The sequence below is a fragment of the Nonomuraea sp. NPDC049480 genome, from assembly GCF_044465905.1.
Taxonomy (GTDB): domain Bacteria; phylum Actinomycetota; class Actinomycetes; order Streptosporangiales; family Streptosporangiaceae; genus Nonomuraea.
In genome coordinates this window covers 1-83,603 of sequence record NZ_JBITMD010000040.1, presented here as the reverse complement: position 1 = coordinate 83,603, position 83,603 = coordinate 1, and the positions used below count along the sequence as shown (strand labels likewise).

86 protein-coding genes and 7 pseudogenes are annotated in these 83,603 nt (G+C 68.7%); 54 read left to right on the top strand and 39 right to left on the bottom strand.

All coding sequences use genetic code 11. From position 1 onward, the window contains the following. Positions 1–488: 488 nt before the first annotated feature. The 3 pseudogenes from ACIBX3_RS56250 to ACIBX3_RS56240 form a co-directional block, all read left to right on the top strand. Positions 489–875, top strand: a pseudogene (locus ACIBX3_RS56250) (DUF4158 domain-containing protein); the annotation flags it as partial. A gap of 33 nt (positions 876–908) precedes the next feature. After that, positions 909–1,681: pseudogene (locus ACIBX3_RS56245) on the top strand (Tn3 family transposase); the annotation flags it as partial. Continuing rightward, a pseudogene (locus ACIBX3_RS56240) lies at positions 1,655–1,855 on the top strand (transposase); the annotation flags it as partial. The pseudogenes ACIBX3_RS56245 and ACIBX3_RS56240, both read left to right, overlap by 27 nt. Before the next feature lie 128 nt (positions 1,856–1,983). Here the strand turns inward: ACIBX3_RS56240 and ACIBX3_RS56235 are convergent. Then, the gene (locus tag ACIBX3_RS56235; protein WP_397129055.1) at positions 1,984–2,556 is read right to left on the bottom strand and encodes a TetR/AcrR family transcriptional regulator; all 573 of its coding nucleotides are present in this window, start codon (positions 2,554–2,556) and stop codon (positions 1,984–1,986) included. A gap of 447 nt (positions 2,557–3,003) precedes the next feature. On the opposite strand from ACIBX3_RS56235, the gene ACIBX3_RS56230 reads away from it, so the two are divergent. From ACIBX3_RS56230 to ACIBX3_RS56215, 4 genes are all read left to right on the top strand, one after another. Further along, the gene (locus ACIBX3_RS56230; protein ID WP_397129054.1) at positions 3,004–3,795 is read left to right on the top strand and encodes an SDR family NAD(P)-dependent oxidoreductase; all 792 of its coding nucleotides are present in this window, start codon (positions 3,004–3,006) and stop codon (positions 3,793–3,795) included. Between the two features lie 45 nt (positions 3,796–3,840). Next, complete coding sequence (locus ACIBX3_RS56225) at positions 3,841–3,969, top strand: hypothetical protein (protein WP_397129053.1); 129 nt, start codon at positions 3,841–3,843, stop codon at positions 3,967–3,969. Positions 3,970–4,032: 63 nt separating this feature from the next. Next, the gene (locus ACIBX3_RS56220; RefSeq protein ID WP_397129052.1) at positions 4,033–4,950 is read left to right on the top strand and encodes an alpha/beta hydrolase; all 918 of its coding nucleotides are present in this window, start codon (positions 4,033–4,035) and stop codon (positions 4,948–4,950) included. Between the two features lie 72 nt (positions 4,951–5,022). Beyond that, positions 5,023–5,154: a hypothetical protein gene (locus ACIBX3_RS56215; protein ID WP_397129051.1), complete on the top strand. Its 132-nt coding sequence runs from the start codon at positions 5,023–5,025 to the stop codon at positions 5,152–5,154. Positions 5,155–5,231: 77 nt separating this feature from the next. On the opposite strand, the gene ACIBX3_RS56210 is transcribed toward ACIBX3_RS56215, so the two are convergent. Then, complete coding sequence (locus tag ACIBX3_RS56210; protein ID WP_397129050.1) at positions 5,232–5,699, bottom strand: winged helix-turn-helix transcriptional regulator; 468 nt, start codon at positions 5,697–5,699, stop codon at positions 5,232–5,234. Positions 5,700–5,804: 105 nt separating this feature from the next. Here ACIBX3_RS56210 and ACIBX3_RS56205 point away from each other — a divergent pair, with 105 nt between their 5' ends. Then, the gene (locus tag ACIBX3_RS56205) at positions 5,805–6,305 is read left to right on the top strand and encodes a PaaI family thioesterase (RefSeq protein WP_397129049.1); all 501 of its coding nucleotides are present in this window, start codon (positions 5,805–5,807) and stop codon (positions 6,303–6,305) included. Between the two features lie 190 nt (positions 6,306–6,495). On the opposite strand, the gene ACIBX3_RS56200 is transcribed toward ACIBX3_RS56205, so the two are convergent. Next, positions 6,496–6,624 carry a hypothetical protein gene (locus ACIBX3_RS56200; protein ID WP_397129048.1) on the bottom strand — a complete coding sequence of 43 codons (129 nt, stop codon included), beginning with the start codon at positions 6,622–6,624 and terminating at the stop codon, positions 6,496–6,498. Between the two features lie 273 nt (positions 6,625–6,897). Between ACIBX3_RS56200 and ACIBX3_RS56195 the strand changes: the two genes are divergently transcribed. Then, complete coding sequence (locus ACIBX3_RS56195; RefSeq protein WP_397129047.1) at positions 6,898–7,488, top strand: TetR/AcrR family transcriptional regulator; 591 nt, start codon at positions 6,898–6,900, stop codon at positions 7,486–7,488. 364 nt (positions 7,489–7,852) lie between these two features. Here ACIBX3_RS56195 and ACIBX3_RS56190 read toward each other — a convergent pair whose 3' ends face one another. Then, complete coding sequence (locus ACIBX3_RS56190; RefSeq protein ID WP_397129046.1) at positions 7,853–8,707, bottom strand: GlxA family transcriptional regulator; 855 nt, start codon at positions 8,705–8,707, stop codon at positions 7,853–7,855. A gap of 121 nt (positions 8,708–8,828) precedes the next feature. On the opposite strand from ACIBX3_RS56190, the gene ACIBX3_RS56185 reads away from it, so the two are divergent. Then, positions 8,829–9,110 carry a hypothetical protein gene (locus ACIBX3_RS56185; protein ID WP_397129045.1) on the top strand — a complete coding sequence of 94 codons (282 nt, stop codon included), beginning with the start codon at positions 8,829–8,831 and terminating at the stop codon, positions 9,108–9,110. A gap of 487 nt (positions 9,111–9,597) precedes the next feature. On the opposite strand, the gene ACIBX3_RS56180 is transcribed toward ACIBX3_RS56185, so the two are convergent. Both ACIBX3_RS56180 and ACIBX3_RS56175 read right to left on the bottom strand, forming a co-directional pair. Next, positions 9,598–9,852 carry a hypothetical protein gene (locus ACIBX3_RS56180; protein ID WP_397129044.1) on the bottom strand — a complete coding sequence of 85 codons (255 nt, stop codon included), beginning with the start codon at positions 9,850–9,852 and terminating at the stop codon, positions 9,598–9,600. Positions 9,853–9,900: 48 nt separating this feature from the next. Further along, positions 9,901–10,785 (bottom strand): recombinase family protein, encoded by an 885-nt coding sequence (locus tag ACIBX3_RS56175; RefSeq protein ID WP_397129043.1) that lies wholly within the window; start codon positions 10,783–10,785, stop codon positions 9,901–9,903. Positions 10,786–11,015: 230 nt separating this feature from the next. On the opposite strand from ACIBX3_RS56175, the gene ACIBX3_RS56170 reads away from it, so the two are divergent. Then, positions 11,016–11,288, top strand: a complete 273-nt coding sequence (locus ACIBX3_RS56170; RefSeq protein WP_397129042.1) for a hypothetical protein — start codon at positions 11,016–11,018, stop codon at positions 11,286–11,288. Positions 11,289–11,314: 26 nt separating this feature from the next. Here the strand turns inward: ACIBX3_RS56170 and ACIBX3_RS56165 are convergent, their stop codons facing one another. Next, positions 11,315–11,953: an HAD family hydrolase gene (locus tag ACIBX3_RS56165; RefSeq protein WP_397129041.1), complete on the bottom strand. Its 639-nt coding sequence runs from the start codon at positions 11,951–11,953 to the stop codon at positions 11,315–11,317. A 50-nt stretch (positions 11,954–12,003) separates the two neighbouring features. Continuing rightward, positions 12,004–13,017: a LacI family DNA-binding transcriptional regulator gene (locus tag ACIBX3_RS56160; RefSeq protein ID WP_397129040.1), complete on the bottom strand. Its 1,014-nt coding sequence runs from the start codon at positions 13,015–13,017 to the stop codon at positions 12,004–12,006. A 70-nt stretch (positions 13,018–13,087) separates the two neighbouring features. On the opposite strand from ACIBX3_RS56160, the gene ACIBX3_RS56155 reads away from it, so the two are divergent. The 4 genes from ACIBX3_RS56155 (at position 13,088) to ACIBX3_RS56140 (ending at position 16,295) form a co-directional block, all read left to right on the top strand. After that, positions 13,088–14,041 (top strand): nucleoside hydrolase, encoded by a 954-nt coding sequence (locus ACIBX3_RS56155; RefSeq protein ID WP_397129039.1) that lies wholly within the window; start codon positions 13,088–13,090, stop codon positions 14,039–14,041. Beyond that, entirely contained in the window at positions 14,038–14,994 is a 957-nt protein-coding gene (add, locus tag ACIBX3_RS56150) for an adenosine deaminase (RefSeq protein ID WP_397129037.1), read from the top strand. Before ACIBX3_RS56155 ends, add begins: the two co-directional genes overlap by 4 nt. A 72-nt stretch (positions 14,995–15,066) precedes the next feature. Next, the gene (locus tag ACIBX3_RS56145) at positions 15,067–15,879 is read left to right on the top strand and encodes an urea carboxylase-associated family protein (RefSeq protein WP_397129036.1); all 813 of its coding nucleotides are present in this window, start codon (positions 15,067–15,069) and stop codon (positions 15,877–15,879) included. Further along, positions 15,762–16,295 (top strand): recombinase family protein, encoded by a 534-nt coding sequence (locus ACIBX3_RS56140; RefSeq protein WP_397129059.1) that lies wholly within the window; start codon positions 15,762–15,764, stop codon positions 16,293–16,295. Before ACIBX3_RS56145 ends, ACIBX3_RS56140 begins: the two co-directional genes overlap by 118 nt. Positions 16,296–16,582: 287 nt before the next feature. On the opposite strand, the gene ACIBX3_RS56135 is transcribed toward ACIBX3_RS56140, so the two are convergent. From ACIBX3_RS56135 to ACIBX3_RS56115, 5 genes are all read right to left on the bottom strand, one after another. Further along, positions 16,583–17,218, bottom strand: coding sequence for a response regulator (locus ACIBX3_RS56135; RefSeq protein WP_397129035.1), 636 nt, complete (start codon positions 17,216–17,218; stop codon positions 16,583–16,585). Then, positions 17,215–18,456, bottom strand: coding sequence for a sensor histidine kinase (locus tag ACIBX3_RS56130; RefSeq protein ID WP_397129034.1), 1,242 nt, complete (start codon positions 18,454–18,456; stop codon positions 17,215–17,217). Before ACIBX3_RS56130 ends, ACIBX3_RS56135 begins: the two co-directional genes overlap by 4 nt. Positions 18,457–18,463: 7 nt before the next feature. Continuing rightward, positions 18,464–19,168, bottom strand: coding sequence for an ABC transporter permease (locus ACIBX3_RS56125; RefSeq protein WP_397129033.1), 705 nt, complete (start codon positions 19,166–19,168; stop codon positions 18,464–18,466). After that, positions 19,168–20,085 (bottom strand): ABC transporter ATP-binding protein, encoded by a 918-nt coding sequence (locus ACIBX3_RS56120; RefSeq protein WP_397129032.1) that lies wholly within the window; start codon positions 20,083–20,085, stop codon positions 19,168–19,170. The genes ACIBX3_RS56125 and ACIBX3_RS56120 overlap by 1 nt, the downstream gene beginning before the upstream one ends. Positions 20,086–20,217: 132 nt before the next feature. Continuing rightward, complete coding sequence (locus ACIBX3_RS56115) at positions 20,218–20,808, bottom strand: Tn3 family transposase (protein ID WP_397129031.1); 591 nt, start codon at positions 20,806–20,808, stop codon at positions 20,218–20,220. Positions 20,809–20,912: 104 nt separating this feature from the next. Here ACIBX3_RS56115 and ACIBX3_RS56110 point away from each other — a divergent pair, with 104 nt between their 5' ends. Continuing rightward, positions 20,913–22,235: a DUF4158 domain-containing protein gene (locus ACIBX3_RS56110; protein WP_397129030.1), complete on the top strand. Its 1,323-nt coding sequence runs from the start codon at positions 20,913–20,915 to the stop codon at positions 22,233–22,235. Between the two features lie 271 nt (positions 22,236–22,506). Here the strand turns inward: ACIBX3_RS56110 and proS are convergent, their stop codons facing one another. The 6 genes from proS to ACIBX3_RS56080 all read right to left on the bottom strand — a co-directional run bounded on the left by proS (position 22,507) and on the right by ACIBX3_RS56080 (position 26,062). Further along, the gene (gene proS, locus ACIBX3_RS56105) at positions 22,507–23,949 is read right to left on the bottom strand and encodes a proline--tRNA ligase (protein ID WP_397129029.1); all 1,443 of its coding nucleotides are present in this window, start codon (positions 23,947–23,949) and stop codon (positions 22,507–22,509) included. 83 nt (positions 23,950–24,032) lie between these two features. Continuing rightward, positions 24,033–24,296, bottom strand: a complete 264-nt coding sequence (locus ACIBX3_RS56100; protein WP_397129028.1) for a hypothetical protein — start codon at positions 24,294–24,296, stop codon at positions 24,033–24,035. Between the two features lie 46 nt (positions 24,297–24,342). Beyond that, on the bottom strand, positions 24,343–24,486 hold the full coding sequence (locus ACIBX3_RS56095) for a hypothetical protein (protein ID WP_397129027.1): 144 nt from the start codon (positions 24,484–24,486) through the stop codon (positions 24,343–24,345). Between the two features lie 285 nt (positions 24,487–24,771). Continuing rightward, positions 24,772–24,981 carry a hypothetical protein gene (locus ACIBX3_RS56090; protein WP_397129026.1) on the bottom strand — a complete coding sequence of 70 codons (210 nt, stop codon included), beginning with the start codon at positions 24,979–24,981 and terminating at the stop codon, positions 24,772–24,774. After that, positions 24,936–25,736 (bottom strand): hypothetical protein, encoded by an 801-nt coding sequence (locus ACIBX3_RS56085; protein WP_397129025.1) that lies wholly within the window; start codon positions 25,734–25,736, stop codon positions 24,936–24,938. The genes ACIBX3_RS56090 and ACIBX3_RS56085 overlap by 46 nt, the downstream gene beginning before the upstream one ends. Continuing rightward, positions 25,733–26,062, bottom strand: coding sequence for a hypothetical protein (locus tag ACIBX3_RS56080; protein ID WP_397129024.1), 330 nt, complete (start codon positions 26,060–26,062; stop codon positions 25,733–25,735). The genes ACIBX3_RS56085 and ACIBX3_RS56080 overlap by 4 nt, the downstream gene beginning before the upstream one ends. 197 nt (positions 26,063–26,259) lie before the next feature. Between ACIBX3_RS56080 and ACIBX3_RS56075 the strand changes: the two genes are divergently transcribed. Then, positions 26,260–26,829, top strand: a complete 570-nt coding sequence (locus ACIBX3_RS56075) for a dihydrofolate reductase family protein (RefSeq protein WP_397129023.1) — start codon at positions 26,260–26,262, stop codon at positions 26,827–26,829. A gap of 612 nt (positions 26,830–27,441) precedes the next feature. On the opposite strand, the gene ACIBX3_RS56070 is transcribed toward ACIBX3_RS56075, so the two are convergent. Next, the gene (locus ACIBX3_RS56070) at positions 27,442–27,909 is read right to left on the bottom strand and encodes a hypothetical protein (RefSeq protein WP_397129022.1); all 468 of its coding nucleotides are present in this window, start codon (positions 27,907–27,909) and stop codon (positions 27,442–27,444) included. 94 nt (positions 27,910–28,003) lie between these two features. On the opposite strand from ACIBX3_RS56070, the gene ACIBX3_RS56065 reads away from it, so the two are divergent. From ACIBX3_RS56065 to ACIBX3_RS56040, 6 genes are all read left to right on the top strand, one after another. Further along, positions 28,004–28,192: a hypothetical protein gene (locus tag ACIBX3_RS56065; protein ID WP_397129021.1), complete on the top strand. Its 189-nt coding sequence runs from the start codon at positions 28,004–28,006 to the stop codon at positions 28,190–28,192. Next, positions 28,189–28,389 carry a hypothetical protein gene (locus ACIBX3_RS56060; protein ID WP_397129020.1) on the top strand — a complete coding sequence of 67 codons (201 nt, stop codon included), beginning with the start codon at positions 28,189–28,191 and terminating at the stop codon, positions 28,387–28,389. Before ACIBX3_RS56065 ends, ACIBX3_RS56060 begins: the two co-directional genes overlap by 4 nt. Before the next feature lie 523 nt (positions 28,390–28,912). Then, a complete protein-coding gene (locus tag ACIBX3_RS56055; RefSeq protein WP_397129019.1) occupies positions 28,913–29,749 on the top strand; it encodes an alpha/beta fold hydrolase in 837 nt (278 codons plus the stop codon). 457 nt (positions 29,750–30,206) lie between these two features. Beyond that, positions 30,207–31,223 (top strand): NADP-dependent oxidoreductase, encoded by a 1,017-nt coding sequence (locus tag ACIBX3_RS56050; protein WP_397129018.1) that lies wholly within the window; start codon positions 30,207–30,209, stop codon positions 31,221–31,223. 105 nt (positions 31,224–31,328) lie between these two features. Further along, positions 31,329–32,159, top strand: a complete 831-nt coding sequence (locus ACIBX3_RS56045) for an enoyl-CoA hydratase/isomerase family protein (RefSeq protein ID WP_397129017.1) — start codon at positions 31,329–31,331, stop codon at positions 32,157–32,159. Positions 32,160–32,643: 484 nt separating this feature from the next. Further along, a complete protein-coding gene (locus ACIBX3_RS56040) occupies positions 32,644–33,657 on the top strand; it encodes an NADP-dependent oxidoreductase (protein WP_397129016.1) in 1,014 nt (337 codons plus the stop codon). Between the two features lie 589 nt (positions 33,658–34,246). On the opposite strand, the gene sigJ is transcribed toward ACIBX3_RS56040, so the two are convergent. After that, entirely contained in the window at positions 34,247–35,185 is a 939-nt protein-coding gene (gene sigJ, locus ACIBX3_RS56035; RefSeq protein ID WP_397129015.1) for an RNA polymerase sigma factor SigJ, read from the bottom strand. A gap of 170 nt (positions 35,186–35,355) precedes the next feature. Here sigJ and ACIBX3_RS56030 point away from each other — a divergent pair, with 170 nt between their 5' ends. After that, positions 35,356–35,973 (top strand): LUD domain-containing protein, encoded by a 618-nt coding sequence (locus ACIBX3_RS56030; protein ID WP_397129014.1) that lies wholly within the window; start codon positions 35,356–35,358, stop codon positions 35,971–35,973. Between the two features lie 435 nt (positions 35,974–36,408). Here ACIBX3_RS56030 and ACIBX3_RS56025 read toward each other — a convergent pair whose 3' ends face one another. The 5 genes from ACIBX3_RS56025 to ACIBX3_RS56005 all read right to left on the bottom strand — a co-directional run bounded on the left by ACIBX3_RS56025 (position 36,409) and on the right by ACIBX3_RS56005 (position 40,178). Beyond that, entirely contained in the window at positions 36,409–36,849 is a 441-nt protein-coding gene (locus ACIBX3_RS56025) for a YybH family protein (protein ID WP_397129013.1), read from the bottom strand. Positions 36,850–37,004: 155 nt separating this feature from the next. Further along, positions 37,005–37,373 carry a hypothetical protein gene (locus ACIBX3_RS56020; protein ID WP_397129012.1) on the bottom strand — a complete coding sequence of 123 codons (369 nt, stop codon included), beginning with the start codon at positions 37,371–37,373 and terminating at the stop codon, positions 37,005–37,007. A 311-nt stretch (positions 37,374–37,684) separates the two neighbouring features. Beyond that, positions 37,685–38,290, bottom strand: coding sequence for a hypothetical protein (locus ACIBX3_RS56015; protein ID WP_397129011.1), 606 nt, complete (start codon positions 38,288–38,290; stop codon positions 37,685–37,687). Positions 38,291–38,436: 146 nt separating this feature from the next. Then, positions 38,437–39,318, bottom strand: a complete 882-nt coding sequence (locus tag ACIBX3_RS56010; RefSeq protein ID WP_397129010.1) for a BTAD domain-containing putative transcriptional regulator — start codon at positions 39,316–39,318, stop codon at positions 38,437–38,439. After that, entirely contained in the window at positions 39,315–40,178 is an 864-nt protein-coding gene (locus tag ACIBX3_RS56005; RefSeq protein ID WP_397129009.1) for a type II CAAX prenyl endopeptidase Rce1 family protein, read from the bottom strand. Before ACIBX3_RS56005 ends, ACIBX3_RS56010 begins: the two co-directional genes overlap by 4 nt. A gap of 207 nt (positions 40,179–40,385) precedes the next feature. Between ACIBX3_RS56005 and ACIBX3_RS56000 the strand changes: the two genes are divergently transcribed. The 3 genes and pseudogenes from ACIBX3_RS56000 to ACIBX3_RS55990 form a co-directional block, all read left to right on the top strand. Beyond that, positions 40,386–42,329, top strand: a complete 1,944-nt coding sequence (locus tag ACIBX3_RS56000; RefSeq protein WP_397129008.1) for a histidine kinase — start codon at positions 40,386–40,388, stop codon at positions 42,327–42,329. Further along, a complete protein-coding gene (locus ACIBX3_RS55995) occupies positions 42,326–42,976 on the top strand; it encodes a response regulator (RefSeq protein WP_397129007.1) in 651 nt (216 codons plus the stop codon). Before ACIBX3_RS56000 ends, ACIBX3_RS55995 begins: the two co-directional genes overlap by 4 nt. Positions 42,977–43,313: 337 nt before the next feature. Next, positions 43,314–43,475, top strand: a pseudogene (locus tag ACIBX3_RS55990) (FAD-dependent monooxygenase); the annotation flags it as partial. 41 nt (positions 43,476–43,516) lie between these two features. On the opposite strand, the gene ACIBX3_RS55985 reads toward ACIBX3_RS55990, so the two are convergent. Beyond that, the gene (locus ACIBX3_RS55985) at positions 43,517–44,467 is read right to left on the bottom strand and encodes an LLM class flavin-dependent oxidoreductase (RefSeq protein WP_397129006.1); all 951 of its coding nucleotides are present in this window, start codon (positions 44,465–44,467) and stop codon (positions 43,517–43,519) included. Positions 44,468–44,542: 75 nt separating this feature from the next. On the opposite strand from ACIBX3_RS55985, the gene ACIBX3_RS55980 reads away from it, so the two are divergent. From ACIBX3_RS55980 to ACIBX3_RS55920, 13 genes and pseudogenes are all read left to right on the top strand, one after another. Further along, positions 44,543–45,268 carry a helix-turn-helix domain-containing protein gene (locus tag ACIBX3_RS55980; protein WP_397129005.1) on the top strand — a complete coding sequence of 242 codons (726 nt, stop codon included), beginning with the start codon at positions 44,543–44,545 and terminating at the stop codon, positions 45,266–45,268. Positions 45,269–45,377: 109 nt separating this feature from the next. After that, positions 45,378–45,920, top strand: coding sequence for a hypothetical protein (locus ACIBX3_RS55975; RefSeq protein WP_397129004.1), 543 nt, complete (start codon positions 45,378–45,380; stop codon positions 45,918–45,920). 13 nt (positions 45,921–45,933) lie between these two features. Beyond that, positions 45,934–46,989, top strand: coding sequence for a sensor histidine kinase (locus tag ACIBX3_RS55970; RefSeq protein WP_397129003.1), 1,056 nt, complete (start codon positions 45,934–45,936; stop codon positions 46,987–46,989). Positions 46,990–46,997: 8 nt separating this feature from the next. Further along, positions 46,998–47,684 (top strand): response regulator, encoded by a 687-nt coding sequence (locus ACIBX3_RS55965; protein ID WP_397129002.1) that lies wholly within the window; start codon positions 46,998–47,000, stop codon positions 47,682–47,684. Positions 47,685–47,719: 35 nt separating this feature from the next. After that, positions 47,720–49,138 carry a nitrilase-related carbon-nitrogen hydrolase gene (locus tag ACIBX3_RS55960; protein WP_397129001.1) on the top strand — a complete coding sequence of 473 codons (1,419 nt, stop codon included), beginning with the start codon at positions 47,720–47,722 and terminating at the stop codon, positions 49,136–49,138. 22 nt (positions 49,139–49,160) lie between these two features. Further along, entirely contained in the window at positions 49,161–49,412 is a 252-nt protein-coding gene (locus ACIBX3_RS55955; protein ID WP_397129058.1) for a hypothetical protein, read from the top strand. A 306-nt stretch (positions 49,413–49,718) separates the two neighbouring features. Beyond that, positions 49,719–50,623 (top strand): annotated as a pseudogene (locus ACIBX3_RS55950) (NADP-dependent oxidoreductase). A gap of 78 nt (positions 50,624–50,701) precedes the next feature. After that, positions 50,702–51,763 carry an alkene reductase gene (locus ACIBX3_RS55945; RefSeq protein ID WP_397129000.1) on the top strand — a complete coding sequence of 354 codons (1,062 nt, stop codon included), beginning with the start codon at positions 50,702–50,704 and terminating at the stop codon, positions 51,761–51,763. Positions 51,764–51,774: 11 nt separating this feature from the next. Next, positions 51,775–52,242: a MarR family winged helix-turn-helix transcriptional regulator gene (locus ACIBX3_RS55940; protein WP_397128999.1), complete on the top strand. Its 468-nt coding sequence runs from the start codon at positions 51,775–51,777 to the stop codon at positions 52,240–52,242. A gap of 117 nt (positions 52,243–52,359) precedes the next feature. Next, positions 52,360–53,280, top strand: coding sequence for an SDR family oxidoreductase (locus ACIBX3_RS55935; protein WP_397128998.1), 921 nt, complete (start codon positions 52,360–52,362; stop codon positions 53,278–53,280). A 180-nt stretch (positions 53,281–53,460) separates the two neighbouring features. Then, positions 53,461–53,592 (top strand): annotated as a pseudogene (locus ACIBX3_RS55930) (recombinase family protein); the annotation flags it as partial. Positions 53,593–53,615: 23 nt separating this feature from the next. Continuing rightward, the gene (locus tag ACIBX3_RS55925; RefSeq protein WP_397129057.1) at positions 53,616–53,795 is read left to right on the top strand and encodes a Tn3 family transposase; all 180 of its coding nucleotides are present in this window, start codon (positions 53,616–53,618) and stop codon (positions 53,793–53,795) included. A 61-nt stretch (positions 53,796–53,856) separates the two neighbouring features. Then, the gene (locus ACIBX3_RS55920) at positions 53,857–54,045 is read left to right on the top strand and encodes a hypothetical protein (RefSeq protein ID WP_397128997.1); all 189 of its coding nucleotides are present in this window, start codon (positions 53,857–53,859) and stop codon (positions 54,043–54,045) included. 219 nt (positions 54,046–54,264) lie between these two features. Here the strand turns inward: ACIBX3_RS55920 and ACIBX3_RS55915 are convergent, their stop codons facing one another. Next, on the bottom strand, positions 54,265–54,432 hold the full coding sequence (locus ACIBX3_RS55915; RefSeq protein ID WP_397128996.1) for a hypothetical protein: 168 nt from the start codon (positions 54,430–54,432) through the stop codon (positions 54,265–54,267). Positions 54,433–54,578: 146 nt separating this feature from the next. Then, positions 54,579–54,866 (bottom strand): hypothetical protein, encoded by a 288-nt coding sequence (locus tag ACIBX3_RS55910; RefSeq protein WP_397128995.1) that lies wholly within the window; start codon positions 54,864–54,866, stop codon positions 54,579–54,581. A 176-nt stretch (positions 54,867–55,042) separates the two neighbouring features. Here ACIBX3_RS55910 and ACIBX3_RS55905 point away from each other — a divergent pair, with 176 nt between their 5' ends. Next, positions 55,043–55,492, top strand: a complete 450-nt coding sequence (locus ACIBX3_RS55905; protein ID WP_397128994.1) for a hypothetical protein — start codon at positions 55,043–55,045, stop codon at positions 55,490–55,492. A gap of 124 nt (positions 55,493–55,616) precedes the next feature. Here ACIBX3_RS55905 and ACIBX3_RS55900 read toward each other — a convergent pair whose 3' ends face one another. Continuing rightward, positions 55,617–56,477, bottom strand: a complete 861-nt coding sequence (locus ACIBX3_RS55900) for a PaaX family transcriptional regulator C-terminal domain-containing protein (protein ID WP_397128993.1) — start codon at positions 56,475–56,477, stop codon at positions 55,617–55,619. 503 nt (positions 56,478–56,980) lie between these two features. Further along, positions 56,981–58,486: a carboxylesterase/lipase family protein gene (locus ACIBX3_RS55895; RefSeq protein WP_397128992.1), complete on the bottom strand. Its 1,506-nt coding sequence runs from the start codon at positions 58,484–58,486 to the stop codon at positions 56,981–56,983. 381 nt (positions 58,487–58,867) lie between these two features. Between ACIBX3_RS55895 and ACIBX3_RS55890 the strand changes: the two genes are divergently transcribed. From ACIBX3_RS55890 to ACIBX3_RS55880, 3 genes are read left to right on the top strand one after another with little or no spacing between them, the layout of a single operon-like run. Then, a complete protein-coding gene (locus tag ACIBX3_RS55890) occupies positions 58,868–59,350 on the top strand; it encodes an ABC transporter permease (protein WP_397128991.1) in 483 nt (160 codons plus the stop codon). Between the two features lie 36 nt (positions 59,351–59,386). Next, a complete protein-coding gene (locus tag ACIBX3_RS55885; protein WP_397128990.1) occupies positions 59,387–60,667 on the top strand; it encodes a sensor histidine kinase in 1,281 nt (426 codons plus the stop codon). Further along, on the top strand, positions 60,664–61,341 hold the full coding sequence (locus ACIBX3_RS55880; RefSeq protein WP_397128989.1) for a response regulator: 678 nt from the start codon (positions 60,664–60,666) through the stop codon (positions 61,339–61,341). The genes ACIBX3_RS55885 and ACIBX3_RS55880 overlap by 4 nt, the downstream gene beginning before the upstream one ends. A gap of 491 nt (positions 61,342–61,832) precedes the next feature. Here the strand turns inward: ACIBX3_RS55880 and ACIBX3_RS55875 are convergent, their stop codons facing one another. Beyond that, entirely contained in the window at positions 61,833–62,282 is a 450-nt protein-coding gene (locus ACIBX3_RS55875; RefSeq protein ID WP_397129056.1) for a recombinase family protein, read from the bottom strand. Positions 62,283–62,535: 253 nt separating this feature from the next. On the opposite strand from ACIBX3_RS55875, the gene ACIBX3_RS55870 reads away from it, so the two are divergent. After that, positions 62,536–65,460 (top strand): Tn3 family transposase, encoded by a 2,925-nt coding sequence (locus ACIBX3_RS55870; RefSeq protein WP_397128988.1) that lies wholly within the window; start codon positions 62,536–62,538, stop codon positions 65,458–65,460. A gap of 157 nt (positions 65,461–65,617) precedes the next feature. On the opposite strand, the gene ACIBX3_RS55865 is transcribed toward ACIBX3_RS55870, so the two are convergent. Continuing rightward, positions 65,618–66,526 (bottom strand): LysR family transcriptional regulator, encoded by a 909-nt coding sequence (locus ACIBX3_RS55865; RefSeq protein ID WP_397128987.1) that lies wholly within the window; start codon positions 66,524–66,526, stop codon positions 65,618–65,620. A 73-nt stretch (positions 66,527–66,599) separates the two neighbouring features. On the opposite strand from ACIBX3_RS55865, the gene ACIBX3_RS55860 reads away from it, so the two are divergent. From ACIBX3_RS55860 to ACIBX3_RS55835, 6 genes are all read left to right on the top strand, one after another. Beyond that, entirely contained in the window at positions 66,600–67,937 is a 1,338-nt protein-coding gene (locus ACIBX3_RS55860; protein ID WP_397128986.1) for a cytochrome ubiquinol oxidase subunit I, read from the top strand. Positions 67,938–67,946: 9 nt separating this feature from the next. Then, the gene (cydB, locus tag ACIBX3_RS55855) at positions 67,947–68,945 is read left to right on the top strand and encodes a cytochrome d ubiquinol oxidase subunit II (RefSeq protein WP_397128985.1); all 999 of its coding nucleotides are present in this window, start codon (positions 67,947–67,949) and stop codon (positions 68,943–68,945) included. A 52-nt stretch (positions 68,946–68,997) separates the two neighbouring features. Next, positions 68,998–70,170 carry an alpha/beta hydrolase gene (locus tag ACIBX3_RS55850; protein ID WP_397128984.1) on the top strand — a complete coding sequence of 391 codons (1,173 nt, stop codon included), beginning with the start codon at positions 68,998–69,000 and terminating at the stop codon, positions 70,168–70,170. Positions 70,171–70,392: 222 nt separating this feature from the next. Further along, positions 70,393–71,334, top strand: a complete 942-nt coding sequence (locus ACIBX3_RS55845; protein WP_397128983.1) for a tyrosine-type recombinase/integrase — start codon at positions 70,393–70,395, stop codon at positions 71,332–71,334. 470 nt (positions 71,335–71,804) lie between these two features. Continuing rightward, positions 71,805–73,139 (top strand): MFS transporter, encoded by a 1,335-nt coding sequence (locus tag ACIBX3_RS55840; RefSeq protein ID WP_397128982.1) that lies wholly within the window; start codon positions 71,805–71,807, stop codon positions 73,137–73,139. A gap of 20 nt (positions 73,140–73,159) precedes the next feature. Further along, entirely contained in the window at positions 73,160–74,008 is an 849-nt protein-coding gene (locus ACIBX3_RS55835) for an SDR family oxidoreductase (protein WP_397128981.1), read from the top strand. A 60-nt stretch (positions 74,009–74,068) separates the two neighbouring features. Here ACIBX3_RS55835 and ACIBX3_RS55830 read toward each other — a convergent pair whose 3' ends face one another. After that, positions 74,069–74,566 (bottom strand): Tn3 family transposase, encoded by a 498-nt coding sequence (locus ACIBX3_RS55830; protein WP_397128979.1) that lies wholly within the window; start codon positions 74,564–74,566, stop codon positions 74,069–74,071. A 1-nt stretch (position 74,567) separates the two neighbouring features. Next, a complete protein-coding gene (locus ACIBX3_RS55825; RefSeq protein WP_397128977.1) occupies positions 74,568–76,595 on the bottom strand; it encodes a DUF4158 domain-containing protein in 2,028 nt (675 codons plus the stop codon). A 355-nt stretch (positions 76,596–76,950) separates the two neighbouring features. Between ACIBX3_RS55825 and ACIBX3_RS55820 the strand changes: the two genes are divergently transcribed. The 3 genes from ACIBX3_RS55820 (at position 76,951) to ACIBX3_RS55810 (ending at position 81,099) form a co-directional block, all read left to right on the top strand. Beyond that, on the top strand, positions 76,951–78,048 hold the full coding sequence (locus ACIBX3_RS55820; protein WP_397128976.1) for an NmrA family NAD(P)-binding protein: 1,098 nt from the start codon (positions 76,951–76,953) through the stop codon (positions 78,046–78,048). Between the two features lie 179 nt (positions 78,049–78,227). Next, positions 78,228–78,695 (top strand): ester cyclase, encoded by a 468-nt coding sequence (locus ACIBX3_RS55815; protein ID WP_397128975.1) that lies wholly within the window; start codon positions 78,228–78,230, stop codon positions 78,693–78,695. Between the two features lie 427 nt (positions 78,696–79,122). After that, positions 79,123–81,099, top strand: a complete 1,977-nt coding sequence (locus ACIBX3_RS55810) for a zinc ribbon domain-containing protein (RefSeq protein ID WP_397128974.1) — start codon at positions 79,123–79,125, stop codon at positions 81,097–81,099. Here the strand turns inward: ACIBX3_RS55810 and ACIBX3_RS55805 are convergent, their stop codons facing one another. From ACIBX3_RS55805 to ACIBX3_RS55790, 4 genes and pseudogenes are all read right to left on the bottom strand, one after another. Next, positions 81,100–81,477 (bottom strand): hypothetical protein, encoded by a 378-nt coding sequence (locus ACIBX3_RS55805; protein ID WP_397128973.1) that lies wholly within the window; start codon positions 81,475–81,477, stop codon positions 81,100–81,102. 257 nt (positions 81,478–81,734) lie between these two features. Then, on the bottom strand, positions 81,735–81,881 hold the full coding sequence (locus tag ACIBX3_RS55800; RefSeq protein WP_397129060.1) for a hypothetical protein: 147 nt from the start codon (positions 81,879–81,881) through the stop codon (positions 81,735–81,737). Between the two features lie 154 nt (positions 81,882–82,035). Beyond that, a pseudogene (locus ACIBX3_RS55795) lies at positions 82,036–82,098 on the bottom strand (hypothetical protein); the annotation flags it as partial. A gap of 16 nt (positions 82,099–82,114) precedes the next feature. Continuing rightward, on the bottom strand, positions 82,115–82,993 hold the full coding sequence (locus ACIBX3_RS55790) for an alpha/beta fold hydrolase (protein WP_397128971.1): 879 nt from the start codon (positions 82,991–82,993) through the stop codon (positions 82,115–82,117). Between the last annotated feature and the right edge of the window lie 610 nt (positions 82,994–83,603).

The following is an 83,603-nucleotide window of genomic DNA, read 5'->3' as shown; positions in this document are numbered from 1 at the left end:
AGCACCGCTCGGGCCTGGGGGCCCTCCCGCGCTGTCGTTTCCTCCCGGGCGTAAACAGTAAACGCCCGGGGTTCCACGCCAGATCACGCTGAAACAACGACTCGAAACCGGCCACTGACGACCCCGCGCAGCCCACACACCCGACACCCCATCCGCGCACCGGGACACATCCACGCCCGCGGACCGCAGTTCCTCACGGGCCGCGGGCGCCAACGCCCAAAAGACCTAGGCCCATCACCACCAGGAAAAGGCAATGAAGCACACGCTTGGCATTTGCCCGACCTGCACTGATGCGGGCCTGTTCCGTTTGTTGATCACTTCCGCTACGGTTCGTACGGTCCTGACCGGTGGCGGTGTGGAGGTGGTCGATGTCGACCCGGACGTTCTCCGAAGACCAGCTGGAGCGGTTGCGGTCGTACCCCGACATCGGCCGCGACGATCCATCCGGTACTTCACCCTGACACCCGCCGACGTCGCCTTCATCGACCCTGGGCCGGGGCCTGGGTGCCGGCGATCGCCTCGGACTTGCCGTCCAGCTCGCCACGTTGCCCTGGCTCGGGCTCGTTCCGGACGAGGTTGCGGCGGCGGTGCCGGGGACGGTGGCCCGGTCGGCCGAGCGGCTGGGGGTGGACCCAGCCGCTCTTGCCGAGTACGGCCGGCGAGAGCAGACCCGCAGCGATCATCTGCGGTTGGCGGCCGGCTACCTGGGCTGGAAAAGCGCCCCGGCCGGGAGCACGGCGATGAAGGAACTGGAGCAGTTCCTTCTGGACCGGGCCATGGAACACGACTCACCAACGTTGCTCTTCAACCTGGCCACCGAGTACCTGATGGCGGCCAAGACGATCCAGCCGGGCGTGACCACGCTGGCCAAGATGGTGGCCACCGCCCGGACCAGCGCCACTGTGCTGACCTGGGAGGACGCCTTGGTCCGAGTGGTCACCCCGACCGACGGGCATGCTTGTTCGCCGGTGGAAAAACTCGGCGCGCTGGGCGAGAGCCCGTCGCTGCAGTGGCTGCGCGCGGCCTGCCAGGCGATGCTGCCGCGCATCGACCTGCCCGAGCTGCTGCTGGAGGTGCACTCCTGGATGGGGTTTCTGGACGCCTATGTCTATCTGGCCGAGGTGTCCACCCGCATGCAAGACCTGCCGAGATCGCTGGTCGCGCTGCTGATCAGCGAGGCCTGCAACGTCGGCCTCACTCCGGTGATCAAGGACGGGGACCAGGCGCTGACCCGCGGCCGCCTCTCGCACGTCGACCGGAACTACGTGCGGGCCGAGACGCACGCCGCCGCGAACGCGGTCCTGATCGAGGCCCAGCGCAGCGTGCCGATCGTGCGGTTGTGGGGCGGCGGGCTGCCGGCCTCGGTCGACGGCCTGGGGTTCGTCGTCCCGGTCCAGACGATCAATGCCGCCCCGTCGCCGAAGCACTTCGGCTACGAACGCGGCCTGACGCGGTTGAACGCAGTCAATGATCAGGTGATGGGTATCGGGCAGATGGTCGTGCCCAGCACGCCGCGCGACTCGCTGTGCAGGCGATCGCCCGAAACAAGATCAACCGGCAGAAGATCCACACCCATTGGTCGGACATGACCCGGCTCGCCGGATCGCTGGTGACCAACGATCTGCTGCGCTGCCCACTCCCGAGCGGCATCCGGCTACGCGACCTGGTACGCCTGGCGAAGATCCGCTGGCGGATCGAACACGACTACCGCGAGTTGAAGACCGGCCTGGGCCTGACCCGCTTCGAGGGCCGTTCCTTCACCGGCCGGCACCGGCACGTCACCCTCATCTCGGCCGCCCATCTGTTCCTCACCGAACGCCGTCTGACCAGCCCAAAAGCCTGCGGGGCAGCCTAACCTTCTACAGGATCCTGCACATGCTCCAGGTCCTCTTGGCCAACTGAACAGGCCAATGCCCCACCTGCCGCCAGCGACCACCATAACGACCTAACAAAGCACTAATAGCCCGTGTCCAAGATTCCGGATCAAGGCCCGTGTGGTGCAGTCAGGACTTTGTGGGTCGACTCCAGGATCTTCTCCGACAGTTCCGTGCCCGCCGTGGCACGGGCAAGCAGGATCGCGCCGACCAGAGTGGCCACCATGGGAAGGCCGTCGTCGGCGTCGGTGGACAGCCACGCGGCGAATTCCTCGACTCCGGCTGCGTACGTTTCGCGCACCTCCCCGGCTGTGGACTCGCGAGCCATGTCCCCTGCGAATCCCGCGGTGGGACAACCGGTGCCGGGCTGGTCACGGTGCTCGGCCGACAGGTAGAAGTCGACGAGGGCGCCGCGCGCGGTGTCGTGATCGCCGTGGTCGGTGTCGAACGACGCCAGCAGTAGGTCAAGGTCCCCGAAAGCGGCTTGAGCCGCCTCGGCTATCAGGGCCTCCTTGGAGGGGAACTGCTTGTAGAAGCCGCCCGTCGTCAGCCCGATGGATTTCATCAGATCGGCGACGCTGATGCCGTTCACGCCGCGCTCCCGGAAGAGCTGGGAGGCCGCGGCGACCGCGCGCCTGCGGTTCTCGATCGCTTGTGCTTGCGAAACGCGACTCACAGTCACCCTGCCCACGTTAGATAGTAAAGCGCATCTATCATATGCGAAGTGGACGGAGCCTGTACGCGGCAAACCGAGGGGCTGCCGAGCCGGAGACCGCACTGCTCGCCCCAAGCGTCCGGGGGTGATCCGACGGCGATTGGAGGCGGCTCGCGTTGTGCTCGGCGGGTGTGCGCCGTGCAGGTCTCCGCAGGGATGTCGCTCGCCGTGCCCGCGCGCTCGTCGTGAGGGCAGTACACGAAACCGTTCGCGGCGACCATGCGCCTGAGGGGTCTCCATTCGAACCTGATCGGCCGCCGACTCTATGGCCTCGCGTGCACGTCGAGCAGTCTCCGAGCGCGGGCGGCATCGGGGGGCGTTGACTGAGCACCTTTAGATAGCTATCGTAATCTAAATCGAGGCCGACGCTCTGGCCTCCCACTCATCCGCCAGACCAGAAATGAGATTCACCCCATGACCACGCAGAACAAGACCGCCGTCGTCACCGGCGCGTCCGCCGGCCTGGGCGCCGCCTACGCGCAGCGGCTTGCCGACCGGGGCTACGACCTGATCCTGGTGGCCCGGAACACTGCGAGGCTGGAAACGCTGGCGTCGGACATCCGCAGCCGCACGGGCCGCGCAGTGGACGTCGTCACCGCCGACCTCACCGATGCGGCGCAGATCTCCGTGGTCGAGGAGCGTCTACGAACCGACGAGAGCATCGAAGTACTGATCAACAACGCCGGCGGGTCGCTGTTCACCCCGCTGGCAACCTCCGACGCGGCGACCTCCGAGGCGCTGATCAACCTCAACGTGACATCGCTGACCAGGCTGACCACCGCGGTCCTGCCGGGCCTGACGGCCCGCGGGCGCGGCACCGTGGTGAACATCTCCTCTGCCCTGGCTCTCAACATCCTGCCCGTCAGCGCCGTCTACAGCGGCACCAAGAGCTACGTGCTGACGTTCACCCAGGCCCTGCAGCAGGAACTCGCCGAGAGCCCCGTCACGGTGCAGGCCGTGCTGCCGGGCGCTGTCCGCACGGATTTCTGGGACGGCTCCGGCCTCGACCTCGCGGCGTTCCCCGACGAGTGGATCATGAGCGCGGACGACGCCGTCGACGCGGCGCTCGCCGGCCTCGACGCCGGGGAGCCCGTCACCATCCCGTCACTGCCGCAGATCAGCGACTGGGAGTCGTTCGAGAAGGCCCGTCAGACGCTCGTCCCGAACCTGTCGCAGCGGGTCCCGGCCGATCGCTACCGCGGCTGACCGCCGCGCCGGCTGGGCCTGGCCGACGTCGTCACCGTCGGCGTGATGGCACTGGCCAACCCCGGCCTGGTCGAGCGCGTACGCACAGGCGCGCCGCTGAACACGCCCGCCCCCGCCACCTTCTACGGCGGCGGCGAGGCCGGCTGCACCCACTACCCCACCCACACCACCTGACAAACCCCGGCGCTACCGGTCCTGGCGGGTCGGCATGCCCAAATGGCCCCATGGAGGTGCCACGTGTCTGATCACGCTGCCGTTGAACTGAGCCCGGAAGCGATCGAATTCGCAGACTTCATGGCCGGACTGGTGATTCCCGAATCCGAGTTGGATGCGACGCGCACCCGGGTGGAGAGCGTCCATCTCACGGCCCGGGAGCCGGAAGGTGTCACCTATCGGGAGGTGGACGCGGGTGGTGTGCTGGGAATCTGGTGCGAACCCGTCGACGCCAACACCGATTACGTCCTCCTGCACACTCACGCCGGGGGCTCGGTTCTGTCGTCGGCATTCGTCGACCGAAAGCTCGCCGGCCATATCGCCAAGGCCGCCGGGGCCCCCGTACTGGTCCTGGACTTCCGGCGCGCACCGGAACACAAGTACCCGGCTCAGGTGGACGACGCGGAGGCGGCCTTCACCTGGCTGCTGTCCGAAGGGTATGCGCCGGGAAACATCATCACGATCGGCCACTCGATCGGCGGGTTCATCGCCGTCGCCCTGGCGCTTCGCCTCCGCGACAAGAAGCAGCCGCTGCCGGGCGCCATCGTGTCGATCTCCCCCTGGTGCGACCTCGAGATCGCCAACGAGACCATGGCGACCAACGCCGGGACGGACAAGATCCTCAGCAAGGATCTGCTGGAGTTCTTCCGGGAGTCCTGGATCGGCGGCACGGGCATCGAGTTCACGGACACCAGGATCAACCTGAACCGGGCGGACCTGAGCGGTCTGCCCCCGACCCTCGTCTCCTGGGGAACGTACGAGGTCCTCGCCGGCGAGGACGAGGAGTTCGCCGCCCGCGTCAAGGACGCCGGAATCGACACGGCGACCGTTGTGGTCCCGGGAGGCCAGCACTCGTACGTCTACGGTGCCGGCCGGGTCCCGGAGGCCGACGCCGCCATCGCACAGATCGGCGCGTGGGTCCGCGAGAAGACCAAGATCTGACCGAGCGGTACAGGCTCGGCAGTCGCAAGATCCGCGCGCCTGCCGGATCGGGACGGGGGAACGGACGCGAACATGGCCTGCGGTGGCGCGCAGGTCCGCGACGCCCGCGACCTCGTCCCGCTCCTGCCTCCCATGCCGCCTCTGCCGGCCCGGCTCGTCCAGCGCCCTCCCGGCGACGGCGCGCCGAAGTCGATCGTGCGCTGAGGGCAAAAGGCGGCGGAGTACGCGGCACTCAGCTGATGTCTCACCGCTGTCTGGCCCGCGGCCGCGAGGTCGATGGCTCACGATCGGAGGCGGGCGCCTGTTCCCAGCCGGGCGGTGACTTCACGGGGAGTGAGGGTGGAGTGCTCCGCGGAGCACTCGACGACGACGCGGACCGGGGCGTCGCACTCGGTGTGGCGGACGTCCAGTACGGGACCCTCGGAGCCGAGGGTGTATGCCTCGCCCCACTGGCTCAGCGCCATCAGAACGGGCCATAGGTCCCAGCCCTTGCGGGTCAGGCGGTATTCGTTGCGGGAGCGGCTGCCGGGCTCCTGGTAGGGGACGGTCTTCAGGATGCCGGCCGAGGTCAGCTTGCGGAGGCGGTCGCTGAGGACGGCCTCCGACAGGCCGATGTGGCGGTGGAAGTCGTCGAAGCGGCGGACTCCGTTGACGGCGTCACGCAGGATCAGCAACGTCCATTTCTCCCCGATCACGTCGAGCGTGCGCTGGACGGGGCAGTTCTCCGTGCTCGCCTCGAGCCACTCCATCCCGCCATCGTAAAGGGCCTGGCTTCGCCATTGACAGTCAGGCGATCAAAAGCCTAGCTTCACTTGAAAAAGTCAGCTGACAGTCAGAGGGAAGGGCGCTGGACCGTGGGGCGAACGCGTACGTATCACTGGGACGATCCCGCGATCTTGGCGGAGACCGCCGGGCGCATGGCCGGCATCGACTTCCTGCGCGAACTGCAGGCGGGGCGGCTGCCGAGGCCGCCGATCAACTCCACCGTCGACTTCGCCCTGGACGAGGTGGAGCCCGGCAGGGCGGTCTTCTCGCTGACACCGGGCGAGGAGCACTACAACCCGATCGGCAGCGTGCACGGTGGCATCTTCGCCACCTTGCTCGACTCGGCGGCGGGCTGCGCCGTCCAGTCCACCCTCCCGCAGGGCATGGCGTACACCTCGCTCGATCTGACCGTGAAGTTCCTGCGACGGATCACCGTGGACACGGGCCCGGTGCGCGCCATCGGCACGATTGTCAACAGCGGTCGTCGAACCGCTCTCGCCCAGGCGCAGTTGGTCGACGCGACGGACCGACTGCTCGCCCACGCCACCAGCAGCTGCCTGATCTTTCCGGTGCCCGCCCCTCAGGTGTGACTGCGCAGGCAGGGCCCTCGGTCCGTGGGGTAGCCGGGACAACGGGGAGTGCATCGATATTCCGCTCGGCGGCGGCCCGCTGCCCCTTGGTGCCCCGTCGATTGTGGGGCTGGTGTGTGTCGCAGCCATGCCTGAGCGCCCGGGGAGACGTTTCCCTCGGGTGCCGGGTGCCGGGTGCCGGGTGCTCTGCTCAGGCGGCGTAGGTGGGGTAGTCGGTGTAGCCGGCCTCGCCGCCGCCGTAGAAGGTGGCGGGTTCAGGGGTGTTCAGGGGGGCGTCGGCGCCTACGCGCTCGACCAGGTCGGGGTTGGCGAGTGCCATCGTGCCGACGGTGATGACGTCGGCCAGGCCGTCTTCGGCGACGCGCGCGGAACAGCGGACGCGAACTGCCCTGTCAGCCCTCTGGAGCGCGGTTGCTTCGCCTGGCTCGCGCCTGGCAAGGCGGACCTTGGTGCGATTGCCGCAGAGGGCAACTGGCGACGAGGCGGCCGACCGTCGCCGCCGCCAATTCTTTGGATTACGTTCGCAATATCATAGACTGGCGAAGTCGGTGAAGGGCAACCGGTCCTTCCGGTCGGCGAAGGAGCGTGTGCGGTGGTGCGGTACGGAAAAGAGCACAAGCAGGAGACGAGGCGGCGGATCATCGAGATGGCGGGCCGCCGGTTCAAGCGAGACGGCATCGACGGCTCCGGCGTTTCGACGCTCATGAAGGACGCGGGGCTGACCAATGGGGCCTTCTACGCTCACTTTGAATCCAAAGATGACCTCGTCACCACGGCAATCGCCGACCAGTTGAAGGTGCAGGCCGAGAGCGTCGTCGCGCAGGCTGCGCCTGGCCGTGCCGGACTCGAGCAGATTGTGCGGGGGTACCTGTCGCCCCAGCACCGCGACAGCCTTGGCGACGGCTGCCCCAACGCCGCTCTGCTCGACGAGATCGGGCGCTGCACCGACACAACCAGGCAGGCGTACACCGAGGGCGTGCTGGTCCTCATCGACGGCATTGCCGCCCGCATGGCGCCCGAGGCCCCGTCCTCCGCACGCGTGAAGGCGCTCAGCCTTCTCGGCCTGATGGCCGGGACCCTGCAGCTTTCCCGCGCCTTGACAGACAGTCAACTCGTCCATGAGCTCCTCGATCAGGGGATCGACAATGCCCTCACCCTGCTGGACGCCTGGCAGCGCGTCTGACGCACCACACCCCTAGCCCCAGACTCACCAGTTCATCAAGGATCCGTGGTGACTTGATAGCAGCGGAACCTCAGCTCACAAGGGGTGGAGGTGTCCGCGTAGGCCGTGAATCCTGCAGGCGTCCATGCATCGCTCATGCGTTCTACCGAACAGGGTCAAAGACGGTAGTCTAACGTTCACTTAGGGTGAAAGTCGGGGTTGGGGGTGCTGGTCATGCGGGCGTACCGGTTCGCTGTCGATCCGGCACGTCGAGTCGTCGGCGGCGAGGACCCGCAAGTTTAAATTACGCTCGTAATGCTACGTGGGGGCTTCAGTGATCGCAAGCACTCTGCGCGGAGACGGGAGCGTGTGTGTTGCCTTGCGCTCAGTGCATGGGAGACAGGGCGCCACGGAAGGTGCGCCGGTAGGCGAGCGGGGAGACGCCGATGGCGGCATGCAGGTGTTCTCGTAGCGATGTGCCGCCGGCGAAGCCGACTTGGCCGGCGATCTCGTCCACCGGCAGATCCGTGGCTTCCAGGAGGTGTCGTGCCCGGTCGACGCGCTGCTGGATCAGCCGACGTCCCGGGCTCATGCCCACCTCTTCGGTGAAGCGGCGGGCAAAGGTGCGCAGGCTCATGTGGGAGTGCGCGGCGAGGTCCGCCAGGGTCATCGGCTCGTGGAGGTTCTCCAGGGCCCACTGGCGGGCGGGGGCCGTTCCGTTGACGGTGGTTTCGGGTACCGGGTGCTGGATGTACTGCGCCTGCCCTCCGTCGCGCCATGGAGGGACGACGCACATGCGGGCCACCTGGTTGGCGACTTCACTGCCGTGGTCCTTGCGGATGAGATGCAGGCAGATGTCGATCCCGGAGGCGGCGCCTGCTGAGGTCAGTATGTCCCCGTCGTCGATGAACAGAACGTCCGGATCGAGTGCGACCTGCGGGAAGCATGCGCGGAAGAGATCCGCGACCACCCAGTGGGTGGTGGCCGGCCGACCGTCGAGGAGACCGGCTGCGGCGAGGACGAAGGCGCCGGTGCAGATTGATACGAGGCGGGCGCCCGGCGCCACGAACGCTAGCGCCTGGACCACGGCTTGCTGCACTTCCCGGGGCACGGGGGTGGTGATGAAGGGCGGGATGACGACGGTGTCGGCGGTGCCCAGCGCCTCCGGGCCGTGCTCGACGGTGATCGAGAAGTCGGAGTTGGTGCGTACCGGGCGGCCGTCGGCTGACCTTACGGGCACGCTCTTTCACCTCGAGGGCACACATAGGGCACACGAAGCTGGCAGGGCGCCCCGACCGTGACACCCCAAACGCGTTGGCGAGCATGGGCGAGGCGCCTGCTGGCGGCGTACCGTCTGCGTCGTGACCCCTTCCGTGCCCCCCGACGGCCAGGAGGCCGTGCCGCCCGCCGGAGGCAGCGACGCGATCACCGTGCTGCTGGACGCGAGCCGCCGCTATGCCACGCACGTGCGGCTGCTGGTCGACCAGCTCGCCCAGACCCGGCCGGACGCCGACGACGGCGGCCTGATCGAGGATGCCCTGTACGAGGTCACCGAGGCGGCCGCGATGGCCAGGCGCGCCGGCGATAGTCCGTCACATCCGACGCCGGTGTTCCAGGCGCGAGGGGCGTGGGGCGCGGCTTGATCAGCTCCCACTCGCCATCCGTCAGGTCACCACGAGCCATGGCCTCCTTTTACAGGAGGCCGAACCGAACCAGCCCATGATCCGAACCAAGAACAGGACCTAGCATGAATAGATCCCTCGCCCACGAGGTGCCGCTACACCTGCGTAATTGAACGACTTGGTCGTTGAGCCGGAGATCGTGTGATCCGTGTCGCGCAAGACGGGAATGTCCACACAGAATGTCCGGCTCGTCGAGCACGTGTTCTGCACCTTCACATATCGGCTGAGCCCTTTGCTATACCATTCCTTCACTGACAGGCAGGCGGCTGAGGTGCTGCTCGCGCCCGATGAAATTTGAGTCGATGCCTGGGCGGGGGTCAGACCGCCTGATAGGAACGTCGCTGCGATTAGTCCGCCTGCCAAGGCGTAGGTCCTACGTGCCAGCATGGTGTTCTCCCTTACGAGTTGTCCCGGGGCCATCTGCACTTGTGGCCGCATCAGGGATGGATCATGAGGCTGACGATACGGCGGAGCGGTATATCGTCGGTATTGCTCTGGTATAGAGCTCGGTCGCACTGATGGGCCGGTGGAGGATAAGGCTTTCGCCTACCCGCTGGCCTACCGTGTTCAGCAGCTCCTCGACGTCGGCCGGCACCACGTCGGCGGTGACCTCCGCGATGTGGCGCCGCCAGTCGACGTAGGGGCCGCCCGGAGGGGTCCGGTCGTCGCCCTCGTTGGGGTTGCCGTAACATCCGCCGAACATCCAACGCATTTGGCTGACCGGCGGAAATGGTTACTTGAAACCCCGTGATCATCCCGGGACCGACGCTGATGGCGCCGCGGCGTTCGCCTCATCATGGTCGCGAAGCATTCGCAGGACGGTGGCCGGGGAGGGATGGCGGCCCTTCTTCTTGCCCTTGGTGATGACGAGGCGGGCGGCGATGTCGCGCAAGCTGAGGTCCTGTCCACGCAGGTGCAGGGCCATGGACAACATGGCCTCGTCGGTCACAGCGGCGCCACCGATGGTCTTGCCGCGGCTGCGGGCCGATTCGTGGCCTTCCAGGGTGCGGTCGCGGATGTATTCGCGTTCCATCCCGGACAGCGCGGCGAGCACGGTGAACACGACGCCGGACGGGTCGTGGGAGCCCTGCAGCTCGCCGGTGAGGAACTCCAGGGCGATGCCGGCGGCGCGCAGTTGCTCGGCCAGGGCGGCCAGGTCGAGGCCGCGGCCGAGCCGCTTGTGCTCGTGGACCACGAGGGTGACCGCGACGCCTGCGGAGCGGAGCTCGCGGGCCAGGGCGACGGCCTTGTCGAGTTCGGGCCGGATGGTGGCGCGGGTGGAGATCTTCTCGGAGAAGATCCGGGTGACGCCGGCGGCCTGGAGCGCGTCGAGCTGGGTGTCCAGGGACTGGCGGACGGCGGAGGCGCGGGCGTAGCCGATGCGGACGTGCCCGGCCGGTTCGGTGCCGGCCGCGGCGGGGCGGGGCAGTTCGATCCAGAGCGTGCCCGGCTTGCGGACAGCCGGGGTGGCCACAGTGAGCGCTTTGGCGAGGGAGGGCACGAGCCGGAAGCGGGCGGTGTGGTACTGGACGGCCACCTTGCCCTTGCCGGTCCGGCAGGGCGAGCCGGCCGGGGCGGCGCAGGAGGTCATCGGGCAGTCGTGGGCCTCCACGCGGAGGTAGTCGTCGTCGCGCACCCCGGAGGTGTTTCATAGGAGCGTTTCACACGACCACCCGGTTGCACCGGCCCATGAAACAGTGTTCGCCCTGGACGTGTCCGGCCGGAGGCGGTGTTTCATAGGTGGTCGCTTATGAAACATCTCGCCGCCTACACGGCCGAGAGTGTGGGGCATTTTCCGCGAGCGCTAACGGCCGCTTCAACGCCAAAGCCGTCGACAGAACGTAGCGGCGATTACAGAGAGCTACTTTGGGGCTGGTCGCGCGGACCCGAGTGGCGCCCCTCGACGGGCAGTGGCGATACCAGTCGAGCAAGTCCGGGCCGGAGACCGGGTTCGAGACCTGGTACGGCAGCACGAGCGTCGCCGCGGCCGCGCTCGCGCTCCAGCCGGGCGAGCACACGATCTCCCTGGCGCCTCGTGAGGCCGGGCTGGTCCTCAACCAGATCGTCCTGACCACGGACGACACACCCGGGCTCACCGGCTTCCAGACCCCCAGCGGCCGGAAGGCGGGCGCGTCATGACGCCCTGACATCGAGCGGGAAACGCCTCAGCCCGTGGCGCTCTCCTGAGCTCCGGACGCGAAGGCCAGAATGTGCGGGACCGCCTCGCGCAGGCTGACGAAGTGGCGGTGGACGCCCTGCACCGCGGTGGCGGCGTTCACCCCCCACACCGTCATTCCGGCACGCAGCCCGGACTCCACCCCCGACGGGGCATCCTCGACGACCAGGCAGTCTCCCGGCCCGGCACCCAGGTGAGCGGCCGCCTTCTGATACGGGACAGGAGACGGCTTTCCCTCCTCGACGGCGGCCGCGTCCACGATCAGGCCCGGCGTGGGCAGGCCGGTGCGCAGAAAACGGCCGCGTACCCGGTGCTCATAGTTCGAGGTCACCAACGCCCAGGCTCGTGGCGGCAGCCGGTGCAGCAGCTCCGACGCGCCGTCGAAGGCCGTATAGTCGCCACTTCGGACGTCCTCGTCCTCCAGCTCGTGCAGCGTGGCCAGGCACTCACGCGGATCACGGTCCGCGGCCATCCGCGCGAACGTCTCGGTCGGCCGCGTCCGCAAGGCCACGCGGTAGACCTCGTCCGGGTCCAGCCCGTATCGCCCCGCCCACGCCCGCCAGACCTCGCGCTGGTTACGCACCGCGTCGATCAGTGTGCCGTCCACATCGAACAGGACGTACTTCATGCGGCCGCCCGCGATCACGGCAGGCGATGGCGAGCCCGTGCCCTGCGGCCTCACGCGCCTGGGCCGCTCTGCCACCCGCACCCGCAGCTGCGTCTGATGACCAGGGGTGCCCGCGCGGTCAGCGTACGGGAAGCCTGGCCGAGCAGCAGGTCGACGGCCTGTTCGGCCATGGCTCGCAACGGCTGCCGGGTGGCCGTCAGCGCCGGCGCGGTGTGGGCGCTGTCCGGGGTTCCGTCGAGGCTGATCACGGCGATCCCGTCGGGAGCGGGAAACCCGCAGGCCCAGGCGCCGGACAGGACCCCGATGGCCTGCTCGTCGGTGGCGGTGATCAGAGCACGTGGCAGGGCGCCTTCGGCGGCGAGGCGCCGGATCAAGGCGTCGGCCGCGGCGCGCGAGTAGTCACAGCGCAGCAGCACGGCCTCGGCGCCGCCGGCGACGGCCGTCTGCCACGCCGCCCTGCGCAGGCCCACAGGACCGGCGTCGTCCGGGCCGGCCAGGAAGGTGATGTGCTCGTGCCCGTGTTCGCGCAGGTGCGCGACCGCCTCCCGGACGGCGGCGTCGTTGTCGGCCGCCACCACCGGAGCGTGCCCGCCGACCGGGCCGTGGTGAACGTACACGGCGGGTACGTTCATCGTTTCGGGCCGATCCGCCTCATCGCGGCCCTCGTCGGCCGAGACGATCACCAGCCCGTCGACCTGGGCGGCCAGGAAACGGTCGATGAGGTGCCGCTGGCGGTCCGCGGAGTAGCCCGCGTTGCCGATCAGGGTGAGCCGGTCACGCCGTTCGAGCGCCTGCTCGATGTGCCTGGCCAGGGCGCCGAAGTAGGGATTGGACGCGTCGGCCAGCACCAGGCCGACCACGCCCGTGGTGCGTGAGCGCAGCGCGCGGGCGATGCGGTTGGGGCGGTAGCCGAGTTCCGCCGCCGCGGCCAGGACACGCTCGCGGGTCGCGGCGGCGACCGGGCGGGGACCGTTGTTGATCACATAGCTGACGACCGCCGTCGAGGTCCCCGCTCTGCGGGCCACGTCGGCGAGCGTGGCCGGCTTGTCTGCGCGTTGCGTCATGATGGTTTACATCCTGGCATCTAATCGGTTAGATAGACAAAAATCTAAACGATTAGACAATGGAGTGGCCATGCCGACTCTCCCCCTGATCGTCGACACCGACACCGGTTCCGACGACGCGGTGGCACTGCTCCTGGCCGCCGCCAGCGGTCTGGGCGACATACGCGCCGTGACCACCGTGGCGGGCAACGTCCCCCTACCGACGGCCACCCGCAACGCCCTCATCTCCCTCCACATGGCCGGGCGCGCGGACATCCCCGTCCATCCCGGCTGCGAACGCCCCATGACGCGTCCGCTCACCACCGCCCAGCACGTGCACGGCCAGGACGGAATGGGCGACATCGGCCTGCCCGACCCGCCCCAGGCCGCCGAACGGCGGCACGCCGTCGAGGTCCTGCTGTCCGCCCCTCACCGGCGCCCGGGCGAACTGACGCTGGTCACCCTGGGCCCGCTCACCAACCTCGCCGCCGCCCTGCTGCGTGATCGCGACCTGCTCACCCGTTACCGGCACGTGTACTGCATGGCCGGGGCCGCCGACCTGCGCGGCAACATCTCCGCCACCGCCGAGTTCAACGCCTGGGCCGACCCGGAGGCCGCCCGGGTGGTGCTCCAGGCCGCCACACCGGACAAGGTCACCTGGATCGGCTGGGACGTCTCCCGCACCGACGCCGTCATGACACCCGAAGACCAACTACGGCTGGAGCGGCTCGGCACTCCCCTGGCGACCTTCGCCCATCACATCAACCGGGCCGTCGCCACATGGGCCCGCGACGTCACCGGCCTGGCCGGATACGACCTGCCCGACCCCGTCGCCATGGCGGTGGCACTGCGCCCCGAACTCGCCGTCGAACGCGAGCAGGCGCACGTGGACATCGCCCTCGGCGATGAGACCCGCGGCCAGCTGATCATCGACCGCCGCCGCACGGCTCCCCCGCCCAACCTGACACTGGTACGCCGAGTCAGCGAAACCGGCTTCAAGGAGTTGCTCTTCGACACCTGTGCCCGCCCGGAGGCCCACCGATGAACCGCTACGAACTGCACTGCCACCTCGACGGCTCCGTACGCCCCGCCACGGTCGCCGACCTGGCACGCCGACAAGGCCTCACTCTCGACGGCCCCGTCGATCACCTGGTCACGGCACCACCCGACTGCGGCAGTCTGACCCGATTCCTCACCTATATCGACCTGCCGCTCCAAGTGCTGCAAACCCCCGACGCCCTCCACCGGGCAGCCCGCGAACTGGTCGAGGACTGGAACGCCGACGGCGTCGTCCACGGCGAAGTTCGCTTCGCCCCGCAGCTGCACACCCGCCACGGCATGACCCTGGACGAGGCCGTCCAGGCGGTCTCCGCTGGACTCGCGGCGGGACGACAGGCCACCGGCGTCCGCACCGGGCTGCTGCTGTGCTGCCTGCGGCACCAGACACCGGACGAAAGTCTCGCCGTCGCCGAGACGGCGCTCCGGCACCGCGACAAGGTGACCGGACTCGACCTCGCCGGCGACGAACGGCTCCACACCGCCACACCGCACCGGGCCGCCTTCGACCTCGCCCACCAGGCGGGACTCCCCTGCACCGTCCACGCCGGCGAGGCGGCAGGCCCCCGCAGCATCTGGGAGGCGATCGACGTGCTCGGCGCCCGCCGGATCGGCCACGGCGTCCGCTGCGTCGAAGACGGCGCGCTGCTCGAACGGCTGCGACGCGACAAGATCGCCCTGGAGATGTGCCCGACCAGCAACGTCCAGACCGGCGCCGTCCCCGGCCTGACGACACACCCGGCGACCCGGCTCCTGGCCGGCGGGTTGACGATCACCATCAGCACCGACACGCGCACCACCTCGGCGACCACCCTGACGCGGGAGTTCGCCCACCTGCGCGCGGCGTCCTCCTGGACGGCCGCCCAGGAGGAGCTCGTGCAGGCTCACGCCGCCGACGCGGCCTTCCCCACCACCCCGCCCGACAGCGTTCCCTGGAGATAGCGCCAGCGATCACCCCCATCGCTGGGCGATCATCCATAGGCCGGGACGGGCCCGCGATGGTCTTCTGGCGTCATGAGAGCTGAAACACGCACCATCGTGCCCGCCCGCGAAGGCCGTGCCGTACGAGTGACCGCCGGGCAGCGCGTCAGCGTCGTCGACCTGGAGGGCGGCCAGGTCGGCGACGTCTTCGCCTTCGTCCCCGCCGCAACCCTGACCGAGCACCTCAGCGCCGCCCACACCCGCGCCCACGCCAACCGGCTCTTCCCCGCCGTGGGGCAACAGTTCGTCACCGACCGCCGCCGCCCCATCCTCACCCTGATCGCCGACACCTCCCCGGGCTGGCACGACATGCTGATCCCGGCCTGCGACCAGGCCCGCTACGCCGCACTGGGAGCGAAGAACGGCCACGCCTCCTGCGCAGACAACCTGGACCGGGCCCTCACCGCACTGGGGCTGTCCGTCCCCTTCACCCCCCAGCCGGTGAACGTGTTCATGGCCCCCCACTCGGGTCCGCGTCACCAGCCGCAAAGTAACGCTGAGCAATCGTCGTTACTCTATGTGGTCGCGAGGTTGGTCATCTCAGTGTCGGATAACGACCGTCTGTCGACACTCGCCGAGTCGATCACGGAACCGCAGGTGAGTACTGTCGATAACTCGTGTCGAAAATCAATGTCGGTGAACGGTGCGTGGAGTAGATTTCGACAGCGCTCTTCGGCTACGCGCGGATCAGTACCGCCGACCAGAACCCCGACCACCAGATCGACGCGCTGCTGCGCGCGGGCGTCGACCGCGATGCCATCCATCTGGACAAGGCCAGTGGCGCAAAGGCTTCTCGGCCCAGCCTCGACCTGGTCCTCAAGCTGCTGCGCGAAGGCGACACGCTGAAGGTCACCCGGCTGGACCGGCTGTCGCGCTCAGTCCTGCACTTGGTCACCCTCGGGGCGGACCTGCGGATGCGCGGGGTGGGACTGCATGTGATCGAGCAGGGCATCGACACCGACACGATGGAGGGCCGCGCGATGTTCGGCATGCTGTCGGTCCTGGCCGAGCTGCAGCGCGAGCTGATCGTGGCCAACACGATGGACGGCCTGGCCTGCGCCCGTGCCCGCGGCCGGGTCGGCGGACGCAGGCCCAAGCTCACCGCCGACCAGGCCACCCTCGCCCAGCAGCTGTACGACGCGCGAGACAAAACCGTTCAACAGATCGCGGACCTGTTCGGGGTGCCACGCTCGACGGTGTACGGGCACCTGAAGGGCGACACCGTGCCTCGCCAGCCAAAGAAGACCCTGGACAGGGGGTAGTCGGGGCGCGGGGCCGGTGTTTTGTTTGTCGTGGCTGGAGCTACCGGCCCCAGGCTGTGGACGCCTCGTAGGCCGTGGCCTTGGCGGCCAGTTCCTCCAGCACCTCGACAGCGCCCTTCAGCCCCTGGCATGACAGACCATCATGCCGTTCTGGCGCAGCCCTCACGCCGCCCGCCGTCGAAGCACATGATCGCCACACCTCTGTAAGCCTGCACGGGAAAATTATCGGCACCCTACTGCCGTTACGCGATCCCGCCGTCGGGCTTGGCCGCCACCGCTGAGCTTCGTCAAGATCGGTTGAACAGCCCCCGCTCAAAGGCCACTGCGACGGCAGCGGCGCGGTCGTTGACGCCGAGCTTGGCGTAGATGTGCAGCAGGTGGCTTTTCACTGTGGCCTCGCTGACGAACAGGCGGGAGGCGGCCTCGCGGTTGGTGGAGCCGCGGGCGATCAGCGCGAGCACCTCCAGCTCTCGCGCGCTCAGCGGATCGGACGGCGCGCGCACCCGGCTGATCAGCCGGGTGGCCACTGAGGGAGACAGGACCGCCTCTCCGCGTGCGGCGGCCCGCACGGCGCGGAGCAGTTCCTCGGGCATCGCGTCCTTCAGCAGGTAGCCGGTCGCGCCCGCCTCGATGGCCGGCAGCACGTCGCTGTCGGTGTCGTAGGTGGTCAGCACGAGGATCCTGGCCGTACTGCCGCGCTCAGCCAGCCGCCTGATCGCGGTGACCCCGTCGGTGCCCGGCATCCGCAGGTCCATCAGGATCACGTCGGGCCGCAACTCCTCGGCGAGGCTGACCGCCCGCGCACCGTCACCCGCCACCCCGACCACCTCGAAGCCCGGCTCGCCGGTGAACATGCCGCGCAGGCCGTCGCGGACGATGGGATGGTCGTCGACGACGATCAGCCGGATCGGGGGCTCGCTCATCGGAGCTCCTGAGCCGGGACCGTGGCCGAGACGGCGGTGCCCGCGCCGGGCTCCGACTCGATCTCCAGGCTGCCCGCCAGCCTGGTCACGCGTTGCCGCATGGAGGTCATGCCGAAGCCGCCGCTGTGGGCGCCCGGGACGAACCCGGCGCCGTCGTCGCGCACGTCCAGCGTGACCATGTCATCCATGTACGACACGGTGACGCCGACCCGGGCGGCGCCCGCGTGCTTGCCCACGTTGGCCAGGGCCTCCTGAGCCACGCGCAGCAGGGCCACCTCCACCTCGGGGTGCAGCGGCCGGACCGTGCCGGTCGAGGCGAACTCGGTCCGCACGCCGTGAATGCCCTCCCACCGCTTCGCCACCTCCGCCAGCGCCTCCGGCAGACGGGCGGACTCCAGCTCCCACGGACCCACCGCATGCACCGACCGGCGAGCCTCGGCCAGACTGTCCCTGGCCAGGCGGGCGGCGTTGTCGAGGTGGCGCTGCCACTCCGCCGGGTCGTGCCTGGCCCGGGCGGCCGCCTGGACCTGGGTGATGATCCCGGCCAGCCCCTGCGCCAGCGTGTCATGGATCTCCCGTGCCATGCGCTGGCGCTCGTCGGTGGCACCCGCCTCGCGGGCCTGCAGGAGGAGCTGCGCCTGGAGCCCGGCGTTCTCCCGCATCGTCTCCTCCAGCCTGGCGTTGGTCTCGGCGAGCTGCTCGACCATCTTCTTGTTCCGGACGCTCTGGTCGGCGGTGATGTCGCCGAAGAGGCTGACCAGGACGACCAGGACCACGATGGCGGCAATGAACAGCACGTAGGAGGAGATGACGGCCGGATCGGGGTCGGGCAACCCGCCGAAGTAACCGGTAACCGCGGCCGCCGCCGTCGCGGCCACACCCGCGATCCGCCATCGCCCGCGTAGCAGGTGCCAGGAGTGGACGTAGCCGGTGAAAGCGAAGAAACCGGCGAACCACGGGCTGAGCAGGCCCAGTGCCGCGACGAACACCACCAGTCCGGCGATGTAGAGGCCTGCCGCCTTCTCGTTCGCCATCCAAGCGGGATGCAGGGTGACCATCCACAGCGTCCATCCCGCAGCGAGCGCCGTCAGGCCTAGGACGCCAAGCCGATAGTTCCACGAGGTGTCCTCGGTGAGCAGCGCGAGCCCCGCCGAGACGGCCAGCACCAGGTACGGAAGGGCGGCCATCCCGGCGGCCATCCGCCTTTCCGCGATGCGGGGCGGGTCGTATGGCGTCATCGCCACCTCACTCCCAGCGGAAGAACCGGGCCGCGATCAGACCGACGACCACCGTGTAGGCCACCATTGTCGCAAGAAGCAGGGGCTGCGTCGCCGCCCCACTCCAGGCGTCGTGGACGGCCTGCCGGAACAGGCCGAGCGGAGTGAACTCGCCGATTGTGGCCAGCAGCTCGGGCATGGCCGTCTTGGGCTGCATCAGACCGCCGAGGAAGGCTAGCGGGAAGTAGAGCAGCACGCCGATACCGTTGGCGGCGCGCCCGCTCGCCGCCGTCGCGGCGATGAGCAGGCCGACCGCGAAGATCGCCGAGGTGCCGAGCAGGAAGGTGACCACCATCGCCGCGATGCGGGCGGGCAGGGCCGCCTGGAAGATCGCCACCGAGACCGTGACGAGCAGCGCCGAGGCGAGCACCGCGTACGCGAGCTGCAGGATCAGCTGCACGCTCAGCAGGGCGCCCGGGCTGACCGGCGTGGTTGACAACCTGCGCAGGATGCCCCGCTCCCGATAGGTGGCCAGGGTGGTGGGCACCATGTAGAGCCCCACCAACCCGACGGCGATCGTCATCGACATCGAGGGCAGTGCGGTGTCCCCCGGACTGGTTCCGCTACCGAAGATCATCAGGATGAAGAGCGGAACGGCCATGCTGAAGATCGCGCCAGGGTCGCGCAGCAGCAGCTTGGACTCGACCGTGGCGAGTTTCGAAAAGCCCGTCATCAGGTCTCCTGGGTGTCGAAGGTACGGCCGGTCAGGGCGACGAAGGCGTCGTCGAGCGTGTGCTGCTCGATCCGCAGCTCGGCCACCGGGACCTGGTCACGAGCCAGCGCGGAGGTCACCGCGCTGGCGAAGTCGCCGCGGCCCGTGACGATCACCCGGTCGCCGGAGCGAGTCACCGACACCACCCCCGGCAGCTCCGTCAGCAGCGCGTCGTCGAAGGGCGCCAGCGGCCGGAAGCGCAGATTCTGGTCGACGTCCACGGCCGAGATCAGGTGTGAGGGGGTGTCCAGCGCGACGATCCGCCCCCGGTCGAACACCGCGACCCGGTCGCACAGTTCCTCCACCTCGTCCATGTAGTGGCTGACCAGGACGACCGTCACACCTGCCGCCCGAATCCGCTTGATCAGCTCCCAGGTGACCCGGCGGGCAGCCGGATCCAGCCCCGTGGTCAGCTCATCCAGGAAGGCCACCTTCGGGTCGCCCACCAGTGCCAGGGCAATGAACAGGCGCTGCTTCTGCCCGCCGGACAGGGTGCCGAACCGGGCCTGGCGCTTGTCGGCCAGCCCCCACTCCTCCAGCAGCTCACGCCAGTCCTTGGGCGCGCGATAGAAGGAGGCGTACAGGTCGAGCGCCTCCCACACCTTGATGTTCTCCGGCAGGAGCGACTCCTGCAGTTGCACGCCGACCTGGTGGCTCAGCTCCCGCCCATCCCTGACCGGGTCGAGCCCGAGCACTCTGATCGATCCCGAGTCGGGCCGCCGCAATCCCTCGGCGCACTCCACAGTGGTCGTCTTACCCGCCCCATTGGGCCCGAGGATGCCGAAGATCTCGCCCTGCTCCACGGAGAAGGACACCTCGTTCACCACCGGGAGCCTGCCGTACCTCTTGACGAGGTCGTTCACCTCGATAACTGCCATGCACCCACCTTGGACGGACACCCCCTCGCCCGAATCGCCCGCCCGGCCATGATCCACCGCTGATACGGCTGAGCCCGGAATCCACCGATCGGTTGATGCGGTCCCCTGGCTGAACCCCAAGTTGTTCGTCGCTCAGAGCGGATCATCTGACTGGCGAACCTCGGCGCTCGGCCCCGGTCCGAGGCCGAGCTGTTTGCTCATGTCGAGCTCGAACTTGCCGTACAGGTTCAGGTGGCTCCAGAACAGGGCCGACAGGCCGCGCCGGTCGGCGTCGGTGAGCTGCTTCCGCCACTCGGGCTCGGCCAGGACGATCTGCACCATCCTGGTGTTCAGGTAGACGATCGCCGCCTGGACCAGGTGAAACGCCAGGGCCGAGACCTCGACGTGTTCGCGGTCGTCGCCGGTCAGATCACCGGCCTTACCGTAGAAGATGTCCTTGTTGGCCGAATTCCAGTTCTCCACCACGTTCAGACCCTCGTGGATCTCGCGCCGGAGCTCTTCCTCAGCCAGGTAGTCGCAGATGAAGACGGTGCGGATCACCCGGCCGAGTTCCTCGATGGCGCGATAGGTGGGGTGCTTGGGGCCGCCGCGGGTGAAGCGGCGCAGCATCTGATGGGCCTCGGCGGTGCCCAGCCGCAGCGCGGTCGCATACTTGATCATCTGGTAGTACTGGTTGGCGATCAATTCCCAGTCGATCGTCTTGCCCGACAGGACGCCCTCCAAGGGGGCCGGCCGGAATACGCCAGAAACGGGCCGCGTGGTGGTGAGAGGGATTGATCGCCAAGGTAGGAGCGCTGCCAGCTCGGTGATCCTTCCAGGGGTTATGGATGACGTCGATCGATCGGACGGCGTATCCCCGGTTTGGGCGGATGATGTCGGCCCGCGAGTTGACCGAGACTTTCACCCCCACCGATGATGAGGCGTCCTGGGCCCGGGGCCGTACCCAGGACGAGCAGCATCTGCTGGCGCTGCTGGTGTGGTTGAAGTCCTACCAGCGGCTGGGCTACTTTCCGAAGTTGGATCAGGTGCCGTCGGTGGCGGCCACGCACGTACGCGGCATTCTGGAGTTGCCCGAGTCGGTCGAGCTGGAACAGGCCGCGGAGCGGTCGGCCAAGCGGCACCGGCAGTTCGTGCGAGAGCGGCTGGGCGTGGTGTACGAGCCAGCCCGGGTGCGGGAGGTCGCCGAGAAGGCGATCCGCAAGGCGGCCCAGACCAAGGACAATCCGGCGGACCTGATCAACGTGGCGCTGGAGGAGCTGGTACGGGCCCGGTGCGAGTTACCGGGCTACAGCACGTTGGACGCGATGACCGCGACGATCCGCACGGAGATCAACACCGGCCTATTCGCGATGGTCGCGGGCCGGGTGGACGGGGCGGCGCGGGCACGGCTGAGCCGGCTGCTGCTGGTGGATCCGGTCAGCCGGCGCAGCGAGTTCGACAAGCTGAAGGAGGTGGCCCAGGCCGCCTGGCTGACCAAGTTCAAGACACGGCTGAAGTTCTTGCGCCACCTGGACGCGATGGGCCCGACAGAGGACTGGCTGGAAGGCGTGCCGCCGGGCAAGGTGGCGCACTTCGCCGGCGAGGCGAAGGTCACCGACGTGGCCGACCTGCGCAAGGTGCTGTCCGAGGACAAGCGGCTGACGCTGATCATCAGCCTGCTGCACACCGTGCGGACCAGCACCCGCGATGAGGTGGTGACCATGTTCTGCAAGCGCATGGCCGCCATCCACAAGAAGGGCCGCGACCAACTGGAAGCACTGCGCGGGGCGCACCGGGCCGAGTCTGAGCGACTGCTGGGCGTGTTCGGCGAGGTGCTGTCGGCGGTTCGCGAGGCCATGGCCCCGCCAGGCGCCACCGAGCAGGAAACCACCGGGCAAGAAGTCGCGGAACAGAGCTCGGAAGCCGCTGAGCAGGGCTCGCAGGCGAGTGAGGGAGGCCAGGGCGGCACGGCGGCCGAGGGCGGCGATGCCGCTGGGGATGCCCCGGCCTGGTTGAGCCAGTTCTGCAGGCATGACCGGCTGATGCCCAGGTCTTTGGCGAGTTGGAGGAGCGGTTTGTCACCTTGGCGCGCGAGCTCGACCGCGCGACGCCGGAACTCTGGCGGGTGTGGTGCGGGCATGAAGGACATCCTTCCTGATGATCAAGGGTGACCTCAGGTCAAGTGTCCGGAGAACAGGGGGAAGCTCAGAGCGAGCCAGAGCCTGAGAAAGTCAGTGACGTGCGGCATGCTCAGTGACGTGCGGCATGCAGTGTTTTGTGGCGGCGACACCGAGAGTGTCAGTAGGTCGCGACACGAAAGCGTCATGACGGACGAGGCAGTCAGTACTCGAAGCTTTGGGAAGATCGTTGATTGGGAACGGGGACGACTCCCTCGTCGGTTCTCCGATGAGCCGTCCCCGGATATGGGGAAAAACCCGCTGTTCAGTAAGAACGGCCGAAGAGGACCCGCTTGCCGTAGGAGGAAGGCTCACCGCAGTGAATGCAGTGCCCAGACTCAGGTTCGCCGTCAAGTGGTATGCAGCGAGGAGTCGCAGCGGTCTCGGCCTTGATCTCGTCCTCACAGGCCGGATTGCCGCAGTGCAGCGCCGACGCCCACCCTGAGGCAACCGTTTCCGCGAAGGCGTCCCAGGCGTCGACCTGGCTCGTGTGCGAGTTGCGGAAGTCTGTGGCTCGCTGGAGCAGAAACGCTTGGAAGTCCTCCAGGAGGCCGGGCATCAGGTCGGATACTGACGTGAGAGAGATCGTCTGCTTGCCCTCGTCGCCGAGACGCTTGGCCATGACCACGGTGCCAGACTCCAGGTCACGGGGTCCTAGTTCGAGCCGGATCGGCACGCCGCGAAGTTCCCAGTCGTTGAAGCGGAAGCCGGGTGAGAGCTGAGCACGATCGTCGACATGCGCGCGGACACCGGCTGCCTTAAGACGTCCGGCGAGGTCATGAGCGGCGGCCAAGGTGCGTTCGCCCTGCTCGCCACGACCGATGGGCACGATCACCACCTGGTAGGGCGCGAGTTTGGGCGGCAGGACCAAACCTTTATCGTCGCCGTGGGTCATGATGACGCCGCCGATCATGCGGGTGGACATGCCCCATGACGTCGTGTGACAGTGTTCAAGCCTCCCGGCTTCGGAGGTGTACTGAACCTCGAAAGCTTTGGCGAAGTTGGTGCCCATGTAGTGGGAGGTTCCGGCCTGGAGGGCCTTGCCATCGCGCATCATGCCCTCGATGGTGAAGGTCCGAACGGCGCCGGCGAACCGTTCACCGGGAGTCTTCTCACCGGGCATCACCGGGATCGCCGCAATGTCGCGGGCTACTTGAGTGTAGAGGTCGAGCGCGAGCATGGTCTCACGCATCGCGTCCGCCTCATCAGCGTGTGCGGTGTGGCCTTCCTGCCAGAGGAACTCCGTGGTGCGCAGGAACATCCTGGGCCGTAGCTCCCATCGCACGACGTTGGCCCACTGGTTGAGCAGGAGCGGCAGATCACGATGGGATGAGATCCACTTGGCCATCATCTCGCCGATGATGGTTTCGGAGGTCGGCCGAACCACGAGGGGTTCATCGAGCTCCTTGCCACCCGCATGGGTAACGACGGCGAGCTCAGGTGAAAAGCCCTCAACATGCTCCGCTTCCCGGCGGAGATAGCTTTCCGGGATGAGCAACGGGAAATAGGCGTTCTCGTGACCGGTGTCCTTGATCCGCTGGTCGAGCTCTGCCTGGAGAAGCTCCCAGAGGCGGTAGCCATATGGTCGGATGATCATGGTGCCCTTTGCCGGGCCACGGTCCACCAGCTGCGCCTTGGCGACCAGCTCGTTGTACCAGGCCGAAAAGTCCTCGCTCTGAGGCGTAACACCGCGTTCATCACGTGCCATGCAGGGAGAATAGCGTGGATCGCGCATCCGGGATTTCCTATGGCCGCTCAACCCCGAGTTCGAGGATTCGGTCTCTCAGGGGACTAGAGATGCCGCCAGGAGACCAGGGTCTCGGGTGTTTCCCAGGCCGTCAGCTGCCGCTCAGGGTCGGTTTCCTGACGCGCGAACTGGCTGATCAGGTCGGCAAGGGCCAGTCGGTCCTGTCCGGGGAGGCGCTGCAGGAGGGCGACCACCGGCTCCAGGACCTCCATCGTGGCCTCGGGCGTGATCGCGTCGTCGTCGCTGAGGTCCAGCCTGATGACGACCTCGGTGAGGGCTTTCGCAAGGGTGCGTTCGAGAACGGTCACGATGAGAGCTCCTTAGCCAGTTTGTCGAGAGGGGCGTCTTTCCTGGTCAACCTGTGGTTTCAGTGAGACGAGCTTCCAGGGTGGCGATCATCTGATCGAGCAGGCCGGTGTTGTCCTGCTTGACCACCTTGCGTCCGACCTCGTTGAGGCCGGCGACCTTGGTGATGCACTCGTCGGCGGCCTGGGCCATCGTGCCGAACTCCTGGCGTGCGATCGCGCATGTAGCGGGTGACGAAGACCCGGCGCCGGGCAGGGCTTTGCGATGGCAGAAATTTTTCCAGGCGATCGCCCCGGTTGGCCGCGACCACGCGGGCGACCTTGACGGCCCGACGCAGGCGGGCGCCGTCCTTGATGCCGACGCCGGCGGCGATGTCGGCGTAGCTGAGCTCGCGGCCGTGGTTGCTGCGCAGCCAGATCATCACTTCGGCGACGTCGGTTCCGGCGCGGGTCCAGCCCATCTCGTCACGGCGTCGGCTCACAGGAATTTCCCGTTCTCGTCCATGAAAGCCGCGAGCGCGGCGTCGTCCAGAGCAGCGCCGGTGGCCATGTCACGGACGGCGGCGATCGCCGCCTCGGCTCCGTCACACAGCTCCGCGATGGCTTCGGCGCGGTCCGTGGTGAAGGTGATCTGCTGCTTGCTCAGCAGCGCCAGCGCCCGCGAGGCGGCCATGCGGATCTCGGCCATGGCGTTGAAGACGTCCTGGACGCCCCGGCCTGCGATCCCTCGCCGGCTTCGCGGGCTTGTGCGGCGTAGGCGTCCCGCTCGGCGCGGCTGATGTCGTCCTGTTCGCTGTCGTATTCGCGCTGCCGCTCGCCGGCAACCTCGGCGGCCGCGGCGCGGTCTTCAGCATCCGCGGCGGCCTGGCGGGCTTCGAACTCCTCCAGGGCCTGCCGCGCCGCCTTTCGGGTCGCCTCATCGGCCAGCAGAGCGGTCTTCACTGCTGTGGGATGTGTCATGACATAGGTGATGGCCGAAGGCCGGGTCCCGCTCTTTTCCGCTTCTTTCTCGACCGCATCACGCCGCTCGGTCGACAGGCCCGTGGCCTCCCAACTGCGGTAGTAGCCGTTCTTGCCATAAAAGGGATACTCCCCGGTATCAGGAGGCTCGATGGTGGTGTCCGGGCGCAGATCGGCGGCGGGCGGGACGACGCCGTCGGCGGCGAGCCGGTTCCACGCATCCAACAGGGCGATGACGCGCCTGGGGTTAGCGCTGGCCCGGCGGGCGAACTCTCCGGCGCTGATGCGCCGGAAGGCGTGCAGGCCGCTGCGGGGCTGGCGGTCGATTCTCACGCCGGTGCCCTCGCCGGGCGTGACGCGCCTGGCGACCAGAAGGGCGAGCTTCCAAGGGCCTTTGCGATCCAGGGTGACGAACTCGTCGATGTCGGCTTGCAGGGCTTCCTCGCCGTCGTCGAGAGCCTCCTCGGGCGGGCCGGCGTTCATGCTGTCGTCTTCTCGCGCTGCGGCCGCCGCTGTGCCGGGACGCTGACCGTGCCGATCGCGGCGATTTGACGGACCCTCTTGGTGAAGACGTCCAGGTCATCCAGGGCGACGGAGGCGTTGGCCTTCTGGGCGAGGTCCAGCTGCACTGTCTTGGGGAGACGTTTGATGATCCGTGCCGACTGCGCGGCCAGAGCGAGCAGATCGGCGACCAGCGCGGCGCTGGGGTCGGGCTGGCCCGTGGGCGGCTTCGGCGGCTGCTGGCCGCCCTGTTCTTCGCGCTCGGCCCGCTGTTTGTCGAACTCGGCCTCCAGTTCGGCGCGGGTCACGGCGAACCTGAACGCCCCGAGCGCCCGAATCGGTCGCGCGCTCGGTCTGCGATCTGGTTCGCATCACGACGGCGTTAAAGTTCGCATCGCGACGGTGTTGAGTAGGTGGGATCGGGCGCCGATGAGAAATGGCGCCGACAGTCGTCTAAGTACCGTCCGGTGAAAACGCGCTGCGCGCATCAAGGGAGAGCAACGAGATGAGACCACTTCGATACTCGATCAACGTCACGCTCGACGGCTGCTGCCATCACGAGGCAGGGCTCCCCCCGGACGAGGAGTCGATGCGCTACTGGACCGCTGAGATGGAGCGAGCCGATGCCCTGCTATTCGGCCGGGTGACCTACGAGATGATGGAGTCGGCGTGGCGGAAGCCGGCCACGGACACGTGGCCTGACTGGATGGATGAGTGGCAGATCCCGTTCGCCGAGACCATCGACCGGGCGAAGAAGTACGTCGTGTCGAGCACGCTGAGCGGGGTCGATTGGAATGCCGAGCTGGTGCGAGGCGACTTGGGGCAAGCGGTTCAGCGGCTCAAGCAGGAGTCAGGCGAGGGCCTGTGGGTGGGTGGCGTGACGCTGCCCCTGGCGTTGGCAGATCTGGGACTGATCGACGAGTACGAGTTCCTTGTGCAGCCGGTCCTTGCCGGACACGGGCCGACGTTGCTCGCCGGTCTGCGCGAGCGCATCCAGCTCGCGCCCGTGGACCGCCATGAGTTCCGGTCGGGGGCGGTCGCCCTGCGATACCGGCCCACGCGAGTTACGGCTTGACGTGATCTATCCTGGCACGTTGACCGCTCCCTCGCGACGGAACGACGGCTCGGGGTCGCGTTGGCCGCGCTGGCCGTGCCCCCGAACGCGCGGACATATCGACGGGGGACATCGCCCCGAGGTGCCGGTAGCGGACAGGGCAAACGTTGCGAATCGCCGTATACAGCTCGACCTTGGTCGCCGATATGCGCATGGGGCCCCAAACGGGAGAAGCGCACCGACTCTCCCACCGCAAGAACCCCACCGCGCTGATCGCTCAGCGCATCGCCCGCCGCCAGCGCGAGCGGCAGCACCGCGGTGACCGGTGCGTAATGGGGCCAGGCGCGAGCCGGCCCCAGGTGACCAACGTGCCTGACAACCCCAGATAACTTGTCAGGCACGTTCGCCGACGACCCTGTGCCTTACATGCCTGACATCCTCTCGACACCCCATATAGCCGGGTGACCTGATGGGCGCGGCGTGCCCGGCTTACGTCCGGGCACACCCGTGAACCCGTCAGCGCCGCCGACGTTTGAATGCCCCAGGTACTTGTTGACCGCCACGTACAGGATGGGGAAGGGGCACCGCCCGTGCCGTCCTTCACCCGGCGCGCTGCCCCTCATTCCCCGTACATCATCCGTAGTTCTGCATCCAGACGCGCATGGTGTGGGACTTGCCCTTGAGGAAAATCGCGGTGCGGTAGCGGAGGCCGACCCCTGCCTGGTTGACGCGGTAGTACTTCTTCCCGCCGTCGCAGGCGAAGGTGCGCGGCTTGCTCGCCCCGTAGAAGGCGCCGTAGCGCCGGCGCTCGAATGCCACCGTCGCCCGCGTGCCGTCGCCCCCGCTCCAGCACTGGACGACGGCTTGCAGGACCCGGGCCTTGTTCTTCTGGCTCGGGGTGTACATGTACTTGCCCTTCTTCGACCCCGACCACAGGGTGAACCAGCGGGCCGCCGACGCCTCGGCCGCCTGGACGGCCGAGGTCACCTCGACGGCCGAGGTCGCCGTGGACGCGGGGGTGGCCGCCTGGGCTGCCGCAGGGGCGAACAAGCCCGCGACGATGGCACCGGTGATGACGGCTTGGGGAAACTTTCTCATCATGCTACCTCCGTGATGGCATACCTTCCGTCGAGCGCAGGAGAGCGCTCAAAGGGGAAGGTAGGGCGGCGCATGTTGAGCCGACGTTGAGGATCCGTTGACGCGGCAACCGGTCCGCGGCGGCGGTTCGAGCCTCACATGCGGCCCCCGGGCGATTTCGGTCCTCGGGCTCCGTTCACCAGCTGGCCTGGCCCAGACGGTCACCACGATCTACCGGCTGCTGGTCGAGACGCTCGACCGCGAGCCGCGGGTGCTGCCCGCCATGCTCGCCGGACTGGGGCAGTGACGGCCAACGAGATGGCCGCCGGGCGTATCCGCCCCCTGCCAGTACCCCTGCTGATGCAGCAGATGATCGGCCCGGTCCTGCTCTACTTCATGACCCGCCCGGCCGCCGGACAGGTCCCCGGCCTCGATCCGCCCGACACGCAGGAGGCCTGCGCGGTCTTCGCCGAAGCGTTCCTGCGCGCCGTCACCATGCCGTAGTCTCGCCGGCACGCCGTGCGCTCTCGCACGTATACAGCACCCCAGGGGAAGCGTTTCGCCAGCTCACGCACCCCAAGGCTCCAGCGGCCGGGACTGGCGGGGGCGGGCGTTGAAGGTGAGCCTTGCGGAGCCTCGTGGCGGTCCAGTCGAGAGAGGCGGCGGGGCGACGTTACAGGTTCCTCATCAGTGTCCCGCATCATGCCCGCATCCCATATCAGTACGATCATAATCCAAATCCGTTGCAACCCTTGCCCTGAGACGGGTTCTCATCATATGGTCGTATGGTCGTAATCTAAACCGGCCTGCGCACAAGAAGTGCCGCACTGAGCAGGAGTGTCACCGTGGGAGTCAGCTCGTTCATCCTGGGCGCGGGGCGCGTGCCCGAGGTGACCAAGCCATCGAGCAGATGGGTCGGTGGCTCCGCCGCCATCTCGGCGCCTGAACAGAAGAACTGCTCGCCACCGTCGGCTCATTGGAGCCTCTGGGCCACACGAGGTACACCGTCGATTCACCGGGAGAAACCATGATCACCACCTACAGGCACGCGCCCACCCAAACCCTCGATGTCGGCGGAACGAGTTTCGCCTACCGGCAGCTCGGCGCCCACACCGGCGTGCCGGTGATTTTCCTCAACCACTTGACCGGGGTCTTGGACAACTGGGATCCCAGGATCGTCGACGGCATCGCCGCCAGACATCGGGTGATCACCTTCGACAATCGAGGCGTCGGCGCGTCACAAGGCAGAACACCGGATTCGATAGCCGCGATGGCGCGTGACGCCATCGCCTTCATCAAGGTGATGGGCTTTCATCAGGTCGATCTTCTCGGCTTCTCCCTCGGCGGCATGGTCGCACAGGTGATCGCGGAAGAAGAGCCGAAGCTCGTTCGCAGGCTCATTCTCGCCGGCACAGGCCCGGCCGGCGGCCGAGGCATCGACAAGGTCACCTCCCTCACCATCCGCGACACGATAAAAGGCGCGCTGACCTTCAAAGATCCGAAGTACTATCTCTTCTTCACCCGAACGTCAAATGGCCAGGCGGCGGCCCGGCAGTTCTTGAAACGGCTGCAGGAGCGTACGGACAACCGGGACACGGCGATTTCGCTGGCGGCTTTCCGCTCCCAGCTCAAGGCCATCCACGCCTGGGGGTTGCAAGAGCCCTCCGACTTGATGGATATCCAGCAACCCGTCCTGGTGGTAAACGGCGACGACGACAGGATGGTGCCCAGCAGTAATTCTGCCGACCTGGCTCGACGACTGCCGGATGCCCAGCTCACACTGTATCCTGACGCCGGACACGGCGGCATATTCCAGTATCACGAAGACTTCGTCAAAAAGGCTCTGGAATTCCTCGCGCCATAAATCACTTCCCGAATCGAATCGGATCGGATCGGCCGGGCAGGTGAACGCGGTGCACGCCACCTGGACGGGCACCCAAGACGGCCGCTCGGATTTCTGGCGGGGCTGCCGCGCGAACGACACCACACCCCCTACGCGCTGAAGACCAGCGCGCGACTCGCTCAGCTCGCGCCTGAGACTGATCGCGTTCCCAGCCGAAGACCGCACACATGAAGCCGGTCCGCGGCTTTCCACACCGTCAGCGACCTCCTGCCGGCACGCCGGCTCTGTTGTCGCGCACCTGCGATGAAGAGACGTGCGCCATTCACCCCCCGTTCGCCCTGCTCCACACGCACGGAAACCGGGAGGACATGAGCGACACCACTGTCCGCCCGTTCCGCAACGACATTCCACAGGCCGCGACAAGGGCGTTGCCGTGATCCACGTCATGAAACCTTTCACCCGAAGGAATTGGATTCTCATGTCCGAACAGACCCTGCCCACCACCGGACGCGCATGGCACCTGGAGGCCCGCCCGGAGGGCCGCCCGGCGCCGGCCGACTTCGCGCTGCGCAAGGTGGAGATCCCCGCGCCCGGCCCGGGGCAACTCCTGGTCGCCAACGAATACCTCTCGGTCGACCCCTACATGCGCGGCCGGATGAGCGCCAAGAAGTCCTACATCGAGCCCTACGAGGTGGGCGAGCCGATGGACGGGCCCGCGGTCGGCCGCGTCCTGGCCTCCAACGCCGACGGCTTCGCACCCGGCGACCATGTCCTGCACGTCCTGGGCTGGCGCGAGTACGCGGTCCTCGACGCGGCCACCGCCCAGAAAGTGGACCCGGCGCCGGCGCCGCTGTCTGCCTACCTGGGCGTACTCGGCGTCCCCGGCCTCACCGCCTACGTCGGGCTGACGCGCTTCGCGCAGATCAAGGAGGGCGACACGGTCTTCCTCTCCGGCGCGGCGGGCGCCGTCGGCAGTGTGGCCGGCCAGATCGCCAAGCTGAAGGGCGCCGCACGGGTGATCGGCAGCACAGGCTCGGACGCCAAGATCAAGCTGCTGGAAGCGGAGTACGGCTTCGACGCGGCGTTCAACTACAAGAAGGGGCCGGTCGCCGAGCAGCTGGCGCAGGCGGCGCCGGACGGCATCGACGTCTTCTTCGACAACGTCGGGGGCGAGCACCTGGAGGCGGCGATCGGCGCACTCAAGCTGCACGCCCGGATCGTCCTGAGCGGGATGGTCTCCCAGTACAACGACGAGAAGGTGGTGGGGCCGCGCAACCTGTGGAACATGTCCGTGACGCGTTCGCGGATGCTGGCCTTCATGGTGACCGAAGAGCTGGACCTCCAGCCGGAGTTCGCGCGCGAGGTCGGCGGCTGGATTCTCGGCGGCAAGCTGCGCCACAGCGAGACCGTGGTGGACGGCATCGACGACACCCTGGAGGCCTTCCTCGCGCTGATGCGGGGCGAGAACATCGGGAAGATGCTCGTCCGGCTCTGAGCCTGCCGGCGCCGGTCCCCATGGCCCCGCGACCCTCGTTCAGCGTGTTGCGGGACACCGCACTGCGCTGAGATCCGCCGACGAACACCACAGCATGGAGCGCACATGAGCAACCCCAGCACGATCAGCATTGAACGGCCGACACCCGAGATCGCCACGATCACGTTCTCGAACCCTCCCGTGAACCTGCTTGTCCCCGAGACCGTGACCAGGTTGCACGAGCTCGTCGTGGAGCTCGGCGACGATCCCGACATCCAGGTCGTGGTCTTCAAGAGCGGTGTCCCCGACTTCTTCTTCAACCACTTCGACCTCGCGGTCGCCGCGGACTTCCCCGTGCCGGAGGGCAAGGACGCAGTGCCGGTCTGGACCGACATGGTGCTGCGGCTGACGAAGGCCAGCTACATCACGATCGCGTCCATCCGTGGCCGCACCCGCGGCGGCGGCAACGAGCTCGCCCTGGCCTGCGATCTGCGCTACGCGAGCCGGGAGAAGGCGATGTTCGGCCAGCCCGAGGTGGGCGGCGGACTGCTGCCCGGAGGCGGCGGGACTGAGCGCCTGCCCCGGTTCGCCGGCCGCGACCGGGCCCTGGAGGCCATCTTGAGCAGCAACGACTACGACGCCGACCTGGCCGAGCGCTGGGGATGGGTCACACGGGCCCTGCCGGACGCCGAGCTCGACGACTTCGTGGACACGATGGCGGCCCGCCTGGCCTCCTTCGACAGGACCGCCCTGGCGTCCGCCAAGTCGATGGTCAACCGTGCGTCACTGCCGCCGGACGCCGACCTGGTCGCGGCCTACGGTGAGTTCACCCACTCGCTGACGCTGCCGGGGTTCCTCACGCGCGCGGCCGGCTTCCAGGCGTTGGTCGCCGAGAAGGGCCTCGACCTCGAATACCGGATGGGCGAGTACATCGGCATCGCGAATCAACAGGCCTGACCCCTCGCCTGGTCGGCGCTCACCGCTTCGGGGCGCCGCGCCGCAGGGGAGATCGGGGTGGTCGTGGTCTGTTGATGACGGCAATCCCGGGTGAGGTTGCGAGGTGGATGGGTTCGGGCTGTGCATGTCCGCGAGATCCGCCGGCCTCGACGATGCCGTAAAGGGCCTTGGGGTCAGCCCGCCGTGCTGATCTGACCGGTGTGCCGTCCATGGCCGTCCACTACGGCGAGCGTGAACGCCACGCTGGTGACGCTACTTCGGCCGCCGGGTGGCGGACTGCGACGGCGGCTCCGAGGTCCGCCCATCCCGAACGACGACACTCGTTCGTCCCGGGGCGCAGGGCACGTGCCTGCTGCGGACCAGGCGGTCGAGCAGCTGGGCCGGCGGCTCCGGCGACATCTCGAAGCCTGGAGTCGAACCGCCCGGACGATCACATCGACCGCCAAGAAAGCCATCGAGAAGACAACACGGAAGGTTGACTGACATGAAGGCATTTGTCGTCGAGAAGTATGGCAAGGACGGCGCGCGCGCCGCAGAGGTACCCGAGCCCATCGTCGGGGACCGTGACGTCCTGGTGCAGTTGAGAGCCACCAGCATCAACCCGCTGGACAAACTGGTTCGCAACGGAGAGCTCAAGCAGGTCCTGAAGTACAAGGCTCCGTTCGTGCTCGGCCACGACGTGGCCGGCATCGTGATACGGGTCGGCCCCGCCGTACGCGGCCTCAAAGCCGGCGACGAGGTCTACGCCCGTCCGCGCGACCTGCGGATCGGCGGTTTCGCGGAGTTCATCGCGATCGACCAGGACGACGTCTCCCCCAAGCCGGCCTCCCTCACCTTCGAAGAGGCAGCCGCGGTGCCGCTGGTGGCCCTGGCCTCCTGGCAGATTCTCGTCGACCGTGCCCGCGTGAAGCCGGGTCAGAAGGTGCTCATTCACGCCGGCGCCGGCGGCCTCGGGTCGACGGCAATCCAGCTCGCCAAGCACCTCGGCGCCACGGTGGCGACGACCACGGACACCGACACCGAGAAGTTGGTCAGGAGCCTCGGTGCCGACGTCGTCATCGACTACACGAAGGAGGACTTCTCGACAGTAGTGTCCGGTTACGACCTGGTGCTGGACACCGTTGGCGGGGCGAACCTCGAGAAGTCGCTCACCGTGCTGAAGCCCGGCGGCCTGGCCATCGGTGTCGTCGGGCCGCCGGACGCCGGATTCGCCAAGCAGCTCGGCGCCCCGCGCTTCATGGGTGTGGTCATGAACACGCTGAGCCGCAAGATCCGCAAGCAGGCCAAGGCGCTGGGCGTGCGCTACCAATTCTTCTTCATGCAGGCCAACGGTTTCCAGCTCCGCAAGCTCGCCGCCCTCTACGACAGCGGGAAGCTCCGCCCGGTCATCGACCGGACCTTCCCGTTCGACCAGACGCTCGACGCGATGGCGTACGTCGAGCAGGGTCGCACCAAGGCCGGCAAGGTCGTGGTCTCGATGGTGCCCGACAACGACTGAGGTCGGGGCCGGCCGCGGAGTCGCCGGCCGGAACTGTCATCCGAGCGTGACTGCGCCGTCGGCGATCCAGTGGCGACTCCTTCGCGGTGAGCCGTCGCTGTCGGCGCAAGACACAGGCATGGACCCCCCGACTCGACCGGGACACGTCCGACTGCTCGATCGCGCGGACTCTTGAGATCGTTGGGCGAGAAGTGGACAATCCTGATCCTTCGATTCTCGCCCGCCGCAAACGCGGGGAATCCATCCGGACCATCGCCGCCGGAGTTCAAGGTCTCGGCCGGCGTCGTGCACAAGGCCCTGACCGACGCCGGGCAGGAACAGCGACCGTAGCCCCGCCGCTCCGCCACCCACTCAACTACTCAGCGTTAGTTCGGGCCAGCCAGCTTCGGAAGGAGTGAGGCCCACCCCTCGGGTTCCTGCGACAGGCCCCAAACTGGGTCTATCTGAACAGGATGATCGCTTCATGGTCTGTCGCTGATGATCACCATGAGCTCTGCGCCGTATGCAGACGCGTCGCCGCAGGTCGCCGGGCACCAGGTGGGGGCACGTCGCGCCGACCCGAGCGCCGCTCCTGGTATGGAGACGCGCCTCAACCCGTCGTCCAGCGACGGAGTTTCTCGGGATTGCGTACTACCCAGATGTGCTTGATCCGGTCGCCCGCGACCTCGAACGCGAACACCGTCACGGTGACGCCGTCTTGCTGAGCCACCAGACCGGGCTGACCGTTGACCGTACGCTCCAGGAGCGTCATGTTGCCGGGCCTCCGGTCGGCGATCTCGACCCAGGCGCGCGCGATCTGCTCGCCGCCTTCGATGGGGTGCAGGAAGGTGGTGGCGAGGCCGCCGCCGTCGGCGATCGCCGTGGCGCTGGGGTCGAGCAGGCCGATCAGTGCGTCGATGTCCTTGGCCTCCCATGCCTGCTTGAAGTCCCTGACGATGCCGGCCTGCTGGGCTGTCGGACTCGCGGGGCCCTGCGATTCGCGAATGCGGCGGCGGGCCGAGGAGGCCAGCTGGCGGCATGCCGCCGGGGTCCGGCCGACGATCTCGGCCACTTCGGCAAAGGAGTGGCAGAAGACATCGTGCAGGATGAACGCGACGCGTTCGGCCGGGGTCATCGATTCGAGCACGACAAGGAAGGCCATGTTGACCGACTCATCCAGGGTGACCCGGTCGGCCGGGTCGACGGTCGCACCGCCCGGCCGACCGCTGATCCACTCCGTACACTCGGGCAGCGGCTCGGGGATCCACTCGCCCACATACCGCTCCCGCCTCGCGCGCGCCGATCCGAGCACGTCCAGGCAGATGCGGCCGGCGACCCTCGTCAGCCAGGCGCCGGGGGACTCGATGGCGTCCTGCTGCTGCCGGGACATGGCGTACCAGCGGGCGTAGGTCTCCTGTACGACATCCTCGGCCTCGGCCAGGGAGCCCAGGAGCCGGTAGGCGAGATTGATCAGCTGACGCCGCTCGCTCATGATCGCACTCAGGCCGGGATCGGGCCGGCCGTGTCCTGGCTCGGATCGGATGGTCATGGTGTCGACGGCTCCCTTGGTCGCATCTGCCCTCACCTGTTCGACGAGATAGCGCGTCGAACTGTGAGGTTGGCGCGTCGCCTGACATTCCGGGGGGCTGTGTCGTCGTACTGCCGAGACGAACACATCATCCAGCGAACAGGAAGCTCAGAGACATCATGACTACCTCAATGCCGGCATCACCGTTCGCCGCCCCGGCACCCGCGCAGCGCCTGGAGCGGGCGGCCGCTGCGCTGGCGGAACACGGTTTCACCGTGGAAATCCTCGACGACGCCGCCGCCGCGCGTACCCGCATCAAAGAGCTGATACCCGAGGGCGCCAGCGTGTTCACCGGGGCCAGCGAGACCCTCCGCCTGTCCGGCATCGAGGAGGACATCAACACCAGCGGGCGCTACGACGCCATCAAGCCACGCGGCCTGGCCATGGACCGCGCCACCCAACTGCGCGAGATCTGGCGGCTGATGTCTACCCCCGACGTCGTCGTGGGCAGTGTCGCCGCGGTCACCGAAACCGGCTCCCTTGTGGTCGCCTCGGCCAGCGGAAGCCAGCTGCCCGGCTACGCCGGCGCCGCCGCCCAAGCGATCTGGATCGTCGGGGCGCAGAAGGTGGTGTCCGACCTGCCCACCGCGCTGCGCCGCATCGAAGACCACTGCCTCCCGCTGGAGAACGACCGCGCCATGAAGGTCTACGGCAAGCCCAGTGCCCTCAACCGCCTTCTCATCCTCAACGCAGAACCCCACCCCGGGCGCGCCACCGTCCTGCTGCTCCGCGAAACCATCGGATTCTGAACCAGCAGCATTCCTCGTTGGGGACCCGATACATCGGCACCGCGCTCCTCAACACCATCGCGGCCGACGCCACCGCACACGACCTGGCTGGTCACCTGCGCGGAGGGCGACACCCCAGCTGGTCCAGCTCGCGGCGGTCCACAGCTACACCATGGTGTTCTGATGGTGCGCCGGCATCTTCGCCGCCGGCGCCGGGCACTCTGGTCCCGCGGCCAGGTCTCATCGTGCCGGCACCAGCAGGACGCCAACGAACCCCTCAGCGTCTGACCGGCGACCGTCGCCGGGCGCATCCGCCTGGACCCGCTCGGCCGATGACGCCCCGGTCAGCACGGACAGGGGCGTCATCGGCAGCACCGCCGCGCCCCTGGCCTGCGAAACCAGGCCAGGGGCTCGACGGCGGCAGCGCCCGCGACGCCCCCGGACTTCGGCGATTCGTCAGGGCTCGAGGTCGGCCACGCCCTTGCCGCTTGCGATGTCGAACGGCACAGAGACCTGGTCGTGCGCGATCAACCAATGGTCGTCGGTCTTCCGGAAGCAGAACGTGGCCCTGACCCACATGCCACTCGTCGCCGTCCCGTTCTTCAGCGTGCCGCTGAGCCGACCGAAACCGTGGCCGAATGCCACGTCATCGCCCACGGTGAGTGTCAGGTCGCGAAGCTCATAATTCACATCCTGGAAGAGCGTGAACGCCTTGGTCCAGTTCTCCAGCTTCGCCTCTATCCCTACATGCTGCAGCGGCGGCTCGACGTCGAAGGAGACGACGTCTGTCGCGTAAAGCTGCCTCAGGGCCCCGAGGTCCTTGGCGCGGATTCCTTCGACGATCTTCTCGACCTGCTGTTTGATCTTGGCTTCGTCTACCTCGCGGTGCGCAGGCATCGGTGCCCATCACTTCCAATCGGTGTGGAATCTCGGCTTGTCACCAGTTCGACGACACAGCACCCCGGGATGTCAGGCCCGCGGCAACCGGCACCCTCCCGGCAGTACCGGTGAGCACTGTCTCGAGCACTGTCCGCTGGGGATCCCTCGATAGGTCACATGTCGTCTTCGTCGTCGACGGCCGCGTCGCAGCTGTTGGACGGCGGTGTCCAGGTAGGCGGTGTTCCGCAGCACGACGCGGTTGAGGACCAGGCCGAGCACGCCGAGCTGGCCCAGGCGGCCATCGCGTAGGTGGTGACTGCTTCCAGCTCGGCGCGGGTGGCGCCATCGCGGGCTTGGACGGAGAGGTCTTGCACGACGGTGGTGTAGTAGCGAGCGATGGCGTCGAGGTCGGCGGGGGCGCGGTGAGACGCCATCGGCGACGCCGCGGCGAGCTCGGCGGCCAGCTCGTCAATCCGGGCATACAGCTGGGCGTACTTCTCTCTACCCAGCCCCTCGGCCTGCTCGCATGCGGTGCCGATCACCTTCCACGGCCAGTCGAAGGACCCGGACCATGAGCTGGTAGGCGGTGACCCTGGTGTTGCGGCACATGATCGCGATCTTGGCCTCCTAGTCGAACGTGCAGCCGGATCAGACGATCTCGCGCCGCCCCTGTCGGCTACGCCAATCAGCGCAACAACGTGCTCCAGCCCGCCGTCGAACCCACCCGCCAACGTGGCGTGACCGCCCCGCACGCCGGCAATCCTGGGCAGGCTCCGGGAGGCCGGGGCCGACGACCAGGTCACCGTACAGGTGAGCTGGTCGTCGAGATGGTACCGGGTGTGATGGGACGACATCAGGCGTTCACGGCGAGGGGCTCGGCGGTCGTACGCGCCGACGCCGCGCCCACGGCCAGTAGCCCGAGACCGGTCAGAACCGTCGCCGGGATGATCACCAATCCCTCCACTACGGGCAGGCCCGGACCGACGATCAGCACCAGTGCCGCGACCAGCAGCGCCACGCCGGCCAGCCGCACCGACCGCCGCGCCCCGCGCCACGCGAGGCCGGCCCCGAACGTCACCAGCGACGCCATCCACACCATCCCGGCCACTGCGTTGACCGCACCGCCGCCACCGGCCTCCACCTGTTCGGCGACGCCGTGCAGTGGCGCGACGTACGCCTCGAACCACGCGCCAGGAGCGAGGGCGGCGAACGCGATCGCCAGCACGACCCCGCCGATCGAGGCCAGCTTGGACGGCCGGAGCGCCTGGCTCACAGCGATCAGCAGAGGGAGCCCGGCGGCGATCAGCATGCCGCCCAGGGCGAAGATGAGGTGCGCCGCCTCCCAGGTCGGGGCGGAGTGGGCGGCCTCGCTGTGCTCCAGGGGGTGCAGGACGTTTCCGAGGGCGAACAGGATGCCGCCGCTGCCCACCAGGCTGCCGGCCAGGATTCGCATGTTCATGGTCTTCTTCTCCTTCGAGTTCCGCCGGGCGGTGGGTCCGCCCTGGCGATAAGGGTTGGGGGCGTATTGCGCTTTCACAGAGGACCGCACGAACGCTGCGGGGGGCAGCTCCAAGGGCGGGCTACGCGAGCTGTTCACGGGCGGCCTCATGGCGGGCAGCGGTGGCACGGCGCATACCGGCTCCACGGACGCCGGAGCCGGTGGGCGGGCGTGCGGCGCCGGGACGGCACGGTGGCGACCAGCCGCAGCGGCTGCGGCGAGACGAGATCCAGGGACCTGGACTGGGCGAGGATGGCCGACTCCAGTTCCCGCAGCCCTGGGCCGGGGTCCACGCCGAGCTCGTGCACCAGCAGGCGGCGGGTCCTGGCGATCACCGCCAGGGCGTCACCCTGCCGGCCCGACCGGTAACAGGCCAGGGCGAGCAGTCGCGCGGCGTTCTCGCGGAAGGGATGATCGCGGGTGTGCTGCTCCAGCGCTGGGATGATCTGGGCGTGCCATCCTAGGTCCAGGGCGGCCTCGGCCCGGTATTCCACGGTGGCTCGCCGTAGTTCTTCCAGCTGGGCCGCCTCCGGCGCCGCCCAGTACTTGTGGGCGAACTCGGCGTACGCGGGGCCCTCCCACAGCGCCAGGGCCGCGTCCGCGATGGCGACCGCTCTCGTACGGTCCTGCTCGGCGAACGCGGCGTACGCCAGCTCCCTGAACCGCCACGCGTCCACGTCCCGCGAGTCCAGGCACAACCGGTACCCCGGTACGGCGCTGACCAGCACGGACGCGGGGGCGCGCGGTGGCCGGCGGGGCTCCAGGACACGGCGGAGGTTGGAGACGTACACCTGGAGCGAGGCCAGCGCGGTGGCCGGCGGCCGGCCGCCCCACAGGCCGTCGATGAGCCCGTCGGTGGTGACCACCCGCCCTCCCGCACCGACCAGCATGGCCAGAACGGCGCGCTGACGTGCGGGACCGAGGTTGGCAGGCTCGCCCGCCACCTCGCCGCGGAAGGAGCCCAGCATGCGCAGCCCCACCTTCGTCATCGGGTCACGCTCCTGGGGTCACGCCACCAACGCCGGGTGGCCAGCACGGCGACGACCATCGCGCCCGACGTGAGCGCGCCCCCTTCGCCCAGCCACCATGGCGAGTGTGCGGTCGCCGCGGTCAGGGGCTCGGCAGCGAGGTAGATGGAGGCGTTCAGGGTCGCGTGCAGCACCAGGACCGGCCAGATGCTCCCGGTACGAATCCGCAGCCCCACCAGCGGAAAGGCCAACGCGACGGCCTCGACCGTGAACCACAGCAGCGCGTACGGCGTGGGCACCCCCGCCCGGACCGCCCCTGGGACGAACAGCATCAACGGGAAGTGGAACGCCGCCCACGCCAGCCCCACGATCACGGCCGCGCCTCTGGTTTCGGACAGCCGCGTGACCAGCAACGAACTCCAACCCAGCTGCTCCCCGATCGCCAGCACCATGTACGGCACCACCCCGGGGACGAGGCCCAGCAACACGCTCATCAGAGGCGGCAGGCTGGTGGATCCGGGGTCGAAACGCGCCGCCCCCGTCACCCAGGCCGTCCCGTACGCCAGCCCCGTCCCCAGCACCGGCAGCACCCACGCCACCGCGATGTTCCTCCACGGGGTACGGCGGAATCCCCAGGGGAAGCCGCGTAGTCCCTTGTCTCCCACCGACCACGCGATCAGCGCGGCCACGGCCGGCATGAACGCCTGCCCGTACAGCGCTATCAGCGCACCGGCCGGGGCGTCATCGAGCCGATCCAGATCCACACCCTGAGCCACGGCAAAGGCCACGGTGGGCAGAACGAGCGCGGGAAGGACGAGGGCGAAGGTCGTGAGCTGCCGTCGGGTGACTCGGTGTGTGATCGGTGGCGATGTCGTGTGCATGACAGCAGTCCACTCGCCCACCGGTCCCACCCGCCTGAGCACCCGGTCCCCACCGGGTCCCGACTCGGGGAAGGCCTCCCTCGTCGGCCGCCTCCCTCGGCCGGCCACCTGCGGGGCACAAGATGCCGGCGCCGGCCCGCAAGGTCCTGGGTGGGGCGGGACTCTGGTCCCATTGCCCCAGATGGGGCGTAACGGGACGATGTTCCTGTGCGTGTTCCCACCTGGCCTTGGGCGATCCCCTGTGCGGGCGCAGCGGCCATCCTGATCGGCGCCGTTCTCACGGTCAACGTCCCGGTTCAGGACGCTACGTACCTTCTGCTGGACGCCGTAGTGGGGCTGACCTATCCGCTGGTGGGAGCGTTGATCGTAGCGCGGCAACCCCGTAATCCCATTGGGTGGCTGTTCTGTTTGGGCGGCACAGGGCTGGCGTTGCAGGCGCTGGCGGGTGGCTACAGTGTGTACGGCCAAGCCCACGGATGGCCGGGCACCGAGTTCAGCTCCTGGGTGGTCAACTGGGTGTTCTTCACCGGGTTCGGGCCGTTGTTCCTGCTGCCGGCGTTCCTGCCTGACGGGCGGTTGCCGTCGCGAAGGTGGCGGCCGGTCATGGGGGCGCTCATCGCGGGCATGGCCATCCTGCAGGTCCTGCTCATGTTCAGGGACATGGTGTGGGTTTGGGGTAGTGAGCGGCCGAGCCCGGTGGGGTTCGTGCCGACCGAGATCATCGCGGCCTGTTTCGGGGTGGTGGTGAGTGCGGCAGCCGTCGTGGGGGCGGTCGCGCTGGGGGTGCGGGTGCGGCGGGCTCAGGATCGGCGTCAGCTCATGCCGTTGCTCCCGGCCGCCGTCGCCATCGCGCTGGCGGTGCTGGTCGACTCCACCCATTCCGGGGGTACGTGGTCCGTTGGGATCTGGCTGCTGGCGCTGACCCTCCCCGCCCTGCCGCTGGCCACCGCAGTATCGATCTTCCGTTACCGGTTGTTCGACATCGAGGTGCTGATCCGGCGTACCGTCGTGTACATCCTGGTCGCGGCGCTGCTGCTGGGCGCCTATGTGGCTACCGTGGCCACCGTGAACGCGATGTTCAGGCAGCAGGGTGGTGTGCTGGAGTCGTTGCTGGCCACCGGCGTCGTGGCGGTGGCGTTCGCGCCGGCGCGCGATGCCGTGCAGCGGGCCGTGAGCCGCGTGCTGTTCGGGAACCGGGGGGAGCCCGCCGCGGCCCTGTCTCATCTTGGGCAGCGGCTGGAGGCGACGGCCGCGCCGACCGAGCTGCTCGACGGCGCGGCCGAGACCGTGGCGCGGACGTTGCGGTTGCCGTCCGTCGCCGTGCTCACCGTCGCCGAGGTCCCCGTCTCGGTCTTCGGTGGCGTTCCCGATGATGGTGTACGCATCTCGCTGTTGAGCGGTGGACGGACGGAAGGGGAGCTGCGGGCGGCGCCCCGGTCGCCAGGGGAGCCGCTGACCAGGGCGGATCGGGCGGTACTCGACGATCTGGCGCCCCACTTGGCGGTGGCCCTGGCGGCGGTGCGGCTGGCCACGGAGGTCAGGGACTCACGCGAGCGCCTGGTCAAGGCGCGCGAGGAGGAGCGCCGCCGCCTGCGCCGCGACCTGCACGACGGCCTCGGCGCGGACCTGACCACGATCGGGCTGAGGTTGTACGTGATCGAGGCCACGGCACCACCAGAGCTGCGCGAGCAGGTCACCGGCGTCAGGGAGCTGGCGCAGGCGATCGTCGGAGACGTCCGGAGGATCGTCTACGACCTACGCCCACCCGCTCTGGACGAGCTGGGCCTGTCCGGAGCCCTGGAGGACCTCGCGCTGGACGCCCCAAAGGGCCCGAACGTCGCCGTCACCATCCCCGAACCGCTGCCAGCCCTCCCCGCGGCCGTGGAGGTGGCCGCGTACCGGATCACGCAGGAGGCCCTGTCCAACGCGCTCAAGCACGCCGGCGCCGCCAACGTGGAGATCATCGTGAAGGTCGTGCCCGACCGGCTGGTACTGCGGATCCGCGATGACGGGCGCGGCCTGCCGGAGCCGCTGCGCGAGGGCGTAGGATCCGGCAGCATGCGAGAACGCGCCGCCGAAGTGGGCGGTGAGCTGCGACGTTCGTCCGAGCCCGGACGCGGGACCCTCGTGGAGGCGGTGCTTCCCCTATGAACGGCCCCACAGATTCCATTCGTGTGCTGCTGGTGGACGACCACCCGCTGCTCCGCCACGGCCTCAAGGCGCTGCTCGAACAGATCGGCGGCGCCGAGGTCGTCGGCGAGGCCGGCGACGGCGAGGAGGCCATCGAGCTCGCGCTCTCCCTCGACCCCGACGTCGTCGTGATGGACCTGGTCATGCCCGGCATGTCCGGCACCGAGGCGACCCGGCAGCTCATCGACCGCCGCCCCGACCTCGGCGTGCTCGTGCTCACCATGAGCGAAGACGACGCGTCGGTGTTCGCCGCGCTGCGTGCGGGCGCGCGCGGGTACGTGCTCAAGGGCACCGCCGGCCCCGACTTCCTCGCCGCCGTGTCCGCCGTCGCCCGGGGAGAGGCGGTGTACGGGCCGGGCGTGGCGCGAAGGATCCGCCGCTTCCTCACCAGCGGGCCCGACAGCGGCCCGTTCCCCGAGCTGACCCAGCGGGAGCGAGAGGTCCTCGACCTGCTGGCCTCTGGCAAGTCCAACGCGGAGATCGCGCGGGCCCTGTTCCTCAGCCAGAAGACCGTCAAGAACCACCTCACGTCCATCTTCGCCAAACTCCAGGTGGCCGACCGCGCCCAAGCGGTGGTCCGCGCCCGCCGCGCGGGCTTGGGCGAATAGCACCTCAGGCCGACGTACAACCAGCGCGCCAGGGCCGGGGTGCTGGGGCCATCCGGATGCACTGCCGCAGTAAACGCGTAGACCTGATCTTGCCTGTGGCGCACGTTCGCGCACCAATCATTACTCTGAGCTGCTGAAATGCTCTCTGACGTTCAATTTCGGCCGGATGGCCCCAACACCCCGTGTCGCGCCCACCCGTGACTACGCCACCTGCTCCTTCGGTGCCCGCGCCCAAGACCTCCCGTCCGACGTGTGCCTGATGACGCAGGAGCGGCTCAGGTCCCTCGTTATGGAGATGACGTACGGCTGGCATCCCTGATCCTGCGGGTGATCGCCCATTGGCGGGAGGTCTTCACGCTGGAGCTGCGCTCCGGCGTGCCGATCCCCGCCCTGGGAGACCATCCGCGTCACCCTGCTCGGCGACGCCGCCCACGCCATGAGCCCGGCGGCCGGGGCGGGGGCCAACCCCGCCCTGCGCGACGCGGCGGCGCTCGCCGCGGTACTCGCCCACGGCAGCCCGTCAACTCGCTCGATCCGCTCTCAGCGGCTGGAGGGCTTTCCAACTGCTGGGCGGGCGATCTCAGCGATGAGCTCCAGCTGGTCGAGCTGGGCGTCGAGGGACGGCGCAGCGACGCGGCAGACGAGGTGTTCCGCGCCCGCCGCCGCATAGCGAGCCAGCGTGCCGGCCACCTGCTCGGCCGGACCCGCGACCATCGCCTGGATCGTCCGCACCGTCTCGTACGGCAGGCCGTACGTGGTCCGGCAGTAGGTGTCGAGCTGCTGTTCTCCCTCTTCCACGTCGGCGGTGACCAGCACAGTGACGAACAGCGCCGGGATGATCGCGTCCACAGGTCGCTCCGCCGACGCCGCGGCGCGTCGTACCGTCGCGAGGCCCACCCGATAGTCGGCGGGATCGGGCGGGTAGGGCAGCCACCCGTCGTAGAGCCGCCCGGCGCGCTCCAGCGCCGACGGGCTCGCTCCGCCCAGCCAGATCGGCGGCCCGCCGGATCGATAGGAGCGCGTGGACTCGGGCAGTTCGTCGAAGCGCAGCACCTTGCCGTGGAAAGCCCGCTTGCCCGCCCACAGTGCCCGCCACAGGGCCACCGTGTCGTCCAGCCGCCCGAAGCGGCGCTCCCACGGCACCTCCGACACCGCGTACTCGATCTCCGACCGGCCGGGGAAGCCCGCACCCACGGTGACGACCAGGCGCCCAGCGGACAGGTGGTCAATGGAGGCGAGTTCCTGCGCGGCCGTGACCGGACGGCGGAAGGCAGGCAGCAGCGCCGCCGTGCCCAGTGTGACGTGCTCGGTCACCGGCGCGAGGGCGGCGAGCATGGCCAGCGGTTCGACGCGCGGGCCGAGCAGGGTGTCGTTGGCCCACACCGAGTCGTAGCCGAGCCGTTCCGCGCGCACGCCGAAGTCGACCAGCCGCCGGGCGTCGTCCCACTGGCTGTGGTTGGTAGGGAGCAGGACCCCCAGTCGCGTGTTCATGGGACGGATCGTGCTCCCTTCCGGGAATGTCGGCAATTCCCTCGAAGGAATGGACAGGTCCGGCACACTGGGCGGGTGGACTTCCCTCATGCCCTGCGCTCGGCCCGGCAGCGCCACCGTCTGAGCCAGCTCGACCTCGCACTGCGCGCGGGCACGACGCAACGCCACCTGAGTTTCATGGAGAGCGGCCGCTCCCGGCCCGGCCGGTCCATGGTGGTACGGCTCGGCGAGTCGATGGAGCTGCCCCTGAGGGAGCGCAACGAGCTCCTGCTCGCGGCCGGTTACGCCGCTGTCTACCCGCAGACCTCGATGGACGACCCTGGTCTGGAGCACGTGCGCACCGCGCTGCGGCACATCCTGACCGGACACTTGCCCTATCCCGCGATCGTCGTGGACGCGCGGCACGAGCTGGTGCTCGCCAACGACGCGTTCGGTCTGCTCACCGAAGGCGTCGCGGAGCACCTGCTGCGCCCGCCGGTCAATGTGCTGCGCCTCTCCCTGCACCCGGAAGGCTTGGCGTCGCGAATCGTCAACCTGGAGCAGTGGGCGCAGCACATCCTCGACCGCATCCCCCGGGACGACCTGTACGAGGAGCTGTCCGGCTACGTGCCGCACGCCGCGCCGGGCCCCGACCACGTGGGGTTCGCCGTCCCCGTACGGTTGTGCTCGGCGCGCGGCGAGCTGCGGCTGACGACCACGGTGACGACGTTCGCCACCGCGCTGGACGTGACCGTGGCGGAGCTCAAGCTGGAGGCGTTCCTGCCTGCCGACGCGGCCACGGCGGCGCTGCTGGCCGGGTGAGCGGCGGCCTCGGCGCCGGTCTATCTCACCGAACAAGCACGATGCACAGCTGCATTGCGTCCGGTTGCAGCGACCGGAGCGGCGGGCCCAGGGCGGCAGTACCGAGGCAGTGCACCTGACGATAACCGTCATCACCCGCCCCGCCCGCACGCTCGGCGTGGAGCCGTTCTTCGCCCACGTGCTGTCCGGGCTGCAGTCGCGGCGTGGACCTGCCGCTGACCAGCGTGTGGGCCGACGACTACGGGGCGATGACGCGCGTACGGGAGTATCTGGCCTCGCTCGGCCACCGGCTGGCCGGCCACGTCGGCATCCCGGCTACCAGCACACGCGCCGCCGCCACCAGGCGATCACCGACGCCCGTGAGACGCCCGGCATCGAGGTCGTCAGCGTCGCCACCGACTACTCCGACGCCCAGGGCGCCTCGGCCACCCGCGGCCTGCTGGCCGCCGCCCTGCCCGACATCACCTACCGCGCGCTCGGTCACATCCGCAAATCCCAAGCGATCGGCGGAGCCGGGATCACCGCCCGCTACGCGGGCAGCCCCCTGCAGCTCGACTTCGACGAGGAAGGCGAAACCAAGAGGCAGCTACGAGCGCAGAGAGGGACTCGCCTGATCACTCCTGAGAGCGATGCCCGCTGTCCCGAAATTTAGGGATAGTGGGCGGATGCCTTTGCTGTCGTCGCGCACGACCGAAATCGTGATCACTGGTGCGGTGACCGTGGCCACCGTGGGCCCCCTGCTGGTGCCCGAGCCGCGCGCCTGGTGGATCGTGGCGCTGGGCTTCCTGGCCTCGGCACCGGTGTGGTGGCGGCGCCGTGCGCCGATGGCCGTGGGGCTGCTGGTGGGCGCGGCGATGACCGTCATGGTCATGTGGGAGAAGCCGTTTCTGCCGTTCGGGCCGCTCGTGGCCCTGTACACCGTCGCCGAGCTCAGCCCGCTCCGGGTGCGGATGGCCGCGATCCCGATCGTCGCAGCCACCGTGGGGGTCTCGCTGGCCCTGCCCGCCGAGGACGGCCAGACCATCCGGCTGATCGGGACCGCGTTCGTGGCCGCCTACGCGCTGGGTACCAGCGCCCGCGCCCGCCACTCCCGCATGGCCGAGCTGGCCGAACGGGCACGCAGGCTGGAGCAGGAGCACATCGCGGCGGTGGCCCGCGAGCGCACCCGCATCGCCCGCGACATGCACGACATCGTCACCCACTCCGTCGGGCTCATGGTCGTGCAGGCGGAGGCGGGGCCACTGGATCCGGCGCGGGTCGAGGCGGCCTTCGACGCGATCGCCGAGACTGGCAGAGGTGCCCTCATCGAGCTGCGCGGGCTGCTGACGGCGCTGCGCTCAGCGGGCGGCGACCTCGTGGAACCCCGCCTCGACGGCCTGCCGGGACTGCTCGAACGCACCGGTCTTGAGACGACGCTGACCATCGAGGGCGATCCGCGACCCATCACGGGCGGGGTCGAGGCGGCCGCCTACCGGATCGTCCAGGAGGCCCTGACCAACGTGCTCAAACACGCGGGAACGCCCGCCGTCCACGTGGGGGTGCGTTGGAGCGAGCAGGGGTTGGACGTCGAGGTCGCCGACGGGGGCGGCGGGCCGAACGGGCACTCCGGCGGGTACGGCCTAGCCGGGATGCGGGAACGCGCCGCCGCGTGCGGCGGCACCCTGCACGCGGGGAGAGGCGACAACGGCGGATTCGTGGTCAGGGCGGCCTTTCCTGTTTGATGGGGATCATGCTGCGCGTGCTCGTCGCCGACGATCAGGATCTCTTCAGGGCGGGCTTCGGTCTGATCCTCGGCTCGCAACCGGACATGGAGGTCGTGGGCGAGGCGGCCGACGGCGAGTCCGCGGTGGCCGCCGCCGTGGAACTGCGACCCGACGTGGTGGTGATGGACGTGCGCATGCCGGGCATGAACGGCATCGAGGCCACCCGGCTGATCTGCGCGGCCACCACGGCCAAGGTTCTGGTGCTGACCATGTTCGACCTGGACGAGTACGTCTACGACGCCGTACGCGCCGGAGCCAGTGGCTTCCTGCTCAAGGACATCCGCAGGGACGAACTGGCGGGAGCCGTACGCACCATCGCGGCAGGCGACTCGCTGCTGTCCCCCGCCGCCACCAGACGACTGCTGGAGGACCTGGTCAGACGGCCTAGCCACGATGTCGCGCCGCGCCTGGCGGCCAGACTGGGCGAGCTGACCGACCGTGAGCGCGAGACGCTGCGGCTCGTGGCCCGCGGGCTGTCCAACGCCGAGATCGCCACCGAGCTGGTCGTCACCGAGCACACGGTCAAGACGCACGTGAGCCGCATGCTGACCAAGCTCGCCCTCCGCGACCGGGTGCAGGCGGTCGCCTTCGCCTATGAGTCCGGCCTCGTCGTCGCCGGTGGGAGTGACATCGGAGATCACGCTCACGACTGACGCGCCCGCCGGGGCGTTGTCCAGATCATCGAGGCATGAACAAACTCGCTCCTGTCGCCGCCGCTCTGCTCTCGGCGCTCCTGCTGCATCTGGGCACCGGGCTCCATCCGGTGTCCTGGCTGACCTGGGTGGCATTCCTGCCCGTCCTGCTCGTGGCGAGCAGGGTGGGCGCCGGTCCGGCCTTCGCCTCCGGGTCACTGGCCTGGCTGGGCGGTCAGACGCAGATGTGGTCCTACTACTCCGGCACCATCGAGACCCCCCTGGTCGTGACGGCGCCCGTCATCATCGGCACGTCCATCGCGTTCGGCCTTGTCACCCTGATCTTCCGCACCCTCCTGGCCAGGGGCCGCCCGGTCCTCGCGGCGCTGGCCGTACCGGCGGCATGGGTGGCGCTGGAGTACGCGATGTCGCTGTCGGCGCCGCACGGCGCCTGGTGGAGTCTGGCCTACACCCAGGCGGACGTGTTACCTGTGCTGCAGACCGCTGCCCTCACCGGGGTCTGGGGCATCACCTTCCTGCTCCTGCTGGTGCCTGCCGCCATCGCCGCCCTGCTCGCGCCCGGCGCGCCCGGCAGGCTGCGGGTCGCCGTCACGGCGGGCGCGATCGTGGCCGTGGCGCTCGGTCACGGTGCCTGGCGCCTGATGGCCCCCGCCGACGGCTCCGGCCGGCAGGTCGCGCTCGTCTCCACCGACGACCCGCGCGGCTCGGCCGACTTGAGCTCCCCGCAGGGACAGGGACTCTCGCGCCGCTACACCTCGGCGATCGAAGCCGCCGCAGCCGGGGGCGCCCGCGTCGTGATCCTGCCGGAGGCAACCTTCCGCACCGACTCTTCGCTGCCACTGGGCCGGCCCAGTGTGGACGTCGTCGTCGGCGCCATCCTCCGCAAGGGCGACGTGAAGTTCAACGCGGCCCTCGCCTACCCGGTGGAGTACGACAAGCAGCACATGATTCCCGGCCTGGAGTCGGAGTTCACGCCGGGTAAGAGTCTGGCCTTTCTACCCGGCTCCACATGGGGCCTGATCATCTGCAAGGACCTGGACTTCCCCGAGCTGGTCCGCGATTACCGCAACAGGGGAGCGACCGCCCTGCTCGCCCCCGCGTGGGACTTCGACGACGACGCCTGGCTTCACAGCCGGATGGCGATCACCCGCGGGGTCGAGAGCGGCCTGTCGGTCGCCCGGGTCGCCCGCGCAGGACTGCTGGTCGTCAGCGACCCGAGGGGACGTGTCCTGGCCGAGGCACGCAGCGCCAAGGAGATGACCACGGTCACCGCCACACTGCCCGACCACGCGCAGACCACCCTCTACGGGCGGCTGGGCGACTGGGCGGCCTGGGCGTCGGCCGGGCTGCTGCTCCTGGTACTGGCCGGGCTCGGGCGTGGCGCTCACCCCTTGATGCCGCCCTCCAGTTCACCGGCGACGTGGACTACCTGCGCGAGACCGCCTACCCAGTGATCAAGGGAGCGCCGAGTTCTGGCTGGACTTCCTGCACACCGACCCGCGTGACGGCACGCTCGTCGTCTCCCCCAGCTACTCCCCCGAGCACGGCGTGGCACGCTCGGAGAGGTTGTTCGTGCTGGCGTTGTGCAGCGTCCCGTCGGTCCTCGACGGCGGCCCGCGTCGTCATCCGCGAGGCCGCGTTCACCGTCTGGGACCGCAGGTGCGCCTGATCGCCGCCTGCCCCGAGACGGCCGGGGCCGCTAGCCGGAGGGCGCTGGACGCCGGCTGACGGCCCTGCTCGATCAGCAACTCGCCGGCCTCCGACCGCGCGTGGCTGCTGCGGCGGCCGGGACACTCCCGGGTGCGGCACCGGGCGACGGGGGAAGGGCGCCCGGTCCGCCCTCACCCTAGAAGCCGGCAATTCCAGGTAGCTCCCATGACGCCCGTGCAGTCGCGGTGATCAGGCGGCCTCGCCGCCGGCCGCAGTCGATCTCGTGCGGTCCGGGCGGCAGCAGATACTTGGCTAGCCACATATTTGATGTACAGTGGTTATGTGTCTAGCCACCTAATGTGTGGCGCAACGTGAGGAGCTGTCATGAAAGCCATCGTTTTTGACCGTTTCGGCGGCCCGGAAGTACTGCATGAGGCGGACATCGAGGCCCCGCAGCCCGGCCCCGGGCAGGTCCGTGTCCGCGTGAAGGCTGCCGGGCTGAACGCGCTGGACGGCAAGATCCGCTCCGGGATGCTGGAGGCCGTGTACCCAACGCCCTTCCCCGCCGTTCCCGGTCGCGAGCTCGCCGGCGTGGTGGACGCCCTGGGTAAGGGCATAACCGACGTGCAGGTCGGCGACGAGGTGCTGGGCTGGTCGGACACCGGCTCGTACGCCGAGTACGCGCTGGCCACCATCGTGGCCCCCAAGCCCGCCGCCCTCGGCTGGCAGCACGCGGCCGCGCTGCCGGTGGCGGGTGAGACCGCCGAGCGGGTCCTGAACCTGCTCGGCGTCGCCGCCGGGGAGACCGTGCTGATGCACGGCGCGGCGGGAGCGGTCGGAACCCTGGCGGTCCAGCTCGCCACGGCCCGCGGAGCATGTGTCATCGGCACCGCCTGCCCCGGGAATCAGGACTATCTCACCTCGCTCGGCGCCACCGCGACCGTGTACGGCGAGGGCCTGGTCGAGCGGGTCCGGGCGCTCGCCCCGACGGCGTGGACGCGGTATTCGACCTGGCCGGGAAGGGCGCCCTTGAGGACTCCATCACCCTGCGGGGCGGCACCGATCGCATCGTCACCATCGCCGACTTCCGCGCGCAGCAGCTCGGCATCACCTTCGCCAGCGGTCCCGCGGAGGCCTCGGCCGCCCGCCTGGCCGCCCTGGCCCAGGACGCCGCGACCGGCAAGATCGTCACCACCGTCACCGCCTATCCGCTCGACCAGGCTGCCACGGCCCAGCAGGTCAGCGACGCCGGGCATGTCCGGGGCAAGCTCGTCCTCGCCGTCGGCTGAACACGCTCGCCTCTTCATCCACCCCGACCCGCCGCTTCCCGATGCCCACCCGGGCCTTGCCGCACCGAAGGACCACGCATGCTGGACTCTCTGTGGACGCCGGCCACCGTCGGCGGCATATCCCTGCCGCACCGTCTGGTCATGGCCCCCATGACTCGTGACCGCTCCACGCCGGAAGGCGTCCCGACCGAGCTGAACGCCGAGTACTACGCCCAGCGAGCTTCGCACGCGCTGATCATCACTGAGGGAACCCAGCCCTCCGCCGACGGCCAGGGCTACCTCCTCACTCCCGGCATTCACAATGGCGAGCAGATCGCCGGGTGGCGCAAGGTCATTGACGCCGTGCACGCGGCCGGCGGCCGGATCGTCATCCAGCTGATGCACGTCGGACGCATCTCCCACCCCGACAACACCCCCCACGGGCGCCGGCCGGTCGCCCCGTCGGCGATCCGCCCCGAGGGCGTGATGTTCACCGCGTCCGGGCCCCAGGAGATGCCGGAGCCCCGTGCGCTGTCCACGCAGGAGGTCGCGGCGACGGTCGACGACTTCCGGCGCGCTGCGGCGGCCGCTGTCGCGGCGGGCGCGGACGGCGCGGAGATCCACGGTGCCAACGGCTACTTGGTGCACCAGTTCCTGTCCGACAACACCAACCAGCGCACCGACCGCTACGGCGGCTCCCTTGACAACCGCATCCGCTTCGCCGTCGAGGTCGCCGCCGCCGTGGCCGGCGAGATCGGCGCGGAGCGCACCGGTCTGCGCATCTCCCCCGGCAACCCCTACAACGACATCGCCGAGTCCGACACCGCCGAGCTGTATCCGGCGCTCCTGGACGCGCTGCGCCCGCTGGGCCTGGCCTACCTCCACGTGATGCACGCGGGCGAGGAGGCTCTGCTGGACACCCTGCGCGCGCAGTGGCCGGCCACGCTGATCCTCAATCGGGGCGGCACCGATCTGCCCACCCGCGCCAAGGACATCGACAACGGTACGGCCGACCTGGTCTCCGTCGGCGCCCTCGCGCTGGCCAACCCGGACCTGGTGGAGCGGCTCCGCGCCGGCGCGGAGCTGAACGTCCCAGACCCGGCCACCTTCTACGGCGGCGGAGCGGCCGGCTACACCGACTATCCCACCTACACGTCTTGAGGAGCCGAACCATGCCCCACATCCCCACGACGGCCGGCAAGGGGCCGATGAGCTACGCGATCTTCCAGCTCGCCCGCGCCCACCGCGCCCACGCCGCGGCCCTGCTTCGCGCGATGGACCTGCATCCCGGACAGGAACTGCTGCTGATGCAGCTCTTCGACCGGGACGGCCAGACCCAGTCCGAGCTGCTCGAAAGCGTCGGCTTGGACCACTCCACCGTCTCCAAGTCGCTGCGCCGGATGCAGGACGCCGGCCTGCTCGTCCGCGAGCCGGCCGCACATGACCGGCGCGTCATGGTGGTCCATCTCACCGACAAGGGCCGTGCCATGCGCGAACCCATCGCAGCCCTGTGGCAGACCCTGGAGGAGACCTCCTCGCGGAACCTGTCGGAGCAGCAGGCGGAGTCCTTCGTCGACACCGCCTACGCCATCGCCGAGGCGCTCACCAGCCGCGCGCTTCCGCCAGAAGAATCCGGCTAACTCGCCGGTCTGGCCGGCCGTCTGCACATCGAGAACGGCCGCATCACCCCGTCCCATCCGCCTTCGACCTCGGCGATCAAGCCCCTTCGCTCCTGACCTGATGGAAAGTGAAACCCCATGACTGCCACCGACTCCACCACCCTCCCGGTCCTCGTCGTCGGGGCGACCGGCTCTCTCGGGGGCAAGGTCGTCGACGAACTACTCAAGCGCGGCAAGAACGTCCGTGCCCTGGTGAGGCCGGCCAGCGACGCGAGCAGGCTCGAAAGCCGGGGTGTCGAGATCGCCCGCGGCGACATGCTCGACCTCGACTCGCTCGTCGCCGCCATGAACGGCGCCGATGCCGTCATCACCACCGCCGCCGGCTACACCCGCGGCGGCAAGAACGCGCACGACATCGACACCGTCGGCAACACCAACCTCGCCGAGGCCGCCCACCGCGCCGGCATCCGACGGTTCGTCCTGACCAGCATCCTCACCAGCGACCAGACGCCCGATGTCCCACACTTCTGGCACAAGAAGCTCGCCGAGGACAAACTCGAACAGCTCGGCGTCCCGTTCCTCGCACTGCGGCCGGGGGCGTTCCTCGACCAGATCGCGAGCATGGCGGGCGACCCGATCGACAAGGGCCGCCTGATCTGGATCGGCAAGACCACCGTCCCGCTGACCTTCGTCCACACCTCCGATCTCGCGGCGTACCTGGCAGCCGCAGTCGACGCCGAGGCCGACGACAGTGAGCGCATCGACATCGGCTGGGACCATCCGGTCAGTATGCGCGAGGTAGCCGACCTCATGGGCAGCAGGGCCGGAAAGAAGATCAAAGTGTGGGCCGTCCCGTCCGCCGTCGCCCGCACCGCAGAAGCCAGCGCCGGCCGCTTCATGCCCCTGATCAAGGACATGGCCGCGATGTTCGGCTGGTTCGACACCGGCCGCTACGTCGCCGACACCCGCCGCCAGGAGCAGCTGTTCGGCCCCGTCCCCACGGCCGAGGACGTCCTCGCCCGGTATAGCAACGAGTTGGGCACTGCACAGCACCGGTGACAGGCCCGCGTCCCGGCGCCCTGACCAGGACACCTCAGGCTGCCCTACCGAATCCGATGGCCTGCAAGTCCTGCGAGTCTGCGCGCTGACCCACAATCGGGCTGACAGCCGCGTGATCATGGCGGCGTTCCATAAGGGGATCCTCAAGGTGAGGGCCCCTTATCCGGAACACTGGAGCGTGTGAACGGAACCCGCGTCGCCTACGCCCGCTGCTCCACCGACGAGCAAGACGTCATCATCCAGACCGAACAACTCCTGACCCTCGACGTCCCCGCAGACCGCATCTACATCGACCGCGGGTTCTCCGGCACCACCCGCCGCAACCACCTTCCTACATCGACAACGCCCTGGGCAGTCTGCGGGCCGCGGGCTACCCGCTCGCTGAGGAGGATGTCGCCCGGTTGTCGCCGTTCGTTCGCCGGCACATCAACGTGATCGGCACCTACACCTTCGCGCTGCCCGACCTCGGCCCGGCGGGTGTCCGGGAGCTACGCAACCCGGACACCCGACTGTGACGACGACTGATGACGACGACTGACACGGGTCGAGATCGAACCGTGCTTCGGGCGCGTGCACGTGACGATGACGATGATCGAGAACTGGATCCTGGTCCAGGGTGAGCCCTCAATCCTGCACACCGACGTGGCGCTCTACGGCGAGATCCAACTACGCACCGACCGCCGCCTCGACATGACGTGCTCCCCACGGGCGAAACCGATGGGCCAACCGCTGACGATCTGCTGGCGCATCGGTCCTTCCCCTTGACCGCCGTCGATGATGTCGTGGTACGTCAGACCCGGTCGATCCAGACCGTGCATTGGTTCCCGGCGGAGGCGAGCGCGTCCAGCCCCCGGTCCACGGAACCAAACCGGACCATGATGGGGAGTCTGCCGGGGATCAGCCAGGGAACGTGGCGGCGGATCCAGCGCCGCGCCGGACTTAAGGCCGATCATGTACACCGGTTCGCGGATTGTTTAAGACCCGCTAGTTCCAGGTGGTGCCGGCGGGGTCCTTGATGATGTTGTTGACAGTGTCGAAGAAGTTGCTCATCGCCATCCAGAGGATCAGTGTCGCGCGCTGCCGCTCGTCGTAGTGCTTGACGAGGTCGTCCCATATCGCGTCAGGGATGGCGTCGGCGGACTGGTCGTTCATACGGGCGGCTGCTTCGGCCAATGCCAGGGCAGCGCGTTCGGCATCGGTGAAGAAGGGCGACTGCCGCCATGCCGCAGGAGGGTGACGCCGATGGCCGCCCGCCACGGCCGGTAGCCGTACCCGAGGACGAGGTCCTGGACTCGCCCTCACGCCCGCTGGGTGAGGCCTCGCCCAGCGGCGGCCTGGCGGAGCTTTTCGCGTAGCACCTGGCTGGCTTCCCGGTCCAGGCCGGAGGCTCGGTAGGCGAAGGCGAGCTGCTCGTACGGATGAGGCGTGTAGACGTCGCAGCCGCGCCGCAGCCAGACCAGCCGCGCCCGGGCCGAATGCGGTGGCAGCGGCTGAAGGCGTTCGTAGACGGCGCCGTCAAGCTCCGTTCTCGGCCCGTCCTGTGACAGGTCCTGCAGCGTCCCGATCCTGGCATTGCGGAGTGACACCACGCCCACGCTGTCCGCAGCGGGGGTCAGGACAGTCTTGCCCGCCTGGGCATCCGACAGGTCGATCTGCCATCGGGCAAGACTGGCCTGGTCAGATCTACCGTGTCAACGGATGTGACACCAAGCCCGGTTCGCCGTTCCACTCCTACTGGCAGGCCATCCACAACGAGGCCGCTGTGGCCTTGAAGGTCCCCGCTGCCATCCCGCCGAGCACGCCGTTCACGGCCGCGCTCACCCTGTCCCCCTGCGTCTCTCCCGAGCCCGGCTCCATCCTGGTCGCTTTGAACCCCGAGCAGGGCGGCACGATCGTCGACTCCTCGGGCCACGGACGCGACGCCACCGTCACGGGCGGGACCGCCACCTATGACGCCACCGCGCCCACTGGCAGCGGGCTGGTGCTCGACGGAAAAACCTACATGGTCACCGGGAACACCACTCTCGGTCTCCTGCCCGAGGCCACCTTCGCGGCCGAGGTCAAGATCGCTGGAAGCGGCTACCGCCGACAGGCCACCTCCGAGGGCATCACCGGCTGCACCTCCAGGCCTCTGCGCTTCGGTGCCGACCAGGGCGGCGGCCAGCGCCGGGCCGGCGCGGTGGCCGTGCGGCGATCTTCACCAAGACGCTGACAGCCGACGAGATCAAGAACTGGAGGCAACTGGCCTTCACCTGAGGCCTGCGGGCGCATCGGCGGCCTGGGCGGGCGTGGCCGCATGCCGAGCCGTTGCCTCGACAGCGTCGGCGCGACGAGATCTATCCCGGCTGCCTGCTGATGCGTTCCCACTCGCGCATCGCGTCCGGCTCCCACCTGGCATGTTGCCGGTGGAAAAGCTTGGCGGCGCGTGCGCCGCTCCACCCTGGAGGCAGCAGTTTCGCAGGCAGTGCGGGATCGATCAGCGCAAGCCGGCGCCAGGCGTGCACGAGTTGTGTGTGCCTGACCAACGGATCGTTGGAGGGCGGCCGCGTGAACTCGGCGAGGAACGCCTCATACTGCCGCGCGATTTCGTCCAGGTCCCACGCTTGCCGGACGAGGGCCGACACCTCTCCGCCGGCGAGGTACTCGGACAGGAAGATCTGCGCCTCCTCGCGGACCTCGGCTTCGTCCAGTACGAACTCGGCCTCGCCGACCCGGTCGGTGTGCGTGCTGACCCACACACCCGGCGCCGGGTTGCCGAATCCCACCCACCGCAGTCGCGTGCGCAGCAGGTGGCGTCCGGCCCGATTCGTCTCCGCGGCTCGTGCCAGCACCACCAGCCACCTGCCGTCCCACTCCGGCTGGGTCGCGGTGAAGCCGAAAATCCGCTCAGCGCCAAAGTTGAGGAACTGCCGAAACGCCGGGCTGAGGTGCCACCACGTGTACCGCCCTTCACGTTCGGGAATGAGCCAGCCATCCGCGGAAGCCCGCGCCAGGGCCTGGCGGCAAGCCTCCTCCTTGACGCCGAACCTCCCCAGCGCATCGACGAAGGCCGATGTGGGGGCGGGGTTCACGGCAGGACGCACATAATCACCGAGAAGCGTGATCAGCAGTCCCCGTACACCGCCCGTGCCTGCGGCGTATCGGCGGGACAGAACGAACTTCTCCTCGGAAGCCTTGCCGAACGACCCTGCCGGCATCGGTTCGTCTCGAGGCTCAGACATGCCGGTGCCGACGACCGGCTCTGTTGCTGAGGGTGGAGCGCATGTGCGGATTGTATTGCGGGTGGCCGGTTACCCGATCACTGAGCGCCCGCGATCGCGATCTCCGCCGGCCCTCGTCCTTCGGTTTTCGGGCATCGTCCGGCGGGAAGATCAGGTTACTCCGTCGCGCAGCCCGCGGTGCCCGAACCCGAACCGCCGGACCACGCTTATGGCCTCGTCTCGCTTCCGCTGCTGATGCTCGGCCACGTCCCGGAAACCGACCGTTCGTCCCCCAGGCATGCGGCGCCCGGGCCGCGGAGCTGCTCCGGCGCCGATACGCCACATGGAGCGCACCCCGGGCGAACCGAATGGCGGCGCTTGACCCAGGAAGAAGGTGCCTGACATCCTCCGCCGGCCCGGCAAGGCCTCCCGTCGGAGTGCCTGGCCGAGCTTCCTATGGCGGCGCGGCAAGGGCGGCGATGACCCTTCCCGCGGCGTGGTCACTGTCGAGGCAGAGGGGCGAAGGTGTGGTCGTGCCAGAGCCGGCGAGAGGTCTCCTCCGGGTAGGAGGTGACCATCGATTCGGTGTTCAGGATCTGGGTCAGGCGGTGCTGGGCATCGTAGGCGGGCCAGCCGGGGTCACCTGTCGCGGCGAAGGCGGTCCATGTCGTGCGGATGTGCTGGGACAGGGCTTGACCCTCGGGAGAGACCGGATCTCCCATCAGGGCCGCGCCGAGACCCGCGCCGAAGACGCCGAACGTGAGCGGGACGTCCAAGCCATGGCAGGCGCCGAGAACCCCACCCAACCCGGGCGCAGGCCAGGTCAGCTCGTACAGATGCGCGCGACCCCCACCGGCGGCCTGCGCCTGGGCGAGATGGAGTGAGGGCATGCGGAACAGCCAGTCGGACTGGACCAACTCGAACAGTTCCCCGGCGGCCGCTCCAGGGAAGGCCTCGCGGTAGGCGCGCCCGCCGTCCGGCGCGAACACGCGCAGTGCCGTAGTCGCCTGTTCCTCGACGACTTGGCCCAGCAGCCCGCCGAAGGCGACGAAGAGCCGGTACTCATCCCGGTTGTGTCCCACGATCAGCTCGATGTCTCGGCCGGTACCATCCGCCAGGGCCTGCCACGGGGTGGCGGGCAGCACCTCACCGTCGACCACCGGTGAAAACGGCGTCGGGGTATGCGCGACCGCGCCCCATCGGTCCTCGAACTGGCGCATCTTGGCGGTCACCGTCTCGCCCGCGGCGACCAGCCGGTCAGGGGCGACACCTGAGAGATCGTCGACGGTCGCGGACATGCCCAGCTCGCCGGCGATGACAGTGGCGATGTCACCGGCCAGCTCCGCGGAGAAGAACGTGCCGGGAACGCTCTGGGCGATGGCGCGCCGGAACAGTCCCGCCGCCCGCGGCATGGCCATCAGCGCGGCGACCGACCCGGCGCCGGCGGACTCGCCGAAGACGGTGACCCGGCCGGGATCCCCGCCGAAAGCCGCGATGTTCTCGTGCACCCATTCCAGCGCGGCCACCTGGTCGAGCAGGCCGCGGTTGGCGGGCGCCCCGTCGATGTGGGCGAACCCCTCCATGCCGACCCGGTAATTGAAGGTCACCACGACCACGCCGCTCTCCGCCAGCCGGGTCCCGTCGTAGCCAGGGTCGCTCGACATGCCGAACATGTAGGCCCCGCCGTAGATCCACACCATGACCGGCAGGCCGGCGCCGGGATCGGGTTCGGGAGTCCAGACGTTGAGCGTCAGCCAGTCGTCGCCCACGGCGTCGTTCACCGAAGGAGGCGCCCCGGGCATCGTCGCCTGAGGAGGCGGCGGGCCGTACGCGAAGGCCTCACGCACGCCGTCCCACCCGCGCACCGGCTGTGGAGCCGCAAAGCGCGCCGGGCCGACCGGCGGCTGCGCGAAGGGGATGCCACGGAAGACCGCCGGGCCTGCTTCGCGACGGCCGCGGACCGTTCCGGTCGTAATGTTGATCTCGGGGTAGGCAGACGCGGTCATCGAAGGCTCCTTTTCCGGGGAAACAGCCTGAGGTGCCCCGGCAGAAGAGCCAAAAATGCCCCCTCTGCTGCACTGACGGCCTGTCGACGCACAATACAACAGAATGACGGCCGTAAACAGTATTGTAGAACGTCATGGCAGGGAGGAGCCGATGCCGGTCGGCCAACCAGGGCGAACCGGTAGCCGCCGATCGGCTGGATCAGTTTCGTCACCAGGTCGGGTGTCCGACGATCGCGGCCGTGACGTCGCCTGCACCCCGGCGCAGCCCGGCGGCGGCCTGACGTACGTCGACCTCTACGTCCCTGTTCTGGTCCTGTTCAATCTGGCCATCCTGGCCAGGCCTCCCTGCCGACCACGCTCGCGGGATACCGGGAGAACGGCGTGCTGCGGCGCATGCTGACCACGCCGGTCGGCCCGGCCCGCGTGCTCGCCGCCCAGCTCGTGGCCAACTTCGCCATCGCGGTCGTCGCGATGGTCGTGTTCCTCGCGGTGGCCGGGTTCGGCTTCGGCATCGACCTGCCGAAGCACCTTCTCGGTTTCGCCCTCGCCTGGTTGCTCGGGGCGGCCGCGTTGCTCGCGATCGGCCTGTTGATCACCGCGCTTGCGCCCGGGCGTGGCCCGGCCACGGCGATCGGCACGGTGCTGTTCTTCCCGATGATGTTCTTCGCCGGGCTCTGGGTGCCGATCTCGCTGATGCCGCCGCTGCTGCGGAACATCGCCCACTACACCCCGCTCGGCGCGGGCATCGGGGCGTTCCAGGACGCGTACCTGGGTCACTTTCCGTCCGCCGCGCCGCTGTTTACCCTGACGGCATATGCGGTGGTGTGCGCGTTCGTCGCGGTCCGCTGGTTCCGCTGGGAGTAGACGCTGTCAATAGAATCCCGCGGGGAGAGGGAAGTCTTGAGCAGGAAGATTTCGCAACAGCCGCCGTTCCTTCTGGTCAACGTGGTGCCGTACGCGCTGCTGACGCTCCTCGTCGCGATCCTGATGATCGTGGAGGACTGGGCGGGCGGCTCCCTGCTCATCGACCTCGGCCTGTGCGGCCTGGCGGCCGCGTGGATGCTCGGCATGTTCACCCTGCGTCCCGTCTGGTGGGACCGGCCACGGATCATGGGGGTGTTCGTCGCGGGGCTGCTCGTGATCACCGCGGTCCTGGTGGCCCGTCACCCCGTTTTCGGGCTCTTCACCCCTGCCGCCTACATCTACTCCTTCACGGTCCTGCGCTGGCCGTGGCGGCTGCTGGGCGTGGCCGCCGCGGCGGTCCTGGCCGGTACGGCGCAGGCGTCCAGCGTCCCCAAGACGGACGCGCTCGGCCTGGCGCTGCACGTGATCATCGTCGCCTTCAACATCGCCATGATGTGCGGCTGCGCCTGGGTCCTGCGGCTCGCCGAAAAGGAGGAGGAACGGCGCGAACAGACCCTCGAAGAGCTGAGCCGGACGAACCGGCTGCTGGAGACGTCACTCGCCGAAAACGCCGGCCTGCATGCCCAACTGCTCGCCCAGGCCAGGGAGGCGGGCGTGCTCGACGAGCGCCAGCGGATGGCCCGCGAGATCCATGACACCCTGGCGCAGGGCCTCACCGGCATCATCGCGCAACTCCAGGCGGCCGAGCAGATGCACGAGGTCCCGGCGCCGTGGCGCCGGCCCTTCGACGCCGTCAAGAACCTGGCGAGGGAGAGCCTGGCCGAGGCGCGGCGCTCGGTCGACGCGCTCCGGCCCGAGCCGCTGCAGACCGCGCGACTGAGCGACGCACTTGCCGACGTCGCCGACCGGTGGTCGAAGCTGCATGGCCTGCCCGTCCAGGTCACGACGACCGGCACCGCGCGGCCGATGACACCGGAGGCCGAGTTCGCGCTGCTGCGCACGGCACAGGAGGCATTGGCCAACGTAGCCAAGCACGCGCACGCGACCAGGGTCGGGGTGACACTGTCCTACCTGGAGCACGAGGCCGCGTTGGACGTACGTGACGACGGCAAGGGCTTTGATCCCGCTGGTCTCGAAGCCGGAACGGCCGCAAACGGCGGGTCACGGCCGCCGTCTCGCGGCAGCGGATTCGGCCTGGCCATCATGCGTCAGCGCGTCGAAGGACTGTCCGGCACTTTGCAGATCGAGTCCGAGCCCGGCGCCGGCACCGGGATCTCGGCCTGCATTCCCACCCTGCCGGCCAGGAGCCACGCATGACCGATCACACGGCCGAGCCCGCAGCCAAGACCCCGATCCGGTTGCTGATCGCGGACGACCATCCCGTCGTCAGGGATGGGCTGAGCAGCATGTTCGCCTCCGCGCCCGGATTCGAGGTGCTGGGCGAGGCCGCGGACGGCGCCACAGCCGTACGGCTCGCCCAGGAGCTCCGCCCCGACGTGATCCTGATGGACCTGCGCATGCCGGGCATGGACGGACTGACCGCGATCACCGAGCTCACCAGGCTCGGCGTCACCGCCCGCGTGCTGGTTCTGACCACCTACGACACCGACAGCCACGTCCTTCCGGCGATCGAGGCGGGCGCGACCGGCTACCTGCTCAAGGACTCCCCCCGGGAGGACCTGCTGCGCGGCGCGCGAGCCGCCGCCAAGGGCGAGAGCGTGCTGTCCCCCTCGGTGGCGGCACGGCTGATGAACCGGATCAGAACGCCCGCACCGCAACTGCTCAGCCAGCGGGAACTCGAGATCCTCGAACTCGTGGCGGCCGGGAACACCAACCGTGAGGCGGCCACCCGGCTCTTCATCACCGAGGCCACCATCAAGTCGCACCTGCTGAACATCTACGCCAAGCTCGGGGTGAACGACCGCGCCGCCGCCGTCACCGAGGCGTTCAACCGAAGGCTGCTCCTCCCCCGAACGCCCGAACAACCCTGACCCACGGGCGATCCTTCAGCCCAGGGACGCTGCGCGTAGCGAAGACCTGCTCCACGACGATCCGGCCGGGTCGAGCGCCATGGCTGGGCACCGGCTTCGCCGTCTGCGCCGTCGGTTGGGAGGCCCTCCCCGGCCCGGCGGATCTGCGGAAATTCCGCCGGAGAAACGGCGTCCTATACGTCGAGCCCGCAGGCACCTCCTCACGGTCAACTGGGGGTCCCAGTAGCAATGGAGCAGAATCCAACGAACCCGCCTCTGAACTGCAGTGACGTGGTGTTCTACGCCGAGGTACAAGGACTTCGTTGTGGTTTGTGGTGCTGACGGCTGATCCGCGGGTGAGCGAGGTTAGAGCCCGTTGTGGAAGGCGGCGTACTCGGCGCGGGCCTGTTCGACAGCGTCGGGGTGGCGCTGGGCCTTCTCGTGTTCTGCGAGGGCGCGGTAGATGCTGGCGAGGGAGGGGTTGTGACCTTTGCGCTTGCCGGTGGGGATGATCAGGTCCTTGCGATCTTTTCGACGGGTTCGCCGGCCGCGCGGCGCCGCAGGACGGTGTGGATCATGTCGTCGGTGATGACGGTGGGACGGCCGCCGTGGTTGCCCTTGCGGGCTGCAGCGTCCAGTCCTTCCAGCGTCGCCTCGCGAATCGCTTCTCGCCCGGTCTCGGCCATGGCGGCGAAGAACGCGAATAGCATGCGGCCGGGCCCGGCCGGGTCGTAGATTCCGGCGAGGGGGCCGGCGAGCATTTCCAGGACCAGGCCGTGCGCGGTGAGGTGGTCGGCCAGGGCGGTGAGCTCGCCGGCGTCGCGGCCGAGCCGCTTCATCTCGTACACGGTGAGGATGACGCGGCAGTGCGGAGCATGGGCCTTGATCTGCCGGGCGGTGGCCAGGGCCTTCTCGAACGCGGGGCGGACCTTGAGGCGGGTGGAGATCTTCTCGCTGAAGATCTTGTCACGGCCGATGCCGTGCGCGGTCAGGGCGTCCAGTTGGGACTGGAGCTCCTGGGTGAGGGCCTGGACCTCCTGTAGCTACGGCGAGCCGCCACCCCGGCCCTGAGGCTACTTGGGCGATATGCGAAGAGTTAGCTATCGATTTCAGTACGTAGTTGTCTCAGGTGGCGCATACCTTCCGGTAACCCCCTCGGGCTTCTCGATGGTGATCGGGCCCGTTGATGGCATCAGCCTGGGGAGGAACTCCGACGTGCGTACCGACTGGGAACAGGATGAGCTGATCAGCGCGTGGACCCTGGTGGAGGGCGATGGGGACCTGGTCGGGGAAAAGGTGGGGGCCGGCAGACTCGGTTTCGCCTTGATCTTGAAGTTCTACGAGATCGAGGGTCGGTTTCCCGCCTATCCGGAGGAGATCCCGGCGGCTGCGGTGGAGTACGTGGCGTCGCTGGTGAAGGCCGAGCCGGGGCTGCTGGCGAAGTACTCCTGGCGGGGCCGGACCATCGAACGTCACCGGGCGCAGATCCGCAAGAGGTTCGGCACTCGCGCGGCGACCGAGGCCGATGAAGATCGGCTGGCCCAGTGGCTGTCCGATGAGGTGTGCCCGGTCGAGACGAACCGTGATCGCCTGGCCGAGGCGGTGCGGGAGCGGTGCCGGAGCGCCAGGACCGAACCGCCGACCAGTGGTCAGGTGGAGCGAGTGGTCAATTCCGGGTGCCGCCGTTTCGAGGATGCCTTCGCCGAGCAGGTGATGGCGAGGCTTGGGCCGACCGTGTGCGCTCGGCTGGAGGAGTTGCCGGGGCGGCCGCACGTGCCGGCCGAGTTGAAGGCCGACCCTGGGCCGCTGGGGCTGGACACACTGCTGGTGGAGATCGGGAAGCTGGCGACCGCTCGCTCCCTGGGGCTGGGCGAGGCGGTGTTCGCAGAGATCTCCGATCAGATCGTGGCGGCGTGGCGGGGCCGGGCGATGCGGATGTATCCCTCGGATTTCGCGGCTTGCTTGCCGCCGGTGCGCTACACGCTGCTGGCGGCGTTGTGCTGGACGCGGCAGGCCGAGCTGGTGGACGGGCTGGTGGAGCTGTTGATCGGACTGATCCACCGGATCAACGCGCGCGCCGAGCGGCGGGTGGAGAAGGAGCTGATCGGGCAGCTGGCCGCGGTGCCCGGCAAGCGCGGCATTTTCACCAAGATGGTGAACGCAGCGCTGAGCAAGCCCGATGAGACGGTCCGGCAGGTGGTCTTCCCCGCGGTGCCGGGTGGGGAGAAGACGCTGCGGGCGCTGGCCAAGGAGCTGATGGCCACCGAGCGTGTGGTCGCCGAGCGGATCCGGTACCAGCTGCGGGGTTCCTACTCGCGCTACTACCGGCGGATGCTGGCGCCGTTGCTGGCCGCGCTGGAGTTCAAGTGCCACAACATCGCCTACCGTCCGGTGATGAACGCGATCGAACTGCTGGCCCGCTATGCGGGCGTCGGTTCCGACCAGCGGCACTACGCCACGGCCGAGACGGTGCCGATCGACGGGGTGGTGCCCAAGGCGTGGCTGGACGGCGTCGTGGACGACGGCGGCCGGGTGGAGCGGATCCCGTACGAGCTGTGCGTGCTGATCGCGCTGAAGGACGCGCTGCGCCGCCGCGAGATCTATGTCGAGGGCGCCGGCCGCTGGCGTGACCCCGATGAGGACCTGCCCGGCGACTTCGAGGACAACCGGGACGTGCACTACGCGGCGCTGGCCAAACCGCTGGATGCCACGGAGTTCATCGCCGGCCTGAAGGCGCGGATGCGGGCCGCCTTGGACAAGCTGAACACCGGCCTGTCCCAGGGCAGTACCGGCGGGGTGCGGATCATCACCCGGGGCGGTAAGCCGTGGGTGAGCGTCCCCAAGTTCGACAAGCTGCCCGAGCCGAGGAACCTCGGCAAGCTCAAGGCCGAGGTCCAGCGCCGGTGGGGCACCATCGATCTGCTCGACATCCTCAAGGACACCGCTTTCCTCACCGGCTTCACCGACGCCTTCACCTCTGTGGCCACCCGCGAGGTGTTGGACAGGCAGACGCTGAACCGCCGGCTGCTGCTGGTGCTGTTCGCGTTGGGCACGAACATGGGGATCCGGCAGATGGCCGCGACCGGCGACCACGGCCAGGATGAGGCCGCGCTGCGGCATGTGCGCGCGACCTATGTCACCCGGGAGAACCTGCGGGCGGCGATCGTCGCGGTGGTCAACGCCACCCTTCAGGCCCGCGACCCCACGTGGTGGGGCGAGGCGACCAGCACCGCGTCGGACTCCAAGCGGTTCGCCTCCTGGGACTCCAATCTGATGACCGAGTTCCACGCCCGCTACGGCGGTTACGGCGTGATGATCTACTGGCACGTCGACAAGGGCCGATTGTGCATCTACTCCCAGCTCAAGTCGTGTTCCTCCTCCGAGGTCGCGGCGATGATCGAGGGGCTGCTGCGGCACTGCACCAACGCCGAGGTCGAGGCGAACTACACCGACACCCACGGCGCTACCACGGTCGGGTTCGCCTTCACCGAGCTGCTGGGCTTCAAGCTGCTGCCCCGGATGAAGAACATCGGCGCGATCGAGTTGTACAGCCCCGAGGCCGCTCCGGCCGCCTGGCCGAAGGTGGACAAGATCCTCAAGAAGCGGCCGATCGACTGGGATCTCATCGCCCGCAACTACGACCAGATGATCAAGTATGCGACGGCGCTGCGGCTGCGGACAGCGGAAACCGAGCAGGTGCTGCGCCGTTTCATGAAGGGCAACGGGCCCAAGCATCCGGTCTACCTGGCTCTGGAGGAACTCGGCCGGGTGGTACGCACGATCTTCGCCTGCGACTATCTCGCTGATGAGCAGCTGCGCCGGGAGATCAACAGCGGCTTGCAGGTCGTGGAGAACTGGAACAGCGCCAACGACAAGATCTTCTACGGCCGCGAAGGGGTTCTGACCGGGGCCGATCGTGAGCACGCCGAGGTGTCCATGCTCACCTTGCACCTGCTGCAGTCCTTTTTGGCATTCATTAACACCCAGCTCCTTCAGGCCGTTCTGCGAGATCCACAGTGGGCCGGCAAGCTCACGGAGGAGGATCGGCGCGCGCTCAGCCCGCTGTTCTGGGCTCATGTGAACCCCTACGGCCGGTTCCGGCTGGACATGGAGACCCGGCTCGACCTCACTGCGGCGTGAGCGGATCTCCGGGGGTCAACGCACCGATGTTCTGGCATCCCCTTCCGCTTCGGGTCGTCAGTTGTCCCGCAGCAGTGAAGGTTGCGCGTGTGTCATCGGGTGTCAGAGAGGTTGGGAGCGGGACGGCGTTAGCGTGGTTCCAGGTTGGGCTCGATCGCTATCGCCGCGGATCACAGCCCTGAGTCGCCATCAGCGAGGCGGTCAGGTGATCACGGAAGCGGCGGGCTGCCTCGGACAGATAGGCCCCCTCCCGCCAGAACAATCGCAGGACCCGCTCGGCGCCGGGAGCCGCCAGCCGAATGGGAGTGAACGGCGTCCGCGACGCCAGCGGCGAGCGGAGATACCATGCGGGCCCGAACCCTACGCCGAGCCCGGCGCTGACCATCTCGATGGCCGTGGTGGCCTCGTCGATCTCGCACGCGACCACCAGCTCCAGCCCCGCCTCGGAGAACAGCCGCTCGGCCAGCGTGCGCTGCCAGACCCCCGGTCGGGTGGTGACCACGGGTTCGCCCGCCAGATCGGCCATGGTCACCTCCCGTCTACCGGCGAGCCGGTGCCCGTGCGACACCCCGAGCAGGATCTCCTCGCGGACCAGCTCCTCATGGCCCAGCCCCGGCCCCTCCAGCATCTCGGAGGCCAGGCAGAAGTCGACCTGTCCCTCGCCCAGCCGCGCCGCCATGACCTCCGGCGTCGCCTGATAGAGACGCACGGCGACACCTGGATGCTCGGCGATGAAGCTCTTGACCGGCCCGGTGACCGTGAGCAACGTCTCCGAGGCGAGCGAGACGCTGCCGCGGGTGAGACCGGCGGCGTCGGTGAGTTCGCGCCGGGCGTCATCCAGCTCGGCCAGGGCCCTGTCCACGCGGCGCAGGAAGGCGGCGCCGAACCTGTTGAGGCGGATCCGCCTGCCGTGCCGGTCGAACAGGGGCACGCCCAGGTCGGCCTCCAGCCGCGCGATCGTCCGGCTGAGTGAGGGCTGGGCGACGCGGAGCTCGTCCGCCGCCTTGCTGATGTGCTCGTGGCGGGCCACCACCTGGAAGTAGCGCAGCGACAGCAGATCCATCATGCCTCTACAGCTATGAATATATGAGAATACTGGTCTTGGACAGCATATATCCTTCCTTCCTAGGGTCATCCGCGTGGACACCTTGGATCTGGCCCGCCTGCAGTTCGCCGTCACGACGGGCGTGCACTGGCTGTTCGTCATCCTCACGCTCGGCCTCGTGCCGCTCGTCGCGATCATGCAGACGCGCTCCTTGCGGGCGCGGGATCACGTACGGCGTGCGGACCTGGACCGGATGACCCGGTTCTGGGGGCAGATCTATGTGATCAACTACGCGCTCGGCATCGTCACCGGCCTGGTGATGGAGTTCCAGTTCGGCATGGTGTGGAGCGGACTCGGCACGTACACGGGCAACGTCTTCGGCGCCCCGCTGGCCCTGGAGACGCTCATCGCGTTCTTCGCCGAGTCGACCTTTCTCGGCATGTGGATCTTCGGCTGGGACCGACTGCGGCCCGGGCTGCACGTCACGCTGATCTGGTTGGTCACGGCCACCGCCTACGTCTCGGCCTTCTGGGTGATGGTCGCCAACGGCTACATGCAGGCCCCGGTCGGATCGGTGGTCAGGGACGGTGTGGCTTACCTCACCGACTTCGGCGCGCTGCTCACCAATCCGAGCGCGCTGGTCGCGCTGGCCCACGTGAGTCTCGCCGCGCTCCTGGCCGGTGGCCTGTTCGTGGCCGGGGTCAGCGCCTATCACCTGCGTCGCGGCAGGCAGGAGTTCCGCGGTCCGCTCCGGACGGGCGTCCTCGTGGCCGCCATCGTCACCTTCCCCGTCTACCTCGCCGGCGCTCTGCAATACCCGATCATCACCGCAACCCAACCGGCCAAGCTGGCCCTGATGGATGAGCCCGGCTGGGTCCTGTGGGGGCAGTACACCATGATCGGGTTCGGCTACCTGCTCGGCATCGTCGCACTCGCGGCCTTCCTGATCGTCTTCGGTGACCGGTTGCTGCGGCGACGGCTGTCCGCCGTGGCCGCCGTCGCGCTGACCGCCTATCCGGCCGGCGAGTACTTCGGCGGCTTCCTGTTCAACGAGCCGGGGCCGTACCGCTGGCCGATCTACCTGCTCTGGGTCCTGATCATGGGCGCGGTCCTGCTGTTGCGGCCCGCCGGGCCGCTGCTGCGGCTGCTGCCGGTCCTCATTCCGCTGCCGTTCGTCGCCTCCCTCGGCGGCTGGCTCTCCCGTGAGATCGGCCGGCAGCCCTGGATCGTGTACGGCCAGCTCACCACGGCCCAAGCCCTGTCGCCCGGCCTGACCAAGATCATGATCATCGGCTCGCTGACCGCCTTCGTCGCCGTGCTCGGTGCGCTGGCCGTCACCAACTGGATCCTGATCGCGCGCACCGCCCGCCGCGGACTGGACCGGGAACTCGCGGCCACCGAACCGGCTGCCGAACCCGTACCTGCATTCTGAAGGAGCGTCATGGAACTCTTCTGGCTCTCGCTGCTGGGCTTCCTGCTCACCGGGTTCTACGTGCTCGCCGGCTACGACTACGGCACGCAACTGCTGCTCCCCCAGGCAGGCCGGGACGAGGGCGGTCGCCGCCGGGTCCTGGCCGCGCTCGGGCCGTACTTCTTCGGCAACGAGGTATGGCTGGTCGCCGTCGCCGGCGTGTTGTTCGGCGCGTTCCCGCTGCTGGAGGGGACCCTGCTGTCGGGCCTGTATCCGCTGGTGGTCCTGCTTCTGCTCGCTCTGGTCGCGGGCAAGGCCGCCGTCCAGCTACGCGGCCGGTCCCGAAGCGCCACCGCGCGGCGCGTGTGGGACGTGCTCATCGTCGCCGGCGGCGCAATCCCCGCGTTCCTGATGGGCACGCTGATCGGGTTGCTGCTGACGGGCGTTCCGCTGCGCGGTCACCACGGATTCGTCCTCTTGCCCGGTGACGTGTTGCACCCGTTCGTGCTGCTGGCCGGGGTGACCGGCGTGCTGCTCCTCATCGGGCACGGCGGTGCCTTCCTCGCCCTGCGCGCCACGGGCGAGGTGGCCGGTCGTGCGGATTCGGCCGCGCGCACCGCCTTGACGTGGGCGGCGGCTGCCGTGGCCGGCACCTTCGCCGCCGGCCTCGCCCTCGGTGTGCGGCCGCCGAACCCGCTCGTGGCGGCCGTGGCGACCATGCTGCTGGTGGTCCTGCCCCTGGCCGGCCGTACGGCACTGCGGCACGGCAGGCCGGGGCGCGCCTTCACCGCCACCGCAGCCGCCGTCGCGCTGCCTGTCCCGCTGGCCGGGCTGTCGACCTTCCCCTACATGCTCACCTCCAGCGCCGACCCCCAGCACAGCCTCACCTACACCGAGGTCGCCGCCGACACCGCGACCCTGGAGACACTGACCGCCTTCGGCGTCGTCCTCCTCCCCGTCATGCTCGGCTACCAGGCCTTCAGCTGGTGGGCCTTCCGCGACCGGCCCGAGCCCCCCGGCTACTTCTGACCACACCCGGGCGGTCTCGCCCCGGTATCAAGTCTCAATCTTTGGAGGTTTTGTGCCCTTCGGATATCTGTTCACCGTGGCGCTCGCCGCGATCGGCACGCTGTTCGCGCTACGGCCGGTGCCGTTCTCGCACCCACTCGGCCGCCCGACCTACTACTTCGGCCTGGCCGCCAACGAACTGCCGTTCGCGGCCTTCTTCTACATGCTGCTGCTCCCGACGTCGCTGGCGCTCGTCGACGGTGACATCGACTCGGCGGGCGGCTGGGCGACCGTCGCCCTGGCCGCCGCGACCACAATCGGGCTCGCGGTCATCGCCTACCGTGCGACGGGCGAGCGGGACAGGATCGAGCGCGCCATGGACGACGGGCTGGGCTCAGGATGGCGCGCCGCCATCGACACCGACCTCGCCCAAGGGCTACGGCACCGCCTCCCGCTGGCCCGCATCCTGTTCCTGCCCATCTTCCGGCGCCGCCCGGACGTCCGGCGCGTGGCCAACCTCGCCTACGGCCCCGCGGGCCGCCGCAACCTGCTCGACCTCTACCACCACCGCTCCCGCCCGTCCGGCGCACCCGTGATGATCCACCTGCACGGAGGCGGCTACTCCGGCGGCCACAAGAACAGCCAGTCGCTCCCCCTGCTCTACCACCTCGCAGCCCAGGGCTGGGTATGCATCAGCGCCAACTACCGGCTACGCCCGCAGGCCCAGCACCCCGATCACCTGATCGACCTCAAGAAGATCATCGCCTGGGTACGCGAGCACGCCCACGAGTACGGGGCGGACCCGTCGACCCTGTTCGTCGCGGGCAGCTCGGCCGGCGGGCACATGGCGGCGCTGGCCGCGCTCACCCAGAACAACCCCGCCCTCCAGCCCGGCTTCGAGGACGCCGACACCTCCGTGACCGGCGCCATCTGCCTGAACACCTGGTACCGCGCCTACTTCGGCCAAGGCCCCGAGTCCTCGCCGCTGCACCACATCACCCCGGACGCGCCGCCGTTCTTCCTGGCCCACGGCGACCTGGACCCGCAGGTGCCCGTGGCCGACCCCCGGCACTTCACCGACCGCCTACGCCAGACCTCGGCCAACCCCGTCGTCTATGCCGAGCTGCGCGGCGGCAACCACGCCTTCGACCTGTACCACTCGGTCCGCTTCGAGGCACTCGTCGACGCGATCGAGAGCTTCACCGCCTGGGTGAGATCACAGGAAAGAAGAGCCGTAGCCGGTTAGCCGAAAAGTCCGCTTACGGACTTCCACCGGCAACCCGTTATGCGCCTGGTCCCGGCGACCCACCTCAAGCACGGAATCATGTTCGTGATAATTATCTATTATCACGTACATGAGCGATCACGGCGGTGCGGCAACCAGGAGAATCCTTCGCCGGGCAGGTGCGCGACTCCGGCACGTTATCCGGTACATCGCCTCGGCTCCCGGTTCCGGGCGGTGGTTGGCGTGAGTGCTGCGCCGAAGGTCGCCGTCTTGCGTGGCAGGCACGTCACCCTCGCCGCAGCCGCCGACGCCTACCTGGCCACCCCGCGCACGGCCAACCCCAACACCCACCGCGCCTACGCCTCCGCGATTGACCGCACCATCGACTGCCTCGGCCGTGATCGGCCCCTCGCCGAGATCGCCGACGCCGAGATCGGCACCGCGCTCACCGAGTTGTGGGGGGCGAGCGCGCCGGCGACCTGGAACCGCAACCGCGCCGCCATCACCTCCTGGCTGTCCTGGTGCCAGGCCAAGAAGCACTGGGCCGCGCCGTCGGTCCCGGCCGACGCCGAACGCCGCAAGGAAAGCGCCGACGAGACCCGCGCGGTCGCCAAGACCACCATCCACCGGCTGCTGTCCCGCCGTGACATCCCGCTGCGCGAGAAGACCCTGTGGCGGATGCTCTACGAGACCGCCGCCCGCGCCGCGGAGGTCCTGGCGCTCAACGTCGAGGACTTGGATCTGGAGCATCGGCGAGCGCCCGTCCGGTCCAAGGGCGGCGCGATCGAGTGGGTGTACTGGGACAGCGGCACCGCCCACCTGCTGCCCCGGCTACTCCGCCTCCCGGACGGCAGCCCTCGCACGCACGGGCCGCTGTTCCTGTGCGAACGCCGCCCGGTCCCCGCCCGCCGCCCGGCGGCCGCCGACATGTGCCCGCACACCGGCCGCGCCCGCCTCGGCTACGACCGCGCCCGCGTCCTGCTGGACACCTACGCCGGGCTCGACCTGCACCAGCTGCGCCACAGCGCCGCCACCCACCTCGGCGACGCCGAAGTCCCGCTGCAGCTCATCATGGGCAAGACCCGGCACAAGAACCCCCGCACCGCCATGCGCTACGTCAAACCCGGAGCCGAAGCCATCGCCAAGGTCACCGAAGTCCTGGCACCCCGCCGCCGGACCCACTGATCAACCGAGTGGCGGCTGGCCGGAGCTATAGGAGTTCCGGGCCGGCTCGCTGTGATAGAGGTGACGTCTGGGCTGAGCAGCGGCGGACATTCACTGGTCGACCCGGAGTTGCACTGCCCTGGCATGGAGTGTTACCGTCACCGGCGTCCGGTTGATCATCTCCCGGACTGTCTGCGTCCTAGCGATCCATCGGGAGCCTCGAGAACAAACGAACACCATGAAGGACCTTGATCGATAATCCCGCAACCGGGTGGATCAGGGTTGAGAGGGCCGAGTAGGCCGGTTCGCGTCAGGTTCACACCTGACCAATCCCATCTCCATCGCCCATTCGGGGCCGATGTTCTTCTTCTGTTCGTTCGCAGGCTCCGCTGGAGCTTGCTTCCCTGATCGCAAGGATCTTCGTGACTTCCCGTTCTTCTGTACCTGCTGTGCCCGCGTCGGCTGGTGCCACCACAGTCGTGGTCCTCTTGATGGCAGCGGTCTTCCTGTCCCTGCTCGACTCGCAGATCGTCGCCACCGCGCTGCCCCGCATCGTCGGCGACCTTGGCGGCTTGGACCAGTTCGCCTGGGTCACCACCGGTTACCTCATCGCCGGCAGCGCCGCCGTTCCCGTCTACGGCAAGCTCGGTGACCTGTACGGCCGCAAGCGCATCTTCCTCATCTCGATCCTGGTCTTCTTGGCCGGCTCGGCTGCTTGCGGCCTGGCCCAGGCCATGACGCAACTGATCGCTTTCCGCGTCATCCAGGGCATCGGCAGCGGCGGCCTGTTCATCTCGGTCCTGTCCATCCTCGGCGAGATGTTCACTCCCCAGCAGGGCGCCCGCTATTACGGCTGGTTCTCTCTGACCTTCGGCGCCGCGTCCCTGACCGGCCCCACCATCGGCGGCCTGCTCACCGACATGGCCGGCTGGCGCTCGATCTTCCTGGTTAACCTGCCCCTTGGCGCACTCGTCGTGGCCGTCATCTCGATCCGGCTGTACCTGCCCGCCCAGCGCAAACATGCCCGCGTCGACTACCTGGGCGTCATCCTCCTGGCCGCCGCGATCGTTGCGGTGAACCTGCTCACCACCTGGGCCGGCACCGCTTATGCCTGGACCTCCCCGGTTACCCTCGGCCTGGCCGCCGCCTGCGTGCTGTTGCCGGTGCTGTTCGTGCTCGCCCAGTGTCGTGCAGCAGACCCGGTCATCCCCTTGCGTCTGTTCCGCGATCGCACGTTTTCCATCGTCGTGGCGGTCGGCTTCATCGCCGGGTTCCTCGGCCTGGGCATAGTCAACTACCTGGTGCTCTGGCTGCAGGCCGTCCTGTCCCTCAGCATCCAGGCCTCCGGTTACCTGCTCACCGTGATGATGCTCGGCGTCGTGCTCACCTCCTACGCCTCCACCAAGCTGATCGCCCGTACCGGCTCCTACCGCCGCCATCCCATCGCGAGCATGGTCCTGTTCGCGCTGACCGGGCTGCTGTGCGCGGTCATCGACGCTGGCCCGGTGCTCGCGACTTTGTTCCTGCTGCTGTACGGCATCGCCGGCGGGCTCAACTCCCAGGCCCTGAGCCTGGCCGCCCGCAATGCCGCCGGCCGTGATGACATCGGCGCGGTCCAGGGCACGGCCACCATGTCCCGGCAGATGGGCACCGCGCTGGGCACCTCCTTCTTCGCCGCGCTCGTGACCGGCAAGCTTCCGGCCCAGGCTGGTCCGGCCGCCTACGCCGACGCGCTGCACCTGGTCTTCCTCGCCGTCATCCCGATCGCGCTGATTGGGCTGGCCCTGTCCCTGTTCCTCCCTGACGTCAAGCTCTCCCGTTCCTGAACCCCGAGAAAGGACCTCTCATGTTCCTCATCACCGGTGCCACCGGCACTGTCGGCTCCGAACTCCTCGCCCTGCTCGCCGACCGAAACGTCCCCGTCCGGGCCATGACCCGTACTCCCGCCAAGGCCAAGTTTCCCGCCGGGGTCGAGGTCGCCGCCGGTGACTTCGACCGGCCGGACAGTCTCGCCGCCGCCCTCGACGGCGTCGACAAGGTCTTCGTCCTGCCGCCCGGCTACGGCCCCGACGGCCCCGTCCAGGAACGCAACCTGGTCGCCGCGGCGGCCCGGGCCGGGGTCTCCCATCTGGTCAAGCTGTCCACCAGCGGCGTCACCTTCGACGCCACCGACCCCATCAGCACCGGCCACAGGCTCGGCGAACAGGTCATCAAGGATTCCGGCCTGGCGTGGACGATGCTGCGACCCGGCACTTTCATGGTCTACCTGTACGGCTACGCCCCGACCATCGTCGCCGAGCAGAGCATGTACGTCACCGAGGGCGACCCCGTCTCCGCGATGATCCATCCCCGCGACATCGCCGCCGTCGCCGCGCACGTCCTCACTACGCCCGGCCACGACAGCCAGGCCTACACCCTCACCGGCGGCCAAGCCCTCTCGCCCCGAGACCAGGCCGATATCATCGGCCAGATCCTCGGCCAGCCGATCAAGCTCATCGAACGCACTCCAGCCGAAACCCAGGCGGAATTCGACCGCCCCGGCTGGTCGGGACCTCGTCTGGAAGCGCTGCTAGAGCTCAAGCACCAATCCACCGCCTGGGACTGGAAGATCTTCGACACCGTCGAGAGGCTCACCGGCAACCCACCGCTGCCCCTCCACGACTGGGTCCGCGAGAACATCCACATCTTCCGGTGACGGAATCGCCCCGACGCAGGCCGTGCTGCCAGCGATCCTGCCTCGACCTCGGATCGGGCACTACACCCGACAACCCCCTCCTCCGCGCCCTTCCGAGCGCCAGAACGTCCCGGCCATGATCGCCTGCTCTCCCGGTCCGGCAGGCTCACGGGTTGAGCAGGAAGGGCAGACCGGCATCGTGGACCCTGGTCGGGCGTAGGGGCCGCCACCCCTCAGGTCCTCGTTCCACCGATCGGCCAGCAGCGACCCGGCGTGCGGGTAGCGGGCGTTCGTCACGCCGGGGGCGTCGACCCGCAGCATGGTGATCTTCCCCAGGTCACGGATGCGCGGGGTGAGAGCCTTGCTGACCAGGTCGAACAGCCCGAAGTTGACCAGGGTCGCGCCGTGGGTGTCGGTGGCGTGCTCGGTGATCGGCAGGTCGGTGGCGTTGCCGAGCAGCTCGTCCAGCGTGTAGTGGCCCTCGCGGGCGGTCGGGACGATCTGCTTGGTGCCAAAGGTCGACCACTGATCGGACACATGGGTGTAGGTCGACAGAACCCGGCCACCGTGGATGACCATGTCACGGCTGGTGAGGGACGGCCTCCCGCAGCGTCTCCTCCCGCACGTACCACTCCTGCGTCCACGCCAGAGTGTCGTAGGAGACCCCACACGCCTCGCTCATCCTGGTGAGCCCCAGGTTGGTGGCCCCGGCGATCAGCACCGCGAGGGTGTTGCGCTTGAGCTCCACCGACTGGGTCGACTTCCGCCCGCCGGCATGGGTGAAGCACGCCAGGAAGTTCGTGCGCGCGTCCAGCTCGATCAGCAGGGAGGCGATCGGCACGAACGGCAGCATGCTCGACAACTCATCCCGCAGCGCCCGAGCCTCGGCAGGGGCGTCCTCGGCGGGCAGCGGCGGAATGACCAGCCGCCCGGCCTCATCCAGCCGGACCGCACCGACGTCGCCCGGCGCACTGCTCGCGAGGGTCTCCTCCAAATCCTCCAGCGCCTGGTGCAGCTCGTCCTTGACCTGCTCGATCGCCTCGACCGCGCCAGGGGGTTTGCGGACCAGGTGGCAGAACTCCGCCCGCCGGCCCTCCCACTGCTCCGGCGTGAACAGGTAGGTGCCGGGGTCGGCGTAGCGGCGCGAGCCGGGCACGAACACATCCCCCGACCGCAGGCCGTCGCGTAACGCGAGGTTGGTGCAGATCTCCCAGTAGTGCCGAAAGGCCGTGTCGTCACCGCTCCTGCGGGCCTTGGTCAGGTAGTCGGCGTACCGAGCCGGGACGAACGACGTCGGCGCCCCGGCCACGACCTTCCGGCCACCGACCCGGTTCAGCTCCTTCAGAATCTCCACGGCCTCCATCAGGTCCGCGGTGCCCGGCCCACCATGGAAACCGACCGCCTCCAGCACCTGCGGGGTGAACCTGCGCAGGTAGGTGTGGGATGCCTCCAGCGCCGCCAGACGGCCGTGGTCCCTGGGCAGCGGCTTCCAGCTCACCGCGGCGACCTCGCGCAGCTTGTCCATCCCGATCCGCTCTCGCAGCAGCCCGCCCACCTGCTCGTCTGGGACACCCGGGTCGATGAGCACCGGCAGGATCACATCCATCAGCAGCTGGCGGGCCTCGCCCTTCTTGGCCCTCTCCGCCAGGGCCGCGTCGGTCTTGGCCTTGGCGTGGGACTCGCGTGCCGACACCGCCTGGTCGGACAACGCCACGACCTCGTCCAGCTGATCGACCGCCGACTGGGCGACCAGCGCCAGCAGGATCGGGTAGCGGCGCTCCCCGCGCCGCTGAAGCCCCTGCACCGTCGAGCGCCGCCCCAACGTCGCCAAGAACCGGCGCCGCTCGGTCGGCAGCATCGACAGATCCAGATGGTGGGCGTCCATCCCGCGCAGATACCGCAGCTTGGCGATTGCGTCCTTCACCGCCGCGGGCGTCGCCTCCACCGCCGGCGTCGTCAACCACGCCAGCCGAGTCATCCCCAACTCCTTATCGAACGCCAGCAGCCGGTCTAAATCCGCCCGCATCGGCTCGGTCAGCAGATGATCGACCTTCTCCGACGTCAACGCACCCGCCGCTTTACGCGCCGACCCGACCATCTTCATCAGCACGACCACACCGGGCCGCACCACCTTCGAGCTGATCAGATGCTCGGCCGCCTGGTGGAACAGCAGCGACGGCGTGTCATGCTCCATCGCCCGGTCAAGAAGGAACTGCTCCAGTTCCTTCAGCGTCTCGTCCCTGGTCGGAACCGGCTTCCAGCCCAGGTACTTCAGCACCAGCTTCAGATGATCGCTACGGGTCTGAGCCCGCCGCCCGTACTGCTGCAGGGCCCCGGGAAACACCGCCAGCTGGTTCGCCAGCCGCTGTACCGCCGCCTGCGGCACCGACCAGATGTCATCCGGTACGAACCCCAACCATGGCAATGTGCACAGCTGAACGGCCAACCCCAGGCGGGCTCCAGAACTTCGGCCCCCGCTTCGACTCAAGTTGTCGATGAATCCCAGGTCCTTCTGGGTCAACGTGAAGAACCTCAACTCCTCCCTGCCGATGTCCGGATACGACCGAAGCCGCTCCATCTGCTCGTCGGAGAAGAACTGGACCGCCAAGCCCCACCAACCTCCACGACCGCACCGAAACCAGTACGAACCGTAGTGGCAAAGATCGCCAGCCGCTGCCTCAATCCAAATAACAGCAGGTCAGGCGCGGGTTCGTTGGATTCTGCTCCATTGCTACTGGGACCCCAACTGTCGAGAACCGGATACCCGGGCGCTTGCCGCTTAGAAACCGATCGGTGTACCGTGGTGGAAACCGATCGGTTTCAGAGTCTCATGACCCACGGGCATCGGCGCAGCGTCAGTCGGTCGGTGCCGTTGATCGCCAAGCCGATGCAGAGATCAGTCCCGAACGCGCCGCGCCCGGCGCGTGCTGATCGCGTGCGTACTCAACCTCGGAGTCAAAACCATGTCTGCTCATGCCACCTCCACCATCTTCGTCATCGGCGGCACGGGGGCTCAAGGAATACCCATCGTTCGCGCCCTCGTCGCCGACAAGAAGTACTCCGTCCGGGTCCTCACCCGGGATGCCACCTCCCCCCGGGCCCAGGCTCTCCTCGCGCTCGGCAACGTCTCCATCCTCGAAGGGTCATTCGCCGACGAGGACGTGCTGCGGGAAGGATTTCGCGGCTGTGACGGGGCGTTCATCAACATCGACGGGTTCAACACCGGCGAGAAGACCGAGACCTACTGGGCCATCCGCAGTTATGAGATAGCGATCGAAGAAGGAATCAAGTTCTTCATCTATGGAAACCTCGACTACGCCCTGAAGAAATCAGGCTACGACTCCAGGTTCCGCACCGGCCACTACGACGGCAAGGGCCGCATGGCCGAATGGGTGCTGTTCCAGAACGAAAAGAACAGGGACCGCATGGGAGCAGCGGTCTTCACGTCAGGTCCCTACATCGAGATGGTCATCTCACCGCTCACGCCCATGACGCCCACCATCGAGGACGGTGTCGTCACGTGGCGAGTTCCGCTCGGCGAGGGAGCCGTTCCGCATGTGGCTCTCGAAGACTGCGGATTCTATGTCCGCTGGCTCTTCGACCATCCGGAACGGGCCAATGGCATGGACCTCGAAGTGGCCATCGAGCACATGACTTACACCGATATGGCTGCAGCATTCGAGAAGGTCACCGGGCATCCGGCACAGTACATCGACATCGATCTGGACACATATTGGAACAGTCCGGACCTGAAGGGCATTGCTGATCACCCTGCCGGATACAACGCTGATCCCAACGACAAGAGCACCATGAGCTTCCGCGACAATTTCACGGGCTTCTGGAATGTGTGGAAGCACGGAATCATCACCAGGGACTACGCTCTGCTCGACGAAATTCACCCCGACAGGATCAGAAGCGCTGAGGAGTGGTTCCGTCGCGAAGACCAGTCGGGAAGGGAGCTCGGCAAGGGAAGTCTCTGGGAGAGAGTCCAGCCGGAGAACTGGAGCATAGACTCCGCGGTCCTCAAGAGCAGCGCGGATTTCAGGACGGGCAAGTTGTAGGCGGGCACGATCAGCGCCGCCCATGGCCCGGCCAACACGGTCAGGAACGGGCGATCAGGCATTCCGGCAGAGGGTGCTCCAGATCACTCATGCGCCCCCCATTAGTTCATTTGAAGTAACTGGTTCCGTTGGGGAACCGTAACTGGGTCTGCCCGCACCACACACCATGGAGGACCTCATTGCCCGCGATCAGTACGGCCAACACCGCAAGCGAGATGGTGCGCTCGGCCACGACCACCGCGTTGCGGGTCGCCGCGCGCAACCTTGAGCTCTACGACACCGGCAATGTCCCCGGGGCGGACGAGGTGTTCGCCCCAGATCTGATCGACCACAACCCTGCTGCCGACGCCACCTCGGGCATCGACGGCATGCGAGTGCTGATCGCCGCGGTCCGCGACGGATTCACCGACCCGCAGCACCGGATCCTTTTCCACCAGGAGCTTGCCGGCGGCTGGGTGGTCCTCCACTGGCAGATGACCGGGACCCACACCGGAGACGCCTTCGGGTTCGCCGCCAGCGGCAACCCGGTCGATATCAACGGCACCGACATCGTCCGCGTTGTCGACGGCAAGATCACCGAGATCTACCACGTCGAAGAACTACTCAAGCTCACCCAACAGATCAGCATCGGCGCGCAGTCGGCGTGAAGATCGAGATCTGCTCGGACAACGCCCGCCCCTGGCGGCGCGAACCGTGGTGATCCAGTCGGTGAGCTTGTAGTCGTTGCCCTCTGCTGCGGTCAGTCGCTGAGCGAACTCGCCGCTGAGGCGAGCGAGTTCGCGCGCCTCCGGGCAGGCTCACAGTTTCATTAGGGATCCTCAAGTTCCGTGGTGGTGGTTGATGGTGGCGGCGCTTGTTCGGCTCGCAACGAGGGAGAGGTGTCCAGGGGGTCGGTGAGGCTGGCAGGCGCTCGGGTGTATCGCTCAGGTGTTCTACCCGATAGGGCCAAAGGCTGGTAGCCTAACGGTCACTCAGGGTGAAAATCGGGGGTGGTGGGATGCCGGTGGGGGTGCGGGCGTGCCGGTCGGCTGTCGATCCGGCGCCGCGCGCGGCAGCCAAGGACGGGAGCGGGCGGTGAGCCGGAGGCTGCCGCCGGCCGCGGGTCAGAGCGCCCGTACGGCGTGTGCCCGCGCGCTGCTGCGCGGTGGGGTGGCGGAGAAGAGCGGCGAGCTGGTGTCTGCGGCGGTGCTGGCCGAGCGGGTCGGCTGGTGCGCGGACCTGGTCTCGGCCATGACGGCAGGGGTGCTGGCCGGGCATTGGGCCACCTGCGATGTCGCTCTGCTGGCCGGTGGGGTGGATGCGGGTGGGCGCAGGCTGCCATCGCAGGCGTGGATGGCGTTGCGCAGGCTGGGCTGGACGGCCACTGCGCCGGCGGGCGTCACGGTCAACGACCGGATCGCGCGGATGGCGCAGGAGCAGGCCGGGCGGCTGCTGCGCTCGGCACACTGGCGGGCCGAACTCACCGCCGGGGTGCTGGCCACCTGGCCCGCCGATCCACTCAAGCGCACGGCCGGGGAGTGGGATGCGGTGCGTGCTGCCATCCCCGGCGGGCGGGAGTTGCCCGCCAGTGTCATCAAGGCGCGTACCCGGCAGGTCGCCGCGTTCGTGCGGGCTCAGGGACGGTTGCCCGCCGATGTGTTCGAGCTGGAAGGCGTGCCCCGGGCGGCGCGGATGCTGGTGCTGGCCGCCTGTGACCGCCAGCAGGCCACCCTGTGGCGCAGCGAGAGCGATCCGGGGCGGGCGCTGTTGCGGCTGCAGGTGCCCACCCGCCCCGATCCGCGCTGCTACGCCGACTGGACCTGGGTGGCCTGCCCCATCACGCTGCCCCCGACGGTGCCGGCCGATGCGGTGCTGCACCTGCCCACCCTGCGCCCGCGGGACGGGAGCGTGCGCGCCGATATCGCCTACACCCATCTCGTCCCGGCGGCCCGGCGCGCCGGCCACACCATCGCGCTCGGCGTGGACTGGGGCCTGAGTACGCTCCTGACGGCCGGCGCCGCCCGCCTGCACCAAGGCGGGCGGATCACCGCCCTCGGCGCCGGCGCCCGCTTCCGCGCCGCCGGCGTGCTGGCCAAACAACACCGGCTCCGCAGACTGGGCGAGCATCTGCACGCCAAGACCGGCCACTACCAGCGCCTGCTCGACGGGTGTGCACCCCATCCGGCCCTGGGGGGCAAGCAGGCGCGGCTGGCCGAAGAATCCCGCCGCCTGTCGGCACGCCGGAGGCACCTCAACGACGCGCTGGCGTGGGCGGCCGCCCGCTGGGTGGTCGATCAGGCCATCGCCGCCAAAGTGACGGTCGTCTATTTGGAAGATTTGCGCTCGCTGGAAGCCGCCGGGATGGGCCGCAGTCTGAAAACCCGCCTGTCGCAGCAGGTCCGCGGTCAGATCGCCGGCCACATCCGGCACCTGGCCGCCGAGAGCGGTATCGCGGTGGTGAGCGTCCCGGCGCGCAACACCTCCAAGCATTGCCCGCACTGCCTGAGCGTGCTGCGGCACCGCAAGGCGCCGGACAGGCCCACGGTCGCGGGCTGGAAGTGGGCTTTGTGCCCGGGGTGTGGCTGGCAGGGTGATCGTGATCAGGGCGCCTGGCGCCGGATCGCCGCCCGCGGCCTGACCCACCAGGCCACGACCGTCACCGACCGGGCCAGCGGCGCCATGGCGATCGGCTCTGTCGTGGACCAGCTTGAAGCCCGGGCGGTCATCACCCCGCCCACCCCGAAGACCCGCCGGACGGATCGGTCGAAGACCGGACCCACCCGGCGCCGCACTCCACGCCCCGCGCCCAGGCGACGCAGGGCACCCTCCCCCACCCGGCCCACACGCCGGGCGGGCCAGCGTCCGGAGGGACACGCTCACACGGGCCGGACCGGGCTGCCCCGCGCAGCCCACCGGCACCAGGGCGTGACGACGATCAGCACACCCACCAAACGGCACCGGCCACGCGGAGCAGCGTTAGGCGCGGGTTTCCACCTGCACGCTCACGCCACCCCGCCACGGTGGGCACCACCCACGCCAGACGCTACGCCTGACATAGGGTCGCTAAGCTGATCAGAGACGCTTCGGTGAGTTCCCGCAGGAGCGCGGTGCCCTTATCGCGTAGGTTCTCGGGGCGGGTGAGCGGGAGGCGGGCGAACACTGCGGGGCGGTGACCGGCTTGTCGCCCTCGGCGTGGTCCTCGGCGATGTAGCGGTAGAGCAGGTTGAGACTCCCCGTGTGACCCAACTCCGCGATTTCCCAGAAGAGTTGACGGACGAAGATGGCCGGGTCTTCCGCGCGGCGGGTGCGCAGGTGGTGGCCGTAGGGGTCGACGAGCGTGAGCTTGTGACGGGGCGCGCGACCGTCGCTGGTGGGCTCCGTCACGCGGGCGTACGGTTTGACGGTCTCCAGGGCGCCATCGAGGCGGCGGGCGCATTCGAGCAGGCCCACACCTTGGCCGATCAGATTGTGGACCCGCTGCCAGCGTTCGCGAGTGGTCGTCCGCGCGGCCGACCACGGCCAACGCTCCTGGGTACGGCCGGCAGTAGCCGCCGCACCCTCATCGCGGGGAACGCCGCTTGCACGAACCGTGCGGGAGAACCTTGCGGATACAGGGACGTCAGCCTGGTGAATCCCGCCGCGACGACGCTCGTGTTCTGCTCACTTCGACCGGCTACGTCTCACGACAGGAACGTCAACAACGGCGGCTACGTCGTCTCGCGCTGGATGAGGGCGAGGATGTCGCCCGCGGAGGGTCGGCTCGGCGCTGCCGTGGCCGGAGCGCCGACCGTCGAGAGGATGCCGGTGGTGAGATTGCCGGCCGCTGCGGTGAGGTCCATCCCGATGGTGGTCAAAGCCGGTACGGCGAGCGAAGTTACGGGGAGGACGATGCGAGAGGGCCGGGCAGGGTCGTGGAAGACCTGCTGGCGGGCCACTCGGGCCGTGGTCGCGCTCTTCTCGGGTTCGTCTGTGTTGAGGTTGCGGTCCCAGCGGGGGGAAGTCGCTGGAAGTGTCCTGGAGCCGTATGCGGTGCCCTGCCCGGAAGACGATGCTGGTCGACCACAGGTCCACGGCGCTCTCGGGGCGGTCACGCCACCGCGTTCAACAGGTCGGCCAGCACGTCGGGCCGTTCCAGGGCGATGAAGTGACCGGCCTTCGGCACCTGCGTGAAGTCGGCGGCCGGCAGCAGCTGGTTGTCGGCTTGCCGGTCCGAGGGCCGGGACCAGTCCTTCTCTCCGTAGACGAGGTGGACGGGCGCCTTGACCTCGGGGTAGCGCGAGCGGGCCGCGATAAGGCTGGGCAGGTTCTGGTACACGGCACGGGCGACGGTCGGGTAGCCGGGGCGGCCGCCCACCTGGAGGAGCTCGTCCATATAGTCCTCCCGCAGCGCGCTCTTGTCGCCGAGGCCGCCCTGAAGGATCTTGCGGAGGGCGGCCTTGGGCTCCACCCCCGCGATCACCGGGCCCACTCCCGGCGTCAGGACACCGCTGACCACCACACGGGCCAGGAGACTGGAGCGGGCGATCCCGCTGCGGAAGTCGTAGGTGTTGACCGCGACGACGCGCCGTACCCGCTCCGGCAGATCGGCCGCGGTGGTCAGGGCGAGCACCGCCCCCATGGACTCCCCGACCAGCGTCACGTCATGCAGGTCGAGTTCGGTGAGGAGCCGCTTGACGCCCGCGCGCATGGCCGGCTCGTCGTACGACGCGCCGGGCACGATCTCGGAGTAGCCCATCCCGGGCAGATCGAGGGCGTACACGGTGTACTGATCTGAGATCAGCGGGATGAGGTGGCGGAAGTGCTCGGCCTGGGTGCGCACGGTGTGCAGCAGGACCAGGGGGGCACCGGTGCCCGCCTTGAGGTAGCGCAGCGTTCCCTCACGGCTGTGGCCTCCTGCGCGCGGGGCGATGGTGTGGCTGGTGGTCCCCGGAATGTGGATCGTGGGCTGTGACTCGTGGTCGGGCATATCGCCGTCTCCTCTTGTGTGAACTGCGGATGGGTGATTCGGATACGGTGGGCAGCCTGGGTGGCGCGCAGCCACGACCCTCGCTGTGGTCCGCGGCCTACTTCGCCAGCTGGGCGTACAGCTCGACCAGGGCCTTGCCGATGCCGCGGCTGCCGCCGGTGACGAAGACGTTTGCGCCCTCCAAAGCGGTCATGACTACCTCCACAGAATGGGAAACCGGTCGGTTTCCCATTACCGTAAACCGATCGGTTTCCAGGCGCAAGCTCAAGCGGGAACTGATTCGGGGTTGATGCCAGGAACGGCGGTTGGCGATGAGAATGATCTTGAGCGAAGTGTGACGTCCCGGCCTCGGTGTGTGATCGGGTCAGCTTCGAGTCCCCAGCGTCGTTGCTGATCTGGACCACCGGATCGAACAGATCACGTCCACCATCGACGGCCGACAGGTGCCGGCCGTCTCCTTGGTGGACCATCTCACCGCGGAGGCCGGGCGGGCCCTCATCGCGGAGAACTACGCGGGGGACTGTACGGTCTTCGGTGTAACTCCTGATCAAGGAGAACGCACCTGATGAGTACTGTGATCCAGGCATCGACGGAGATCGACCTGGAGGAC

Coding starts and splice junctions, on each gene's coding strand:
- ACIBX3_RS56230 (WP_397129054.1), top strand. CDS start 3,004: ATGACCACGCAGAACAAGACCGCCGTCGTCACCGGCGCGTCCGCCGGC.
- ACIBX3_RS56225 (WP_397129053.1), top strand. CDS start 3,841: ATGGCACTGGCCAACCCCGGCCTGGTCGAGCGCGTACGCACAGGCGCG.
- ACIBX3_RS56215 (WP_397129051.1), top strand. CDS start 5,023: ATGGCCTGCGGTGGCGCGCAGGTCCGCGACGCCCGCGACCTCGTCCCG.
- ACIBX3_RS56210 (WP_397129050.1), bottom strand. CDS start 5,699: ATGGAGTGGCTCGAGGCGAGCACGGAGAACTGCCCCGTCCAGCGCACG.
- ACIBX3_RS56200 (WP_397129048.1), bottom strand. CDS start 6,624: ATGGCACTCGCCAACCCCGACCTGGTCGAGCGCGTAGGCGCCGACGCC.
- ACIBX3_RS56180 (WP_397129044.1), bottom strand. CDS start 9,852: ATGTTCGGCGGATGTTACGGCAACCCCAACGAGGGCGACGACCGGACC.
- ACIBX3_RS56165 (WP_397129041.1), bottom strand. CDS start 11,953: ATGAAGTACGTCCTGTTCGATGTGGACGGCACACTGATCGACGCGGTG.
- ACIBX3_RS56160 (WP_397129040.1), bottom strand. CDS start 13,017: ATGACGCAACGCGCAGACAAGCCGGCCACGCTCGCCGACGTGGCCCGC.
- ACIBX3_RS56155 (WP_397129039.1), top strand. CDS start 13,088: ATGCCGACTCTCCCCCTGATCGTCGACACCGACACCGGTTCCGACGAC.
- add (WP_397129037.1), top strand. CDS start 14,038: ATGAACCGCTACGAACTGCACTGCCACCTCGACGGCTCCGTACGCCCC.
- ACIBX3_RS56145 (WP_397129036.1), top strand. CDS start 15,067: ATGAGAGCTGAAACACGCACCATCGTGCCCGCCCGCGAAGGCCGTGCC.
- ACIBX3_RS56135 (WP_397129035.1), bottom strand. CDS start 17,218: ATGAGCGAGCCCCCGATCCGGCTGATCGTCGTCGACGACCATCCCATC.
- ACIBX3_RS56130 (WP_397129034.1), bottom strand. CDS start 18,456: ATGACGCCATACGACCCGCCCCGCATCGCGGAAAGGCGGATGGCCGCC.
- ACIBX3_RS56125 (WP_397129033.1), bottom strand. CDS start 19,168: ATGACGGGCTTTTCGAAACTCGCCACGGTCGAGTCCAAGCTGCTGCTG.
- ACIBX3_RS56120 (WP_397129032.1), bottom strand. CDS start 20,085: ATGGCAGTTATCGAGGTGAACGACCTCGTCAAGAGGTACGGCAGGCTC.
- ACIBX3_RS56110 (WP_397129030.1), top strand. CDS start 20,913: ATGACGTCGATCGATCGGACGGCGTATCCCCGGTTTGGGCGGATGATG.
- proS (WP_397129029.1), bottom strand. CDS start 23,949: ATGGCACGTGATGAACGCGGTGTTACGCCTCAGAGCGAGGACTTTTCG.
- ACIBX3_RS56095 (WP_397129027.1), bottom strand. CDS start 24,486: ATGGCCCAGGCCGCCGACGAGTGCATCACCAAGGTCGCCGGCCTCAAC.
- ACIBX3_RS56090 (WP_397129026.1), bottom strand. CDS start 24,981: ATGGCCGAGATCCGCATGGCCGCCTCGCGGGCGCTGGCGCTGCTGAGC.
- ACIBX3_RS56085 (WP_397129025.1), bottom strand. CDS start 25,736: ATGAACGCCGGCCCGCCCGAGGAGGCTCTCGACGACGGCGAGGAAGCC.
- ACIBX3_RS56075 (WP_397129023.1), top strand. CDS start 26,260: ATGAGACCACTTCGATACTCGATCAACGTCACGCTCGACGGCTGCTGC.
- ACIBX3_RS56070 (WP_397129022.1), bottom strand. CDS start 27,909: ATGATGAGAAAGTTTCCCCAAGCCGTCATCACCGGTGCCATCGTCGCG.
- ACIBX3_RS56055 (WP_397129019.1), top strand. CDS start 28,913: ATGATCACCACCTACAGGCACGCGCCCACCCAAACCCTCGATGTCGGC.
- ACIBX3_RS56050 (WP_397129018.1), top strand. CDS start 30,207: ATGTCCGAACAGACCCTGCCCACCACCGGACGCGCATGGCACCTGGAG.
- ACIBX3_RS56045 (WP_397129017.1), top strand. CDS start 31,329: ATGAGCAACCCCAGCACGATCAGCATTGAACGGCCGACACCCGAGATC.
- ACIBX3_RS56040 (WP_397129016.1), top strand. CDS start 32,644: ATGAAGGCATTTGTCGTCGAGAAGTATGGCAAGGACGGCGCGCGCGCC.
- sigJ (WP_397129015.1), bottom strand. CDS start 35,185: ATGACCATCCGATCCGAGCCAGGACACGGCCGGCCCGATCCCGGCCTG.
- ACIBX3_RS56030 (WP_397129014.1), top strand. CDS start 35,356: ATGCCGGCATCACCGTTCGCCGCCCCGGCACCCGCGCAGCGCCTGGAG.
- ACIBX3_RS56025 (WP_397129013.1), bottom strand. CDS start 36,849: ATGCCTGCGCACCGCGAGGTAGACGAAGCCAAGATCAAACAGCAGGTC.
- ACIBX3_RS56015 (WP_397129011.1), bottom strand. CDS start 38,290: ATGAACATGCGAATCCTGGCCGGCAGCCTGGTGGGCAGCGGCGGCATC.
- ACIBX3_RS56010 (WP_397129010.1), bottom strand. CDS start 39,318: ATGACGAAGGTGGGGCTGCGCATGCTGGGCTCCTTCCGCGGCGAGGTG.
- ACIBX3_RS56005 (WP_397129009.1), bottom strand. CDS start 40,178: ATGCACACGACATCGCCACCGATCACACACCGAGTCACCCGACGGCAG.
- ACIBX3_RS55995 (WP_397129007.1), top strand. CDS start 42,326: ATGAACGGCCCCACAGATTCCATTCGTGTGCTGCTGGTGGACGACCAC.
- ACIBX3_RS55985 (WP_397129006.1), bottom strand. CDS start 44,467: ATGAACACGCGACTGGGGGTCCTGCTCCCTACCAACCACAGCCAGTGG.
- ACIBX3_RS55970 (WP_397129003.1), top strand. CDS start 45,934: ATGCCTTTGCTGTCGTCGCGCACGACCGAAATCGTGATCACTGGTGCG.
- ACIBX3_RS55965 (WP_397129002.1), top strand. CDS start 46,998: ATGCTGCGCGTGCTCGTCGCCGACGATCAGGATCTCTTCAGGGCGGGC.
- ACIBX3_RS55960 (WP_397129001.1), top strand. CDS start 47,720: ATGAACAAACTCGCTCCTGTCGCCGCCGCTCTGCTCTCGGCGCTCCTG.
- ACIBX3_RS55945 (WP_397129000.1), top strand. CDS start 50,702: ATGCTGGACTCTCTGTGGACGCCGGCCACCGTCGGCGGCATATCCCTG.
- ACIBX3_RS55940 (WP_397128999.1), top strand. CDS start 51,775: ATGCCCCACATCCCCACGACGGCCGGCAAGGGGCCGATGAGCTACGCG.
- ACIBX3_RS55935 (WP_397128998.1), top strand. CDS start 52,360: ATGACTGCCACCGACTCCACCACCCTCCCGGTCCTCGTCGTCGGGGCG.
- ACIBX3_RS55915 (WP_397128996.1), bottom strand. CDS start 54,432: ATGAACGACCAGTCCGCCGACGCCATCCCTGACGCGATATGGGACGAC.
- ACIBX3_RS55900 (WP_397128993.1), bottom strand. CDS start 56,477: ATGCCGGCAGGGTCGTTCGGCAAGGCTTCCGAGGAGAAGTTCGTTCTG.
- ACIBX3_RS55895 (WP_397128992.1), bottom strand. CDS start 58,486: ATGACCGCGTCTGCCTACCCCGAGATCAACATTACGACCGGAACGGTC.
- ACIBX3_RS55880 (WP_397128989.1), top strand. CDS start 60,664: ATGACCGATCACACGGCCGAGCCCGCAGCCAAGACCCCGATCCGGTTG.
- ACIBX3_RS55865 (WP_397128987.1), bottom strand. CDS start 66,526: ATGATGGATCTGCTGTCGCTGCGCTACTTCCAGGTGGTGGCCCGCCAC.
- cydB (WP_397128985.1), top strand. CDS start 67,947: ATGGAACTCTTCTGGCTCTCGCTGCTGGGCTTCCTGCTCACCGGGTTC.
- ACIBX3_RS55840 (WP_397128982.1), top strand. CDS start 71,805: ATGGCAGCGGTCTTCCTGTCCCTGCTCGACTCGCAGATCGTCGCCACC.
- ACIBX3_RS55835 (WP_397128981.1), top strand. CDS start 73,160: ATGTTCCTCATCACCGGTGCCACCGGCACTGTCGGCTCCGAACTCCTC.
- ACIBX3_RS55830 (WP_397128979.1), bottom strand. CDS start 74,566: ATGGTCATCCACGGTGGCCGGGTTCTGTCGACCTACACCCATGTGTCC.
- ACIBX3_RS55820 (WP_397128976.1), top strand. CDS start 76,951: ATGTCTGCTCATGCCACCTCCACCATCTTCGTCATCGGCGGCACGGGG.
- ACIBX3_RS55790 (WP_397128971.1), bottom strand. CDS start 82,993: ATGCCCGACCACGAGTCACAGCCCACGATCCACATTCCGGGGACCACC.